At 72.5% G+C, this 111,787-nt stretch carries 109 protein-coding genes and 1 riboswitch (1 of these 110 cut by a window edge); of the genes, 52 read left to right on the forward strand and 57 right to left on the reverse strand.

Features of this window, described 5'->3' with window-relative positions; genetic code table 11:
• Positions 1-384: 384 nt before the first annotated feature.
• Entirely contained in the window at positions 385-651 is a 267-nt protein-coding gene (gene rpsT, locus AB0B35_RS30045; RefSeq protein ID WP_361051555.1) for a 30S ribosomal protein S20, read from the reverse strand.
• Positions 652-1,033: 382 nt separating this feature from the next.
• Between rpsT and AB0B35_RS30050 the strand changes: the two genes are divergently transcribed.
• From AB0B35_RS30050 to AB0B35_RS30070, 5 genes are all read left to right on the forward strand, one after another.
• Positions 1,034-1,600, forward strand: a complete 567-nt coding sequence (locus AB0B35_RS30050) for a DUF4240 domain-containing protein (protein ID WP_361051558.1) — start codon at positions 1,034-1,036, stop codon at positions 1,598-1,600.
• A gap of 162 nt (positions 1,601-1,762) precedes the next feature.
• On the forward strand, positions 1,763-3,634 hold the full coding sequence (gene lepA, locus AB0B35_RS30055; protein ID WP_361051561.1) for a translation elongation factor 4: 1,872 nt from the start codon (positions 1,763-1,765) through the stop codon (positions 3,632-3,634).
• Positions 3,631-4,137, forward strand: coding sequence for an NUDIX hydrolase (locus AB0B35_RS30060; RefSeq protein ID WP_361051564.1), 507 nt, complete (start codon positions 3,631-3,633; stop codon positions 4,135-4,137). The genes lepA and AB0B35_RS30060 overlap by 4 nt, the downstream gene beginning before the upstream one ends.
• 314 nt (positions 4,138-4,451) lie before the next feature.
• On the forward strand, positions 4,452-5,600 hold the full coding sequence (locus AB0B35_RS30065) for a hypothetical protein (RefSeq protein WP_361051567.1): 1,149 nt from the start codon (positions 4,452-4,454) through the stop codon (positions 5,598-5,600).
• A 138-nt stretch (positions 5,601-5,738) separates the two neighbouring features.
• Positions 5,739-6,647 carry a hypothetical protein gene (locus tag AB0B35_RS30070; RefSeq protein ID WP_361051570.1) on the forward strand — a complete coding sequence of 303 codons (909 nt, stop codon included), beginning with the start codon at positions 5,739-5,741 and terminating at the stop codon, positions 6,645-6,647.
• Positions 6,648-6,716: 69 nt separating this feature from the next.
• On the opposite strand, the gene AB0B35_RS30075 is transcribed toward AB0B35_RS30070, so the two are convergent.
• The 3 genes from AB0B35_RS30075 to AB0B35_RS30085 all read right to left on the reverse strand — a co-directional run bounded on the left by AB0B35_RS30075 (position 6,717) and on the right by AB0B35_RS30085 (position 9,596).
• Positions 6,717-7,643, reverse strand: coding sequence for a phytanoyl-CoA dioxygenase family protein (locus AB0B35_RS30075; protein ID WP_361051573.1), 927 nt, complete (start codon positions 7,641-7,643; stop codon positions 6,717-6,719).
• A 173-nt stretch (positions 7,644-7,816) separates the two neighbouring features.
• Positions 7,817-8,689, reverse strand: a complete 873-nt coding sequence (locus tag AB0B35_RS30080; protein ID WP_361051576.1) for a hypothetical protein — start codon at positions 8,687-8,689, stop codon at positions 7,817-7,819.
• An 88-nt stretch (positions 8,690-8,777) separates the two neighbouring features.
• Positions 8,778-9,596 carry an enoyl-CoA hydratase-related protein gene (locus tag AB0B35_RS30085; RefSeq protein WP_361051579.1) on the reverse strand — a complete coding sequence of 273 codons (819 nt, stop codon included), beginning with the start codon at positions 9,594-9,596 and terminating at the stop codon, positions 8,778-8,780.
• 17 nt (positions 9,597-9,613) lie between these two features.
• Here AB0B35_RS30085 and hemW point away from each other — a divergent pair, with 17 nt between their 5' ends.
• On the forward strand, positions 9,614-10,828 hold the full coding sequence (gene hemW, locus AB0B35_RS30090; protein WP_361051582.1) for a radical SAM family heme chaperone HemW: 1,215 nt from the start codon (positions 9,614-9,616) through the stop codon (positions 10,826-10,828).
• Between the two features lie 6 nt (positions 10,829-10,834).
• Here hemW and AB0B35_RS30095 read toward each other — a convergent pair whose 3' ends face one another.
• Positions 10,835-11,335 (reverse strand): DUF4870 domain-containing protein, encoded by a 501-nt coding sequence (locus AB0B35_RS30095; RefSeq protein ID WP_361051585.1) that lies wholly within the window; start codon positions 11,333-11,335, stop codon positions 10,835-10,837.
• Positions 11,336-11,563: 228 nt separating this feature from the next.
• Between AB0B35_RS30095 and hrcA the strand changes: the two genes are divergently transcribed.
• The 3 genes from hrcA to AB0B35_RS30110 all read left to right on the forward strand — a co-directional run bounded on the left by hrcA (position 11,564) and on the right by AB0B35_RS30110 (position 14,584).
• Positions 11,564-12,586, forward strand: coding sequence for a heat-inducible transcriptional repressor HrcA (gene hrcA, locus AB0B35_RS30100; protein WP_361051588.1), 1,023 nt, complete (start codon positions 11,564-11,566; stop codon positions 12,584-12,586).
• A gap of 42 nt (positions 12,587-12,628) precedes the next feature.
• Positions 12,629-13,759, forward strand: a complete 1,131-nt coding sequence (gene dnaJ / locus AB0B35_RS30105; protein ID WP_360533498.1) for a molecular chaperone DnaJ — start codon at positions 12,629-12,631, stop codon at positions 13,757-13,759.
• 90 nt (positions 13,760-13,849) lie between these two features.
• Positions 13,850-14,584: a 16S rRNA (uracil(1498)-N(3))-methyltransferase gene (locus AB0B35_RS30110; RefSeq protein ID WP_361051590.1), complete on the forward strand. Its 735-nt coding sequence runs from the start codon at positions 13,850-13,852 to the stop codon at positions 14,582-14,584.
• Positions 14,585-14,781: 197 nt separating this feature from the next.
• Here AB0B35_RS30110 and AB0B35_RS30115 read toward each other — a convergent pair whose 3' ends face one another.
• A complete protein-coding gene (locus tag AB0B35_RS30115) occupies positions 14,782-15,546 on the reverse strand; it encodes an SDR family oxidoreductase (protein ID WP_361051593.1) in 765 nt (254 codons plus the stop codon).
• A gap of 23 nt (positions 15,547-15,569) precedes the next feature.
• Between AB0B35_RS30115 and AB0B35_RS30120 the strand changes: the two genes are divergently transcribed.
• From AB0B35_RS30120 to AB0B35_RS30145, 6 genes are all read left to right on the forward strand, one after another.
• Positions 15,570-15,923, forward strand: coding sequence for a histidine triad nucleotide-binding protein (locus tag AB0B35_RS30120; protein ID WP_360533489.1), 354 nt, complete (start codon positions 15,570-15,572; stop codon positions 15,921-15,923).
• 10 nt (positions 15,924-15,933) lie between these two features.
• Complete coding sequence (locus AB0B35_RS30125) at positions 15,934-17,307, forward strand: serine hydrolase domain-containing protein (RefSeq protein ID WP_361051596.1); 1,374 nt, start codon at positions 15,934-15,936, stop codon at positions 17,305-17,307.
• A gap of 254 nt (positions 17,308-17,561) precedes the next feature.
• The gene (locus tag AB0B35_RS30130) at positions 17,562-18,605 is read left to right on the forward strand and encodes a PhoH family protein (protein ID WP_360533483.1); all 1,044 of its coding nucleotides are present in this window, start codon (positions 17,562-17,564) and stop codon (positions 18,603-18,605) included.
• A gap of 17 nt (positions 18,606-18,622) precedes the next feature.
• Positions 18,623-19,174: an rRNA maturation RNase YbeY gene (gene ybeY / locus AB0B35_RS30135; RefSeq protein WP_203692514.1), complete on the forward strand. Its 552-nt coding sequence runs from the start codon at positions 18,623-18,625 to the stop codon at positions 19,172-19,174.
• Between the two features lie 40 nt (positions 19,175-19,214).
• Positions 19,215-20,531 carry a hemolysin family protein gene (locus tag AB0B35_RS30140; protein WP_361051599.1) on the forward strand — a complete coding sequence of 439 codons (1,317 nt, stop codon included), beginning with the start codon at positions 19,215-19,217 and terminating at the stop codon, positions 20,529-20,531.
• Complete coding sequence (locus AB0B35_RS30145) at positions 20,524-20,877, forward strand: cytidine deaminase (protein WP_361051601.1); 354 nt, start codon at positions 20,524-20,526, stop codon at positions 20,875-20,877. Before AB0B35_RS30140 ends, AB0B35_RS30145 begins: the two co-directional genes overlap by 8 nt.
• A gap of 62 nt (positions 20,878-20,939) precedes the next feature.
• Here the strand turns inward: AB0B35_RS30145 and AB0B35_RS30150 are convergent, their stop codons facing one another.
• From AB0B35_RS30150 to AB0B35_RS30160, 3 genes are read right to left on the reverse strand one after another with little or no spacing between them, the layout of a single operon-like run.
• Positions 20,940-21,749 (reverse strand): sugar phosphate isomerase/epimerase, encoded by an 810-nt coding sequence (locus tag AB0B35_RS30150; RefSeq protein ID WP_361051604.1) that lies wholly within the window; start codon positions 21,747-21,749, stop codon positions 20,940-20,942.
• Complete coding sequence (locus tag AB0B35_RS30155; protein ID WP_361051607.1) at positions 21,746-22,831, reverse strand: dihydrodipicolinate synthase family protein; 1,086 nt, start codon at positions 22,829-22,831, stop codon at positions 21,746-21,748. The genes AB0B35_RS30150 and AB0B35_RS30155 overlap by 4 nt, the downstream gene beginning before the upstream one ends.
• On the reverse strand, positions 22,828-23,973 hold the full coding sequence (locus AB0B35_RS30160; RefSeq protein WP_361051610.1) for a Gfo/Idh/MocA family oxidoreductase: 1,146 nt from the start codon (positions 23,971-23,973) through the stop codon (positions 22,828-22,830). The genes AB0B35_RS30155 and AB0B35_RS30160 overlap by 4 nt, the downstream gene beginning before the upstream one ends.
• A gap of 132 nt (positions 23,974-24,105) precedes the next feature.
• On the opposite strand from AB0B35_RS30160, the gene AB0B35_RS30165 reads away from it, so the two are divergent.
• Positions 24,106-25,131, forward strand: a complete 1,026-nt coding sequence (locus AB0B35_RS30165; RefSeq protein WP_361051612.1) for a LacI family DNA-binding transcriptional regulator — start codon at positions 24,106-24,108, stop codon at positions 25,129-25,131.
• Between the two features lie 93 nt (positions 25,132-25,224).
• Complete coding sequence (locus AB0B35_RS30170; protein WP_361051615.1) at positions 25,225-26,535, forward strand: hypothetical protein; 1,311 nt, start codon at positions 25,225-25,227, stop codon at positions 26,533-26,535.
• An 87-nt stretch (positions 26,536-26,622) separates the two neighbouring features.
• Here the strand turns inward: AB0B35_RS30170 and AB0B35_RS30175 are convergent, their stop codons facing one another.
• From AB0B35_RS30175 to AB0B35_RS30190, 4 genes are all read right to left on the reverse strand, one after another.
• Positions 26,623-27,912, reverse strand: coding sequence for a delta-60 repeat domain-containing protein (locus AB0B35_RS30175; protein WP_361051618.1), 1,290 nt, complete (start codon positions 27,910-27,912; stop codon positions 26,623-26,625).
• Between the two features lie 69 nt (positions 27,913-27,981).
• On the reverse strand, positions 27,982-28,368 hold the full coding sequence (locus AB0B35_RS30180) for a hypothetical protein (protein WP_361051621.1): 387 nt from the start codon (positions 28,366-28,368) through the stop codon (positions 27,982-27,984).
• On the reverse strand, positions 28,365-28,553 hold the full coding sequence (locus AB0B35_RS30185; RefSeq protein WP_361051624.1) for a hypothetical protein: 189 nt from the start codon (positions 28,551-28,553) through the stop codon (positions 28,365-28,367). The genes AB0B35_RS30180 and AB0B35_RS30185 overlap by 4 nt, the downstream gene beginning before the upstream one ends.
• Positions 28,554-28,600: 47 nt before the next feature.
• The gene (locus tag AB0B35_RS30190; protein ID WP_361051627.1) at positions 28,601-29,434 is read right to left on the reverse strand and encodes a phosphoribosylaminoimidazolesuccinocarboxamide synthase; all 834 of its coding nucleotides are present in this window, start codon (positions 29,432-29,434) and stop codon (positions 28,601-28,603) included.
• A gap of 110 nt (positions 29,435-29,544) precedes the next feature.
• Between AB0B35_RS30190 and AB0B35_RS30195 the strand changes: the two genes are divergently transcribed.
• The 4 genes from AB0B35_RS30195 to AB0B35_RS30210 are packed head-to-tail and all read left to right on the forward strand — an operon-like array spanning position 29,545 to position 33,270.
• A complete protein-coding gene (locus AB0B35_RS30195) occupies positions 29,545-30,714 on the forward strand; it encodes an XRE family transcriptional regulator (RefSeq protein WP_361051630.1) in 1,170 nt (389 codons plus the stop codon).
• A 15-nt stretch (positions 30,715-30,729) separates the two neighbouring features.
• Positions 30,730-31,617, forward strand: a complete 888-nt coding sequence (gene era / locus AB0B35_RS30200) for a GTPase Era (RefSeq protein ID WP_361051633.1) — start codon at positions 30,730-30,732, stop codon at positions 31,615-31,617.
• A 27-nt stretch (positions 31,618-31,644) separates the two neighbouring features.
• Positions 31,645-32,400 (forward strand): DNA repair protein RecO, encoded by a 756-nt coding sequence (gene recO / locus AB0B35_RS30205; protein WP_360533442.1) that lies wholly within the window; start codon positions 31,645-31,647, stop codon positions 32,398-32,400.
• Positions 32,401-32,454: 54 nt separating this feature from the next.
• On the forward strand, positions 32,455-33,270 hold the full coding sequence (locus AB0B35_RS30210) for an isoprenyl transferase (RefSeq protein ID WP_361051636.1): 816 nt from the start codon (positions 32,455-32,457) through the stop codon (positions 33,268-33,270).
• Between the two features lie 127 nt (positions 33,271-33,397).
• Here the strand turns inward: AB0B35_RS30210 and AB0B35_RS30215 are convergent, their stop codons facing one another.
• The 3 genes from AB0B35_RS30215 to AB0B35_RS30225 all read right to left on the reverse strand — a co-directional run bounded on the left by AB0B35_RS30215 (position 33,398) and on the right by AB0B35_RS30225 (position 36,190).
• A complete protein-coding gene (locus AB0B35_RS30215; protein ID WP_361051836.1) occupies positions 33,398-34,171 on the reverse strand; it encodes an energy-coupling factor transporter transmembrane component T in 774 nt (257 codons plus the stop codon).
• Positions 34,172-34,265: 94 nt separating this feature from the next.
• Entirely contained in the window at positions 34,266-35,606 is a 1,341-nt protein-coding gene (locus AB0B35_RS30220) for an ATP-binding cassette domain-containing protein (protein WP_361051639.1), read from the reverse strand.
• Positions 35,606-36,190 carry an ECF transporter S component gene (locus AB0B35_RS30225; protein ID WP_361051642.1) on the reverse strand — a complete coding sequence of 195 codons (585 nt, stop codon included), beginning with the start codon at positions 36,188-36,190 and terminating at the stop codon, positions 35,606-35,608. The genes AB0B35_RS30220 and AB0B35_RS30225 overlap by 1 nt, the downstream gene beginning before the upstream one ends.
• A gap of 99 nt (positions 36,191-36,289) precedes the next feature.
• A riboswitch (TPP riboswitch) is annotated at positions 36,290-36,395 on the reverse strand.
• Positions 36,396-36,573: 178 nt separating this feature from the next.
• Between AB0B35_RS30225 and AB0B35_RS30230 the strand changes: the two genes are divergently transcribed.
• The 3 genes from AB0B35_RS30230 to AB0B35_RS30240 all read left to right on the forward strand — a co-directional run bounded on the left by AB0B35_RS30230 (position 36,574) and on the right by AB0B35_RS30240 (position 40,418).
• Positions 36,574-37,530, forward strand: a complete 957-nt coding sequence (locus AB0B35_RS30230; RefSeq protein ID WP_361051839.1) for a permease — start codon at positions 36,574-36,576, stop codon at positions 37,528-37,530.
• A complete protein-coding gene (locus AB0B35_RS30235; protein ID WP_361051645.1) occupies positions 37,527-38,366 on the forward strand; it encodes a TIGR03943 family protein in 840 nt (279 codons plus the stop codon). Before AB0B35_RS30230 ends, AB0B35_RS30235 begins: the two co-directional genes overlap by 4 nt.
• 153 nt (positions 38,367-38,519) lie before the next feature.
• A complete protein-coding gene (locus AB0B35_RS30240; RefSeq protein ID WP_361051648.1) occupies positions 38,520-40,418 on the forward strand; it encodes an acyl-CoA dehydrogenase family protein in 1,899 nt (632 codons plus the stop codon).
• Between the two features lie 216 nt (positions 40,419-40,634).
• On the opposite strand, the gene AB0B35_RS30245 is transcribed toward AB0B35_RS30240, so the two are convergent.
• The 7 genes from AB0B35_RS30245 to AB0B35_RS30275 form a co-directional block, all read right to left on the reverse strand.
• Positions 40,635-41,246, reverse strand: a complete 612-nt coding sequence (locus AB0B35_RS30245; protein WP_361051651.1) for a hypothetical protein — start codon at positions 41,244-41,246, stop codon at positions 40,635-40,637.
• Positions 41,247-41,289: 43 nt separating this feature from the next.
• Positions 41,290-41,700 carry a transcriptional repressor gene (locus AB0B35_RS30250; protein WP_361051654.1) on the reverse strand — a complete coding sequence of 137 codons (411 nt, stop codon included), beginning with the start codon at positions 41,698-41,700 and terminating at the stop codon, positions 41,290-41,292.
• Between the two features lie 22 nt (positions 41,701-41,722).
• Positions 41,723-42,061 (reverse strand): metalloregulator ArsR/SmtB family transcription factor, encoded by a 339-nt coding sequence (locus AB0B35_RS30255; RefSeq protein WP_155374867.1) that lies wholly within the window; start codon positions 42,059-42,061, stop codon positions 41,723-41,725.
• The gene (locus AB0B35_RS30260; protein WP_361051842.1) at positions 42,058-42,927 is read right to left on the reverse strand and encodes a metal ABC transporter permease; all 870 of its coding nucleotides are present in this window, start codon (positions 42,925-42,927) and stop codon (positions 42,058-42,060) included. The genes AB0B35_RS30255 and AB0B35_RS30260 overlap by 4 nt, the downstream gene beginning before the upstream one ends.
• Positions 42,928-42,938: 11 nt before the next feature.
• Positions 42,939-43,700: a metal ABC transporter ATP-binding protein gene (locus AB0B35_RS30265; protein WP_361051657.1), complete on the reverse strand. Its 762-nt coding sequence runs from the start codon at positions 43,698-43,700 to the stop codon at positions 42,939-42,941.
• A 34-nt stretch (positions 43,701-43,734) separates the two neighbouring features.
• Positions 43,735-44,658 carry a metal ABC transporter substrate-binding protein gene (locus AB0B35_RS30270; RefSeq protein WP_361051660.1) on the reverse strand — a complete coding sequence of 308 codons (924 nt, stop codon included), beginning with the start codon at positions 44,656-44,658 and terminating at the stop codon, positions 43,735-43,737.
• Positions 44,659-45,157: 499 nt separating this feature from the next.
• The gene (locus tag AB0B35_RS30275; RefSeq protein WP_361051663.1) at positions 45,158-45,421 is read right to left on the reverse strand and encodes a hypothetical protein; all 264 of its coding nucleotides are present in this window, start codon (positions 45,419-45,421) and stop codon (positions 45,158-45,160) included.
• 86 nt (positions 45,422-45,507) lie between these two features.
• Between AB0B35_RS30275 and AB0B35_RS30280 the strand changes: the two genes are divergently transcribed.
• The 7 genes from AB0B35_RS30280 (at position 45,508) to AB0B35_RS30310 (ending at position 51,455) form a co-directional block, all read left to right on the forward strand.
• Entirely contained in the window at positions 45,508-45,831 is a 324-nt protein-coding gene (locus tag AB0B35_RS30280) for an antibiotic biosynthesis monooxygenase (protein ID WP_120316467.1), read from the forward strand.
• Between the two features lie 82 nt (positions 45,832-45,913).
• Positions 45,914-46,417 carry a hypothetical protein gene (locus AB0B35_RS30285; RefSeq protein ID WP_360533408.1) on the forward strand — a complete coding sequence of 168 codons (504 nt, stop codon included), beginning with the start codon at positions 45,914-45,916 and terminating at the stop codon, positions 46,415-46,417.
• Between the two features lie 172 nt (positions 46,418-46,589).
• On the forward strand, positions 46,590-47,969 hold the full coding sequence (locus tag AB0B35_RS30290) for a glycine--tRNA ligase (protein WP_203694395.1): 1,380 nt from the start codon (positions 46,590-46,592) through the stop codon (positions 47,967-47,969).
• Between the two features lie 112 nt (positions 47,970-48,081).
• Positions 48,082-49,041, forward strand: coding sequence for an endonuclease/exonuclease/phosphatase family protein (locus AB0B35_RS30295; RefSeq protein WP_361051667.1), 960 nt, complete (start codon positions 48,082-48,084; stop codon positions 49,039-49,041).
• Between the two features lie 219 nt (positions 49,042-49,260).
• Entirely contained in the window at positions 49,261-50,079 is an 819-nt protein-coding gene (locus AB0B35_RS30300) for a SigB/SigF/SigG family RNA polymerase sigma factor (protein WP_361051670.1), read from the forward strand.
• 55 nt (positions 50,080-50,134) lie between these two features.
• Positions 50,135-50,278, forward strand: coding sequence for a GPGG-motif small membrane protein (locus AB0B35_RS30305; RefSeq protein ID WP_361051673.1), 144 nt, complete (start codon positions 50,135-50,137; stop codon positions 50,276-50,278).
• A gap of 109 nt (positions 50,279-50,387) precedes the next feature.
• Positions 50,388-51,455 (forward strand): NADH:flavin oxidoreductase/NADH oxidase, encoded by a 1,068-nt coding sequence (locus AB0B35_RS30310; RefSeq protein ID WP_361051676.1) that lies wholly within the window; start codon positions 50,388-50,390, stop codon positions 51,453-51,455.
• A 3-nt stretch (positions 51,456-51,458) separates the two neighbouring features.
• Here the strand turns inward: AB0B35_RS30310 and AB0B35_RS30315 are convergent, their stop codons facing one another.
• A complete protein-coding gene (locus tag AB0B35_RS30315) occupies positions 51,459-51,938 on the reverse strand; it encodes a DivIVA domain-containing protein (RefSeq protein ID WP_361051679.1) in 480 nt (159 codons plus the stop codon).
• 35 nt (positions 51,939-51,973) lie between these two features.
• Entirely contained in the window at positions 51,974-52,456 is a 483-nt protein-coding gene (locus tag AB0B35_RS30320; protein WP_361051682.1) for a winged helix-turn-helix domain-containing protein, read from the reverse strand.
• Positions 52,457-52,733: 277 nt separating this feature from the next.
• On the opposite strand from AB0B35_RS30320, the gene AB0B35_RS30325 reads away from it, so the two are divergent.
• The gene (locus AB0B35_RS30325) at positions 52,734-55,067 is read left to right on the forward strand and encodes a polyprenyl synthetase family protein (protein WP_361051685.1); all 2,334 of its coding nucleotides are present in this window, start codon (positions 52,734-52,736) and stop codon (positions 55,065-55,067) included.
• Between the two features lie 304 nt (positions 55,068-55,371).
• Here AB0B35_RS30325 and dusB read toward each other — a convergent pair whose 3' ends face one another.
• The 3 genes from dusB to AB0B35_RS30340 form a co-directional block, all read right to left on the reverse strand.
• Positions 55,372-56,484, reverse strand: a complete 1,113-nt coding sequence (gene dusB / locus AB0B35_RS30330; RefSeq protein ID WP_361051845.1) for a tRNA dihydrouridine synthase DusB — start codon at positions 56,482-56,484, stop codon at positions 55,372-55,374.
• A gap of 160 nt (positions 56,485-56,644) precedes the next feature.
• Positions 56,645-56,929: a DUF6158 family protein gene (locus AB0B35_RS30335; RefSeq protein ID WP_361051688.1), complete on the reverse strand. Its 285-nt coding sequence runs from the start codon at positions 56,927-56,929 to the stop codon at positions 56,645-56,647.
• Between the two features lie 51 nt (positions 56,930-56,980).
• Positions 56,981-57,664: a hypothetical protein gene (locus AB0B35_RS30340; RefSeq protein ID WP_361051691.1), complete on the reverse strand. Its 684-nt coding sequence runs from the start codon at positions 57,662-57,664 to the stop codon at positions 56,981-56,983.
• A 117-nt stretch (positions 57,665-57,781) separates the two neighbouring features.
• Between AB0B35_RS30340 and AB0B35_RS30345 the strand changes: the two genes are divergently transcribed.
• Positions 57,782-59,155, forward strand: a complete 1,374-nt coding sequence (locus AB0B35_RS30345) for an FAD-dependent oxidoreductase (RefSeq protein WP_361051693.1) — start codon at positions 57,782-57,784, stop codon at positions 59,153-59,155.
• Between the two features lie 102 nt (positions 59,156-59,257).
• Here the strand turns inward: AB0B35_RS30345 and AB0B35_RS30350 are convergent, their stop codons facing one another.
• Positions 59,258-60,217, reverse strand: a complete 960-nt coding sequence (locus tag AB0B35_RS30350) for a TIGR03557 family F420-dependent LLM class oxidoreductase (protein ID WP_361051696.1) — start codon at positions 60,215-60,217, stop codon at positions 59,258-59,260.
• Between the two features lie 88 nt (positions 60,218-60,305).
• Between AB0B35_RS30350 and AB0B35_RS30355 the strand changes: the two genes are divergently transcribed.
• Positions 60,306-62,441: a DEAD/DEAH box helicase gene (locus tag AB0B35_RS30355; RefSeq protein WP_361051699.1), complete on the forward strand. Its 2,136-nt coding sequence runs from the start codon at positions 60,306-60,308 to the stop codon at positions 62,439-62,441.
• A gap of 86 nt (positions 62,442-62,527) precedes the next feature.
• Here AB0B35_RS30355 and AB0B35_RS30360 read toward each other — a convergent pair whose 3' ends face one another.
• The gene (locus AB0B35_RS30360) at positions 62,528-62,803 is read right to left on the reverse strand and encodes a DUF1876 domain-containing protein (protein ID WP_360533363.1); all 276 of its coding nucleotides are present in this window, start codon (positions 62,801-62,803) and stop codon (positions 62,528-62,530) included.
• A 94-nt stretch (positions 62,804-62,897) separates the two neighbouring features.
• Here AB0B35_RS30360 and AB0B35_RS30365 point away from each other — a divergent pair, with 94 nt between their 5' ends.
• Positions 62,898-63,869, forward strand: a complete 972-nt coding sequence (locus AB0B35_RS30365) for a quinone oxidoreductase (RefSeq protein WP_361051702.1) — start codon at positions 62,898-62,900, stop codon at positions 63,867-63,869.
• Position 63,870: 1 nt separating this feature from the next.
• Here the strand turns inward: AB0B35_RS30365 and AB0B35_RS30370 are convergent, their stop codons facing one another.
• Complete coding sequence (locus AB0B35_RS30370; protein ID WP_361051705.1) at positions 63,871-64,626, reverse strand: carbohydrate-binding protein; 756 nt, start codon at positions 64,624-64,626, stop codon at positions 63,871-63,873.
• 204 nt (positions 64,627-64,830) lie between these two features.
• Between AB0B35_RS30370 and AB0B35_RS30375 the strand changes: the two genes are divergently transcribed.
• The gene (locus AB0B35_RS30375) at positions 64,831-66,054 is read left to right on the forward strand and encodes a hypothetical protein (protein WP_361051708.1); all 1,224 of its coding nucleotides are present in this window, start codon (positions 64,831-64,833) and stop codon (positions 66,052-66,054) included.
• Here AB0B35_RS30375 and AB0B35_RS30380 read toward each other — a convergent pair.
• A complete protein-coding gene (locus AB0B35_RS30380) occupies positions 66,029-67,366 on the reverse strand; it encodes a hypothetical protein (RefSeq protein ID WP_361051711.1) in 1,338 nt (445 codons plus the stop codon). The two genes, AB0B35_RS30375 and AB0B35_RS30380, sit on opposite strands and share 26 nt — an antisense overlap.
• Positions 67,367-67,389: 23 nt before the next feature.
• On the opposite strand from AB0B35_RS30380, the gene AB0B35_RS30385 reads away from it, so the two are divergent.
• Positions 67,390-69,093: a hypothetical protein gene (locus AB0B35_RS30385; RefSeq protein ID WP_361051714.1), complete on the forward strand. Its 1,704-nt coding sequence runs from the start codon at positions 67,390-67,392 to the stop codon at positions 69,091-69,093.
• Positions 69,094-69,276: 183 nt separating this feature from the next.
• Positions 69,277-70,827, forward strand: coding sequence for an AMP-binding protein (locus AB0B35_RS30390; RefSeq protein ID WP_361051717.1), 1,551 nt, complete (start codon positions 69,277-69,279; stop codon positions 70,825-70,827).
• Positions 70,828-70,940: 113 nt separating this feature from the next.
• Here AB0B35_RS30390 and AB0B35_RS30395 read toward each other — a convergent pair whose 3' ends face one another.
• Together AB0B35_RS30395 and AB0B35_RS30400 are read right to left on the reverse strand one after the other, a co-directional pair.
• Positions 70,941-72,119 (reverse strand): macrolide family glycosyltransferase, encoded by a 1,179-nt coding sequence (locus AB0B35_RS30395; protein ID WP_361051720.1) that lies wholly within the window; start codon positions 72,117-72,119, stop codon positions 70,941-70,943.
• 82 nt (positions 72,120-72,201) lie between these two features.
• Positions 72,202-72,810 (reverse strand): GNAT family N-acetyltransferase, encoded by a 609-nt coding sequence (locus AB0B35_RS30400; protein ID WP_361051723.1) that lies wholly within the window; start codon positions 72,808-72,810, stop codon positions 72,202-72,204.
• 88 nt (positions 72,811-72,898) lie between these two features.
• Here AB0B35_RS30400 and AB0B35_RS30405 point away from each other — a divergent pair, with 88 nt between their 5' ends.
• The 5 genes from AB0B35_RS30405 to AB0B35_RS30425 all read left to right on the forward strand — a co-directional run bounded on the left by AB0B35_RS30405 (position 72,899) and on the right by AB0B35_RS30425 (position 76,715).
• Positions 72,899-74,278, forward strand: a complete 1,380-nt coding sequence (locus tag AB0B35_RS30405) for an aminotransferase class V-fold PLP-dependent enzyme (protein WP_361051726.1) — start codon at positions 72,899-72,901, stop codon at positions 74,276-74,278.
• A complete protein-coding gene (locus tag AB0B35_RS30410; protein ID WP_361051729.1) occupies positions 74,275-75,297 on the forward strand; it encodes a phosphotransferase in 1,023 nt (340 codons plus the stop codon). Before AB0B35_RS30405 ends, AB0B35_RS30410 begins: the two co-directional genes overlap by 4 nt.
• A 64-nt stretch (positions 75,298-75,361) precedes the next feature.
• The gene (ppgK, locus tag AB0B35_RS30415; RefSeq protein WP_361051732.1) at positions 75,362-76,114 is read left to right on the forward strand and encodes a polyphosphate--glucose phosphotransferase; all 753 of its coding nucleotides are present in this window, start codon (positions 75,362-75,364) and stop codon (positions 76,112-76,114) included.
• Between the two features lie 63 nt (positions 76,115-76,177).
• A complete protein-coding gene (locus AB0B35_RS30420) occupies positions 76,178-76,300 on the forward strand; it encodes a hypothetical protein (protein WP_360533327.1) in 123 nt (40 codons plus the stop codon).
• A 13-nt stretch (positions 76,301-76,313) separates the two neighbouring features.
• Positions 76,314-76,715, forward strand: coding sequence for a hypothetical protein (locus AB0B35_RS30425; RefSeq protein WP_361051735.1), 402 nt, complete (start codon positions 76,314-76,316; stop codon positions 76,713-76,715).
• Between the two features lie 13 nt (positions 76,716-76,728).
• Here AB0B35_RS30425 and AB0B35_RS30430 read toward each other — a convergent pair whose 3' ends face one another.
• Positions 76,729-77,955 (reverse strand): cytochrome P450, encoded by a 1,227-nt coding sequence (locus AB0B35_RS30430; protein WP_361051738.1) that lies wholly within the window; start codon positions 77,953-77,955, stop codon positions 76,729-76,731.
• A gap of 1 nt (position 77,956) precedes the next feature.
• Entirely contained in the window at positions 77,957-79,255 is a 1,299-nt protein-coding gene (locus AB0B35_RS30435; protein ID WP_361051741.1) for an SGNH/GDSL hydrolase family protein, read from the reverse strand.
• Positions 79,256-79,611: 356 nt separating this feature from the next.
• On the opposite strand from AB0B35_RS30435, the gene AB0B35_RS30440 reads away from it, so the two are divergent.
• Genes AB0B35_RS30440 through AB0B35_RS30450 form a run of 3 tightly spaced genes read left to right on the forward strand, consistent with a single transcriptional unit; the run spans position 79,612 to position 83,949 of the window.
• On the forward strand, positions 79,612-81,186 hold the full coding sequence (locus AB0B35_RS30440) for an AMP-binding protein (protein ID WP_361051744.1): 1,575 nt from the start codon (positions 79,612-79,614) through the stop codon (positions 81,184-81,186).
• Positions 81,186-83,267, forward strand: a complete 2,082-nt coding sequence (locus AB0B35_RS30445) for an MFS transporter (protein ID WP_361051747.1) — start codon at positions 81,186-81,188, stop codon at positions 83,265-83,267. Before AB0B35_RS30440 ends, AB0B35_RS30445 begins: the two co-directional genes overlap by 1 nt.
• The gene (locus AB0B35_RS30450) at positions 83,260-83,949 is read left to right on the forward strand and encodes an SGNH/GDSL hydrolase family protein (RefSeq protein WP_361051750.1); all 690 of its coding nucleotides are present in this window, start codon (positions 83,260-83,262) and stop codon (positions 83,947-83,949) included. Before AB0B35_RS30445 ends, AB0B35_RS30450 begins: the two co-directional genes overlap by 8 nt.
• 123 nt (positions 83,950-84,072) lie before the next feature.
• Here the strand turns inward: AB0B35_RS30450 and AB0B35_RS30455 are convergent, their stop codons facing one another.
• Positions 84,073-84,561: an isochorismatase family protein gene (locus tag AB0B35_RS30455; protein ID WP_361051753.1), complete on the reverse strand. Its 489-nt coding sequence runs from the start codon at positions 84,559-84,561 to the stop codon at positions 84,073-84,075.
• A 227-nt stretch (positions 84,562-84,788) separates the two neighbouring features.
• Between AB0B35_RS30455 and AB0B35_RS30460 the strand changes: the two genes are divergently transcribed.
• Positions 84,789-85,844, forward strand: coding sequence for a S1 family peptidase (locus AB0B35_RS30460; RefSeq protein WP_361051756.1), 1,056 nt, complete (start codon positions 84,789-84,791; stop codon positions 85,842-85,844).
• A gap of 59 nt (positions 85,845-85,903) precedes the next feature.
• Here AB0B35_RS30460 and AB0B35_RS30465 read toward each other — a convergent pair whose 3' ends face one another.
• The 14 genes from AB0B35_RS30465 to AB0B35_RS30530 all read right to left on the reverse strand — a co-directional run bounded on the left by AB0B35_RS30465 (position 85,904) and on the right by AB0B35_RS30530 (position 100,736).
• Positions 85,904-86,878 carry a transketolase C-terminal domain-containing protein gene (locus AB0B35_RS30465; protein ID WP_361051759.1) on the reverse strand — a complete coding sequence of 325 codons (975 nt, stop codon included), beginning with the start codon at positions 86,876-86,878 and terminating at the stop codon, positions 85,904-85,906.
• Positions 86,878-87,834, reverse strand: a complete 957-nt coding sequence (locus tag AB0B35_RS30470; protein ID WP_361051848.1) for a thiamine pyrophosphate-dependent dehydrogenase E1 component subunit alpha — start codon at positions 87,832-87,834, stop codon at positions 86,878-86,880. The genes AB0B35_RS30465 and AB0B35_RS30470 overlap by 1 nt, the downstream gene beginning before the upstream one ends.
• 147 nt (positions 87,835-87,981) lie before the next feature.
• The gene (locus tag AB0B35_RS30475) at positions 87,982-88,974 is read right to left on the reverse strand and encodes a methyltransferase (protein ID WP_361051762.1); all 993 of its coding nucleotides are present in this window, start codon (positions 88,972-88,974) and stop codon (positions 87,982-87,984) included.
• A gap of 148 nt (positions 88,975-89,122) precedes the next feature.
• The gene (locus AB0B35_RS30480; protein WP_361051765.1) at positions 89,123-89,911 is read right to left on the reverse strand and encodes a DUF3050 domain-containing protein; all 789 of its coding nucleotides are present in this window, start codon (positions 89,909-89,911) and stop codon (positions 89,123-89,125) included.
• 29 nt (positions 89,912-89,940) lie between these two features.
• On the reverse strand, positions 89,941-90,852 hold the full coding sequence (locus tag AB0B35_RS30485) for a phytanoyl-CoA dioxygenase family protein (protein WP_361051768.1): 912 nt from the start codon (positions 90,850-90,852) through the stop codon (positions 89,941-89,943).
• 58 nt (positions 90,853-90,910) lie between these two features.
• Positions 90,911-92,032 (reverse strand): 4-hydroxyphenylpyruvate dioxygenase, encoded by a 1,122-nt coding sequence (hppD, locus tag AB0B35_RS30490; protein WP_360533288.1) that lies wholly within the window; start codon positions 92,030-92,032, stop codon positions 90,911-90,913.
• Between the two features lie 334 nt (positions 92,033-92,366).
• The gene (locus tag AB0B35_RS30495; protein WP_361051771.1) at positions 92,367-93,635 is read right to left on the reverse strand and encodes a beta-ketoacyl-[acyl-carrier-protein] synthase family protein; all 1,269 of its coding nucleotides are present in this window, start codon (positions 93,633-93,635) and stop codon (positions 92,367-92,369) included.
• A complete protein-coding gene (locus AB0B35_RS30500) occupies positions 93,632-95,248 on the reverse strand; it encodes a class I adenylate-forming enzyme family protein (protein WP_361051774.1) in 1,617 nt (538 codons plus the stop codon). Before AB0B35_RS30500 ends, AB0B35_RS30495 begins: the two co-directional genes overlap by 4 nt.
• A gap of 5 nt (positions 95,249-95,253) precedes the next feature.
• Complete coding sequence (locus AB0B35_RS30505) at positions 95,254-95,802, reverse strand: beta-ketoacyl synthase chain length factor (RefSeq protein ID WP_361051777.1); 549 nt, start codon at positions 95,800-95,802, stop codon at positions 95,254-95,256.
• Entirely contained in the window at positions 95,799-96,953 is a 1,155-nt protein-coding gene (locus AB0B35_RS30510; RefSeq protein WP_361051780.1) for a beta-ketoacyl synthase N-terminal-like domain-containing protein, read from the reverse strand. The genes AB0B35_RS30505 and AB0B35_RS30510 overlap by 4 nt, the downstream gene beginning before the upstream one ends.
• Positions 96,946-97,149 (reverse strand): hypothetical protein, encoded by a 204-nt coding sequence (locus tag AB0B35_RS30515; protein ID WP_166386422.1) that lies wholly within the window; start codon positions 97,147-97,149, stop codon positions 96,946-96,948. Before AB0B35_RS30515 ends, AB0B35_RS30510 begins: the two co-directional genes overlap by 8 nt.
• A gap of 92 nt (positions 97,150-97,241) precedes the next feature.
• Positions 97,242-97,499, reverse strand: a complete 258-nt coding sequence (locus tag AB0B35_RS30520; protein ID WP_120316423.1) for an acyl carrier protein — start codon at positions 97,497-97,499, stop codon at positions 97,242-97,244.
• A gap of 75 nt (positions 97,500-97,574) precedes the next feature.
• Positions 97,575-98,987 (reverse strand): fatty acid--CoA ligase family protein, encoded by a 1,413-nt coding sequence (locus AB0B35_RS30525; RefSeq protein WP_361051783.1) that lies wholly within the window; start codon positions 98,985-98,987, stop codon positions 97,575-97,577.
• A gap of 156 nt (positions 98,988-99,143) precedes the next feature.
• A complete protein-coding gene (locus AB0B35_RS30530) occupies positions 99,144-100,736 on the reverse strand; it encodes an MFS transporter (RefSeq protein ID WP_361051786.1) in 1,593 nt (530 codons plus the stop codon).
• A 168-nt stretch (positions 100,737-100,904) separates the two neighbouring features.
• Between AB0B35_RS30530 and AB0B35_RS30535 the strand changes: the two genes are divergently transcribed.
• Positions 100,905-102,203 carry an ATP-grasp domain-containing protein gene (locus AB0B35_RS30535; protein ID WP_361051789.1) on the forward strand — a complete coding sequence of 433 codons (1,299 nt, stop codon included), beginning with the start codon at positions 100,905-100,907 and terminating at the stop codon, positions 102,201-102,203.
• 15 nt (positions 102,204-102,218) lie between these two features.
• A complete protein-coding gene (locus tag AB0B35_RS30540; RefSeq protein WP_361051792.1) occupies positions 102,219-103,154 on the forward strand; it encodes an alpha/beta hydrolase in 936 nt (311 codons plus the stop codon).
• Positions 103,155-103,259: 105 nt separating this feature from the next.
• On the opposite strand, the gene AB0B35_RS30545 is transcribed toward AB0B35_RS30540, so the two are convergent.
• From AB0B35_RS30545 to AB0B35_RS30560, 4 genes are all read right to left on the reverse strand, one after another.
• Positions 103,260-103,973, reverse strand: a complete 714-nt coding sequence (locus AB0B35_RS30545) for an SRPBCC domain-containing protein (RefSeq protein WP_361051795.1) — start codon at positions 103,971-103,973, stop codon at positions 103,260-103,262.
• A 4-nt stretch (positions 103,974-103,977) separates the two neighbouring features.
• Positions 103,978-104,607, reverse strand: coding sequence for a helix-turn-helix domain-containing protein (locus AB0B35_RS30550; RefSeq protein WP_360538413.1), 630 nt, complete (start codon positions 104,605-104,607; stop codon positions 103,978-103,980).
• A gap of 116 nt (positions 104,608-104,723) precedes the next feature.
• On the reverse strand, positions 104,724-106,064 hold the full coding sequence (locus AB0B35_RS30555) for a PLP-dependent aminotransferase family protein (protein ID WP_361051798.1): 1,341 nt from the start codon (positions 106,062-106,064) through the stop codon (positions 104,724-104,726).
• A 15-nt stretch (positions 106,065-106,079) separates the two neighbouring features.
• A complete protein-coding gene (locus AB0B35_RS30560; protein ID WP_361051801.1) occupies positions 106,080-107,165 on the reverse strand; it encodes an alpha-hydroxy acid oxidase in 1,086 nt (361 codons plus the stop codon).
• Between the two features lie 533 nt (positions 107,166-107,698).
• Here AB0B35_RS30560 and AB0B35_RS30565 point away from each other — a divergent pair.
• From AB0B35_RS30565 to AB0B35_RS30575, 3 genes are all read left to right on the forward strand, one after another.
• A complete protein-coding gene (locus tag AB0B35_RS30565) occupies positions 107,699-109,006 on the forward strand; it encodes a sensor histidine kinase (RefSeq protein ID WP_361051804.1) in 1,308 nt (435 codons plus the stop codon).
• A complete protein-coding gene (locus tag AB0B35_RS30570; RefSeq protein WP_361051807.1) occupies positions 109,003-109,623 on the forward strand; it encodes a response regulator transcription factor in 621 nt (206 codons plus the stop codon). The genes AB0B35_RS30565 and AB0B35_RS30570 overlap by 4 nt, the downstream gene beginning before the upstream one ends.
• Positions 109,624-109,689: 66 nt before the next feature.
• Entirely contained in the window at positions 109,690-110,550 is an 861-nt protein-coding gene (locus tag AB0B35_RS30575; RefSeq protein ID WP_361051810.1) for a hypothetical protein, read from the forward strand.
• Positions 110,551-110,600: 50 nt separating this feature from the next.
• On the opposite strand, the gene AB0B35_RS30580 is transcribed toward AB0B35_RS30575, so the two are convergent.
• Both AB0B35_RS30580 and AB0B35_RS30585 read right to left on the reverse strand, forming a co-directional pair.
• Entirely contained in the window at positions 110,601-111,473 is an 873-nt protein-coding gene (locus AB0B35_RS30580; RefSeq protein WP_361051813.1) for a hypothetical protein, read from the reverse strand.
• Positions 111,470-111,787: the 3' portion of a SigE family RNA polymerase sigma factor gene (locus tag AB0B35_RS30585; RefSeq protein ID WP_360538399.1), read on the reverse strand. Its footprint extends 204 nt past the window's final position; only the last 318 of its 522 coding nucleotides appear in the window; its start codon lies off the right edge, out of view — the gene reads right to left on this strand; its stop codon occupies positions 111,470-111,472. The genes AB0B35_RS30580 and AB0B35_RS30585 overlap by 4 nt, the downstream gene beginning before the upstream one ends.

Raw genomic sequence — 111,787 nt, forward strand, 5'->3', positions numbered from 1 at the left:
TCAGCCCCACCCCACCCCCCCCCCCGCCCCCGCCCCCCGCCCCCCGCCCCCCGCCCCCGCCTCGGCTGCGCTGCGCCGCGCCGCGTTGATCATGAACTTATGGCACGGCTCGACGGCGAGTCGTGTCCACAACCTCATGGTCACCTGACGTGCGGTCCGCGTACGCGATCGATCATGAAGTTGTGCCACCGCCACGCCGCTGAGCCGTGCCATAAGTTCATGATCAACGCGGCACCGCACGGCACCGCACGGCACGGCACGGCACCGCACGGCACGGCACCGCGCGGCGCGGCGCGGGCGGTGAAAACACCGATGCCCGGCTCCCATCGGGGAGCCGGGCATCAGGTGATGTCTTGGCGGTGCCGGGAAGGCACGCTGCGACGATCAGGCAGAGAGCGAAGCCAGCTTCTTGGCGATCGACGACTTGCGGTTCGCCGCCTGGTTCTTGTGGATCACGCCCTTGCTGACGGCCTTGTCCAGCTTGCGCGAGGCGTCGCGCAGCAGCGCGGTGGCGTTCTCGACGTCACCGGCGGCGGTCGCCTCGTGGAACTTGCGGACAGCGGTCTTCAGCGACGACTTGACCGACTTGTTGCGCAGCCGGGCCTTCTCGTTCTGCCGGTTGCGCTTGATCTGGGACTTGATGTTCGCCACGCGACAGCCTCGTCCTGCTCGTTTCGGTTGACTGGTTCAAATGGGCCGGCGCAACGAAGCACCAGCCGCGACGTGCCAGGTTACCAGGTGGCCTGGGCATCGGCCAAAACAGGCCGAGGTGACACCCGTCGCGGTGCCCGACCCGGACAGCCTACCGCCCCGCCCGCGCCACCCCTCCGGCACCCGTGGTCGGCCCGTGCGCGATGTGCATGATCGTCGTTTCGGGGCGAAAAGTGAAGCCGGACCACACTTCCCGACCACAGACAACGATCATGTGTGCTGCCGCGTGGCGGCCGGGCCAGGTGACCTTTCCGGGTGATGGGACGCGACACCCGCTCGTAGATCGAGGGCGGGCGCGGTCCGGATGGCAGACTGTGTTGCTGTGGACATCGAGCGGTTCTGGGCTCTGATCGAGCAGGCGCGTACGGACGTCGAGGGTGACATCGGCGAGGACGGCACCGGGCTGGCCAAGGCGCTGACCGCGCGGCTGTCGGCGCTGAGCCTGGCGGACATCGCCGGGTTCGCGACGCGGTTCGAACAGTTGCGTGCCGAGGCCGACCGCTACGACCTGTGGGGCGCCGCGCATCTGATCGGCGGCGGCTGCTCCGACGACGCGTTCGTCGACTTCCGCAGCGGGCTGATCGCGGCGGGCCGCAAGTGGTACGAGGCGGCGCTGGCCGACCCGGACGCGCTGGCCGGGCACCCGTCCGTGGTCGAGGCCGTGGAGTGGGACGACGACAGCGCGATCTTCGCCGAGTTGGTCGGGTACGCGGCCGCCGACGCGTTCCGGGAGGTCGCCGGGGCGGAGCTGGTGCTGCCCGAGGTGGCGAAGGCGCCGATCGCGGGCGAGGACTGGGACTTCGAGGACGACGACCAGATGCGCCACCGGCTGCCCCGGCTGAGCGCGCTGGTGCTGGGCTGGCCCGCGAACGAGGGCTGCCGCTGCTGAGCGAGGCCGCCGCGGGAGCGTCGGCGGCGGTAACGTTGAAGCCCGCTTCGGCACGGTCGGCGGGCGTGGGATCATAGGGGCGGCAATGACCGCCTCACGCCGAACGCGGCCCGTCGCCTGCGACCCGCTTTCCGCGCCTCACGCCCTATAGAACGGATCACCGTGCCTCCGCTGCTCGGATCTAACAAGCCCGGCGACACTGACCCGGCCGCCATCCGCAACTTCTGCATCATCGCCCACATCGACCACGGCAAGTCGACGCTGGCCGACCGCATGCTGCAGATCACCGAGGTGGTGGACCCGCGGCAGATGCGGGCGCAGTACCTCGACCGGATGGACATCGAGCGCGAGCGCGGCATCACCATCAAGAGCCAGGCGGTACGCCTGCCGTGGACCGTGCGCGAGGGCGAGCGGGCCGGTGAGCAGGTCGTCCTCAACATGATCGACACGCCTGGCCACGTCGACTTCACCTACGAGGTCTCGCGCAGCCTGGCCGCCTGCGAGGGCGCGATCCTGCTGGTGGACGCGGCCCAGGGCATCGAGGCGCAGACGCTGGCCAACCTGTACCTGGCGATGGAGAACAACCTCACCATCATCCCGGTCCTCAACAAGATCGACCTGCCCGCGGCGCAGCCGGAGAAGTACGCCGAGGAGCTCGCGCACCTGATCGGCTGCGAGCCGGAGGACTGCCTGCGGGTGTCCGGCAAGACCGGTGACGGTGTGGCGCACCTGCTCGACGAGATCGTCCGGCAGCTGCCCGCCCCGACCGGCGGCGACCCGAAGGCCCCGGCCCGCGCCATGATCTTCGACTCGGTGTACGACGTCTACCGCGGCGTGGTCACCTACATCCGGGTTATCGACGGCCGCCTCGACGCCCGCGACCGGATCAAGATGATGTCCACCGGCGCGGTGCACGAGCTGCTGGAGATCGGCGTGATCTCCCCGGAGCCGATCAAGGCGGGTTCGCTCAGCGTCGGCGAGGTCGGTTACCTGATCACGGGCGTGAAGGACGTGCGGCAGTCCCGGGTCGGCGACACCGTCACCCTGAACGCCAAGCCGGCCACCGAGCCGCTCGGCGGCTACAAGGACCCCAAGCCGATGGTGTACTCCGGCCTCTACCCGCTGGACGGCTCGGATTACCCGGAGCTGCGCGACGCCCTGGACAAGCTCAAGCTCAACGACGCGTCGCTGGTGTACGAACCGGAGACGTCGGCGGCGCTGGGCTTCGGCTTCCGCTGCGGCTTCCTCGGCCTGCTGCACCTGGAGATCATCCAGGAGCGGCTGGAGCGCGAGTTCGGCCTCGACCTGATCGCGACCGCGCCGAACGTGGTCTACCGCGTGGTCACCGACGACGGCAAGGAGATCACGGTCACCAACCCGAGCGAGTACCCGCACGGCAAGGTCGCCGAGGTGTACGAGCCCGTGGCCCGCGCGACGGTGCTGACGCCCAACGACTACGTCGGCGCGGTGATGGAGCTGTGCCAGGGCCGCCGCGGCGTGCTCCAGGGCATGGACTACCTGTCGGCCGACCGTGTCGAGCTGCGTTACACGCTGCCGCTCGGCGAGATCATCTTCGACTTCTTCGACCAGCTGAAGTCGCGTACCAAGGGCTACGCCAGCCTGGACTACGAGCCCAGCGGCGAGCAGGCCTCCGACCTGGTCAAGGTGGACATCCTGCTGCAGGGTGAGCCGGTCGACGCGTTCAGCGCGATCGTGCACAAGGACAAGGCCTACACGTACGGCACGACGATCGCCTCCAAGCTGCAGAAGCTGATCCCGCGCCAGCAGTTCGAGGTGCCGATCCAGGCGGCCATCGGCTCACGGGTCATCGCCCGCGAGACGATCCGCGCGATCCGCAAGGACGTGCTGGCCAAGTGCTACGGCGGTGACATCAGCCGGAAGCGCAAGCTGCTGGAGAAGCAGAAGGAAGGCAAGAAGCGCATGAAGATGGTCGGCCGGGTCGAGGTGCCCCAGGAGGCCTTCATCGCCGCGCTGTCCACCTCGGAGGCACCCGAGGGCGGCAAGAAGAAGTGACGTTCGCGGGACACTGCTTCCGCTGCGGCGCGGCCCTTGCGGCCGCGCCGCCGTCCGTCTGCGGGAGCTGTGGGTACCGGCAGTACCTCAATGCCCGCCCGACGGCCAGTCTCATCGTGCTCGACGGCGCCGGGAGCTTCCTGGCGTTGCGCCGCTCGCGGCCGCCCCGCGAGGGGTTGTGGGAGACGCCGGGCGGCTTCTGCGACGCCTGGGAGGAGCCCGCCGACGCGGCCCGCCGCGAGGCCCGTGAGGAACTGGGCGTCGACATCGAGCTGGGCGCGTTCGTCGGCATGTACGTCGGCGACTACGAGTTCCAGGGCGAGCGCCTGCCCGTGCTCGACTGCTTCTTCCTCGCCACCCTGCCGGCCGGCGCCCACCTGCGCCTAGACCCCGACGAGTCGTGCGAGTCCGCCTGGCTGCCAGTGACGAACCCTCCCGCCATGGCCTTCACCACCATGGACCGCGCCCTCCGCGACGCCGCCGCCTTCCTCCCCACCCACTGACCCGCCCCACCTCCGCCCCCGCGGCACGTACCCGACGGCACGGCCCCATGATCGCCGAACTTGCCTGGCAGGTGGGCGGATGGCCGGCCGAGATACGCCCAGTTGCCGGGCAAGTCGGGTGATCATGAGGGGTCGCCCGTGTGGGTTATGGCTGTTCGGTTGGTCGGGGTGGACTGTCGGCCAAGATCTGCTGACAAAAGGCCTGGAGCCGTAGTAACTGGGCAATCTACCCATCGTTACCCCAAGTGCAGTGTTTTGCCGCTTTCGCCCGATATGAGGGCATAGCAGGTTCCAAAGTCGCACAAGGAGTGACGATGCAGATGAAGAAGGCCGGAGCCGTCGCCACGGGCGCTCTCGCTACAGTGGCGATCATGGGGGCTCCTGCCGCTGCGGCGCCCAGCACGGACGCCTCTGCGCTGACCCAGGCCAGCACCTCCACCGAGGGCAAGACCACCTCGATGCGCCAGGTCGGGGCCAACCAGCTGAAGCTCGCCCGCGGCGGCGGCTTCGACAACAACGGCTGGGACGCGCCGTGGGACATCGACTCGGCGTCGGTCGTCGCGCTGCTCAACGGTACGGTCGTCAACGTGGCCGCCCTCCAGCAGTGTGGCTCCACCAGCGGCAACGTGGTGGGCATCTCGGTGCCGATCACCTCGCCGAACACCGTGGTCTCGGGCTTCGGCCACGACGACGGCTACGGCCACAAGAACGACATCGCGTGCGCCAACGCCAACGTCAAGATCAAGCAGACGGACAAGCAGGCGGCGATCCTCGGCGTCGGCAACGACTCCGCGATCAACATCGCGTCGATCCAGTCCTGCGGCTCGACCGACGGCCAGGTCGTCGGCATCACCGTGCCGATCACCTCGCCGAACACGGTCATCGGTGACTGCCAGAACAGCAACATCGAGATCAACGGCTCCGACGAGTGGGACAACGACGACCACTGGCAGGAGTCGGCCCGGACCGAGGCCATGCCGATGGGCCAGTCCCTGGCGATGGACAAGGCCCGTCAGGCCCTGGTCAAGAAGGTCGGCGCGCTGAAGAACCGCAGCGCGTGGGCCAACCGGGCCAACGCCCGCGTCGCCCCGCAGGCGCGCGGCGGCGGCTGGGACGCCCCGTGGGACCAGGACTCCGTCAGCCTGATCTCCGCGCTGAACGGCACCGCCGTGCAGCTGATCACGGCCCAGGCCTGTGGCTCGACCTCGCCCGACGTGCTCAGCGTGGCGATCCCGATCACCTCGCCGAACACCGTCATCGGTGACTGCAAGAACGCCAACGTGAAGATCAGCAAGGACGACCCCAAGGGTGTCATCGCCGCCCTGGACAACACCTCGCTGAACGTGCTCCCGCTGCAGTCCTGCGGCTCCACGAGCGCGAACATCATCGCCGCGGCGGTTCCGATCACCTCGCCGAACACCGTCATCGGCAGCTGCTACAACGCCAACACGGTCATCGACTAGTCGCTGAACCGGCACGGCGGACGGGGCGGGTCGCGCCAGCGCGACTCGCCCCTTCGAATGCTCGCCAACGACAACTCATGCCGCGCTGACGTGTGCCTGCGACTCGGGCGCCGGCGGCACTGAATACAAGGAGTGACGATGCAGATAGGAAAGGCCGGGGTCGTCGCGGCCGGAGCGCTCGCTACGGTGGCGGTGATGGGTTCCGCGGCGACCGCCGCGCCCGCGGCCGGACCGGCGCACGTGGATCCCGTCAGGACCGCCGCGACCACCTTGAAGCAGGCGGCGGTGCAGCAGGCCGCGGGGCAGGCGCTCGCTGCCGTGAAGACCGTGAAGGACGTCGCCCGCGGCCCCCAGCGGGAGGTGCGCCAGCCGCTGATCTCCATCGCCAACGGCAGCGCGCTGACCACCGGCGCGTGGCAGGCGTGCGGCTCGGCATCGGCTCAGGTCGTATCGGCCGCGGTCGCGCTCCGCTCCCCGAACACCGTGCTGGGCGACTGTGCCAACGGCAACGTCCTGATCCGGCAGAACCAGGTGCAGGGGGTCATCTCGATCCTGGACGACACCTCGGTGAACGCGCTGCCGATCCAGGTCTGCGGCTCGAACGCGGCCATCGCCGGCGTCACGGCCGCAGTCGCCTCGCCCGCCACCGTGGTGGGCGACTGCTCCAACGCCAACACGTTCATCGCCGCGCCGAAGGTGGGCGCTCAGGAGGGGCCGCAGAGCCTGGTGTCACTGCTCAGCGGCTCGGTCGTGAACGCCGCGGCCGTCCAGGTCTGTGGTTCGACCGCGTCGATCGTCGGCGTGGCCGCGGCCGTGAATTCGCCGACCACCGTGCTGGGTGACTGCTACAACAGCAACAGCACCATCCAGAAGCGCAAGAACCCGGCGGTGCTCCCGCTGCTCAGCAACCAGGTCCTGGACATCCTGCCGCTGCAGACCTGCGCGTCGTCCGGCCTGCTCGGCCAGCTCGGCCCGGCGCTGCCGATCAACAGCTCGGCGTTCGTCGCCGGCCAGTGCGTCACCGGCGGGCAGAAGATCCTGGACTGACCGCCCGTCACCAGCAGTGAGGCCGGGCCGCGAGATGCGGCCCGGCCTCACTGTCGGTTCATGCGCTGGTCAGCGCAGCCAGGGGACGTTGCGGTCCAGCAGGCCGCGCTCCTTCAGTTCGGCGCGCAGCGGGATCGTGTCGTCGATCCAGCCGCCCTCGCCGACGCCCCACATGTTCTGCACCTTCAGGTTGCCGAACGCCTCGCCGATGAGCTGGCGCTGCACCGGGGTGAGGCCGGCGTACCACGCGGACTCGCGGTCGATCGGCATGTCGTCGACCGGGCGGATCCAGCGGTAGGTGTAGCTCATGAAGAGCATCTTGCGCGTCACGTCCGAGCGGTTGCGCGAGCGCGAGTGCCACAGGCGGCGGTCGAAGATGAACGCGTCACCGGGCTTGGCCAGCCACGGCACGGCGCCCTCCGGACCCTTGGCGATCTCGGTCGGGTCGGTCGGCCGGTACATGTGGTTGTTCAGGTGCGAACCGGGGATGCACAGGGTCTGGCCCCGGCCCGGCTCCGAGATGTCGCTGAGCACGATGGCGACCTTGATCGACAGCATCGGCCGCGGGATGTCGCCGTAGTACGGGGCGTAGTACTCCGCGTCGGAGTTCTGCCGCCAGCCGTCCTGGTGCCACTCCCAGCGCGGCGTCTCGTCCTCCTCGTAAGGCGGGTTGACGTCGAGGTGGTTGTGCTGGGAGTAGATGTTCCAGCCGGCCAGACCCCAGACCCAGCGGAAGGTCGGGGAGTAGTCGAGCATCCGGGCGAAGGCCGAGCTGTGGCTGACGGCGCCGAGCAGGTGCAGCGAGCCGGTCTTGTCGATGTGACCGGTGCTCTTGTTCTCGCCGTACAGGCGGTCGGCCTCGGCCTGGAGTTCGGCCACGATCTCGGGGCTGACGACACCGGGGAGGTGCTTGTACCCGTTCTCGTGGAATTCCTTGCGCTCGGCGTCGGTGAGCGGCGCGTAGTCCGTCGCCGGCTCCTGAGAGGTGATGGTCATGTCCTCCCCTTGCGTCCTTCCAGACTTGGGCACAGTCGAAGGCAGGATCGGGGCGCGCGACTTGGGGGGTGGCGTGCCGGGATGAGCAACCTTCGCGAACGAGTGCCGATACTAACTCGCGTTCCCGAGTGACGTCGTCGCGCGGGGACCGTCAGCGCGGCCTGCCACCAGGGTCACCCGCCCGCGACGACCTCGGCCACCACCTGTTCGGCCACTTTCTCCGCGCTCGACCACGCGCGGTCACCGGCGGACCACTGCTGGTCGGCGAAGGTCACCCGGGTGACCCCGGTGATCGGCGCCTGGGCCACCAGCCAGTGCGCGAACTGCCAGCCCGCCTTGCTGTTGGCGGCCGGTACGCGTAGGGCGGCGCCCTCGGCGGTGACGCCCTTGGCCTTGGCGGTGCCGAAGTCGGCCTTGATCCGGTCGGCCAGCGCCTTCGCGGTCGCGGCGTCGGCCGGTGGCTCGTCACTGTACGTGTCGCAGGTCACACCGCCGGCCTGCTGCCCGGTCAGCACCTTGGCCAGCACGGTCGCCTCCTCGGCCCACTTCTCGTAGGCCTCCGGGTAGGCCGAGCGCTGCACCCGCTGGGCGGCCTCGGTGACCCGCATCTTCTGCCACCCCTTGACCTTCAGCAGGCTGGTGTAGAAGCGCTTGGCGGCGTGCCGCGGATCCATGATCTGCTTCGCGGTGCCCCAGCCCTGGCTGGGCCGCTGCTGGAACAGGCCGAGCGAGTCGTGGTCGTTGCCCTCGCCGAGATGCTCCAGGTTGCGCAGCTTCGACTCCTGCAGGGCGGTGGCCAACGCGACGATCACGGCGCGGTCGGGCACGTTGCGGCTGATCCCCACGGCGGCGATGGTCGCGGCGTTGGCCATCTGCTCCGGGTCCAGGCGCACCTCGCCGTCGGCGCGGGCCACGCACTCGGGCGCGCCGAGCCGGGGGAGCGGGATCTCGAGCTTGCCGTCGACCTGCTGCCGGGCGAGGTAGCCGCCGACGCCGAACACCACGGCGAGGATCACCAGGGCGGTCAGCGCGTGCTTGCCCTTCACAGCGGCCTCCTCGACATGTGCGCGGGGGCGGGCGGCTTGTCGAAGTCCCCAAGCCGCCCGCCCCCGCCGCGGGCTCGTTCAGGCCACCCTACGGGGTGGCCGCCGCAACGGCACCGTCCTCGTCGGACCGCGGAACCCAAGCGGCATCCCGTTTCTCCCGGAATGCGGCGACTCCCTCGCGGCCCTCGGCGGAGCCGAAGAACCGCAGCGAGATTTCCGACAGGTACGCCAGCTCGGCGTCCAGCTCCGGCTCCGGGCGGCGGCGCAGCAGTTCCTTCGTCGTCGCCAGCGAGGCGGGTGCGCCCCGGACCAGGCTCTCGCACCAGCGCGCGACGACCGCGTCCACGTCGTCGTCCGGCGCGGTCGCGGTGACCAGCCCGATCGCGGCGGCGCGGGGGCCGTCGAAGACGTCGCCGGTCAGGTACAGCTCCGCGGCGGCGCGCGGGGCCAGCCGGGGCAGCACCGTGGCGGAGATCAGCGCGGGCACCACCCCCAGCCGCACCTCGGTGAAGGCGAACGTGGCACCCGCCGTGCACACGGCGAGGTCGGCGGCGGCGATCAGGCCCAGCCCGCCGGCGCGGGCCGGTCCCCGCACCACGGCCACCACGGGCTTGGCCGACCGGGCCACCGCGCCCAGCACGTCACCCAGCAGCGCGGCCGGCATCTGCCCGGACTTCGCCGCGGCGGCGGTCTCGGCCAGGTCGGCGCCGGAGCAGAAGACCGGGCCGGTGTGGTCGAGCACGATCACCCGTACGCGGTCGTCGGCGTTCGCCCCGGCCAGCGCCGCCAGCAGCTCGGTCATCAACCGGTGCGACAGCGCGTTGCGGTTGTGCGGGCTGTCGAGGGTGATCGTCGTTACGCCGCGGGCGTGGGTGACCCGGACGAGGTGGGAGTCAGGTGAGGACATGAGGGCAGACTAGAGCCGTGGCCCAGCTTCCCGACGGTGAACCCGTACCCGACACCGGTGTCCTGCCCGAGTCCGCACTGGCCGACGTCGGCGGGCGCGGCTTCGGCGTTTACCTGCACGTGCCGTTCTGCGCCAGCCGCTGCGGGTACTGCGACTTCAACACCTACACCGCCTCGGAGCTGGGCGGCGCGGACACCGAGGGCTACGTCGAGGCGGTGCTGGCCGAGCTGGCGCTGGCCGCGAAGGTGCTGCCCGCCCCGCCGCGGGTGGACACCGTCTTCGTCGGCGGCGGCACGCCCACCCTGCTCAAGCCGGCGCAGCTCGGCCGGATGCTGGAGGCGGTCGACAGCACGTGGGGACTGGCCGCCGGAGCGGAGGTCACCACCGAGGCCAACCCCGAGTCGGTGAACCCCGCCTCGCTGCGGGAGCTGCGCGCGGCCGGGTTCACCCGGATCTCGCTGGGCATGCAGTCGGCCGCGCCCGGGGTGCTGCGCATCCTGGACCGCAAGCACACCGCCGGGCGCGCCCCGGCCGCCGCGCTCGAGGCGCGGGAGGCCGGGTTCGAGCACGTCAACCTGGACCTGATCTACGGGACGCCGGGGGAGACCGAGGACGACTTCGCCGCCTCGCTGGCCGCGGTGGTCGGCGCGGGGGTGGACCACGTCAGCGCGTACGCCCTGATCGTGGAGGACGGCACCCGCCTGTCGGCCCGGATCCGGCGCGGGGAGCTGGCGTCCCCGGACGACGACGTGGCCGCCGACCGCTACCTGGCGGCCGAGGCGGCGCTGTCCGCCGCCGGGCTGAACTGGTACGAGGTCTCCAACTGGGCCGCCGACGAGGCCGCCCGGTGCGCGCACAACCTGCTCTACTGGCGCGGCGGCGACTGGTGGGGCCTCGGGCCCGGCGCGCACAGCCACGTCGGGGGGGTGCGCTGGTGGAACGTCAAGCACCCGGCGAAGTACGCGGCCCGGCTGGGCGAAGGGCTCTCCCCGGGTCTGGGCCGGGAGGTGCTGACCGAAGAGCAGCGCCACACCGAGGACGTGCTGCTACGGCTGCGCCTGAGCGAGGGCCTGCCGCTCGGCGTGCTGGACGAGGCCGGGCGCACCGCGGCCGGGCAGGCTTTGGCCGACGGGCTGCTGGAGCCCTCCGCGTACGCAGAAGGCCGCGCAGCACTGACGCTGCGCGGCCGTCTCCTCGCGGACGCGGTGGTCCACTCCTTGCTGGCCTGGTGACCCGACTTACTTGATCAGGCTCATGGTCAGCGGGTACTTCGGCAGCTCGCCGTTGTTGGCCTTGACACCGGCCATGACGCCCATGATCAGCGGGAACAGCGGCACGAAGAACAGCACCATGGGCAGGATCAGCCAGCTCAGGCAGCTGCCGACGCAGAGGCTCACGATGCTGATGACGCCCCAGAGGATCTGGAAGTTCAGCGCGGCGGTCGCGTGCGCCTTGACCGTGGGCGACTCGTTGCCCTTCACGAGCAGCGCGACCAGCGGCGCGACGAACCAGGTCAGCGCGCCACCGAAGTGGGCGACCAGGGCCCAGGTCTTGTCGTCCGGGTTGGCGTAGCCGACCGGGGCGGGGCCGCCGACGGACGGCGGGGGGGTGTAGCCGCCGGGTGCGGACGGCGGGGGAGACGCGGGGGCCGACGGCGGCGCTGCCGGGGCCGGCGGCTCGTAAGAGGGGGCCGAAGGAACCGGCGGCTCCGAGGAGCCGGGCGGGGTGGGTTCACTCATGCCCGACAGGCTAGGTCTGTGGATCAATCGGCGCCAGTCAACACCCGTGACCGATAGGCGACACTGTGCCACCCGAATGACCGAGTTCACCTGCCGTCCACTTTGCCGATGGTCGCGCCCGGTGTCGGTAGAGCGCGATGTCTACCCCGTCACCACGCCTATGCCGTCCGGGTGACCGCCCACGTAGACTGGCACTCACTCACGACGAGTGCCAGCCGGGAGGTGCGTATGGGTCTGGATGACCGCAAGCTTGAAGTGCTGCGTGCCATCGTCGAGGACTACGTCGCGACGCAGGAGCCGGTGGGGAGCAAGGCGCTGGTCGAGCGGCACGCCCTGGGTGTGTCGCCGGCGACCGTGCGCAACGACATGGCCGTGCTGGAGGAGGAGGGTTTCATCCGCCAGCCGCACACGTCGGCCGGCCGGGTGCCCACCGACCGGGGCTACCGCCTGTTCGTCGACCGGCTGTCGCGGGTCAAGCCGCTCTCCCCGGCCGAGCGCCGGGCGATCGAGCGGTTCCTGGTCGGCGCGGTCGACCTCGACGACGTGGTGCACCGCGCGGTGCGGCTGCTCGCGCAGCTCACCCGCCAGGTCGCCGTGGTGCAGTACCCGAGCCTGACCCGTTCGGCCGTACGCCATCTGGAACTGGTCCCGGTCTCCACCACCCGGCTGCTGCTCGTCATGATCACCGACACCGGCCGGGTCGAGCAGCGGGTCGTCGAACTGCCCGGCCCGGTGGAGCCGGACGAGATCACCGAGCTGCGCCGCACCCTCAACGCGACCCTGGTCGGCGTGAAGCTGGTGGACACCCCGCCGCTGGTGCAGGGCCTGGTCGAGCGGGCCGAGCCGCAGGGCAAGGCAACCATGAGCACGCTGGTCAGCGTCCTGCTGGAGACCCTCGTCGAGCGGCACGAGGAGCGGCTGGCCCTGGCCGGCACGTCGAACCTGGCCCGGATGGGCCCGCTGGACCTGAGCACCGGCGCGCTGCGGCCGATCCTGGAGGCGCTGGAGGAGGAGGTCATCCTGCTCAAGCTCTTCGACGAGGTGAAGTCGGGCGCGGCCCGGGTGCGCATCGGCGACGAGAACGAGGTCGTCGACCTGCGGGCCACCTCGGTGGTCAGCACGGGCTACGGTCCGGGCGCGACCGTCGTGGGCGGGATGGGCATCGTCGGCCCGACCCGCATGGACTACCCCGGCACCATCGCCACCGTTCGCGCCGTGGCGCGTTACGTGGGCGAGATGCTGGGACATTGATTCCGAATTTCCTGTTGTTGCTGAACGAGGCTTGAGGACAGCGTGGCCAAGGACTACTACGGCATTCTCGGCGTTCCCAAGGACGCCGACGCCGACGACATCAAGCGGGCTTACCGCAAGCTCGCCCGTCAGTACCACCCGGACGTCAATCCGGACCCGGCCGCGGCGGAGAAGTTCAAGGACATCAACAACGCGTACGAGGTCCTCTCCGACGACCAGAAGCGGCGCATGGTGGACCTGGGCGGCGACCCGCTCGCGCCGGGCGGAGGCGGCGCGGGTCCGGGCGGCCCCGGCGGCGGCCCGTTCGTGGGCTTCCAGGACATCATGGACGCCTTCTTCGGCGGCAGCGGCTCGCGCGGCCCGCGCCCGCGCACCCGGCCGGGTGCCGACGCGATCCTGCGGCTGGACCTGGACCTGTTCGAGACCGCGTTCGGCGTCGAGGCGCCGATCACCGTGGACACGGCTGTGCTGTGCACCACCTGCTCCGGCGCCGGCACCGCGGCGGGCACCCATCCGCAGACCTGCGACACGTGTGGCGGGCGCGGCGAGGTGCAGTCGGTGCAGCGCACCTTCCTGGGCCAGGTCGTGTCGTCGCGCCCGTGCAACGCCTGCCAGGGCTTCGGCACCACCATCCCGCACCCGTGCCCGACCTGCGCCGGCGACGGCCGCGTCCGCACCCGGCGCAGCCTGACGGTGAAGATCCCGGCCGGCGTCGAGGACGGCATGCGCATCCGGCTGGCCAACCAGGGTGAGGTCGGCCCCGGCGGCGGCCCGTCCGGCGACCTGTACGTGGAGATCCACGAGCGGGCCCACGACGTGTACGCGCGCAAGGGCGACGACCTGCACTGCAAGGTCACCGTCCCGATGACCGCGGCCGCCCTGGGCACCCGCCTCACCATCAAGACCCTGGACTCCGAGGAGCAGGTCGAGGTCAAGCCCGGCACCCAGCCGAACTCGACCCTGCGCATCCGCGCCAAGGGCGTCCCGCACCTGCGCGGCACCGGCCGCGGCGACCTCTTCGTGCACCTCGACGTCCGCACCCCCACCCGCCTCGACGGCGAGCAGGAGCGCATGCTCCGCGAGTTCGCCCGCGCCCGCGGCGAGGAGGTCGCCGAACTCTCCAAGCAGGGCGGCTTCTTCTCCCGAGTCCGCGACGCCTTCAACGGCCACTGACGGTTTTTCCGCGTTGATCATGAACTTATGGCACGGTTCGACGGTGTGTCGGTGCCATAAGTTCATGATCACCATTGGAGGGTGTCTGCCGTGAGCGCGCCGCTGTTTCTTGTCGACGAGCTGCCCTCGGGGCGGCTTTACACACTCGGCGGGGCGGAGGGCCACCATGCCGCGACCGTGCAGCGGCTGCGGGTGGGTGAGGCGCTGCTGCTCGCCGACGGGCGCGGCGGTATGGCGTCCGCGGTGGTCGCGGCCGTCGGCAAGGGCACGCTCGACCTCACCGTGACCGAGCTGCGGTACGCCCACGCGCCCGACCCCCGCCTCACCGTCGCCCAGGGCATAGCCAAAGGCGACCGCGGTGAACTGGCCGTGCAGGCGATGACCGAGGTCGGGGTCGACGAGATCCTGCCCTGGGCCGCGTCGCGCAGCGTCGCCCAGTGGCGCGGCGACCGGGGCGCGAAATCCCGAGAGAAGTGGGCGGCGGTCGCCCGCGAGGCCGCCAAGCAGGCCCGCCGCACGTTCCTGCCCGTGGTCGGCGGCGACCCCGACCTGTCCACGAAACAGCTCGTCCAGCGGCTCACGACGGCCTCGGCCGCGTACGTGCTGCACGAGGAGGCCACCGAGCGGCTGTCCCAGGTCGAGCTGCCCGCCGCCGGGGAGATCGTGCTGGTCGTCGGCCCCGAGGGCGGCATCGACGACGCCGAGATCACGGCGTTCCTCGCCGCCGGTGCGGTGGCGGTGCGCCTGGGCGAGAACGTGTTGCGTACCTCGACGGCCGGTGTCGCGGCCCTCAGCGTGCTCGCCACCCGCCTGCACCGCTGGTGACTCCCGAGCGACTTTGCTCTGCACCCATTTGCTTGCTCTGCACCCACCGCCGTGACGGCCGCGCCCGGCCACCGCCGCGAGGTGAGCGCCCGACCGCGGCGCGTCCGCCATGATCGCTCGACTTGCCAGGCACCTGTGCGAAAGCGCGTTCAAGATACGCACATCTGCCAGGCAAGTCGGATGACCTTGGCTCTCGGTCAGCGGAGGTGGGAGGCGCCGTTGAGGTCGAGGACGGCGCCGGAGGCCCACTCGGCGGCGGGGTCGGCGAGCCAGAGGACGGCGGCGGCGATCTCCTCGGGGCGGGCGACCCGGCCGAACGGGCTCTGCGCGGCGTGCTCGGCGCCCCGGGGGACCTTGTAGGCGGCGTTGGTCTCGTCCTCCTGGACGTAGCCGGGGGCCACGGTGGCGACGGCGATGCGGTACGGGGCCAGCGCCACGGCCAGGGACTGGCCCATGGCGTGCAGGCCGGCCTTGGCCGCGCCGTACGCGGGCTGGCCGGGCTCGCCGCGGTAGGCCCCGCGGGAGCCCACGTTGATCACGCGGGCGGACGGGGAGCCCGGGGGACGGGCCAGCATGTGCCGGACCGCGCAGTAGGTGACGTTCGCCGGGCCGGTCAGGTTCACCGCGAGCGTGCGCGTCCACAGCTCCTGCCACTGCTCGTAGGTGACCCCGGTGATCGGATGCGGGTAGGCCTGCCCGGCGTTGTTGATCAGCACGTCGAGCCCGCCCAGCGCCTGCGCGGCGGCGTCGACCATCGTGGCGACGGCGGCCGGGTCGGCGAGGTCCGCGCGTACGACCGCATGCCCTTGGCCGGGCAGCGATGCCCGCAGCGACTCGGCGAGGTCGGCGGAGTCGCGGTGGTGGATGGCGACGCGGTCGCCGCGGGCGGCGAACGCGGCCGCGACGGCCCGGCCCACGCCGCGTGACGCCCCGGTGACCAGCACCGCTCGTGAATCGGACATGGGGGCAGCCTACGATCTGTCTCGTGACCGTTGCCGACTGCCTGTTCTGCCGCATCGTGGCGGGGGAGATCCCCGCGACGGTGGTCGCCGAGACCGAGCGCACCCTGGCCTTCCGGGACATCGCGCCGAAGGCCCCCACCCACGTGCTGGTGATCCCGAAGGAGCACTACGCCGACGTCGCGACGCTGGCCGCGGGCGATTCCGCGCTGGCCGGCGAGGTGCTGGCCACCGTCGCCGACGTGGCCACGGCTGAGGGCGTGGTCGGCGAGGGCTTCCGGGTGATCTTCAATACCGGCGCTTCGGTGGGGCAGACCGTGTTCCACGCGCACGCGCACGTGCTCGGCGGCGTCGACATGGACGGCGATCTCACCGGGTAGTCTCGCCGCCGTGGCAGACCTGAACCGCACTCTCGAACGCCTGGTCCGCGCCGTACAGGCCGAGGCCCGGGTGCCCGCCCTCAGCGTGGCGCTGCGCCGCGACGACCGTCCGCTGTGGACATTCCAGGTGGGCGGGTCCGGCAATCCCGGCGCGCCGCTGGACGCCGACACCCCGTTCCGGATCGGGTCGATCACGAAGACCTTCACGGCGGTGCTGGTGCTGCAGTGCCGCGACGCGGGCCTGCTGGACCTCGACGACCCGATCGGCGTTCACCTCGACGTGCCCGCGCACGGCGGGCTGACCATCCGGCGGCTGCTGTCGCACACCGCGGGCCTGCAGCGTGAGCCGGTCGGCGACGTGTGGGACACGCTGAGCCCGCCGGACCTGCCGGGCCTGCTCGACGACCTGGCCCGCACCGAGGCGATCCACCCGCCGGCGCGCCGCTTCCACTACTCGAACCTGGGCTTCGCGCTGCTGGGGCACCTTGCCGCGCGGCGGCTCGGCGGCGACTGGTGGGACCTGGTCGACGAGCGCATCTGCCGCCCGCTGGGGCTGCACCACACCACGTACGCCGCGCCCGCGCATGCCGCGACCGGTTACCTGGTCGACGAGTACTCCGACCACGCCCGGCCGGAGCCGCCGACCGACTTCGGCGCGGTCAGCCCGGCCGCGCAGCTGTGGAGCACCGCAGCCGACCAGGCCCGCTGGGCGGCGTTCCTGACCGACCCGGCCTCGGTGGACCCGGACGGGACGGTGCTGGCCGCGGACACCCTCGCCGAGGCGCGCTGGCCGCTCACGCCGCGCAACGAGACGCTCTGGGGCTCGGGTGTCGGCCTGGGCCTGATGCTGTGGCCCCGGGAGGGCCGCGTGCTGCACGTCGGCCACAACGGCGCGATGCCCGGCTTCCTGGCTGCCGCGTGCGGCCGCCACGGCGGCCCCGGCAATCCGGGGGGTATGGCCGCAGCCGTGCTGGCCTCCTCCGGCACCGCCTCGGCGATCATCGACCTGCCGCACCGGCTGATCGAGGAGGCGCTGGCCGCCGACCCGGTCGACGTCGCGCCGTGGACCCCGGGCGAGCCCGCCCCCGAGCACCTGCGCAGCGTGCTGGGCCGCTGGTGGGGCGAGGGCTACGAGTACGTGTTCCGCTGGGAGGGCGGCGTGCTGACCGGGCGCGGCGCGGACGACCCGGCCGACGCGCCCCCGGCCGTCTTCGCGGCGCTGCCCGGCGAGCCGGACGTGCTGCGTACCGTGTCGGGCCGGGAGGTGGGCGAGCGCCTGCGCCTGACCCGCGACGCCGCCGGCGAGGTGGTCCGGATGCACTGGGCGACCTACCGCTTCACCCGCCGCCAGGAGACTTTCGACGGTGTCTGGGTAAGCCGCTGAGCTGCCGGCGCCCGCCTTCGCGGGCGCGGGGTTCGGCCTCTCGGCCTCCCTTACCCGCCGGTCGCTCGTCCGCTGCGCGGACTTCCGCTCCTGGCGGGTGCGGTCGGCGGCCGAACCCGGCCGATAGAGGGCACGCCGTCATAACCACTGGCGGCGATGGTGGGATCGGTGACTACGATGGGACCAGCGGGCGGCGACCTGAGCCGGTCCGGTGAGTGCGGAGAGCAGGTGGCGGAAGGCCGGTCGGCCGACTTATGAGCGTTGGTTCTTCTTCGAACGCGGTGCAGACCAAGATCACCGTGTCCGACCCGAGTGTCATGGTCCAGTTGCTGGGCACCGGCGATCGCGTGCTCAAGCTCATCGAGAAGGCCCTGTCCAGCGACATCCTGGTCCGGGGCAACGAGATCACCATCACCGGCCCGGCGGCCGAGAACGCGCTTGCCGAGCGCGTCTTCGGTGAGCTGCTGGAGCTTATCGAGAAGGGCGAGACGCTGACCGAGGACGCCGTCCGACGCACCGTCGGCATGCTGACCGATGAGGGCACCACCGAACGGCCTGCCGAGGTGCTCACCCTCAACATCCTCTCCCGCCGCGGGCGCACCATCCGCCCCAAGACCCTCGGCCAGAAGAAGTACGTGGACGCGATCGACGCGAACACGATCGTCTTCGGCATCGGCCCGGCGGGCACCGGCAAGACCTACCTGGCCATGGCCAAGGCGGTCCAGGCCCTGCAGGCCAAGCAGGTCACCCGGATCATCCTGACCCGGCCCGCGGTCGAGGCGGGCGAGCGGCTGGGCTTCCTGCCCGGCACGCTCAACGAGAAGATCGACCCGTACCTGCGCCCGCTCTACGACGCGCTGCACGACATGATGGACCCCGAGTCGATCCCGCGCCTGATGACGCAGGGCACGATCGAGGTGGCTCCGCTGGCGTACATGCGCGGCCGGACGCTCAACGACGCCTTCATCATCCTGGACGAGGCCCAGAACACCACGCCCGAGCAGATGAAGATGTTCCTGACCCGCCTCGGCTTCAACTCGAAGGTCGTGGTCACCGGTGACGTGACGCAGGTCGACCTGCCGGGTGACCAGCGCAGCGGCCTGCGGGTCGTGCAGGAGATCCTGGACGGCCTGGACGACGTGCACTTCTCCCGGCTCACCAGCGCCGACGTGGTGCGGCACCGGCTGGTCGGCGAGATCGTCGACGCATACGAGAAGTGGGACTCCGACCAGCAGCGTGAGACGCTGCCGGCGAACGTCCACTCCGTGCCGCGACGCGGCGCGGGGCGACGCCGCTGACGACCAAGGAATAAAGAGTGTCTATCGAGATCGCCAACGAGTCCGGAATCGACGTCGACGCGGACAACATCGTCGCCGTCGCCCGGCACGCCCTGGTCCAGATGGGGGTCAACCCGCTCGCCGAGCTGTCGGTGCTGCTGGTCGACTCCGACTACATGGCGGAGCTGAACCACCGCTGGATGGACAAGGACGGCCCCACGGACGTGCTGGCCTTCCCGATGGACGAGGACACCATCGACCACGGCCCGTCGGAGTCCTCCGGCGGGCAACCGTCGCTGCTCGGCGACATCGTGCTGTGCCCGGAGGTGGCCGCCGCGCAGGCGTTGCGGTACGGCTCCGCCGACCCGCGCATGCGCACCGGTGATAGCGTGCCGGATGCGCCCGCCCCCGGGCTGCACGGTGACTACAGCACCGCGGACGAGCTGAGCATGCTCACCATCCACGGTGTGCTGCATCTGCTCGGCTACGACCACGCCGAGCCGGAGGAGGAGCGGGAGATGTTCGCCCTGCAGGGCAAACTCCTGGACAGCTGGCAGGCTCGGGCAGCGGGCGGGGCGAGCGGATCATGAATCCTGCCCATACCGTCCCGACTCGTGGCGGGGCAGTGCCGTGACCGAGCTGGGCGGACTGCCCGACGCGCCGCTGCTGTGGTCGGCGGCCGGTCTGGTGGTGCTGGCGGGGCTGTTCGCGATGACCGAATCGGCCCTCGCTGTGATCTCTCCCGCCCGCGCGGCGGAACTGAACCGTGAAGGACAACGCGGCGCGGCGGCGCTGCAGGCGGTGGCGGCCGACGCGGTGCGCCACATCAACCTGCTCCTGCTGCTGCGGCTGCTGTGCGAGCTGACCGCCACCACGCTGGTGGCCCTGGTCGCCGTGGACACGTTCGGGCCCGGCTGGACGGCCGCGCTGGTCACCGCCGGCGCGATGAGCGTGATCAGCTTCGTGGTGGTGGGCGTGGCCCCGCGCACGATAGGCCGCCAGCACGCGTACGAGGTGGGCCGCTACACCGCCCCCGTGCTGCGCTGGCTCGGCCGGGTGCTCGGCCCGCTGGCCAGCCTGCTGATCATCATCGGTAACGCGGTCACCCCCGGCAAGGGCTTCCGCGAGGGGCCGTTCGCCAGCACCCAGGTGGAGCTGCGCGAGCTGGTCGACCTCGCCGAGCAGCGCGGTGTGGTCGAGCACGGCGAGCGCGAGATGATCCACTCCGTGTTCGCGCTGGGCGACACCATCGCCCGCGAGGTCATGGTGCCCCGCACCGAGATGGTCTGGGTCGAGTCCACCAAGACCGCCGAGCAGGCGCTGGCGCTGGCCTTGCGCTCGGGCTTCTCCCGGGTGCCGGTCATCGGCGAGTCCGTCGACGACGTGCTCGGCGTGGTGTACCTCAAGGACATGGCCCGCCAGGTGCAGGAGGGCGGCGCGGCGACGCCGGTCGAGCACCTGATGCGGGTCGCGGCGTTCGTGCCGGAGTTCAAGCCCGTCGACGACCTGCTGTCGGAGATGCAGGCCGCCCGCACCCACCTCGCCATCGTCATCGACGAGTACGGCGGCACCGCCGGCCTGATCACCATCGAGGACATCCTCGAGGAGATCGTCGGCGAGATCACCGACGAATACGACGTCGAGCGGCCCCCGGTGGAGCGCCTGGAGGACGGCGCGGTCCGGGTGACCGGCCGGCTGCCCATCGAGGACCTCGGCGAGCTGTTCGACGTCGAGCTGCCCGCCGACGAGGTGGAGACCGTCGCCGGCCTGCTCGCCCAGGCGCTGGGCCGGGTGCCGATCCCCGGCGCGCGGGTGTCGGTGGGCGGGCTGACCCTGGTCGCCGAGGGCACCACCGGCCGCCGCAACCACATCGACACGGTGCTCGTGAAGCGCGAGGAGCCGGCCGACGAGACGACCCCCTCCGAAAGGCACATGGCAGATGTCTGACGTCACCCTCGAGTCCGTCTCGGCCGAGGACCGCAAGCTGCTCACCATGGCCCGCTCGGCCCGCGCCCGGATCGGCGCGATCGAGGGCGCGGCGGTGCGCGACGGCGACGGGCGCACGTACACCGGCGTGAGCATCAACCTGCCGTCGTTCTCGGTGTCGGCGCTGCGGCTCGCGGTGGCCTCCGCGGTCGCGGCGGGTGCGAGCACGCTGGAGGCGGCCCTCGTGGTCACCGAGGCGTCGATGGTCGACGGCCAGGACCTCGCCGCGGTCCGCGACGTCACCACCGGCATCCCCGTCTACCTGGCCACCCCCGACGGCTCCATCGCCGCCGCAGGCACCGCCTGACAGACGAAAGGAAGGGCACCTTCTACAACGCATAGCGTTGTGAAGGTGCCCTTCCTTCGTTCTCAGACGGGGCCGAGGTGGGTGAGGTGGCGGTCGACGACCGTTTTCACGGTGTCGGCGGGGTCGGTGTCCCAGATCGTCTGGTTGAAGATCTCGACCTCGACGTGGCCGGTGTAGCCCGCGCGGCGGACCGCGTCGGTCATCGGGGCGAAGTCGATGTGGCCGTCGCCGACGTGGCCCCGGCCGAGCAGCATGTCCGCGGGCAGCGGGACGACCCAGTCGCAGACCTGGTACGCCGAGATGCGGCCCTCGGCGCGGCTGATCTGCGCGAACAGCTGCGGGTCCCACCACACGTGGTAGGTGTCGACGACGACGCCGACCTCGTGCGGGGCGAACGGCTCGGCCAGGTCCAGAGCCTGGCCGAGGGTGGAGACCACCGCCCGGTCGGCGCAGAACATCGGGTGCAAGGGCTCGATCGCCAGGCGTACGCCGAGGCCGCTCGCATACGGCACGAGCTGCTCCAGGGCGCGGGCCACGTTGGCGCGGGCCGCGGGCAGGTCCTTGGAGCCCTCGGCCAGCCCGCCGACGACCAGCACCAGCTCGGCGGTGCCGAGATCGGCGGCCTCCTCGATGGCGCGCCGGTTGTCGTCGAGCGATGCAGCCGAGCCGGTGGTGACGAAGCCGCCCCGGCACAGGCTGGTGACGGTCAGCCCGTGCTGGTCGAGCAGCCGCCGGGCGGCCTTCGCCCCGCCCGCCGCCTCGACCACGTCCCGCCACGGCCCGATGCCGGTGATGCCGTTCTCGGAGCACAGCCGGGCGGCCTGCGCCAGCGTCGCCTTCTTGATCGTGGCGGTGTTCAGCGACAGCCTCATGTGGCGCCGTCCAGGTAGCGCGCGAGCCGGTCGGCGGCCAGGTCGGGGTCGTCGAGCACACCCGCCTCACCGGCCAGGCGGTGCAGCTCCAGCAGGTGGTCCCGGGAGCGGGAGTGCTCCTGGCCGCCGACCATGACGAAGCGGTCCTGGTGGCCGTTGAGCCAGGCCAGGAACACGATCCCGGTCTTGTAGTGGTAGGTCGGCGCGCCGAAGATGTGCTTGGCCAGCGGCACGGTCGGGTCGAGGACCGCGCGGAATCCGGCGGTGTCGCCCGCGTCGAGCAGTTCCAGCGCCTTCGCGGCGGGGACCGCGATGGCGTCGAAGATGCCCAGCAGCGCGTCCGAGTAGCCGACCTCGTCGCCCGCGATCAGCTGCGGGTAGTTGAAGTCGTCGCCGGTGTAGAGGCGTACGCCCTCGGGCAGCCGCCGCCGGATCGCCACCTCGCGGGCCTCGTCGAGCAGCGACACCTTGATGCCGTCGATCTTGCCCGCGTTGGCGTGGATCAGCTCCAGCGCGCTCTCGGTCGCCGCGTCCAGGTCGGCCGCGCCCCAGTAGCCGGCCAGCGCAGGGTCGAACATGTCGCCCAGCCAGTGCAGGATCACCGGCTGCTCGGCCTGCGCCAGCAGCTTGCCGTAGACGGCGTGGTAGTCGGCCGGACCGGTGGCGGCCGCGGCCAGCGCCCGCGACGCCATCAGGATGACCTTCGCACCGGACTCCTGCACGACGTCGAGCTGCTCGGCGTACGCCGCCTCGATGGCGGCCAGGCTGTGCGCGCCGGGCGCGAGCTGGTCGGTGCCCGCGCCGCACGCCAGCCGCCCGCCGACGGACCTGGCCTCCGCGCCGCTGCGGCGGATCAGTTCCGTGGTCGCGGCCCAGTCCAGGCCCATGCCGCGCTGCGCGGTGTCCATCGCGTCGGCGATGCCCAGTCCCAGCGACCACAGGTGGTGCCGGAATCGCATGGTGGCGTCCCAGTCGACGACCGCCGGGCGGCCCGCCCCGTTGTCGGCGGCCGGGTCGGCCACCACGTGCGCGGCGGCATAGAAGACCCGGCTCCGCGCGACCTCCTCGGTCCGCGCGCTCACAGGTCACCGACCACGATCTTGCGGCCCTCGCGGGCCGACTGGAGACCGAGCTCGGCCAGCTGCACGCCGCGGGCGCCGGCGTACAGGTCGTGGCCGTACGGCGCGTCGGCGACCACGTACGCCAGGAACTCCTCCCACTGGCGCTTGAACCCGTTGTCGTACACGTCGTTCTCCGGCAGCTCGGACCACTGGTCGCGGAAGTCGTGGCTGACCGGCAGGTCCGGGTTCCACACCGGCTTCGGGGTGGTGGCCCGGTGCTGGATCCGGCAGTTGCGCAGGCCCGCGACGGCGCTGCCCTCCGTGCCGTCGACGTGGAAGGTGACCAGCTCGGTGCGGTCCACGCGGGTGGTCCAAGAGCTGTTGACCGAGGCGACGATGCCGCCCTCCAGTTCCAGCACGGCGTACGCGGCGTCGTCGGCGGTGGCCGGGTAGGCGTTGCCCTGCTCGTCCCAGCGCTGCGGGATGTGCGTGGCCATCTGGGCGTAGACCGAGCGCACCGGGGCGATCACGTGGTCGAGCACGTACCGCCAGTGCGGGAACATGTCGAGGATGATGCCGCCGCCGTCCTCGGACCGGTAGTTCCAGCTCGGACGCTGCGCGGCCTGCCAGTCGCCCTCGAACACCCAGTAGCCGAACTCGACCCGCACCGACAGGATGCGGCCGAAGAAGCCCGACTCGACCAGGCGGCGCAGCTTGAGCAGGCCCGGCAGGTAGAGCTTGTCGGCGACGACGCCGTGCTTGATGCCCGCGGCCCGCGCCTCGTCGGCCAGCGCGACGGCGTCGGCCAGCGACTCGGCGGTCGGCTTCTCGGTGTAGACGTGCTTGCCGGCGGCGATGGCCTGGCGCAGCGCGGCGACGCGGGCGGTGGTCACCTGCGCGTCGAAGTAGATCTCGTTGCTGTCGTCGGCCAGAGCCGCGGCCAGGTCGGTCGTGTAGCGGGTGAGCCCGTGCAGCTCGGCGAGCTGCTCCAGCTTCGCGGCGTTGCGGCCGACGAGCACCGGCTCCGGCCACACCACCGTGCCGTCGGCGAGGGTGAGGCCGCCCTGCTCGCGGATGGCCAGGATGGACCGCACCAGGTGCTGGCGGTAGCCCATCCGGCCGGTGACACCGTTCATGACGATGCCGACAGTTCTGCGGTCCATGCTCGTACCTCTCGGTCTGGCAGGTCGTGACGCGCGCACGACCTGTCGGGATCGGGGGCCGCGTCTCGGAGGAGTTGCGGCGAGGGCGGGGGTGGAAAGCGCTTTCCGCCTGCGAGGCGGTACCCTACGCCCATGCCTCGAACCTCGTCAACCAGAGCGCCCGGCGGCGCCGTCACGCTGCAGCAGGTCGCCACGGCGGCCGGTGTCTCGCTGGCCACCGCGTCCCGCGTGCTGCACGGCAGCGGCGGGCGCAGAGTCGCCGAGGCGCTCGCCGAGCGGGTCACCACCGCGGCCGCCGAGCTGCGCTACGTCGCGCACGCCCCGGCGCAGTCGCTGGCCCGCTCGCGCAGCACGGTCGTCGGGGTGCTGGTGCACGACATCGCCGACCCGTACTTCGCCGCGATCGCGGCCGGCGCGATGGACGTGGCCCGTGAGCACGACCTGATGGTGCTGGTGGCGAACACGTTCCGCGACCCCGGACTGGAGCGCGACTACCTGGCCCGGCTGCGCGCGCAGCGGGCCCGCGCGGTGCTGCTGGCGGGCTCGGCGTTCGTCGGCGAGCCGTTCGCCGAGGAGGTGGCGGCGTTCGCGGAGTCGGGCGGCCGGGTGGCCGCGATCGGCGCGCACGGCACCGGCATCGACACCGTCGAACCGGACCAGTACGGCGGCGGCCGCCTCATCGCCGAGCACCTGGTCGCGCTGGGGCACCGCGAGATCGGGGTGATCACCGGCCCGGCCGGCCTGGCCACGGTCGCCCAGCGGCTGGCCGGCTTCACCTCCGTGGTGACCGGGCCGCGGTTGGTCCACGCCGACTTCACCCGCGAAGGCGGTCGTGCTGCGACCCGTGAGCTGCTGAGCCGTCACCCCGAGCTGACCGCGATCTTCGCGCTGAATGACCTGATGGCGGCCGGTGCCCTGGCCGCCCTGCGCGAGCTGGGCTGCCCCGTGCCGGAGCAGATCTCCGTGGCGGGCTTCGACGACCTGCCGGTCGCGACCGACCTCACCCCGGCGCTGACCACGGTGCGGTTGCAGCTGGCCGACATCGGCGCGCGGGCCATGCGGTTGCTGCTCGACGACGAGCCGGGCGGACGGCTTGTGCCCGCCCCCGCTGAGCTGGTGGTACGCGACAGCACCGGGCGGGCCAGCACGCTGCACTGATCTCCTATTTTTCCCAAAAAACCTGATTAGTCCGGTTTGAGGCAAATCGGCATGGGTAGTCCCTGGGCTGCGTCGAGCTCAGTGGAGGTATGCATGCGACGTCTCAACTTCCGACTCATCCGGCCCGGACACCGGCCACTCGCCGCCTGCGGGATGGCGGCGCTCACCTTCGGGATGGCGCTGGTGTTCGCGGGAACCGACCTCGGCGGCCAGCCCGCGAAGGCGTGGGCGAACGCGCCTGTCGACATCCTGCCGGCCAGCCTCGGCTTCACCGCCGCGGCGTTCGAGAACCACGTCTGCGACCCGGCATTCGGCGGCGGGCCGCTGTCCGGTCAGGACGTCTGGGTGTTCAAGCTGCCCGGCGACCACGCGAAGACCGGTGACTTCGTCAGCGTCACCGCCACGTTCAGCACCCCCGAGGGCACCGAGGCCACCGCGGTGGTGCCCACCGAGGGCGGCGGCATCGTACTGCGGGCGCAGACCAGCAAGGCGTGGATCGCGGTGCCGGAGGGCTGGACCCTCACCGGCGCGAAGGCCGAGATCACCGGCACCGCGCCGCTGTTCGTGCTGGCCCGCACCTGCCCGGCCGAGGGCACGGTCCTGCCGCCGGTCGCCCCGGACCCGTCCGATTCGCCCACCCCGGACCCGTCCGCGTCCGCTTCACCGGACCCGTCCGCTTCACCGGACCCGTCCGCTTCACCGGACCCGTCCGCTTCACCGGACCCGTCCGCTTCGGTGGACCCCGGTGCCGCCGGCCCCGGTCCCTCGGCGTCGGCCGACCCGGACCCGTCGGGTTCGGCTTCCGCGTCCCCGGACCCCTCGGGGCCACCGTCCGACGGGCCTTCCGCGTCACCGTCGGTGGCACCGGGGCCGTCGGGCCCGCCCTCGGCGGAGGCCAAGCCCGCCAAGGGCACCGGACTGCGGGTGAAGGCCTTGACACCGACCGCGGAGCCGTCGACGGACCCGGTGGAGCCGCCGATCGTGGACCCGTCGGCACCGCCGGTGGACCCGTTCACCCCGCCTGTCGATCCGATCACGGATCCGTCCGCGCCGCCGGTCGAGCCCATTGTGGATCCGTCAGCGGGTCCGGTGGACCCGATCGTCGACCCGTCAGCGCCGCCTTCCGACCCGATCGTGGGCCCGTCTGCGGGCCCGGTGGACCCGTCCGCGCCGCCCGTGGACCCCATTGTGGATCCGTCCGCGGGCCCCGTGGACCCGATCGTCGACCCGTCGGCACCGCCGGCAGACCCGATCGTGGACCCCTCCGCTCCGCCGGTCGAGCCCTCGCCTGAGCCGGAGCCGCCGGTCGGCCCGGGGCACCGGCCGCGTCCCGCCGAGCCCGGTCCGTCCTTCGTGAGCGCCCTGATCGGCCTCTGGGATGACATCGCCAACGCGTTCCGCTGAGGTGGTGCGGCACTGAGGTGCGCGAACTCGGGGCCCCGTGTCCGCCGACCCACGCGGCGGACACGGGGCCCCGTCCCGTCGGGACGATCAGGCGGGCGGGGACAGCGTCGGGTACGGGAACAGGCCGACGCGGGCGTGGTACTCGCGGGCCAGCTCGTCGGTGTCGGAGCCGACCAGCAGGCCCTGCGGGCAGGTCACGAAGGCGCGTACGCCCTGGCCGCGGCTGCGGGTGGGATTCCAGGCCAAGGCGCGGCCGGTCACCGGGTCGAGCGCGGCGATGCCGGGCCGGTCCACCGCGCCGGGGCCCTTCGTCTTCTGCCCGTACGTGTTGTCCTGCCAGAGCTGGTGCCCGCCGACGTAGACGGCCGGACCGGTGGCCGCCACCGCGTACAGGGAGTGGCCGCCGGTGTGGTTGATCCAGGTCGGGACGTGCTCGCCGCCGCCGGCGGTCTCGAACCGCGCGGCCGTGGTGCAGGGCAGGTCGGGTCCGGAGTCGTGGCCGGTGGTGACCACCACGAAGTAGGAGCCGTCGGGTGAGTGGTCGATGCCGCGCACGTAGCTGTCGAAGCGGGCGTCGCAGCGGTCGACGCCGTAGAAGGCGGTGGACCAGTCGCTGACCACGGCCTGCGGGCCGGTGATGTCCAGGCTGACCAGCTGCTGGCGGTCCAGGCCCTGCACCCGGGCGAAGTTTCCGATCACGACGAGCCGGGTGCCGTCCGGGGACAGGCTCATCGCCTCCGCGCGGGGATAGTTCTCCACCCCCTCGGCCAGGCCCGCGTCGAAGCCCTCGTCGAGGCGGCCGGACAGCGCGTCGACCCGGGCCAGCCCGGCGCGGGGCACCCCGCTGACGGAACGGTAGTAGCCGCCGACATACAGCTCGCCGCCCAGTACGGCCAGGGTGCGCACGTCACCGTCGACCGGCGCGTAGAAGCTGCGGTGCAGCCGGCCGGTGGCCAGGTCGAGGCGGGCCAGCGAGCGGCGGTGCCGGCCGTTGACCGTGGTGAAGTCGCCGCCCACGAGCAGGCTGCCGTCGGGGCCTTCGGCCAGCGCGTAGACCGGCCCGTCGAGTTCCGGGCTGAAGTCGGTGATCTGGCCGTCGGACAGCCGGAACGCCATCAGGTGGCGGCGGTTCATCGTGGCCTGGCGGCGGGCGTCGGCGGTGCTGGTGAAGTCGCCGCCCACCACGACCGTGTCGCCGATCAGGGCCATGGCCCAGACCTGCCCGTCGGTGACGTGCGGGGTCCAGTCCACCGGGTCCGCGGACACGACCCGCGGCATCGGCGGCCCCACGCCCGCATCGGCACCGGCCGTAGCGGGTGCCGGTACGCCGAGCAGGACGGATGACATGACAAGCGACACGCCGAACAGAGAACGCATGTATCTATGATCGGTGTGATATGGCGCTAATGTGAAGAAATGCGACAAAAGCTGAAAACCCGCTCGGGTTCACACCTCGCGCAGCAGGTCCGCACCGAGGATCTTGCCGGCCAGTGCCGGTTCCGTGGTCATCAGCGGCACCCGCAGCACCGCCGCCAGCAGGCACGCATGCGACATCCCGAGGGTGCCCAGGTGGTTGGCCAGCCCACCGACGGCCTGCGCGTCCCCGGCGCTGAGCGGGACGACCTCGACCTGCGGCAGCGTGCGCAGCACGTCCAGCATCGGCTCGTCGGCACGGTCGGCCATCCAGTACGCCTCACTCAGGCACAGCGCGGGCACCAGTGCGGTGAACCCGCCGGCCTCCAGGCCCGCCAGCGCCGCGCTGACGGTCAGGCTGTCCGCGGCCGCGTAACGCCGGATCGCGCCCGTGTCCAGGACGCGGCCGGCCGGCCTCACCGGGCCTTCCGCTGTAGCCGCGCCAGCACGGCCTCGTAGTTGGCCTCCTGCTCGGCGATCCACTCCGGATCGCTGCGGCGCTGCTCCTCCAGCTCCAGCTGGGCGCGGAACTCGTCGAGCAGCTCCTGCGGGATCTCCGGCAGGCCGAGCCGCCGCCGGGTCTCCAGGTAGGTCTCGCGGGCCATGCGGCCAGGCTAGCTCGGCCCGCGCGGGCCGGGCAACGACCGTCGGGTCAGGACCAGGCCAGGCCGGTGAGCCGCTCGTACGCCTCGATGTAGCGCGCCCGGGTGGCCGCGATGATGTCCTCGGGCACCTCGGGCGCGGGCGGCGTCTTGTCCCAGCCGGTGCCGACCGCCCAGTCGCGGACGAACTGCTTGTCGAAGCTCGGCTGCACCCGGCCGGGCGTGTAGCCGTCGGCGGGCCAGAACCGCGAGGAGTCCGGCGTCAGCACCTCGTCGCCCAGCACCAGCGTGCCGTCGGCGGCCCAGCCCAGCTCGATCTTCGTGTCGGCCAGGATGATGCCCCGCTCGGCGGCGATGTCGCGTCCCCGGGCGTACACGGCCAGCGTGATGTCACGCAGCCGCTCCGCGGTGTCCGCGCCGACCTTGTCGACCACATCGGCGTACGAGATCGGCATGTCCTTCTCGCCGGCCGGGGCCTTGGTGGACGGGGTGAACACCGGCTCGTCCAGCCGCGACGCCTCGGTCAGCCCGGCGGGCAGCACGACCCCGGACACAGACCCGCTCGCCTGGTACTCCTTGAGCCCGCCCCCGGTCAGGTAACCGCGCGCCACACACTCCACCGGCACGATGTCCAGCGAGCGGCAGCGCAGCGCGCGCCCGGCGAACTCGGCGGGCACGTCGTCACCGGAGATGACGTGGTTCGGCACGATGTCCTTGAGCTGCTCGAACCACCACAGCGAGAGCTGGGTCAGCACTCGGCCCTTGTCCGGCACCGGCGTCGGCATGATCACGTCGTAGACCGAGAGCCGGTCCGACGCCACCAGAATGATGTCCTCGCCGTCGCGGTAGACGTCCCTGACCTTGCCCGAGTGCAGCAGCTCCACGGGGATCACCGTACCGGAGCCGGGATGCGCGCCCGTGACCGCGGGCGGGTGTGTGTCAACCGTCCTGACGGCCGTTGCGATTATCGCGACCCCTCATTACGGTGATGGCCATGGATGAAGGCGTGATCGACCGGGTCCGTTCGGTGATCACCCGGGTGTCGCCGAGCCAGGCCGCCTTCAGCGAGCTGGTCGGCATCAGCGCCGACAAGCTGTCCAAGTCGCTCAACGCGGTGCGTCGCTTCACCTCGCTGGAGCTGGCCCTCATCGCCGACGCGGGCGATGTCAGCGTGGACTGGCTGCTCACCGGCCGCACCCGCGAACCCGCCCTGCCCGGAGCCGAGCCCAGCGCCGGAGACGAGATCCGCGCGCTGGTCGACCGCTACGCCACGGCGTACGAGCGGCTGCGACTGCTCGGCAGCCGACCGCCGTTGCCGGCTCTGCCCACGCCCCCCACCGGAGCACCGGGACCGGCGGGCCGTGTGCTCGCCGACCTGGCCGTCGCCGCGGTACGCGACGCCGCGACACCGAGCCTGGGCACGCTGCCCACCGCCGAGTTGGCGGCCGCCGTCGAGCAGGTCCTCGCCGTGGACGTCGTGGTCACCGCGCTGCCCGGCGGCGCCGATGCGCTGGCCTGGCAGTCCGCTCACGGCCGACTCGTGCTGGTCAACGCCTCCAGCCAGTTCACCCGGCAGCGCTTCGCGCTCGCGCACGCCCTAGGCCACGTGCTGGCCGGGGATGCCACGCAGCCGCTGCTCGACCAGCACCTCGCGCCGGGCCGCCAGCGTGCCGCCCTGGAGCAGCGCGCCGACGCCTTCGCCGCCGCCTTCCTGATGCCCGCCGACGAACTACGCGCGGCGGTGGGCCTGCCGCCCCCCGACCGCGCCGAGCCGCTGCCCCCGGCTGCGGTCACCGATGCCGTGTTCGCGGAGCTGGTCGGGCTGTTCGGCGTCTCGGCCGGGGCGATGGCGGCCCGGCTGCGCGGGCTCGGGCTGCTCGACGCGGCCCGCCAGGCCGAACTGGGCCTGTGGACGGCGGCCCGCTGCCAGCGCGGCCCCACCGGCAGGCAGGCGCTGCTGGCCCGGCTGAGTGCGGCGCAGGTCCCGCGGCAGCCCGCCCGGCTGGTGGCCGAGCTGTTCGGGGCGTACGCGGACGGTGCGACGACCCTGGTCCCGCTGGCCGACCTGCTGCAGACCCCGGTCGACGACCTGTTCGCCGCGCTCGTGGCCGAGCAGCCCGCCGCTCGCCGGGGGTACGCCGATGAGCCCGCCTTCCTGCCCTGACGGTAGGTTGGGCAGGTGGCGGATAACTCATACCGTGCCGGGTTCGCCTGCTTTGTAGGGCGGCCGAACGCGGGCAAGTCGACTCTGACGAACGCGATCGTCGGGCAGAAGATCGCGATCACGTCGAACAAACCGCAGACCACGCGGCACGTCATCCGCGCCGTGCTGCACCGCCCCGAAGCGCAGCTGGTGCTCGTGGACACTCCCGGGCTGCACCGCCCGCGCACCCTGCTGGGCGAGCGCCTCAACGACCTGGTCCGCGCGACCTGGAGCGAGGTCGACGTGATCGGCCTGTGCATCCCCGCCAACGAGCCGGTCGGCAAGGGCGACACCTTCATCGCCGGGGAGATCGCCGGGCTCAAGGCGACGGTGGTCGCGGTGGTCACCAAGACCGACCTGGTGGACAAGAAGACCCTGGCCGAGCAGCTGCTCGCGGTCAACGCGCTCGGCGAGTTCGCCGACGTGGTGCCGGTCAGCGCGGTCGCCAACTCCCAGCTCGACACGCTGGTCGACGTGATGGTCGGGCACCTGCCCCGGTCGCCGCAGCTCTACCCGGACAGCATGCTCACCGACGAGCCCGAGCACGTGCTGATCGCCGAGATGATCCGCGAAGCGGCCCTGGAGGGTGTGCGCGACGAGCTGCCGCACTCGATCGCCGTGCTGGTCGAGGAGATCATCCCCGAGGACGGCCTGACCAAGGTGTACGCCGACGTCTACGTCGAGCGGCAGAGCCAGAAGGCCATCATGATCGGTGCCCGCGGCTCCCGCCTCAAGGAGGTCGGCACCAAGGCCCGCGCCGACATCCAGGAACTCCTCGGCACCAAGATCTACCTCGACCTCCACGTCCGCGTCGCCAAGGACTGGCAGCGCGACCCCCGCCAGCTCCGGCGGCTGGGTTTCTAGTCGCCGGGGACCGGTAGGGTCGTCGGCATGCCGGGGATGCGTCGACCGCTGTATCGCGATGACGCGATCGTGCTGCGGGTGCAGAAACTCGGCGAGGCCGACCGGATCGTGACGCTGCTGACCCGCCAGCACGGGCGGGTGCGCGCGGTCGCCAAGGGGGTACGCCGCACCACGTCGCGCTTCGGGGCACGGCTGGAACCGTTCGGGCACGTGGACGTGCAGTGCAGCGAGGGCAGCTCGCTGGACACCGTCACCCAGGTCGAGGGCCGCGACCTGTTCGGCCGCCGCTTCCTGACCGACTACCCCCGCTATACGGCGGCCAGCGCGATCGTGGAGTTGGCCGAGCGGCTGACCCCGGTCGAGCGGGAACCCGCGTTGCGGCTCTACCAGCTCACTTTGGGCGCGCTGCGGGCGCTCGCGGAGGGCCTGCGGCCCGGTCCGCTGGTGCTCGACGCCTACCTGCTGCGGGCCATGGCGCAGGCGGGCTGGGCCCCGGCGCTGCGGGACTGCGCGGTGTGCGGGGAGGCGGGGCCGCACCGGGCGTTCTCCGTACCCGCCGGTGGGGTCACCTGCCTGAACTGCCGCCCGCCCGGAGCCGCTCATCCCGACCCGGCCACCCTGGATCTGATGTCGGCCCTGCTGGAGGGCGACTGGCCCGCGGCGGAGAAATCCGAGCCGCCGGTGCAGCGCGAGTGTGCGGGTTTCGTGGCGGCGCATTTGCAGTGGCACCTGGAGCGACAGCTACGCTCTCTGCCGTTGGTTGATCGCCGGGAGCCGGGCTGAGCCCCGGACCTGGCCGGATCGCCGGTGGCGACCGTGAACAGACAGGGGAGCGCCTTGATCAGAATTCGGCAGGCTCGGGAGCCGAAGGCGCCGACGCCGCACCCGTCCGGCGCGACCCCGCCCAAGCTGCCCGGTGAGGCGCTGCCCAAGCACATCGCCATCGTCATGGACGGCAACGGCCGCTGGGCCAAGGAGCGCGGGCTGCCCCGCACCGAGGGCCACAAGCGCGGCGAGTTCTCCCTGTTCGACACCATCGAGGGGGCGCTGGAGATCGGCGTGCCGTACCTGTCGGCGTACGCGTTCTCGACCGAGAACTGGAAGCGCTCGCCCGAGGAGGTGCGCTTCCTGATGGGCTTCAACCGCGACGTCATCCGCCGCCGCCGCGACATGCTCAACGACCTCGGCGTACGCATCGTGTGGTCGGGCCGGCGCGGGCGGCTGTGGAAGAGCGTCATCGACGAGCTGGAGACGGCCGAGCAGATGAGCCGCCACAACACCAAGCTCACCCTGCAGTTCTGCGTGAACTACGGCGGCCAGGCGGAGATCGCCGACGCGGCGGCCGCGATCGCCCGGGACGTGGCCGAGGGCCGGCTCAAGGCCGACAAGATCAATGAGAAGACGTTCGCGAAGTACCTCTACCACCCCGAGGTGCCGGACGTGGACCTGTTCCTGCGCCCGTCGGGCGAGCAGCGCACCAGCAACTACCTGATCTGGCAGTCCGCGTACGCCGAGCACGTCTACCTCGACACGCTGTGGCCCGACTTCGACCGCCGCCACCTCTGGTACGCCTGCGAGCTCTACGCCCAGCGCGACCGCCGCTTCGGCGGCGCCCTGCCCAACCCGGTCGCCCCGCCGGCTCCCGCTGCGTGACCGCGCGCCCGGCGCGCATCGCTCCTTGACCGTCCGACTTGCCCGGCACCTGTGGGTATTCGCGTCCTTGATACGCACAGGTGCCAGGCAAGTCCGATGACCTTGACCGCCGCGGGGCGGGCGGCGGTCAGTGGTGGGCGATGAGTTGGATCGCCGTGGCGAGGAGTGCGCCTGACGCGACGAGGAGCCAGTCCGCGAAACGCCAGGGCATCGGGCGGGCCACGGTGCGGGGCAGGCCGGAGTCGAAGCCGCGGGCGTCCATCGCGACGGCCAGCCGGGTGCCGCGCCGGATCGCGCCGACCAGCAGGCCGAACGCGGTGCCGGCGAACAGTCTCAGCCAGCGCAGCGGGTTGTGCCCGGCGTCGATGCCGCGGGCCCGGCGCGCCATCGCGATCATCTGCCATTCCTCGCCGAGCAGCCCGACCAGCCGGAACGCGGCCAGCGCGCCGATCGCGAAGCGCGGCGAGACCCGGGCGTGCTGGATCAGCGAGTCGGCCAGGTCGGTCGGGTCGGTGGTGCTGAACACCAGGATGCTGGGCAGCGCGATGGCCAGCAGCCGCAGCGCCAGCGACAGCGCGTTGCCGAGCACCGTCGTCGTGATCACCACCGGCCCGAAGTCGACCAGCACGGTCCCCGACCGGTCCGCGGCGAACAGCGCCAGCGACAGCACCACGGTCGCCGCGCCGAGCAGCGCGGGCCAGCCGCGCCGCAGCAGCCCCCACGGCGTGATCCCGAACAGCGGCGCGGCCAGGAACGTCACCGCCAGCGCGAACCCGAGCGCGGCAACGTCCCGGGTGAACAGCGCGGCGGTGGTGAACAGCGCCAACGAGACGATCTTCGCGACCGGTGTACGGCGCGCCAGCAGCGCGTCGCTGCGTCGCAGCGCGGTGGCGGTGGGCAGGGTCACGGCAGGCTTCGATCCGGGCTGACCGCCCTGGTGCCGGTGCAGCGGCAGGAGCTGCCGAGGGGTCGCGGGATGGTGACGTTCCGGCCGGTCACGAGTGCCTGCCCAGGTCGAGGGTGCGGTCGGCGAGGGCGGTGACGACGTCCGGGTCGTGGGTGACGGTGACGATGCCGTGGTCGTCGTCGCGGAGCGCGGCTAGCAGGTCCACCAGCTCGATCCAGGTGCGGCGGTCCTGGCCGAAGGTGGGCTCGTCCAGGATCAGCAGGCGGGGCCGGGCGGCCAGCGCGGTCGCCACCGACAGCCGCCGGGCCTCGCCGCCCGAGAGGGTGAACGGGTTCGCCCCGGCCAGGTGGTCCAGGCGCAGCCGGGTCAGCAGCTCGTCGACCCGGCCCGGGGCGGTGCCGCCGAGCGCCAGCTCGTCGCGCACGGTCGCGGTCACGAACTGCTGCTCCGGGTTCTGGAACACCGAGCCGATCCGGCTCGCCAGCACGCGGGCCCGCCACCGGTGCGGCGGCCCGTCCGGGCTGCGCACCTCGCCCGCAGCGGGTTTGAGCAGGCCGCCCAGGGCCAGCGCGAGGGTGGACTTGCCGCAGCCGTTCGGACCGGTCACCGCGAGCGCCTCCCCGGCGCGGACGGTCACGTCGGGGTAGGGCAGGTGCCGTACCCGCAGATCGTGGGTGGTGAGCAGGACGTCGCCGGGCGGGTTCGCGGCGTGGCGAGGGGGAGCGGGGTGGCCGGGCACCCAGACCCCGGCTGCGGCCAGGTCCGCGCCGAGAGGGCCGGCCAGCAGGTGGGGCGGCACGTCATCGCGTACCCCGCCGCCGGGCTCCAGGACGACCACCCGGGTGACCAGGTCCAGCACCTCGGCGATGCGGTGCTCGATGAGCACGACGGTGGTGTCGGCGTCGACGGCGTCGCGTAACGCCCGGCGGACCAGCGCGGCCCCGGCCGGGTCCAGGTTGGCCGTGGGTTCGTCGAGCAGCAGCAGCTCGGGACGCGGGGCCAGGGCCCCTGCCAGCACCAGGCGCTGCTGCTCGCCGCCGGACAGGGCGTCGGTGGCCCGGTCGCGCTCGTAGCCGAAGCCGACCTCGCGCAGCACCTCGTCCACCCGGGGCCAGACCCGGTCAGGGGGCCAGGCGAGGTTCTCCAGGCCGAACGCGACCTCGTCGCCCGCCCGCGACATCACCAGCTGCGACTGCGGGTCCTGGAAGACGATGCCGACCCGTTCGGCGTCGACCTCGCACCTACCCTCGGCCTCGCCCGAGTCCTCGGGCAGCAGCCCGGCCAGCGCGTGCAGCAGCGTGGACTTGCCCGCGCCCGAGGGGCCGAGCAGCAGCACCCGCTCGCCGCGCTCGATGCGCAGGTCGACCCCGCGCACCGCCCACGCGCGGCGGCCGGCGTGCCGCCACCCGTACCCCTCGAGCTCGATCATCAGACCAGGTCGCGGCTGCGGCCGGACGGGAACCGGTCCAGCGCGCCGGTGCCGGCCAGGGACTTGGTCAGGTAGTACCCGCCGACGCCCGCGAACAGCAGCGTGCTGGCCACGACGATGGCGACGTAGGCGACCTTCCAGTCGAACGTCCAGTCGCCGTAGTAGTAGTACAGGTCGAGCCCGGCCGCGGTGGCTCCCGCGAACGCGGCCGCGACCAGCGACTGGCCGAGGTTCCAGCGGCGGTACGCGCCGAGCAGGAAGCCCAGCTCGCCGGCCGCGCCCTGGGCCAGGCCGTACCAGAGCACGCTGATACCCCACGAGGTGCCGAGCAGCGCCGACACGATCGCGGCGACCAGCTCGGTGTAGATCGCCGCGCCCGGCTTGCGGATGATCAACGGGGCGAGCACGGCGGGCAGCAGCCATACGCCGTAGATGGCGGCTGCGGCCGGCGGGAACGTCGAACCGAAGATAGCCCCGGCCGGGCCGTTCCACAGCAGGCCCCAGGCCCAGAAGACGACGCCGAAGGCGACGGCGAGGATCGAGGCGACGACGATGTCGACCGTCCGCCAGCGATAGTTGTTCATGAATAGCTCCTGGTCCGTTGAGGGTACGAACGAGGAGAAGTGCACACGCCGCGCCCGTGACATCCCTTTTCGGGGGTATCACGAAAGCAGGCGTGGCGGTGAGGTGTTTGACCGAACTCCCTGCGCTGGCATTACCCAGATCAGGTTCGAGGGTCTGCGGCCGTGTGCCGCACTCTCAGCGCTGTGCGCTCCCCTGTCGTTACTTGTTCATATGAGGCCGCTGGACAGCGGCGCTTGTGCCGGAAAGGCTAACACCGAACGCACGCCCGGTAACCTGTGCCGGTCGGCACACCCCGATACCGCGAAGGATCCGTGTGACCTCCGTCGATCAGCGCCCGCCCGCGGCGCCCCCGTCGCCGCCCGCCGGGCCCGCCCGCACGCCGCTGTTCGGCGGCCGGATCGGCTCCGTCGAGGTGCTGGCGGCACTGCTCATCGCACTGCTGATCTTCCGTGAGCCGATCGCCGCCGCGATCTCCACTCCGCTGCTGCAGACCTGGACCACCGTGTTCGTATCGGTGATGGTGCAGGCCATGCCGTTCCTGGTGTTCGGCGTCGCGCTCTCGGCGGTGATCGCGGTCTTCGTGCCCCGCTCCTTCTGGTCGAGGGCGCTGCCCAAGCACCCGGCGCTGGCCGTGCCGGTGGCCAGCGCCGCCGGGGTGGTGCTGCCCGGCTGCGAGTGCGGCTCGGTGCCGATCGCCGGCTCGTTGATCCGCCGCGGCGTCACGCCCGCCGCCGCGCTGGCGTTCCTCCTGGCCGCGCCCGCGATCAACCCGATCGTGCTGACCGCCACCGCGGTCGCCTTCCCGAACAACCCGGAGATGGTGGTCGCCCGCGGCGTGGCCAGCATCATCGTCGCCATGGTGATGGGCTGGCTCTGGCTGCGCCTGGGCAAGCAGGAGTGGATCAGGCTGCCGCACCGGCCGGAGCTGGACGACCTGTCCCGCTGGCGGGCGTTCTGGGCGGCCTGCCGCCACGACATCGTGCACGCGGGCGGTTTCCTGGTGCTCGGCGCGATGGCCGCGGCCACCATCAACGTGCTGGTGCCCGAGTCGGTGCTGCAGGCCGTCGCCGACCAGCCGGTGCTGTCCGTGCTGGCGCTCGCGGCGCTCGCCGTGCTGCTGTCGATCTGCTCCGAGGCGGACGCGTTCGTCGCCGCGTCGCTCAGCCAGTTCTCGCTCACCGCGCGGCTGGCATTCCTGGTCGTCGGCCCGATGGTCGACCTCAAGCTGATATCGATGCAGGCCGGGGTGTTCGGCCGCCGCTTCGCGATGCGCTTCGCCCCGGCGACGTTCGTGATGGCGGTCGCGGTCGCCGCCGGAGTCGGGATGGTGCTGCTGTGAACCGTCAGGCCCAGGGCGTGGTGATGCTGCTGCTCGGCGGCGCGATCCTCAAGGCGAGCCTCACCGACATGTACCTGCGCTACGTCAAGGCGGGACTGCAGCCGTTCCTGATCGGCGCGGGCGCGCTGCTGGTGCTCGCGGCCGTGATGACCCTCTGGTACGACATCCGCCACGGCTCGGCCGTGGACACCGAGTGCGCCGAGCACCCGGAACCGGTCGGAGCGGCGGTCGGCGGCCGCGACCTCGACCGGCCGGGCGATGACCACCGCGCCGGCGCCGACCAGGGGCACGGCGGGCATGGGCACAGCGGCCGGGACGGCGACCACGGCCACGGGCACCGGGAACCGCGGGTCGGCTGGCTGCTCATCGCGCCGGTGCTGGGTCTGCTGCTGGTGGCCCCGCCCGCGCTCGGGTCCTACGCTGCCGGGCAGGCCGGTTCGGCGCTCTCGTCGCAGCAGGTCTCCGACTTCCCGGCGCTGCCCGACGGCGACCCCGCCGAGATCAGCGTGCTCGACTACGCCACCCGGGCGATCTTCGACAAGGGACTGTCCATCGGCGAGCGCCGGGTCCGGGTCACCGGCTTCCTGTCCGACAACCCCGAGGGCGGGCAGCTGCTCACCCGCATGATCCTGTCGTGCTGCGCGGCCGACGCCCGCCCGATCAAGGTCGGCATGAACGGCAGCGTGCCGACGGGGCTGCCCGCCGACAGCTGGGTGGAGATCACCGGAACGTACACCGACCAGCAGGGCACCGATCCGGTCAACGGCGACAGCATCCCGTTCATCGAGGTGCTGGAGTGGCGGCCGGTCCAGGCTCCCGCGGAGCAGTACGAATAGCCGGTGTCGGACGGTTTGCCAACTGCTACCGCTCGGTAGTACTGCGGAGTAGCGTGATTTCAGGGCGCAAACCACCGAACACGGCTCGTCGCGGCGCGCTCATGAGGCGGCCCCGGCGACCCCGCGTTCGACCGGACGACAGGGGTGTCGACGATGACGACGGTGCAGCGTGAGGTGAGCGCGGAGCAGGCCCGGCAGGTCGCCGAGGCCGCCCGCGAGAGCGAATGGCGCAAGCCCAGTTTCGGCAAGCAGTTGTTCCTGGGACGGCTGCGGATGGACCTGATCCACCCGTGGCCCCAGCCCGCCCCGAACCCCGACGCGGAGCAGTTCCTGGCCAAGCTGGGGGAGTACGTCAGCACCGAGGTCGACGGGGCCGCCATCGAGCGCGACGCCCGCATCCCCGACGAGGTCTTCCACGGGCTGGCCGACCTCGGCGCCTTCGGCATGAAGATCGATCCTGCGTACGGCGGCCTCGGCCTGTCCCACCTCGACTACTGCCGCGCGCTCACGCTGGCCGGTTCGGTCAGCCCGGCGATCGGCGCGCTGCTGTCGGCGCACCAGTCCATCGGCGTGCCGCAGCCGCTCAAGCTGTTCGGCACCAAGGAGCAGAAGCAGCGCTTCCTGCCGCGGCTGGCCGCGGGCGAGGTGTCGGCGTTCCTGCTCACCGAACCCGACGTCGGCTCCGACCCCGCCCGCATGGGCGCGACCGCCACCCCGGTCGACGGCGGCTACCGCCTGAACGGGGTGAAACTGTGGGCCACCAACGGCACCGTGGCGACGCTGCTCGTGGTCATGGCGATGGTGCCCAAGGCCGAGGGCCGCCGCGGCGGCATCACCGCGTTCGTGGTCGAGGGCGACGCCGAGGGCGTCACCGTCGAGAACCGCAACGCCTTCCTCGGCCTGCGCGGCCTGGAGAACAGCGTCACCCGCTTCCACGACGTGTTCGTGCCCGCCGAGAACGTCATCGGCGGCGAGGGCCAGGGTCTGAAGATCGCGCTGAGCACCCTCAACACCGGCCGACTGTCGCTGCCCGCGATGTGCGTCGGCGCGGCCAAGTGGTCCCTGAGCGTCGCCCGGCAGTGGTCCCAGCAGCGCGTGCAGTGGGGACGGGCCGTCGGGCAGCACGAGGCCGTCGCCACGAAGATCGCTTTCATCGCCGCCACCGCGTACGGCATGGAGTCCATGCTCGACCTGTGCTGCATGCTCGCCGACGACGACCGCAACGACTTCCGCATCGAGGCCGCCCTGGTCAAGCTGTACGGCTCCGAGCTGGCCTGGCAGGTCGCCGACGAGCTGGTGCAGATCCGGGGCGGACGCGGCTACGAGAGCGCCGACTCCCTCGCGGCCCGCGGCGAGAAGGCGATCGGGGTCGAGCAGCTCCTGCGCGACCTGCGGATCAACCGCATCTTCGAGGGCTCCACCGAGATCATGCACCTGTTCATCGCCCGTGAGGCCGTGGACCAGCACCTGTCGGTCGCCGGCGCGCTCATCGACCCGAAGTCCCCGCTCGGCGCGAAGGGCAAGGCGCTGCTGCGCGCCACCGGCTTCTACGCCCGCTGGCTGCCCACCCTGGCCGCCGGCCGGGGCACCTTCGGCGGCTACCGCCGGTTCGGCCCGCTGGCCAAACACGTGCGCTGGGCCGAGCGCGCGTCCCGCCGCCTGGCCCGCAACACGTTCCAGGGCATGGCCCGCTGGCAGGGCAAACTGGAGCACCGGCAGGGCTTCCTCGGCCGGGTCGTCGACATCGGCGCGGAACTGTTCGCCATCGCCGCGGTCTGCTCGCGCGCCACCGCCTCCGGCCGTCCCGAGGAGATCGAACTCGCCGACCTCTTCTGCCGGCAGTCCCGCGGCCGCATCGCCATCCTCGAACACGCCCTCTGGAACAACACCGACGCCGCCGACGCGGCCCTGGCCCGCAAGGTCCTGGCCGGCGACCACACCGCCCTGGAGTCGGGCATCATCCCGCCCCCCGACCAAGGCGAATGGGTCTCCACCTGGACCCCCGGCCCGTCCACCGCCACCGACGCCCGCCGCCGCATCCCACCCCGCTGAACCCAGCGCACCCGACCGCGCTGAAGGAAGGGCACCTTCCCATCGCTATGCGTAGCGGAAGGTGCCCTTCTTAACGCGGACCAACCGAGCTCACGGCGATGATCGCTGTTTGCGGTCAGAACATGCGGTCTGACCACACTTTCTGACCGCAAACAGCGATCATCGAGCCGCGCCGCGCCGAGCCGAGCCGCGCCGCGCCGCGGGGTCTGCGGTTAATCAGCGGCGAGGGCCGCCGCGTAGGCCCAGGCGGCGCAGTTCCAGCGCGGCCAGCTGCTCCACGGCCTCCGGGTCACCGGTACGCCAGCCCGCGACCACGCCGCTGTCCAGCGACGCGAGCCGGCGCAGCGGTGCGGTGGCCAGCGCCCGCAGCGCGAGCAGCTCGCCCCCACCCGGATAGCGGCGCACCTTTGCGGCGACGCTGGCCGCGCGGATCCACGACAGCCGCAGCGGCAGCCACAGCGCCAGCGCCATCAGCACCGGGATGCCCGCGGTCAGCCAGGCCAGCACCGTCGCCAGGTTCGCGATGGCGTCCTGCTGGTCGCGTCCCGCCTCGGCGATCGAGTTCGCCGCGTTGGCGGCGCTGCCGAACGGCGCGCCCACCTCGTCACCGACCAAGGGGATGCGCCCGGCGCGCGCCTGTGCCTCAGTCATGTCGGCGGCCAGGTTCGTTCCGGCGCTCTCCAGCTTCTGGCCGGGCACCGCCAGCTTCTGGACCAGCTCGTACAGTGTGATCGCGGCCCAGATCCAGATCGCGCTCCACACCAGTGCGGTGACATCGGCGATGATCTGCCGGGTGAACCGCCACGGCTTCTCCGCATAGAGCTTCATGAGAGCATTGTGATCGACGCGGGCGATCGATAAACGCCCCGCGTCACACCCGGGGCGTCGCGCAGCCCTGGCAGGTGCCGAAGATCTCCAGCGTATGGCTGACGTCGACGAACCCGTGCTGCGCCGCCACCCGGTCCGCCCACGACTCCACGGCCGGTCCCGCCACCTCGACGGTACGCCCGCAGGTGCGGCAGACCAGATGGTGGTGGTGCCCGTTGGAGCAGCGCCGGAACAGCTGCTCGCCGCCCGGCGGGCGCATCACGTCGATGTCCCCGCCGTCGGCGAGCGCCTGCAGCGTCCGGTAAACGGTGGTCAGGCCGACCCGCTCGCCCCGGTCGCGCAGCATCGCGTGCAGCTCCTGCGCGCTGTGGAAGCCCTCCACCTCGGACAGCAACGTCGCCACCGCGGACCGCTGCCGCGTGTTCCGCGCCGCGGTACCCTGTGGGCTGGTCATGCCTTCTCCTCGTGACACCTGTTCATGGGCGCTGCTCCGCGGCGTGGGTGACGGCGTCGGCGACGATGTGCGCGACGTGTTCGTCCACCAGGGAGTATGCGATCTCGCGGCCGTGCCGTTCGGCGCGGACCACGCCGGCCGCCCGGAGCACCCGCAGGTGCTGGGAGACCAGCGGTTGGGCCACTCGCAGCCGTTCCACCAGCTCGTGCACGTGGCGTTCGCCGTTCGCCGCCAGCTCGGTCACGATCGCGATCCGGACGGGCGCGGCGAGCGCCCGCAGCAGCTCTCCGGCTCGGGCGTAGGACTGCGTCTGGCTCACATCGACCACCGTAGCCCCGCGTGTCGGTGCATACCCAATCATGAGTCGAGGACGCACTCGGGCGGCTCACACACCGCCGCGGGGCCCGTGTCGGCGCGCCGCCGCCGGCGCAGGACCGCGCCCACCGCCGCGACCAGGATGAACAGTGCGATGGCGGCGAGCACGATGGTCGCGCCGGGCGCGGTGTCGTACCCGGCGGACATGAGGATTCCGGCCCCCGCGCTGATCACGCCGCCGAGCATGGCCAGGGTCATGGTGCCGCCGAAGCCGCGCGAGACCAGCTGCGCCGCCGCGACGGGCACCACCATCAGCGCGCTGACCAGCAGCAGGCCGACCGAGCGCATGGCCACGGTGACGGTCACCGCGGTCATCACGGCGAGCAGCAGGTTCAGGGTGCGCACGGGCAGGCCGGAGACCTTGGCGTACTCCTCGTCCTGGCAGATCGCGAACAGCCAGGGCCGCAGCCCGACGGTGACCGCGAGCACGCACGCGCCGAGGATCGCGATCGTGATCAGATCCGTGGCCGACGTGGTGAGCAGCGAGCCGAACAGGTACGACGTCAGGTTCGCGCTGCCCTTGCCCGGGGCGAGCCCGACCAGGAAGACGCCGCCCGCGATGCCGCCGTAGAACAGGATGGCCAGCGCGATGTCGCCCGAGGTGCGGCCGCGCTCGCGGATCAGCTCCACCGCGACCGCGCCCAGCGCCGACACGATGATCGCGGTGAGCACCGGCGAGGTGCCGGTGAGCAGGCCGACGCCGACGCCGGTCAGGGCGATGTGGCCGATGCCGTCGCCGATCAGCGACATGCGTCGCTGCACCAGGTAGATGCCCAGCGAGGGGGCGACCAGGCCGGTGATCAGCGCGCCCAGCAGCGCCCGCTGCATGAACGGCAGGGACATGATCTCGATCAGGTTCACGTTCATTCGCGTCCCCAGATGCTCGGCGGGTCCTGCGGGGCGTGCGGGTGCACGTGTTCGTGGCCGGGCTCGGCGTGGTGGCCGGCCGGGTGGGGCACCGCGCCGTCGTGCGCGATGACCCCGTCGTGCACGACCACGGCCCGCGTGATGACCGGCTGCAGCGGGCCCAGCTCGTGCGCGACCAGCAGCACCGTGCCGCCGTGCCGGACGAAGTCGCGCAGCGCCTGCGCGAACGCCTCCTGCGACTTGGCGTCCACGCCCGCCGTGGGCTCGTCCAGCACCAGCAGGTCGGGTTCGCCGGCCAGCGCCCGCGCGATCAGGGTGCGCTGCTGCTGGCCGCCGGACAGCGAGGCGACCGGGTCGTGCGCCCGGTCGGTCAGGTCGACCGCGGCCAGCGCCTTCGCGACGGCCTGCCGGTCGCCGGAGCGCAGCAGCCCGGGGAAGCCGCGCCGGGCCAGCCGGCCTGATGACACGACCTCGCCGACGGTGGCGGGCACGCCGCCGCCCGCGCCCAGCCGCTGCGGCACGTACCCGATGCGCCGCCAGTCGCGGAAGCGCCGCAGCGGGACGCCGAACAGCTCGACCTGGCCGTCGGCCAGCGGCACCAGGCCGAGCCCGGCCCGGATCATGGTGGACTTGCCGCTGCCGTTCGCGCCCAGCACGGCGACGACCTCGCCGCTGCGTACGGTCAGGTTGACGTCGCGGAGCACGGGACGGTCGTAGGCGACCGCCCCGTGCTTGATTTCGAGAACCGGGGAGTTCACGTCTGCTCCTAGTCCCGTCCGTCGGCGGCGTGGCTCATGAACAGCCCAACGCGGTGCGCAGCGTAGCGAGATTGGCCCGCATGACCGAGAAGTAGTCACCCGTCCCGCCCTCGGCGAGCCCCTCCAGCGGGTCGAGCACGGCGGTCTTCGCGCCGACCTGCTCGGCCAGCGTCTGCGCGACCTTCGGCGAGACCAGCGTCTCGAAGAAGATCGTCGTCGCGCCGTACTGGCGCGCCTCGGCCGCGACGGCCGCGACCTGCTGCGGGGTGGGCTCGGTGTCCGGCGTCAGCCCGGACAGCGCGATCTGCTTGAGTTTGTACCGGTCGGCCAGGTATCCGAACGCGGCGTGGCTGGTCACGATCTCGTGCCGCTGGCAGTTCGCCAGCCCGGCGGTGAACTCGGCGTCCAGCTTGGTCAGCTCGGCGGCCAGGGCGTCGCCGCGCTCGGTGTAACCCGCCGCGTGCGCCGGGTCGCGTTCGGCCAGCTTCTTCGCGACGTCCTTGGCGACCACGGCCAGGCGGGTCGGGTCCAGCCAGAAGTGCGGGTCGGGGGCGTTGCCGCCCTCCTCGTTCGCGCCCTGGTGGTTGGGGCCGCCGACGAGCGGGGTGACCGCCGCGACGTCGAACGCGCGATCGCCGGCGTTCTGCGCGACAGCCTCGTCGAGCTGCGGCTGGAAGCCCTTGAGGTAGACCACCAGCCCCGCGTTGGCGACCTGGGCGACCTGGGCCGGGGACAGCTCCATGTCGTGCGGCTCGGCACCCGGCTGGGCGAGGTTGACCACGTCGACGTCGGGGCCGCCGACCTTCTCGGTGACGAACTGCAGGGGGTAGAAGCCGGTCACGACCGTGGTGCGGCCGGTGCTGTCGGTGGAGGAGTCGGAGCAGGCGGAGAGGGTGCCCAGGGCCAGCAGCGCGGCGACGCCGGCGACGGCGGCGCGCTGGAGAGATCGGCTCAGCATGGCGTCAACTCTCCCTGAAAATGAGAACGATTGTCAAAAACGCATAGGTGCATATCCCTGCCGCACACCCGCCCCGCCCACTCCATGATCCACCGCCCGCGGCGAAGGAAGGGCACCTTCTTAACGCTCTGCGTAGAGGAAGGGCACCTTGTTAACAGATCGGTTGCGCAGGCGCAGGTCAGCCGGCTGCTGGGGCGGGCGGCCGCCGACCTGGGGGCTCCGTGCCGACGGGGCGACGTGCCGACGTGGCGACGTGCCAGATACACCTTTTCGGCGCAAAGGCGACATGCGTTTGCCAAGATCGCCCGACTTGCCCGGCAGGTGGGCGTATGCGGGCACAAGATACGCACAGGTGCCAGGCAAGTCGGGCGATCTTGCGCGACCCGACCCGACGCGACCCGACCCGACGCGACCCGACGCAACGCGGCGCGACATGCGGTGCGCGGGACCTCGACCGCGCGGCGCGGTGCCGTGTGGGCGCGCTGGTGTGCGGGGCGGGTCAGAACAGGCGGGTCAGGGCCGCGGCGGTGAGCAGGGTGAGGACGATCACCCGCAGGGCCCGGGTCGCCGGGGGCTGGACCGGCCAGGTGGTGACCAGCAGCGCGGCCAGGACGGCGGCCAGCGCCAGCAGGAGGATGCCGCTGTACGGGTTCGGCAGCAGCACCGCCACCAGCAGCAGCGCCAGCGTGCCCAGCAGCGCGGTGCTCTTGGGGATCCGGGCCAGCCGGCGCAGCAGGGGGTTGTTCGCGACATCCTGGGGCACGGCGGCGGTCCTCTCCGGCAAGCGTTAAGAAGGGCACCCTTCACCCCGTAAAACGATAAGAAGGTGCCCCTCCTTACTGTAGTGAGGTGCTGATGCTCAATCGATTCGTGATCGCCGCCAACGAGGAGGCGTTCGTCGAGCGCGCCCACGCGGCGCTGGCGGCCCTGGCGGCCCGCCCCGGTTACCTGCGCGGGGAGCTGACCCGGTCGCTGGACGAGCCGGAGCACTGGTGCCTGCTCACCGAGTGGGAGAGCGTGGGGGCGTACCGGCGGGCGCTGGGCGGTTTCGACGTGAAGATGACGGCTACACCCCTGCTGGCCGAATCGCTGATGGAGCCGTGCGCGTTCGAGACCCTCGCCGAGGCCGAGCCGGGCGGCGAGGTGCAGACCCGGGCCAGTGACCGGGCCTGATCCGACGACCCGGACAGTGGCCGGTCCGCCCGGTTTCGGGCACGGCGGCGGCGGGTGGGAAGAACGCAATATGATCGCGGCCATGACCCATGCGCCCGCGCCCTCGCCCGTGCCGCCCGGTCCGGGCGCCGCGCCGCCGTTCCCGGCCGCGCCGTCGGAGGGCGGCGGGACCCGGCTGGGCTGGGCGCTCGGTATCGCGGGCGGCCTGATCGCGCTGTGCTGCGGCGGCGGCCTGGTGGCCGGGGTCGGCCTGGCCGTCACCGGGGTCCAGGCGATCAACGAGCGCGCCCACGTCGCGGTGGGGACCTACCTCGACGCGCTCAAGGAGAAGAAGTACGACCAGGCCTATGAGCTGCTCTGCGAGGACGAGCAGCGGCGCCTGGACCTGGAGCGCTTCACCAGCCAGGAGCAGTCCCGGCCGGAGCGCATCCAGTCGTACGAGCTGGGCGAGGTCGAGCTGCAGGGCACGTCGGGGATCACCCTGCCGGTCACCGAGCGCTACACCGACGGCGACACCGAGCGGGTTGTCTACCGCCTCGCGCAGGACCCGAAGACGACCGACCTCGAAGTCTGCGGGCGCGAGTAGCCGGGGTGTCGGCGCGGCGCACCGGCGGACTCACCACGTTGCGTGTGCAGTAGCGTTTAACCGCATGCGGGTTGCGCGAGTGGCCCGTACCGTATCCACGTCGTGCGGATCTTCCGCCGACCTCCGCCGACAGCCAGCCGGCGGCAACCTCCAACGGAATGGAGACCTGATCATGCCCGCGGACCGCATCGACTCCGTCGTCAGCCTGGCCAAGCGCCGGGGCTTCGTCTACCCGTCGAGTGAGATCTACGGTGGCACCCGTTCGGCCTGGGACTACGGCCCGCTGGGCGTGGAGCTCAAGGACAACGTCCGCCGGCAGTGGTGGAAGACGATGGTCCAGCAGCGCGACGACATCGTCGGCCTGGACTCCGCGGTGATCCTGGCCCGCCAGGTGTGGGAGGCCTCCGGCCACATCGAGGCGTTCGTCGACCCGCTGACCGAGTGCACCAGCTGCCACAAGCGCTTCCGGGCCGACCACCTGGAGGAGGCGTTCCTGGAGAAGAAGCCCGGCGCCACCTTCGTGCTGTCCGAGCTGAACTGCCCCAACTGCGGCAACAAGGGCACCTTCACCGAGCCGCGCATGTTCAACGGCCTGATGAAGACCTTCCTCGGCCCGGTCGAGAGCGCCGAGGGCGTGCACTACCTGCGGCCGGAGACGGCCCAGGGCATCTTCGTGAACTACGCCAACGTGGCCACCACCGCGCGCAAGAAGCCGCCGTTCGGCATCGCGCAGGTCGGCAAGAGCTTCCGCAACGAGATCACCCCGGGCAACTTCATCTTCCGTACGCGGGAGTTCGAGCAGATGGAGATGGAGTTCTTCGTCGAGCCCGGCACCGACGAGACCTGGCACGAGTACTGGCTGAACGAGCGCTGGAACTGGTACCTCGACCTGGGCATCTCGGCCGAGAACCTGCGCTTCTTCGAGCACCCGCAGGAGAAGCTGTCGCACTACTCCAAGCGCACGGTCGACATCGAGTACCGCTTCCGGTTCGGCGGCACCGAGTTCTCCGAGCTGGAGGGCATCGCCAACCGCACCGACTTCGACCTGACCACGCACAGCAAGCACTCGGGCACCGACCTGTCGTACTTCGACCAGGAGAAGAACGAGCGCTGGGTGCCGTACGTCATCGAGCCGGCGGCGGGTCTGACCCGGGCCGTGCTGGCGTTCATGCTGGAGGCGTACGACGAGGACGAGGCGCCCAACACCAAGGGCGGCGTCGACAAGCGCACCGTGATGCGCTTCGACAAGCGCCTGGCCCCGGTGAAGGTGGCCGTGCTCCCGCTGTCGCGCAACGAGCAGCTCTCGCCGAAGGCCCGTGGCCTGGCCGCGGACCTGCGCAAGCGCTGGGTGGTGGACTTCGACGACGCGCAGGCGATCGGCCGCCGCTACCGCCGCCAGGACGAGATCGGCACGCCCTACTGCGTCACCGTCGACTTCGACACCTTGGAAGACAACGCGGTGACCGTGCGTGATCGTGATTCGATGGTCCAGGAGCGCGTCTCGCTGGACCAGGTGGAGCGCTACCTGATCGAGCGCCTGCCCGGCTGCTGAGAACGGTTGACGTGCGTGAAGTCCCCCGAACCGGTGGTTCGGGGGACTTCGCACACGGGTAGTGCGACGTTTGCCGAGTTTGATTCGGGTCCTCCCCGGTAACATACGGACAGTGACCACCATCGAGCTGAAGAAGACGCCCGGGGGCCCGGCCGAGCCGCCGCCCCGGCGCCCGGCCTGGCGTGCGGGGCTGGTCATCGCGGCCGCCCTGCTGCTGGCGGCCGTGCTCGCGGGTCACCGGCTCATCCCCAACGTGCACGGCATCGGCAGCGTGCTCGACACCATCGCCCCGCTGTTCGGTCTGGCCGTGCCGGTGCTCGCGGTGGCCGCGCTGCTGGCCCGGTCGGGCAAGGCGCTGCTGGTGGTGCTGCTGCCGGCCGTCATCTGGGCCGCGATGTTCGGCCGGGCGCTGCTGCCGCCCCCGGGCGGGCCGGTGCAGCTGCGGGTGGTCACCCAGAACCTGTACGCCGACAATCCCGACCCGCAGACCACGGTCGAAGCGCTGGCCGCGGGCGGCCCCGACCTGATCGCGCTGCAGGAGGCCTCCGGCGGGACCATCGAGACGGTCGCCGAGCGGCTGGCGAAGACCTACCCGCACTACGCGGTCCGCTCGACGGTCGGGCTGCTCAGCCGGTATCCGATCACGGGCATCACCGGTGTGGACACCGGTCTGGACTGGACCCGGGCGCTGCGTGCGGTGGTGAAGACCCCGCAGGGCGACGTCGCGGTGTACGTCGTGCACCTCGGCTCGGCCCGGATCAACGACACGGCGATCCGGGACCACACCATCGACATGCTGGCCCAGGCGGTCCGGGAGGACGAGGCGCAGCGCGTGCTGGTGCTGGGCGACCTCAACACCGCCGCCACCGACCGCGCCATCGCGCCGCTGTCGGCGCTGCTGAGCGACGCGCAGGCCGACGCCGGCTGGGGTTACGGCTTCACCTGGCCGTCCTCGCTGCCGGTGATGCGGCCCGATCACGTGCTGTACCGGGGGCTGACCGCGACGCAGGCGGGGGTGCTGCGTACACCCGGCACCGACCATCGGGCCGTGACCTCGGGTTTCTCTTTCTGAGTCCACCGGCTCAACCCCGTAACGTGTACGTTCCTCTTCTTGGACTAGTACTTTCGGTCAGCCTCTTGTAAGGTCTTCAGTGCTCGGCTTGCCGAGTCGGCTGCCTAGCCGTCTGCAGCGCTCAAGAAACGGGTGCTGTGACCGTCACAGGCGAACCGTGTCCGAGGGCGCCCCCGTCGCTCCGGGTTCACACGCGGTTCACTGCGCCGGAGGCCTGCAATGACTGCAACACTGGTTCGCGAGACCGAAGCGTCCGCGTCCCCCTCGTCCCTGACCGACACCCTCGACGCGACTGCCGGCGATCTGCTGCTGCGCCGTCTCGGCGAGCTGAGCGAGCAAGACCCCGCACATGAGGACGTGCGGCAGGAGGCCATCTGCGCCTGGCTGCCGCTGGCCGAACGCCTGGCCCGCCGCTTCCGCCACCGCGGCGTGGACGGCGACGACCTCGTGCAGGTGGCGACCATCGGCCTGATCCAGGCCGTGGACCGTTTCGACCCCGCCCGCGGCAGTGCCTTCGTGCACTTCGCGGTGCCGACGATCGTCGGCGAACTCAAGCGCTACTTCCGTGACCGGGGCTGGAGCATGCGGGTAAGCCGCCGCATGCAGGAGCTGTACCTGGACATCAACCGGGTGTCCCCGCAGCTCTGCCAGGACCTGGGCCGGTGGCCGACCGCCGAGGACCTCGCCACGCATCTCAACGTCACCGTCGAAGACGTGGTGGCCGGGATGCACTGCGCGCAGGCGTACCGCATCAACTCCCTCAACGTCGCGGTGAGCGGCGAGGACGGCGATGTGGAGCTCGGTGAGCTGATCGGCGAGACCGACACCGTGCTGGAGTCCATTCCGGACGTGCATGCGGTCCGGCAGTACGTCAAGGAGCTGCCGGAACGTGAGCAGAAGATCCTGATGCTGCGCTTCGTCCAGGGCCACAACCAGGCCCAGATCGCGGAGCAGATCGGGGTCTCCCAGATGCACGTGTCTCGCCTGCTCAGCCGGTGCCTCGCGCAGCTGCGCGAGCGCATGCTGGCCGAGGACTGAATCAGTCACAGGCAGTAGCGGTTTCATCTTCGAGTTCGTGGGGCAGGAAGGAACCATGGAGCTTTTACTGTGGATCCTCGCCGTGGTCCTGGTCGTTTCCGGGATCGTCTCGCTGGCACGACGCCAGATCCTGTGGGGCATCGTGCTGATCGTCGTCGGTCTGCTCGTCGGACCGGGAGGCGTGAGCATCTTCTCGTAGGACGCGACACGCAAGCCGAAGGGCCGCGAAGACCATGGTCTTCGCGGCCCTTCGCCGTGTGCGACCCGCGTCACAGGACGACGCCCGCGGCCGGCCGTACTGTTGCGCCGTGACGGTACTCGGCCAGCCCCTCGAACTGCGCGGCGTGACGCTGCCCAACCGCATCGCGATGTCGCCGATGTGCCAGTACTCCGCGGGCCCGGACGGGCTGCCCGGCGACTGGCACCTGAACCACCTGGGCGCCCGCGCGGTCGGCGGGGCCGGGCTGGTCATCGCCGAGGCCAGCGCGGTGCTGCCGGAGGGCCGGATCTCGCCGCGCGACGCCGGCATCTGGTCACCGGCGCACGTGGACGCCTGGCGGCCGGTCACCGCGTTCGTCGCCGCGCAGGGGGCGGTGCCCGCGATCCAGCTCGCCCACGCCGGGTTCAAGGCCTCCACGTACTGGCCGTTCGCGCAGGAGCGAGGCGGGGTGCCCGACGCCGACGGCGGCTGGCAGCCGGTCGGGCCGGGCACGGAGCCGTTCGTGCCGGCGTACCGCACGCCGAAGGCCCTCGACGAGGGCGGCATCGCCACGGTGATCGCAGCGTTCGCGCAGGCCGCGGTGTACGCGGTCGACGCCGGCTTCCAGGCTGTCGAGATCCACGCCGCGCACGGGTACCTGCTGCACGAGTTCTACTCGCCGCTGACCAACCACCGCACCGACGGCTGGGGCGGCGACCACGCCGGGCGCACCCGCCTGGCGGTGGCCGTGGCGGCGGCGGTGCGCGACGCCGTCGGCCCCGACGTGCCCGTGCTGGCCCGGGTGTCCGCCACCGACTGGGTCGACGGCGGCTGGGCCGTGGCCGACACCGTCGAGCTGGCCCGCGCCCTGTTCGCGGCCGGTGTCGACCTGATCGACTGCTCCTCCGGCGGGGCTGTCGCCCACGCCGACATCCCGGTCGGCCCCGGCTACCAGGCCCCGCTGGCGGAGCGGGTGCGCCGGGACGTCGGCGTGCCCACCGGCGCGGTCGGCCTGATCACCGAACCCGAGCAGGCGGAGCGCATCGTCGAGGACGGGCAGGCCGACCTGGTGCTGATCGGGCGGGAGTTGCTGCGCGACCCGTACTGGCCGCGCCGGGCACTGGCCAAGCTCGGCGGGCAGCCGCACTGGCCGGACCAGTACGCCCGCGCCTTCTGAACCTCAGCGGCCCTCGGCCCGCAGCCGGGTCTCGACCGCGCTCAGATAGGCGTCGACCCGCTCGACGTCGTAACCCTTGCGGACCAGGGGGAAAGCGGCCTGCTCGACCTCGGCGGAGCTGATGCCGCCGCCGCCCGCCAGCACCGGGGCGATCCGGGCGGCCAGCGCGTCCACCTGCGCCGGGTCGTATCCCTTGGTGAACAGCACGGCACGGGGAAAGGCCGGGTCACGCGGGACGTCCGGGAGGCCGGCCGCCGGGCCGGGTGCGGTGGGGCGCCCGCCCTCGGCCGCGTGCTGCGCGGCGAGCAGGCCCAGGTACGCGTGGACCTGCTCGCGGTCGTAGCCGCGCAGCACGACGGTGAAGTCGATCCGGGGATTGTCGGCGAGGCTCAGCTCGCCCCGGTCCACCTGGGCGAGCAGGGCGTCGACCTCGGTGCGCTCGAAGCCGCGCAGGACGACCGTGAAGTCAGGGTGGGGCTGCATGGCGGACATCCTGGCAGATCAAGGCAAGGGCGCGGTCAGGCCGCCCCGGCGTCGAGCAGGGTGTGCCCCGCGGCCGTCGCCACGTAGAGCACGGTGCGGCCGTGCCGGCTGCGCGCCAGCAGTCCCGCCGCGTGCAGCACCTGGAGGTGCTCGGAGACCGCACCGGCCGACATGCCCAGCCGCCGGGACAGCTCGCTGGTGGTGGCCGGCTGGCGCAGCATGTCCAGCATCCGGGCCCGGGAGGCGCCGAACAGCGCGGCCAGGGCCGCGTCCGCGGGCGCCGGGGTGAGGAAGTCCGGGAAGTAGGCGCGCGGCCGGGTCAGCTCGGCCAGCAGCGCGACGCCGTGCGCGGCGGCGGGTGCGACCGTCAGCTCGCGGGCCTCGCGCCGCCAGGGCAGGTGGACCGGGCTGCCCTCGGTGTCGGCCAGCACATACCGGCTGCGGACCGTCTCCCACAGGGGCGAGACGCAGAACCGGATGCCGGCGGCATCGCTGACTCCGAACAGGATCTCGCTCAACGCGCTCCGTTCTTTCGGCGTGGGCCGAATCGTTGGATCCCTCCTCACCGTACTGGTGGGATCGATCCCTGTGGCAGCCGCGGGGCTCGGCGTTCTTGGCGGCGCATAACGGGGGAGAGCGCCCGGTGGCGTGGCTGTCCGGTTAGGAAGGGCACCTTCCACAACGCGGAGCGTGGCGAAGGTGCCCTTCCTTTCTGTCCGGGCGGGGCGTGGCGCGAGGGTGGGATCATGGGGTCGCGGGGTCGGCAGAGGATCCTGCGGGGAGGTGGTCGGCCTCATGAGTGTCGCTACGGAGCTGCTGGGGCCGTTCCCGTTCCGGCAGGAGGACCTCGAACACGGCAGGCTTGAACAGGGCGTACGGCACACGCTGGCGCACTACGCCGGTTGGCGGGACACGAATCCGGCCGCGATCGGATCGCATGTGGACCGGTACACCGAGCAGCTGCGGTCGATCGCCGGGCGGCACACCCCGGCGGCGACGCTGCTGCGCGGGGTCTACGCGCCGCGGCGGCGGCGGGAGCTGCGCGAGCAGGCGCTGCTGGAGCTGAACTACTTCGGCGTCTACAACCTCAGCGAGGTGCCCGACCCGGCCGACGTCGCCCGGGGTGAGGTGCTCGCGCGGGCGCACGCCCGCACGGTGCGGGAGGTCGTCGAGGGCATCGAGCGCGGGCGCGGCGTGGCGGGTGTCGTGGAGTCGCTGGAGCGGCGCTTCCCGGCGCTTCGCGGCGTCGCCGAGACCCGCTGGCTGGCCGAGCGGCTGGACCGGCTGCACCGCACCCTGCCGGAGACGGTGGTGCAGGCGGGGGCGATGGGCAAGGTGGTCCGCACGCTGGTGGGCGTGCTGGCCATCGGGGGGTACGACACCCGTGACGCGGGCCGGGCCGCGGTGCGCGAGCACCTCACCCGGATCCTGCCCGGCGCGTACGCGTACGGGGCCGCGTACGCGGTCATCGACGACAGCTTCCAGGACCTGCCCGGCGAGCACATGCTGCCGCGCGAGCGGGACCGGCTGCACCGGCTGATCCTGCGCGGCCTGTCCACGGGTGGCGCGATCGACGCCAGGGAGGTGCCCGACCATCCGCTCGCCGAGGAGATGCACGAGCTGTACGGGATCGCGCTGCAGGTCTACCCGTTCGGCACGCACCGGCACCTCTACCACGCGGCCGAGTCGATGTACCTGGCCCAGCACCGCGACGCGAGCCGTGGCGTGGACGAGCCGCTGGAGTCGGCGTACCCGGACATCTTCCTCAAGGCCGGGCTGAGCCGGGTGGTGGCCAACATCCTCGGCCGGCGCAGTCTCGACGAGGGCTTCTACGCCCGCTGCCTCAACACGATCTTCCTGAGCCAGTTCAAGGACGACCTCGCCGACCGCGACGAGGACCGCCGCGCCGGCCGGATGACCCCGTTCACGCACCCCGGCGACGGCCGCACCAACCCGCTGCTGGACCTGTTCGCCTACGACGCGTACGTGGTGGACCAGGTCTACGGCGGCGACCCGGTGGCCCGCGCCGCGCTGACCGGCGTCGGCGCGATCAAGCTGGGGATACACCTGTGCGCCGACCCGCAGGACACGCTGCGGCTGCTCGACCAGTACCCGGTCACCCCGGAGATCGCCACGTTCCTGCGTACGGCGGCCGGGGTGCCGCGCCGGGTGCTGCCCCAGCTGACCACCGGCGACCTGCGGCTGAAGCGGGAGGCGGCGGCGGTGATGGGCCGCCGTGACCCGAACAGCGTCGACGCGCGCACGTTCGTGCTCGACCGGCTGCCGCGCATCAACGAGATCGTGCACAACTGCCACGCCCAGGTCAACGCCGCCGAGCTGGCGCCGATCCTGGCGTACACGATGGACGGCCCGGCGAAGCGGCTGCGGCCCGCGCTGACGCTGATGCTGGCCGAAGGGCTCGGCGTGCGCGGGGACATGCCCGAGTCGCTGCTCGGCGCGATCGAGCTGTTCCACACCGCCAGCCTGATCTTCGACGACCTGCCCGCCCAGGACGACGCCACGCTGCGCCGGGGCCGCCCGGCCGCGCACACCGTGTTCGACGAGGGCAGCGTGCAGCTCGCCGCGATCTCGATGCTGTCCTCCGGGTTCGGCATGCTGGCCCGGCTCGACCGGCACTACCCGGCGCACCGGGTCACCGACGTCGTCGCGTACGTCGGCACGGTGCTGGGCCCGCAGCGGCTGTGCCGGGGGCAGTACCTGGACCTGCGCTACGCCCGGGACGCGTCGCCGGTCACCGGCGAGGACATCCTGGAGATGTACCGGCTGAAGACGTCGACCATGGTCGAGGCCGCGCTGGTGCCGCTGCTGATGCTGCTGGACCGGCCGCGCGTCGAGATCGAACTGGTCACCCGGTATGCCGACCACGCGGGCATCGTGTTCCAGGCCCGCGACGACATCCTCGATGCGACCGCGTCGGCCGAGCAGCTCGGCAAGGACTCCGGCAACGACGTGGGCAAGGCCAACCTGGTCCGGGTGTACGGGCTGGCGCAGGCGCGCCGGCTGATGGAGCAGCACCGCGACGCCGCGGTGGACAGTTGCGCCGCGCTGCCCTTCGACACCCGCCTGCTGCAGGGCATCGTCGAGCACTTCGCCGCCCGCGGCCGGTAGCGAAATCGTTCCGCCCGCACCGATGAGTTCCGCGCGCGCTGTCCGTCTACACGGATGAACGCGATGACCGAACTCTTCGGAAGGACCCTGTCATGACCTCGTACGCCGCCCCCGCCGTCCGTCCCCGCCGCGCCGTGAACATCGCCGTGTGGATCGGGCAGGTGCTGCTCGGGCTGTTCGCTGAGCGGGGGTCGGGGGCAAGATCGCTGTCTACGGTCATGATCTGCGGTGGGACCGCAGGTTCTGACCGCAGACAGCGATCTTCGTGCGCCGAGGCGGCGCGGATGATTCGCGCGTGCCGGGGTCAGCCGCCGGAGTCGTCGTGTTCGGCGTCCTCGGGGACGGCTTGGGAGTCGCGGTCGTCGAGCCAGCCGTAGGGGAGCACGACCTTGGCGGGGGAGTTGGTGCGGCCGCGCGGCTGGCCCAGGTTCGCCACCGGGAACGGCGCGTCGTGGTCCAGCTTGCCGAGCAGATCGTCGAGTTCCATCAGCGACGACGCCATGGCCATCGAGCGGCGCAGCTCCGAGCCCACGGGGAAGCCCTTGAGATACCAGGCGACGTGCTTGCGGAAGTCGGTGACGGCTTCGCGCTCGGCGCCCCACCAGTGCACGAGCAACTCGGCGTGGCGGCGCATGACCTGCGCGACCTCGCCCAGGTCGGGCATGACCCGCTCGGGGCGGCCGGCGAACGCGGCGGCCAGGTCGGCGAACAGCCACGGCCGACCCAGGCAGCCCCGGCCGACCACGACGCCGTCGCAGCCGGTCTCGGCCACCATGCGCAGCGCGTCGTCGGCCTCCCAGATGTCGCCGTTGCCGAGCACCGGCACGTCCAGGGCCTGCTTGAGGGTGGCGATGGACTCCCAGTCGGCCTCGCCGGAGTAGCGCTGGGCGGCGGTGCGCGCGTGCAGCGCCACCCATTTCGCCCCGGCCTCCTGCGCGATGAGACCGGCCTCGACGTACGTCAGGTGGTCGTCGTCGATGCCCTTGCGCATCTTGATGGTGACCGGGATGCCCGCCGGTGCGGCCGCGTCCACGGCCGCCTTGATGATCGAACCGAACAGGCGCCGCTTCCACGGGATCGCCGACCCGCCGCCCTTGCTCGTGATCTTCTTGACGCTGCACCCGAAGTTCAGGTCGATGTGATCGGCCAGGTTCTCGTCCACCACCCGGCGTACAGCCTTCGCGGTGATGTCCGGGTCGACGCCGTACAGCTGCATGCTGCGGGGGTTCTCGTCCGGCCCGAACTCGATCATCTTGTCGGTCTTGGGGTTGCGCACCGCCAACGCGACCGTCGTGATCATCTCGCAGACGTAGATCCCGGCCCCCTGCTCCCGGCAGAGCTGCCGGAACGCGACATTGGTGATGCCCGCCATCGGCGCGAGCACCACAGGCGGATCGACCGGGTACCGGCCCAACATCAACGTCGCAGTCACGCCCCCAAGAATCTCACGCCCCACCCCACCACCCCGAACCCCCGTAACCCACCCCACACCACCCCGCCCGTCCCCCGTTCATGCTCGCGACGATCTTGCGCGAACTGTTGCCCTTATGGGCGGTTTGGGCGTGTCGTCGGCACACTCACGCAAGATCGTCGTGATCATGGGCGGGGCGGAGGCGGGCGGGGTCGGGTTCGCGGGTGGGGTGGCGGCGGAGGTAGTCGGCTTCTAGTTCGATCATGCGGGCGGTGTGGTGGGAGAGGGACTGGTCGGAGCCGTGGCGCAGGGTGTCGTGGCGGGTGCGGTGGATCGCCGCGAGTTCGCGGAGCAGGTCTTCGTCGGGGAGGTCGCGGGCGGGGATGCCGCTGGCCGGTTCGGGCTGCTGCCAGGCGTAGACGATCTCCACCACTTCGTCGTAGTCGCGCATGGGGGAGAGGTACCCGGAGTTCGGGTGGTTCAACCGTCGTGCCCGGGTTTGTCAGGGTAGGCGGCGGCCGTCGCGGAGGGCGGTCTGCAGTATTTGAGCCTCGTAGGCGGCGTCGGCGGCTTCCTGGGTGAGGGCGTGGGAGGAGACGCGGGCGACCTCGGCGGCGCGGCGGGCGTTGCGGGCGCGGGAGGCGGCCACGTGGTAGAGGCGGGCCGCTTCGGCGTCTTGGGCGCGCAGGCGGGACAGCTCGTGCGAGCGGTCCTGGCGCGACTGGTCCCAGCCGTCGACCTTCGACCAGATGGCGCGCAGTTGTTCCATGGTCAGGTCGCCGCGCTTGTAGGCGGCGCGCGCGGCCAGGGCGACCTCGCGCAGGGTCTCCGTGGAGGCGGTGACTTCGACCGGTTCGGGTGGCAGCGTCTCGGCCGCGTCCTCCAGCAGTCGCGCCGCCGCCAGGTGGGCCTGCCAGGCGGCGTCCCGGTCGTCCTCGGCCGCCGTCAGCTCGGCCGCGGTGCGCTCGGCCAGCAGCACGGCGGTGCGGGCGGCCTCCAGTACCTCGGCGGCGACCGCCTCGAGCTCGCGGGCCTCGGCGGTGAGCTGGAGGCGGTCGTTCGTGCTGAGCCGCCCTCGGCGTACGCCGTCGCGCCGGGACTGCGCCTGGGCCAGCAGCCCCAGGAACAGCACCGCGAGCAGCGTGAACGGCAGCCCGCCCAGCAACACCACCGCGGAATTGGACACACCAGCACCCTAGTATCGATCCCCGTTGATCGTTAGGGCTGGCGGGAATTAGTCACATCGGCGGCGTGGACCGGGCCCGGGTCGGCGATCTTGGGTGACCCCGTCGAAGATGGACGGATGACCGAGATCGTCCCGCCCGTGCCCGCGTCCACCGCCGTCGTGATCGGAGCCGGTATCGCCGGGCTGTGCGCCGCCCGGGTGCTGGCCGACCGATACGCCCGCGTGGTCGTGCTGGACCGGGACCACCTGCCACCGGACGCGTCGCCGCGGCGCGGCGTGCCGCAGGGCAACCACGGGGCGGTGCTGCTGGCAGCCGGTCAGCGGGCGCTCGGCGAGCTGTTCGACGGGCTGGTCGACGAGCTGGTCGCGGCGGGGGCGACCCCGTTCGAGCCGGGCACCCAGATGATCTTCTACCGGTACGGCAGCGTCTGGCCTAAGTCGCCGACCGGCATCGACCTGCTCTCGTTCAGCCGCCCGCTGCTGGAGCACGCCGTACGCGGCCGGGTGGCGGCGCTGCCGAACGTCGAGTTCCGCGCCGGGATCGCGGTCGTCGGGCTGGCGGGCGCCGACGGCGTCGTCACCGGCGTGGTGCTCGACGACAGCGAGACGCTGCCGTGCGCGCTGGTGGTCGACTGCTCGGGCCGGGGCAGCCGCTCCGACCGCTGGCTCGCCGAGCTGGGCTTCGCCGCACCGGCGGTCACCGAGGTCAAGGTCGGCGTCGGGTACACCACCCGGCTGTTCCGGCGCGGGCCGGCCGACCTGCCCGACGCCACCGCGGTGTTCGTGCTGCCCGCCCCGCCGCATGAGACCCGGGTCGGGCTGGCCCTGCCCATCGAGGGCGACCGCTGGCTGATCTCGCTGGGCGGCTGGCACGGCGACTTCCCGGCCGCCGGCGACCCGGACGCCTTCGGCGCGCACGCCCGCAGCCTGCCCCACCCCGGCATCGCGGACCTCATCGAACGGTGCGAGCCGGTGACCGAGGCGGTCTCGTTCACCTTCCCGTCCAACCGCCGCCGCCACTTCGAGGACCTGCCCGCCCACCCCGCCGGCTACCTGGCCCTCGGTGACGCCGTCTGCAGCTTCAACCCCATCTACGGCCAGGGCATGACGTGCGCCGCGCTGGAGTCCCAGGCCCTGGGCAGGCAACTCGACGCGCACAGCGCACCCACCGCCGCCCTGGCCACCGACTTCTATCAGGAGACGGCGCACATCCTCGCCACCCCCTGGGGCTTCGCCGCCGGCGGCGACTTCGCCTACCCGCAGACCCAGGGCGAACGCCCACGCGGTATCGCCCTGCGCAATCGCTACTCGCGCCGCATCCAGCTCGCCGCGCAGGCCGACCCCGAGATCCGGCGCATCTTCACCGCCGTCCAGCACCTGCTCATGCCACCCGGCATCCTCCGCAAACCCGCCATGGTCCTGCGCATCCTCCGCCTCTCCCGCCAAGCCCCAGGCGCGAAAGGAAGGGCACCTGCACAACGCTCCGCGTAGCGGAAGGGCACCTTCTTAACGCGCCTGCTGCGCCAGGCTGCTCAGGAAGGGCCGGGCCGCGGCCGACGGGAGGCATGAGCCCGGTCGGCGCGCGATCGCAGATCAGACGGCGGCCAGTGCGGGGAGGAGCTGCTTCTCGGCGAAGTCGAGGAAGTCGCGCTGGCTGTCGCCGCCGATCTGGATCAGGGCGACGTCGGTGAATCCGGCGTCGGCGAACTGCTTCACGGCGGCGACGTGCTTGTCCAGGTCGGGGCCGCAGGAGATCTTCGCGGCGACCATCTGCGGGGTCATCGCGGTGGTCGCCGCGGCGAACGAGCGCGGGTGCGGCAGCTCGGCGTTGACCGCCCAGCCCAGGTCGAACCAGCGGAACTGGTCGTGGGCGATCCGGGCGCACTCGTCGGCGTCCGGTCCCCAGCAGATCGCCACCTGCCCGTAGCGGGGGCCGCTGCCGCCGGCGTCGGCGTACTGCTCGATCAGCTCGCGTTTCGGCTCGATCGCGATCAGCGCCGCGTCGTGGCGGGCGGCCAGCCGGATCGACGACGGCCCGGACACCGCCACGGCGATCGGCACCCGCTCGTCCGGCAGGTCCCACAGGCGCGCCTCGGGCACCTCGAAGTACTCGCCCAGGTGGTGCACGACCTCGCCGGCCAGCAGCGGCTGGATGATCTCCATGGCCTCGGACAGCATCGCGTGCCGCTGCACCGCCTGCGGGTACGCCCCCACCACGTGCTCGTTGAGGTTCTCGCCCGCGCCCAGGCCGAGCGTGAACCGCCCCCGCGCCATGATGCCGACCGTCGCCGCCATCTGCGCCACCACCGTCGGGTGGTAGCGCATGGTGGGGCAGGTGACGAACGAGACCAGCGGGAGGCGCTCGGTGGCGTGGGCGGCCGCGCCCAGCACCGACCAGGCGAACGGGGCGTGCCCCTGCTCGGCCAGCCACGGGTAGTAGTGGTCGGAGCAGACCGCGAAGCCGAACCCGGCCGCCTCGGCGCGTACCGCGTCGTCGACCAGTTCCCGGGGCCCGCGCTGCTCGGTCATGAGCGTGTAACCGATATTGGTCATTCGCTCTGATTACCCCCGGGTGCGGCGGCCGACACCCCCGCCGCCGTCGGCCGGGCCGAATGACACCCCCGGCTGGTAGAACTGCGGGATGGCGGACGACAGGACACAACTGCGCGAACGTGCCGAAACGGTGCTCCGGCGGCTCGCGGGCGAGCATGCCGAGCTGCGGCCGGACCAGTGGCGGGCGATCGAGGCGCTGGTCGCCGACGCCCGGCGGGTGCTGTGCGTGCAACGCACCGGCTGGGGCAAGTCCGCCGTGTACTTCGTCGCCACCGCCCTGCTGCGCGAGCGCGGCCACGGCCCGACGGTGATCGTTTCCCCGCTGCTGGCGCTCATGCGCAACCAGGTCGACGCGGCGGCCCGCGCGGGCATCCACGCCCGCACCATCAACTCGGCCAACCTGGAGGACTGGGACCAGATCACCGCGGAGATCGCCGACGGCGCGGTCGACGTGCTGCTGATCAGCCCGGAGCGGCTCAACAACCCCGACTTCCGCGACACCGTGCTGCCCCGCCTGGCCGCCACCACCGGCCTGCTCGTCGTCGACGAGGCGCACTGCGTCTCCGACTGGGGCCACGACTTCCGCCCCGACTACCGCCGCCTGCGCACCATGCTGGCCGAGCTGCCCGCGGGCACGCCGGTGCTGGCCACCACCGCGACGGCCAACGAGCGGGTCACCACCGACGTCGCCGAGCAGCTCGGCGGGGGACAGGCGGCCGACCACGAGCCGCTGGTGCTGCGCGGACCGCTGGACCGGGAGTCGCTGCGGCTGGCCGCGCTGGAGCTGCCCAGCCCGGCGCACCGGCTGGCCTGGCTCGCCGACCACCTCGACCAGATCCCCGGCTCCGGCATCGTCTACACGCTGACCGTCGCCGCCGCGCACGAGACCGCCCAGTTCCTGGCCGGCCGGGGGTACGCCGTGGCCGCGTACACCGGCCAGGCCGAGGACGCCGACCGCCGCTCAGCCGAGCAGGACCTGCTCGACAACAAGCTCAAGGCGCTGGTGGCCACCTCCGCCCTGGGCATGGGCTTCGACAAGCCCGACCTCGGGTTCGTCGTGCACCTGGGCGCGCCGTCCTCGCCGATCGCCTACTACCAGCAGGTCGGCCGCGCGGGCCGGGCCGTGGCCGGGGCGGACGTGATGCTGCTGCCCGGCCCGGAGGATGCCGCGATCTGGCGCTACTTCGCCTCGCTGGCCTTCCCGCCGGAGGACCAGGTGCGCCGGGTGCTCGACGTGCTCGACACCGCCGGGCGCCCCGTGTCGACGCAGGCCCTGGAGGTGCAGGTCGACCTGCGGCGCAACCGGCTGGAGATGATGCTCAAGGTCCTCGACGTCGACGGCGCGGTCAAGCGCGTGCGCGGCGGCTGGGAGGCCACCGGGCTGCCCTGGGTGTACGACACCGAGCGCTACGCGCGCATCGCCAAGGCCCGCCAGGCCGAGCAGGACGCCATGCGCGACTACACCGGCACCACCCGGTGCCGCATGGAGTTCCTCCGGCACACCCTCGACGATCCCGAGGCGCGCCGCTGCGGCCGCTGCGACAACTGCGCCGGTCCCGCCTACGGCAAGGACGTCTCCGCCGAGGCCCTCCAGGCCGCGCACGTCTTCCTCGGCCGCCCCGGCGTCCAGATCGAACCCCGCAAGATGTGGCCGACCGGGCTCGCCGCCGCGGGCGTCCCGCTCTCCGGGAAGATCCCCCCGGCCGAGCAGACGCTGCCCGGCCGGGCCGTGGGCCGCCTGTCCGACCTCGGCTGGGGCACCCGCCTGCGAGAACTGCTCGCCGAGGGCGCTCCCGACACGGCTGCGCCCGCCGACCTGCTCGCGGTGCTCGTCGAGGTCCTCAAGGACTGGTCACACGGCGCCGACCCGTGGCCCGCCCGCCCGGCCGCCGTCGTGGCGATCAACTCCCGGACCCGCCCGCGCCTGATCGCCGGCGTGGCCGAACACGTGGCCCGCGTCGGCCGCCTGGAGTTGCTCGGCACCGTCGCGGGCGGCCCGCCCGCCGACCAGCCCCGGGCCAACAGTGCCCAGCGCGTCAAAGCCCTGCACGACGCCTTCACCGTCCCCGAGGGCATGGCCGACCGACTCCGCGACCTCTCCGGCCCCGTCCTCCTGGTCGACGACCAACTCGACTCCGGCTGGACCATGGCCGTCGTAGCCCGCCAACTCCTCCAGGCAGGCGCCCCCGGCGTCCTCCCCCTCACCCTCGCCACCACGTCCTAGGCACGCCACGGTCGTGCAGTTTCGGGGAAACCGCACGAATCACCGGCCCGATTCCACCACTTTCCCGAAACCGCGGACCGCGGCCGCTAGATCGCCGGGTCGCCTCCGTGGACGTTCGATTCGACCTCGTCGGCGGCGGCCTCCAGGAGGCGGTGCGCCAAGCCGGAGAGGGCTCGGGCTCCTGCCATCTCCTCGCCGATCGAGGGCCGTGGGCGGTCGATCGGATTGCGCCGGGCCTGGCCCTCGGCGGTCAGCAGCCGCCCCGACGGCAGCCGCATGGACGCGGTCGCCCTGGTCAGGTCCGCGTCCTCCTCGTACCGCAGTTCCACCATCCAGGTCTTGGTCATCGTTGCGGTGGTCATGGCGCGCCTCCCGTTCCTGCGATGCTGCTCTCATTGTCCCTCCGCAGGTGTGCCCCCGACCCCGCATCAGGCCCCGATGAGGCAGGCTCGGACCATGCAGGCTGTTCAGATCACGCAGTACGGCGGCGCCGAGGTGCTCACCCCCGCCGACGTGGAGCCGCCCGTGGCGGGACCGGGCCAGGCGGTCGTGGAGATCGCCGCGACCGGGGTCAACTTCATCGACGTGTACCACCGCCAGGGCCGTTACCCGACACCGCTGCCGTTCGTCCCCGGCGTGGAGGCGGCGGGCCGGGTGGCCGCGGTGGGGCCGGACGTGACCGCGGTGTCGGTCGGCGACCGGGTCGGCTGGGTCCTGGCGCCCGGGGCGTACGCCCAGGCCGCGGCGGTGCCCGTGGACCGGCTGGTGCCGCTGCCCGACGGGGTGTCCGACGAGACCGCCGCGGCGGTGCTGCTGCAGGGCATGACCGCGCACTTCCTGACCCACGACGTGCACCCGGTGCGGGCCGGTGACACGGTGCTGGTGCACGCGGCCGCAGGCGGCATGGGGCTGCTGTTGACGCAGCTGGTCACGCACCTGGGCGGCCGGGTGGTCGGCACGGTCTCCACGGATGAGAAGGAGCGGCTGGCCCGGGGCGCGGGTGCGGCCGAGGTGATCCGCTACGACCAGGTCGACGATCTGGCGGGGCAGGTGCGGGCGCTGACCGGCGGCGAAGGCGTGGCCGCGGTGTACGACGGGGTCGGCGCGTCCACCTTCGACGCCAGTCTCGCCTCGCTGCGCCGCCGCGGCGTGCTGGCGCTGTACGGCGCGGCCAGCGGCCCGGTGCCGCCGGTGGACCCGCTGCGGCTGATGCAGGCCGGTTCGGCGGTGCTGACCCGGCCGACGCTCGGCGACTTCGTGGTCACGCGCCAGGAGCTGCTGGAACGGGCCACCGACGTGCTGGGCTGGGTCGCCTCGGGCGCCCTGCGGGTGACGGTCGGCGGCCGGTACCCGCTGGCCGAGGCGGCGCGCGCGCACGACGACCTGACGTCCCGTCGCACCACGGGCAAGCTGCTGCTGATCTCGTGAGCTACTGGACGACCTCAAGGTAGTCGATGTTCGGGCCGCCCTCACGGCTGGTGGCGGTGGCCCGGACGGTGTTCGTGCCCGCGGTCAGGGTGACCGTCACGGTGACCGTGTTCCAGTCGTCCCAGGTGCGCATCGGGTCGAAGCGGACCTCGCGCAGCACGGTGCCGCCGTTGACGCTGATGTCCATGGTGCGGTTGCAGCAGCCGGCGTTGGCGAACCGCAGCCGCAGCGTGGCCGTCCCGGCTGCGCCCGGCACGCTCCACTGCAGGTATCCGCCGGAGACGTTGTCGTAGTCGACGAAACCCGAGCCGCTGAAGCCGTTGTGGTCGTTGGCGGTGCGGGCCTGGGATCGGCTCGCCGACTCGGCCTCGTAACGCGCGGTGCGCGGCGGCGCGGGCGGTGGCGAGGCCACCGGTGACGGGGAGGCGGCCGCCGACGGCGACGTGCCCCCGGCCGACGGGGCAGGCGAGGCCGCCGCCGACGTGCTCGTCGAGGGCCGGGCGGCGGGCGTACGCGGCACCGGGCTGTTCGCCACCGGGGCGTCCGGGTAGACAGGCGCGGCGGCGGGCTCGGCGCTCGGCTCGGGGTCCCACGGCAGCGCGTCGTTCCAGGTCGCCGGCCGGTGAATGGTGGTGAGGATGAGCAGGATCAGCGCGGCGGTGAACACCGTGGTGGCCACCAGGGGCAGGCCGCGCAGCCGCTCCAGCATGGGAATACGAAGCCGCCGGCGGCCCTCGTACCCGAAATCGTCCTCCACCGCCGAAGCCCGCCGTCTCTCGTCTGCCGCCTGTCACGGTTACGAGCGAGAAACGTAGTGGGCGCGTGCCGGTCGCGCACCGGCCGCTCGGTCAGCAAATCCGGAGCCGACGGTCACCCCGGGCCACCGGTGCGGCGGCCGGGCCAGTCCATATCGATCGCCGCCGTGCGGGAACCGGGGCGGGGCGCGGCGACTCGACCGGGCATGACGACGAGACGTGACATGCTGACCCTGCTCGGTGTGGGTGCGGCCGCCGCCCTGACCGGGTGCCGTGCGCGGACACCGGCCGGGCCCACGGCCGCTCCGGACCTGGTGCTGGTGCGGGCCGAGGGCGGGCTCACCGTGCTGCGACCGTCCGGAATGGAGCAGCTCGGGGCGGGTCTGGCCACCCCGGACGGCAGCACCGTGTACGCCGCCGCCCCCACGGGCGTGCACACCGAGCTGACCGCGATCGAGACCCGGACCGGGCGGCGCACCGCGGGGCCGCGGCTGGCCGGGGCGTGGGTGCCGCGGGTCGCCTCGGCGGACGGGCGGCTGGTGGCGCTGGCCGCACCCGGCACCGGCGAGGTCACCCACGTGCCCTCGGGCCGGGCGCGCACCCCGCTGGTGGTCGCGGACGCGGCCCGCGAGGTGGCGCGGCTGGAACTGGCCGGCAACATCGTGCCCGACGCGTTCACGGCCGGCGGCGAGGGCCTGTTCGTGCTGGACTGGCTGCCCGCGACCGCGCCGGACCGATACCGGGTGCGCCAGGTCGAGGTGGCCACCGGCCGGAGTTCGGCGCTGCTGACCCGGGTGAAGACGGCGGTGCCGCCGGGGGCCGAGGAGGAGATGAGCGGCGAGGGCCGGATGGCGGTGTACGCGCCGAACCGGCAGATCCTGTACACCCTCTACACGCACCAGCCGGACCACCGGCACACCCGTGACCTGATCGCGGGCCGCCCCGGCGACGTGCACGCCTTCGTGCACACGCTGCACCTGGCCGAGCAGTGGGCGTACTGCGTCGACCTGCCCGTGCCGTTCGGCGAAGGCCCGGGAGCCGGTCACGCCCTGGCGATCAACCCGGAGGGCTCCGAGTTCTACGTCGCCGACGTGACCGGCGGGCGGTTCGCGGTCGTCGACACGCGGGAGCTGACCATCCGGGAGACCGTCGACGGCCCGAAGGGCACCGGGACCGCGTACGCCGCGGCGACCTTCCGGCAGGTCCTGGTCGCGGTCGGCGGCACCGTGCACGTGCTGCCCCGCGACGGCGCGCCGGTCTGGCGCAGCTGGGACGCCGGGGGCGTGGTGCGCGGCCTCGGCGCGAGCCCCGACGGCAAGCGGGTGTACGCCGCCCTGCCGGACGCGGTGGCCTGGTTCGACGCCGAGTCCGGGCAGCGCCTCGGCACGGTCGCCGTCCCGGGCCTCAGCGCCCTGGATCGGGTGCTGTGACCGGCGGCGTCGCCGGGCTGGGGAGTTCCGAGTCGGCGGACCGGGCCCCCGCGCCCAGTCGGCGGGCCCGGCCGAAGGGCGCGATCCCGGCGGCGACCAGCGCCAGCAGCCAGGCCGGGGCGAGCAGCGCGGTCAGCCCGGCGTACCAGGGCAGGCGCCAGGTCCACGACGGGCCGGTGGCGGCGGTGACGTCGCCGCCGGTCCACGGCCGCGCGGCCAGCGACCAGGCCAGGAACGCGTCGCCGACGGGCAGCGCGCCGCCCAGGTAGCGCCGCTCGCCGTCCCACTGCACGGCGAGCCCGGCGGCCTCGGCCAGGCCGGTGAGCGCGGCCGCCGCCTCGCCGTCGCCGTAGACCACGGCGTCGCCGAGCGCGACCGCGCTCGCCGACGTGCTCAGCCCCCAGATCAGCGGCCCGGAGTCGACGTCGCCGGCCAGGTCCACGCCCTGCGGATGCTCCCGCACACCGGGCGCGCCCGGCACGGTCGAGGCGAAGCGCGCCCGGAAGACCGCCCAGTCGCGCGCGCCGAGCGCCGGGTCCACCTCGCGCAGGAAACGCAGCACCATCACCTGCGAGGTGGCGCGGGCGCCGCTGGTCGGCTGCCCGGTCGACGGGTCCACGGTGTGCGGCAGCAGCCCGGTCGCGGGGTCGCGGCGGGTGTCCGCGGCGGCCAGCCAGTCGCGGACCAGGCCCGCGCGGTCGGTGCCGGTCAACGTGCCCGCCAGCCGCACCGCGGCGATGCCGACGGCGCTGTCACAGGGCCAGGCCTGCCCCGGGTACGCGGTGAGAAACGGCGACCCGGTCGCGTCGAGCTGCCGCCGGAACGCGCCGGCCAGCGCGTCGGCGTCGGCGGCCAGCCGGTCCCGCTCCGGCGCACCCGGCCCGGCGAGCGTGACGACGCCGCCCCGCAGCCAGGTCGCCCAGCCCTGGTAGAACACGCCGTACGCCGGTTCGAGGGAGGCGTCGAAGACCGCGCGGCCGTCGTCGGAGTCCACGTGCGACAGCGCCCAGCGCGCCTCGGCCAGCGCCCGGTCTTTCAGCTGCGCGCTGCGTGCGCCGACGTCGAGCCAGGTCAGGCCGTAGAGCGTGTAGCTGAAGAACCAGCCCTCGGGGAACAGCTGCTGCATCTGGACGGCGCTGCCGCCGTCGAGCGCCGCGCGCTGGAAGGCCAGGCGCGGCAGCGCGTCCGCGACGATCTCCGCGTCGGTGCGCGCCAGCGGGCTCGACGTGTGCAGCCGCGACACTTCGATCACCGCCAGACCGGTGAACGCCAGCACCAGCAACACCGTGAGAGACCGCACCAGCCTGCGCATCGGGAGATCGTAGACGGGCTTGCATGCGTAGCGTCGTCCCGCAGGCCTACTATCAGCCGGTGACCCAGGGTGTGGAACCAGTGGACCTGTTGCGGCTCATCGGATCCGCGGCGCACGACTACGACAGCATGGACGCGCTGGAGCAGGTGCTGCTGCCCGCCGACGGCCTGCATCCGCTGGCCGCGCAGCTGGTCGCGCCGATCCTGGCGTTCGCCGCGGACCCCAAGACGCGGCTGCCCGACCAGCTGCTGATGCTGGTCGGCGAGCTGGCCGCGCACCCGGACGGCGAGCCGGTGCGCCAGGCACTGCGCGCCTTCACCGTGACACTGCGTAATCTGTCCGATCTCGACGACCACAGCGTGGTGGAGGAGTCCACGGCCCTGCTCGGCTGGTGCGGCCCCGATCCGCGACTGTCCGCGGTGCTGCTGACCAGGGCGCGGGAGTACGCCGACGACTACCGCCGGGTCACCCCGCTGGTGGCCGCCGCCCAGCTCGATCCGGCCGCCGCCGCGGGCTGGCTGCCGGAGTTCCTCGACCCGTCCCGCCCGTCCACGGTCCGGGTCGCGGCCGTGCTGGCGATGCGGGAGGCCGGGCTCGCGCCCACGGCGCAGGCGGGCGCGGCGCTGGCCGCGGGCTGGTCCGCCGACCCGGACGCGCTGCGCTGGACGACCCGGCGCGGCAAGCTGGCCGACCTGGTCGAGTACGCCGCCGGCGGCGACGCCCGCCGGGATGCCGAGCTGCTCGCCGCGATCGCGCGGGACGGGCAGGCGCAGGCCCGCCGGGACGTCGCGCAGACACTGGCCGACCGCGCCGCGCGGCAGGAGCTGCCGGTGGAGTCGCAGGCCCTGCTCTGCTCGTTCCTGGACGACCCCGAGGAGCGGGTGCGCCGCTGCGCGTACCGGGCCGTGGTCGCCGACGACACGCTCACCCGCCGCCAGGCCGACTGGCTCGCCGACGCGGTGGCCCGCGGGGCCCGGATGCGCCGTTCGGCGCTGGACGCGCTGATCCGCGTCGGCGACCCGCGCTGGCGCGAGCACGCCGAGGCCGCGCTGCGCGAGGGCTGGACGCCGCCCCGGCTGCCCGGCGCGCTGGCCGGCCTGCCCACGCCGGATGAGTCGCTGCGGGAGGCGGTGCTCGGCCGCGTGGTGGACCTGGCGACCACGATCGATGTGAATCGCTCGCCCAAGGCCACGGCCAAGGAGCAGCGCGAGCTGGTGGGGCTGCTGCGGGTGCTCGGCGACACCGCGGACCCGGCGACGGTCGGCATGCTCGCCCGGCACCTGGCCCAGATGACCTGGCCGGCGCGGCTGTGGGTGGCCGAGTTCCTGGCCGAGGCGGGCCGCGGCAACCCCGAGGTGATCGAGGCGATCGGTGCGATGGCCAACGGCGAGGTCATCTACCTGCGCCTGCTGTGGCTGGCCGGGGGCGACGACGCCCCGCTGCGGGCCGCGATCGCGGTCGCCCCGCGCCGGGACGTGCTGGCCGCGGTCGCCGCGGCCGAGGTGTTCGGCGACGCCGACCCCGACGTCGCGGCCCGGCTGCGCGAGATCCGCGACGGCGACGCCGACCTCAAGGACCGGTTCGCGGCGGCGGGCGCGCTGTGGGAGCTGACCGGCGATCCGGCGGAGGCGGCGGCGACGGTCCGGGAGGCGCTGGACGCGCCGTGGCTGCGTACCCGGCAGCGGGCCCGGGAGCTGGCCGACCAGCTCGGACTTGAGCGGGCCTGACCGGGAAAGCGCTCCATAGCACAGTTGCCGCCACTCGGCGTCCACTGAGGAGACATATGCATCTCGATTGTCGACGAATGGTTGCGATCTCGTAACGGGCGTTATGGTGCCGGTTCGGAAGAGCGCCATGTCGACGTCGCCAGCGCGCCCCAGTGATCGGTCGAGCCACGGGAGTGCCCGGCGATGGACCAGCGCGACCAGGAAAACTATGCCGCCCAGGCGCTCGCCGTCTTCGAGGGATACGGCTCGGCGGAGGCGATCGTGCACGGCGCGCGGCGGCTGACGTACGCCGACCTGGCCACCGGGATCAGGGACATGGCCGCGACGCTGTACGACAACGGCGTGCGGTCCTCCTCGGCGGTCGGCATCCTGGCCGGCAACCCGCCCGAGTCGATCCAGGTGCAGTTCGCCCTGCACCTGCTGGGTTGCCGGTCGGTGTGGCTGGCCCCGAACGCGCCCCCGCAGCTGTGCGCCGACTACCTGTCCCTGGCCGACGTCGACGCGTTCGCCTACGACGCGCGCACCCACGCCACGCTGGGCGAGCAGCTCGCGCAGGGGGCCGGGGACCTGACGGTGTTCTGCTTCGGCGCGGGCGCGGGCATCGACCTGGCCGCGCCGCGGCGCTCCGGCGCGGCACAGCTCGGGCTGCCGCACTCGGGGCGCGAGCCGCAGTCGCTGTTCCAGACCGGCGGCACCACCGGGCGGCCGAAGCTGGTGCACCACCGGCACGCCTTCTTCAAGGCGGTGCAGGCGGTCGCGGCCAGCTACCAGGTCACCGACGGCCGCCCGCTGCGGCACCTGGCGGTGGCCGGGTTCTGGCACTCCAGCCAGCAGGTCGCCGCGATGATCACCCTGTTCACCGGCGGGGTGCTGGTGCTGCACGACCGCTTCACCGCCGAGGACTTCCTGGCCACCCTGGAGCAGGAGCGCATCACCAGCGCGGTGCTGCCGCCGCCGATGCTCTATCAGGTGCTCGACCATCCGCGGCTGGCCAAGACGGACACGAGCAGCCTGGCCACGCTGTCCTGTGCGGGCAGCGCGGCCGCCCCGACCCGCCTGGCCGAAGCCGTGGCGCGCTTCGGTCCGGTCCTGCGCCCGGTGTACGGCATGAGCGAGGCCACCTTCATCGCCGCGTACCCGAACCTCGAACACGACCCGGCGTTTCCGGAACGGCTCGGCTCGTGCGGGCGGCCTTATCCCGGGGTGCGGGTCGAGATCCGGGACGGCAACGGCACGGTCGTCGGGCCTGGGGAGATCGGCGAGGTGTGGGTGTCCGCCGCGCTGATGACCTCCGGCTACTGGGGCCAGGCCGAACTCACCAGCCGCACCATCGTGGACGGCTGGCTGCGCACCGGCGACCTGGGCCGCGTCGACGCCGACGGCTACCTGTTCCTGGTCGACCGGCTCAAGGACATGATCGTCACCGGTGCGACCTCGACAAACGTGTACTCCCGCACGGTCGAGGACGCCCTGCTGCGCCACCCGCAGGTGCGCGCCGCCGCGGTGATCGGCGTGCCGCACCAGAGCATGGGCGAGGCGGTCTACGCCTTCGTCGTGCCCGCCCCCGACGCCGGGATAACCGCCGCCGAGCTGCGCGAATGGGCCGTCACCGAACTCAACGAACTCTGGGCCCCCTACGCCGTCGAGTTCATCCGCGACCTCCCCCTCACCGACGTCGGCAAGGTCGACAAGAAGGCCCTCCGCGCCCGCCGCGTCGCCGGCGCCACCGGCTGAAGCAAGGGCACCTTCTTATCGTTTTCCGTAGAGGAAGGTGCCCTTCCCAACCTCTACCCTCTCCCCGGCCGCCGCGCCGCGCCGCGCCGCGCCGCCGAGGCAAGCGGGCCGGGTCAGGGGAGGGCGGACTCGATGACGTCGGCGGCCAGCGGCGCGCCGCCGTAGGTGCCCAGGTCGGCTTGGAGGCGCGTGAGCGCGTCGCGTACATCCTGGTCGGTGGTCAGGGTTTCGACGGCGGTGCGCAGCGCGGCGGCGGTCGGCTCGGCCGGGTCCAGCGGTCGGCCGATTCCCAGCTCGGCCACGCGTAACGCGTTGACCTCCTGCTCGGGGGTCTGCGGGACGGTCAGCATGGGCACCCCGGCGCGGATCGCCTCCAGGATGCCGCCCATGCCCGCGTGCGTGACGAACACGGCCGCGTGCGCCAGCACGTCGAGCTGCGGAACGCTCGCCGCCACGGTCACGTTGCCGGGCACCGGGCCGAGTTCGGCGGGATCGGTGCGCTCACCCACCGCCAGCACGACCTGCCACCGGGTGTCACCGAACGCCGCGACGCAGGTGCGGTAGAAACCGGGCAGGCGGTTGTAGACGGTGCCCAGCGAGATCAGCACGACCGGCCGGTCGGGATCGGGCGGCGTCCAGCGCGCCTGGAACGGCCGCGGACCGGTGCACGGCCCGGTGAAGTGGTGGCGCTCGCCGAACGTCTCCGCCCGGAACTGCATGAACCGGGGGTAGAGCAGCAGTTGCGCCACCGGCTGGAAGGCCCGCACCGCGTCCGGGTCGATGCCCTGCTCGGCGACGAACGTGTCGAGCTGCACCTGGTGTTCGGGCAGGCCGGGCCGGGGCGTGACGGTCAGCCCCAGGTGCCGGGCGATGGACCAGTGCTCGTTGGCGGCCTGGAAGCTCTGGAACTGCACCGCGGGCAGGCCGTCGCGGACGGCGATGAGCCGCCCGGCGAGGCTCTGCATGCCGAACACCATCAGGTCGGGGCGGTCGTCCCGGAAGTACGGCGCGAGCTGCGGCAGGGTGGCGCGGGCCTCGCCGAGGAAACCCTCCCGCACGGTCGTGATGTAGTCGGCGCGCTCGGGCCGCCGCAGGTCGCGGTCGCTTTCGGCGGGCAGGCCAGAGGTGTACGGCACCACCAGCGCCCCCGTGGCCGCCACCGCCTCGGCGCGGGCCGCCACGGTGGCGTAGCCGACCCGGTGACCGCGCCGGACCAGCTCCGCCACGATCGGCAAGGTCGGATAGACCTCGCCGACCGTGGGCGCGTTGACGAAAGCGATGTGTCGACCCATCCGCACAGCGTCGGGGCGGCGGCGGCCCCGCTCAAGCCACCATCGGACCATCTACTGTGGCGTAACGGTCGATGGACGTCGATCAGAGCTTGCGGCCGAGGTAGGTGAGCGGTCCCGGGTCGGGCACGTCGATCACGTGCATGCCGATCCGGTCGTAGAAGGCGCGCGCCGCCGTGTTCTCGGTGACCATGCCCAGGTGCACGGCGGGCACGCCGGCCTCCTGCAGCGCCAGCACGAGCCGGCCCATCAGCGCCCGCCCGTGGCCCTGCCGCTGGTGCTCGGGCAGCAGGTCGATGTGCAGGTGCGCCGGGTAGGCCGCGAGCGCGGGCACGATCATGCGCTCGGGCCGGTGCAGCAGGTGCCGCATGACCTCGTCGCCGTCGCGGGGCTCCGTGCCGTCCAGCGGGGGATGGCGGTCGGCGACCCGCGGCAGCCACTCGCGCCGGAAGCGTTCCACGAACGACACGGTGTCGCCGGTGGCCAGCACGTACCCGACGGCGCGGTCGTCGGCGTCGGCCAGCACGAAGGCGAACCGGGGCTCCAGGTGCGCGTAGGGCAGGGCGAAGATCTCCGGGAGGATGCCCGGGTCCCGGTAGTGCGGCCGGGCGTCGCCGCCGTGGTGGGCGGTGCGGATGCAGATGTCGGACACCGCGTCGCGGTCGCTCGGCCGGTACGGACGGATGATCGTCATGCGCGGGACACTACTATGGAAGCGCTCCCACCGCTGTGCCCGCCGATCGGCCCGCCGTGCCCGGGGTCCGATGTAGCAGAGTGCAGATATGACCGCACGCCCCGAGGAATACGCGCCCGCGCTGGATCACGCCGTCGCCCATACCCTCGCCTGGCTGGCCTCGCTGCCCGACCGCCCGGTGCGGCCCCGCGCCGACGCCGACGAGCTGGCGGCCGTGTTCGGCGGCCCGCTGCCGGACGGTCCCACCGACGCCGCCGAGGTCGTCGACCAGCTCGCGCGCCAGGCCGAGCCCGGCCTGATGGCGATGCCGTCAGGCCGGTTCTTCGGCTGGGTCATCGGCGGCACGCTGCCCGCCGCCCTCGCCGCGGACTGGCTGGTCAGCGCCTGGGACCAGAACGCGACCCTGCGCTACGCCACCCCGGCCGTCGCCGCGATCGAGGAGGCCGCCGCGGCCTGGGTGCTCGACCTGCTGGGCCTGCCCGGCCACGCCGACGTCGGGTTCGTCACCGGCGCGACGATGGCCAACTTCACGGGTCTGGCCGCCGGCCGCCAGCACGTGCTGGCCCAGGCCGGATGGGATCTCGACACGCTCGGCCTGACCGGCGCGCCCCGGGTGCGCGTGCTCGCCGGGGCGGAGCGCCACGCCACCCTCGACCAGGCGCTGCGCTACCTCGGCCTCGGCGCGCCGATCCCGGTCCCCGCCGACGACCAGGGCCGCATCCGCCTCGACGCGCTCGCCGAGGAACTGGCCCGCGGCACCGGGCCGACGATCCTGTGCCTGCAGGCGGGCAACATCCACTCCGGGGCGTACGACGACATCGGCGCGGCGTGCGCGCTCGCCCGGCAGCACGGCGCGTGGGTGCACGTGGACGGCGCGTTCGGCCTCTGGGCCGCCGCCGCCCCGGCCACCCGGCATCTGCTCACCGGGCACGAACTCGCCGACTCCTGGGCCACCGACGCGCACAAGACCCTCAACGTGCCCTACGACTGCGGCATCGTCGTGGTCGCGTTTCCCGCCGCGCTGCGGGCCGCGATGGGCACCCAGGCCAGCTATCTGGTACGCGCCGAAGCCGGCCCCGCCGACCCGCAGGACAAGGTCCCCGAGCTGTCCCGCCGCGCCCGCAGCGTGCCGGTGTGGGCGGCGCTGCGCTCGCTCGGCCGCTCCGGCGTCGCCGACCTGGTGGAACGGCTCACCCGGCACGCCCGCGCGCTCGCCGACGGCATCGGCGCGATCGAGGGCGCGACGATCCTCAACGACGTCGTGTTCACGCAGGTCTGCGCCACGTTCGGCGACGACGCCCGGACCCGCGAGGTCACCGCCCGGCTGCTCGCCGACGGCACCGCCTGGATGTCCGGCTCCCGCTGGCAGAACCGCGACGTGCTGCGGGTGTCGGTCAGCAACTGGTCCACCGACGACGCCGACGTGGCGGCCTCCGTCGCCGCGGTGCGCCGGGCCGCCGCCCGATGACCGCGCCGGCCTGGACGCCCGAACACGAGGTCGACGCGGCCGAGGCCGCGACGCTGATCGCCGAGCAGTTCCCGGCGCTGCGCGGCGCGCCCGTAACTCCGCTCGCCACCGGCTGGGACAACACCGTCCACCTGGTCGGCGGCGAGTGGGTGTTCCGCTTTCCACGCCGGGCCGTCGCCCTGCGACTGCTGGCCCACGAGACGGCGGTGCTGCCGCTGCTCGCGGGCGGGCTGCCTCTGCAGGTCCCGGACCCCGAGCTGATCGGCGTGCCGTCGGACGGCTTTCCCTGGCCGTTCTGGGGTGCCCGCCTGGTGCCCGGCATCGAGCTGGCCGACTCCGGCCTCCCCGACGAGCGCCGCACCCGCGCTGCCACCGACCTCGGTGTATTCCTCCGCGCTCTGCATGATCCGGCCCTGGCCGCCCACGTCCGCGTCAGAATGCCGGACGAAAGCGGGCCGCCGGACGAAGCCGGATCGCCGGGCGGGACTGCCGCCACGGATGCGTCGTGCGCCGCGTCCGGGCCGGAGGGAGTTCCGGTGGTGTTGCCGCACGATCCGATGCGGCGCGGGGACCCGGGCGTGCGCGGGCCGCAGGCACGGGAGTGGCTGGCCCGGCTGGTCGCGGCGGGACTGTGGCAGCCCGATCCGGCCGTGTTCGGTCTCCTGGACGAGGCGGAGCCGCTCGGTCCTGGCGCCGGCGACCCGGTCCTGGTCCACGGCGACCTGCACCAGCGGCATCTGCTGCTCGGCGGCGACGGGCGGGCCACGGGCGTCATCGACTGGGGTGACGTGTGCCTGGCGGACCCGGCCGTGGACCTGTCCCTGGCGTACAGCGGCTTCATCGGGCCCGCTCGGGACGCCCTGCTGGACGCCTACGGCCCCGTGCCGGCCGAACGGGCGGCGCGGGCCCGGGTGCTGGCCGTGAACCTCAGCGCGGTGCTGGCCGAGTACGCCCGCGCCGAGGGCCGGACCGCGCTGCTGCGCGAGGCGCTGGCGGGCATCGCCCGCGCGGTCCGCTGACCGGGCACGACGTGTGGTCGCTTGTGGGGCGTGGCCGGGCCCGTGCGCGGCCTAGACTGAGGAAATGGCGATTCTGGGCATCGACATCGGCGGCTCCGGCATCAAGGGCGCCCCGGTGGACGTCACCAACGGCACCCTGGTCGAGGAGCGGTTCCGGGTGGAGACGCCGCAACCGTCCGACGTGACCAGCGTCGTGGCCGCGGTCGCCCAGGTGGCGGCCCACTTCGACGCGACGGAGCGGATCGGGGTCACCTTCCCCGGCGTCGTCCTGCACGGGGTGACCCGTACGGCCGCGAACGTCGACAAGTCCTGGCTCGGCGCGCCCGCCCGTGACCTGTTCAGCCAGGCCGTCGGCGTGCCGGTGACCGTGCTCAACGACGCCGACGCGGCCGGCGTGGCCGAGATGACCTTCGGCGCGGGCCGCGGCCGCAAGGGCGTCACCATCATGCTCACGCTGGGCACCGGCATCGGCAGCGCGGTCTTCATCGACGACCGGCTCGTGCCCAACACCGAGTTCGGGCACCTGAAGATCAAGGGTGAGGACGCCGAGGAGCGGGCGTCGGCGCACGCGCGCGAGGTGGACAAGCTCGGCTGGGCCAAGTGGGCCAAGCACGTCGAGGAGTACCTGCGCGAGATGGAGAACCTGTTCAATCCCGACCTGTTCATCATCGGCGGAGGCATCAGCAAGAAGTCCGAGAAGTTCCTCCCGCTGATCGACATCCGCACGCCCGCGGTCCCCGCGGTCCTGCTCAACGAGGCCGGCATCGTCGGCGCCGCGCTCGCCGCCACGGGAGCGGAGCCCGCCGGCGAGGCCTGACCGCGAATGCCCGCCGCGGCGGGCGCCGGCGGGGGATGATGGCCCGGGAGGGGGCGGTTGCGGATGCGGATCGGCAACACCGAGATCAGGCCGCTGGGCGGGGCGTGGGGCTGCCTGGCCATGATCGCCGTATCGATCCTGCTCTCGCTCTTCTGCACGATCGGGCTCAACCTGATCGCCCGGTGACCGAGGAGTCGCGATGGCGTTTTCCGATCGCATGACCCTGCGCAACATGTACCTGTACCTGGTCTGCCTGATCACCCTGGTGATCTCGATCTTCGCCGCGGTGAACCTGGTCCGCAGCACGGTCGAGCTGCTCTATCCCGACCCGGGCTACTACGGGTACGTGCCGCGCTGCGCCGAGAGCAAGCCCGGCCAGGTCTGCACGCCCGCCGAGGAGGCGGCGTTCGCCGTGGAGCAGAAGCGCATCGAGAAGCTGACCCGGGACTCGCAGCGACGCCAGGCGGTGCTGAGCATCGTGGGATCGGCCACCACGCTGGCCATCGCGGTGCCGGTCTACATCTACCACTGGCGGCGTATCCAGGACGAACTCCCGCCGCGCACCCAGCTCACCGGCGGCGAGCCGCTGCCACCGGCCTGACCCGGGGCACGGCTCAGCCCAGGGTCAGCCAGAGCTGCTCGTGGCCGCGCAGCATGAGCTGGCGCGGGGTGCCGGGCGGTTCGGCGAGCCGGATGTCGGCGAACCGCTCCAGCAGCATGGCCAGCCCGCGCTGCCCCTCCAGCCGGGCCAGCGCGGCACCCAGGCAGTAGTGTGCCCCCGCGCCGAAGCTCAGCGTGGACGTCTCGGTCCGGTCGGGGTCGAACACGTCCGGGTGGGCGAACCGGTCCGGGTCGCGGTTGGCGGCCGCCAGCAGCACCAGCACCCAGCAGCCGGCCGGGATCGGCACCCCGGCGACCTCGGTGTCCTCCGCCACGAAGCGCACCGAGAAGTGCGTGGGCACCTCGTGGCGCAGGATCTCCTCGACGAAACGCGGGGTCAGCGACCGGTCGGCGCGCAGCCGGGCCAGTTGGTCGGGCCGCTCCAGCAGCAGGGTCAGCCCGTTGCCGAGCAGGTGGGTGGTGGTGACGAAACCGGCGTTGAACACCACGATCAGGTTCGCGACCAGCTCCTCCTCGGACAGCTGCCCGCCGTCGGACTCCAGCGCCTGCACCAGCGCCGTGACCATGTCGTCGCGCGGGTCCACGCGCCGCCGTGCCGCCAGCTCGGCGAAGTACGGCGTGATCTCCTCGGCGGCGGTGTTCGCGGCGGCGACGTTGTCGGGTGTCGCGCCGCCCAGTTCCAGGATCGCGCCGAGGGCCAGGGCGCGGGGGCGGTACCAGGCCCGGTCGGCTTCGGGCACGCCGAGCAGCTCGCCGAGCACGTTGGCGGGCAGCGGGAAGGCGAACTCGCTCATGAAGTCGACCTTCGCACCGCCGGCCGCCTGCTCGCCGAGGCGGTCGAGCAGGTCCGCGGTGAGCCGCTCGATCGCGGGGTCGAGCGCGTTGACCCGGCGCGGGGTGAACGCCTGGCTGAACATCTTGCGCATACGGGTGTGCCGGGGCGCGTTGGTGAAGAAGACCGAGTTCATGAACACGGCGTGCGCCCGGTTGCCCTCCCAGCTGGGCTTCGCGCCGAGCAGGGTCTCGTCCATCACCTTGAAGGTCGCCGAGTCGCGCAGCACCTGCGCCGAGGCCTCGTACCCGTGCACCACGTAGCTGTACCGGTCGCCGGGCGCGACCTTGCAGACCGGGCCGAGGGCGTGCAGCCGCGCGTAGAACGGGTACGGATCGCGGCGCACCTCGTCGGTGTGCAGCGACGCCAGCGAGACCTCGGCGACCACGTCAGTCCTCGTCGGAGTCGTCGGCGAGGAGCAGGTCGAGCGGGATCGCCTTGGCCATCGCCTCGTTGCCCGCGTCGTTGGGGTGGATGTGGTCGCCGCTGTCCCACTCCGGCCGCAGCTTGGTCGGGTTGGCCGGGTCGCGCAGGGCGGCGTCGAAGTCGATGACCCCGTCGAAGTCGGTGCTGGTGCGGATGTACGAGTTCACCTGCAGCCGCACCGAGTCCAGGATCGGGGTGTACGCCACCACGCCCGGGGCGGACTCGAAGGCGTTCCAGGGGCTCAGCGTACAAACGATGATCTTCAAACCGGACTGCCTGGCCACCGAGGCCATCTGCTGGATGCGCGCGATGATGTTGTCGGCGGTGTCCTGGCTCAGCCAGACGTCGTTGATGCCCAGCGCCAGGATGACCGTGCGCACCCCGGTCTGCCCGAGCACGTCGAAGTGGAACCGGGACGCGCCGTTCATGCCCAGCTCGTTGACGCCGAGGTCGGCGCCGTTGAGGGTGAGCCGGTTGCCGGACAGGCCCGCGTTGAGGATGCCCGGGGCCCGGCCCTCGGGGGCCTCCTTGACCAGCCGCGCGGCCAGGTAGTCGGTCCACCGGCGGTCGGCGTTGACGGTCGTCTTCAGCCCGTCGGTGATCGAGTCGCCGAGCACCACGATCGAGCCCTGCCCGCTGCGGTTGAGCACGTCGAGCCCGGCCAGGTAGTACCAGTTGTTGCGGGTCTCGGCGAGCTTCGCGCCGCTGGCCTCGCTCGCGTGGTCGCCGGTGCCGATGTAGGCGGTCTCCCGGGCGTACAGGTGCCAGGTGGCCGGGTTCGGCTTGGGCTGCGCCGGCACGTAGAGGCTCACCGCGACGTCCTGCGACGCGGGGATCTCCATCGGCACCGGGTCGCTCACCGCGCTGCCGCCGGACGGGATGGTGACCTGCTTCTGCCCGTTGAACGTGGCGTCGACGACCGAGCCGGGCCTCAGATCGCCGGGGCCGGCCTCGGGCCACGGCAGGGCGAGCGTGGCGCGGCCGATGGTCAGCGGCGCGGTGCCGTACCGGTTGGACAGCCGGATGCGGGCCTGCGTGCCGCCGACCGAGGTGTGCACGAACATCCGGATGGTCTGGTCGGAGAAGCCGTCCTTGGACTTGCCCGCCCCGGCCGGGGTCAGCGCCGCGGACCAGGAGCCGACCCAGGCCTCCGGCTCAGGGGCGACGGCCTGGCTGTTCGCGGTGGCGACCAGCAGGGTCGAGCCCACGGTCACCAGGGTGACCAGGGCCATCAGGAATTGCCGTTGCCGGGGGCTGTTCATCGGGGTGGGGCTCCTCGGTCGCGGAGGGGTGTTGTCGACCATCGGTCACCGGAACCCGGGCGTCGCCCAGCGCGCCGCGTGCGCGGCGGTGCCGGGCTCCGTGGTGTCAGGTCGGCAGTCTAAGCCGATCGGAGCGCGCTTGGCACCATCGGAATCGATGGGCAGTCCGCTCAAGACGTCTGCATACGCAAATGTCCCGATTGGAAAATGATGAGTGTACGAATCGACGACCCTAGGTGGTGGATGATTCACCCCCACGGCGGTAACCTCCTGCGCGTAGGCCGCTGCCACACACCCGGAATCGGCCTGCCACCAGCGAATCCGCTGCCTTCTGACCAAACTGGGGTGACTCGACCGTGGGCGATCGAACGTACGATCCGGCAGACAACTACGCCGCCAAGGCATTGACACTCTTCGCCGGATTCGGTGACGCCGAAGCGCTCGTCGCGGTCGACGGACGGCGCTACTCATACGCCGAGGTGCGCGCCGAGGTGATCGCGATGGCCGGGGCGCTGTGGGCGCACGGCGTCCGCCCCGGACAGGCGCTGGGCGTGCTCGCCCGCAACCCCGCCGAGTCGATCTTCCTGCAGCTCGCGGCCGGGCTGATGGGCTGCCGCACCGCCTGGATCGCCAACAACGCCCCGCCGCGTTTCCGGCGCGGCTTCCTCGACCTCGCCGAGGTCGACGCGTTCGTCTACGACGCCGGCAAGCTGCCCGAGATGGGCGCGGAGCTGGCCGCCCTCGCCGCGCCGCGGCCGGTGTTCTGCTTCGGGTCCGGCGGCAAGGGGCCCGACCTCACCGCCGGGACACCCGCGATCACGCTGCCGTTCGACCCGGCCGGCGTCACCCAGGAGCCGTCGTCGCTGTTCCAGACCGGCGGCACCACCGGCTCGCCGAAGCTGGTGCACCACGGCCACGGCTTCTTCGCCGCGCTGCACGCCCTGTCGGAGTACTACCTGCACAGCGGCCAGCCCACGCTGCGGCACCTGCTGATCGCCGGCACCTGGCACGTCAGCGCGCAGACCGCCGTGTTCATGACGCTGTTCACCGGCGGCACCGCGTTCCTGCACGACGGCCTCGACTACCCGCTGTTCTACGACACCGTCGAGCGCGAGCGCATCAACAGCACGCTGCTCGCCCCGCCGCTGCTCTACGTGCTGCTCGACGACCCGAAGTCGGCCGGGGTCGACTTCAGCAGCCTGCACACGCTGACCGTGTCCGGCGCGGCGGCCTCGCCGACCCGGCTCACCCAGGCGATCGAGCGCTTCGGCCCGGTGCTGCGCATCGTGTACGGCATGAGCGAGTCCCCGTTCATCTCGGCGCTGCCCGGACTCGACCACGACCCGGCGCACCCCGAACGGCTGTCCTCGTGCGGCATCCCGTACGGCGACGTGCGCGTGCAGATCCGTGACGAGGACGGCCAGGTGCTGCCGCCCGGCGCCGTCGGCGAAGTGTGGATCACCGGTTCGCTGCTGATGCGCGGCTACTGGGGCATGCCGGAGCTGACCGCGCAGACGCTGGTGGACGGGTGGCTGCGCACCGGCGACGTGGGCCGGCTGGACGACGACGGCTACCTGTACCTGCTGGACCGCGTCAAGGACATGATCGTGACCGGGCTGAGCAGCACCAACGTCTTCTGCCGCCCGGTCGAGGACGCGCTGGCCGCCCACCCCGAGGTGCAGGCCGCGGCGGTCATCGGCGTCCCGCACGAGCTGGAGGGCGAGGCGGTGCACGCGTACGTCGTGCGCACGCCCGACGGCACCGTCACCGGGGCGGAGCTGATCCGGCTCGCCACCGCCGAACTCAACGCGATGTGGGCCCCGCAGCAGGTCGAGTTCATCGAGGCGTTCCCGCTGACCGAGTTCGGCAAGGTCGACAAGAAAGCGCTGCGGGAGCGGTACGCCGCCCGCACCGGTTCTGGAGGACAGTGATGACGATCCACGCCGCACCCGCGGTCGGTGACCCGGCACCGGAGCAGGCCGAGCAGGCCGCGGCGCTGCCCGTGCTGGCCGCCGCGGCGGTGTCGACACTGGCCACCCGGGTGTCGCTGCTGGTGGTGCCGTGGCTGCTGCTGACCGGGGAGGCCGGCTGGCAGGCGGTCGGGCTGGTCTCGGCGGCCCAGGTGCTGGCCTACCTGCTGGCCGGGCCGCTGGGGGTGGCGCTGGCCGACCGGCTGCGCCCGGTGCGCCTGGCGGTGACGGCCGACCTGCTCAGCGCCCCCGCGTTGGCAGGGATCGCGTATTTCGCGCTGACCGACTCGGCATTGGCGGCGAAGTCGGACCTGCTCGGTGCGGTCGGGCTGGGCGTGCTGGCGGCCCTGGCCGGCGCGTCGCGGTCGATCGGCGATCGGGCCAGGGACGCGGTACGCCGCGACGCCGCTGACGACGGCGCGCGGCCGCCCCGATCCGGCCTGGTCCGCGCACTGCAAGTGCTCGTGGTGCTGGCCGGGGGAGCGGCGGCCGGAGTGCTCGCGGTGCGCCTCGGCCCCGCCGGGGTGCTGTGGCTGGATGCGGTGCTGTGCCTGCTCGGTGCGGCGATGCTGGTGCAGGCGGTCACCGTGCGGCCGCGTCCCGCCGCCGCCGTGCCGCCGTCCGAGGTGCTCAGCGGCGAGGTGCTGCCCGCCGAGCCGGGTTCGGTCACGGCGGCGAGCGGCTCGAAGGGCTCCGCCGCGCCGCGGTCGGACGACGAACGCCGGGCGACCGACCGCGACACCGACGGCGCCGACGAACGGCGGGCAGCCGACCGCGACGCCGCAGCCGTGGCGGAAACGGCGGCCCAGGGCCGGGTGTCCGCTGCGGCCCAGGTCGTGAGCGACCCGCCGCTCAACGGACGGGTCGCTGCCCCGCCCCGCGACGACGCTTCGGCAGGCACCGCCGACCGCGCCCACGATGCTCCAGCGGCGGCCGACGACCGGGCCGACGATCACCCGGTGGCCGCCGAGCGGGCCGGGGACGGTCACGTCCCGCGTGGGCGGCATGCCGCGGCGGAGCCGGGTCCGGGCGGCGACGGTCGGCAGGCGCTGCCGATTGCCCGTACCCAGGCGCGTGACCTGCGGCGTAGTGCCATGGCCGAGCTGCGGGCCGATGGGCTGGTGCGCCGGCTGGCGGCCGTGCTGTTCGTGACGAACCTGCTGGTGCAGGCCGGTGCCGTGCTGCTGGTGGCGGCCTGGGTCGAGCACGTGCTGGGCGAACCGGAGCTGCTCGGCCTGGTCGGCGGGGCGTTCGCGCTCGGCGCGGTCGCCGGGTCGGTCGTGCTGACCGGGCTGACCCGGGCGCCGTCCCGGCACCTGCTGCTCGCGCTGGCCTTCCTCGCCGGGGGAGGGGCGGCCGCGGTCGTCGGCGGGCTGCCGCCGGTGCAACTGATCGTGGCGGTGGTGGCCGCCGTGTGCGGGGCGACCATGTCGTCGGTGACGCCGCCGCTGGGCACGCTGCTGTCGCAGCGGGTGCCGGTGCCCGTGCGCAGCCGGGTCGGCGCGTTCGCCGCCGGGATGGCCTACCTGGGCGTGCCGCTCGGCACGGCCGCCGCGGCCTGGGCGCTGCCCCGGCTGGAGCTGCGCTGGGCGCTGGCCGCCGCGGCCGGGGCCTACCTGGTGGCGCTGCTCGCGCCGGTGTTCGCATACCGCACCTGGCGGCAGCTGAGCGCCGGTGCGCCGGCCGTGCTGACCGGCGCGGCCCGGCTGCCCGCCCGCCTGTCCGTGACGCTGGCCTACGCCAACGGCCAGTGGCTGGTGGAGGTGCGCAAGGGCCGCGCGCTGCTGGGCTCGCGGCACCTGGTGAAGAGCGCCGAGGCGCTGAACATGCTGGCCCTGCTGGACGTCCCGGGCGTACGCCGCAGTGTCGAGGAGGCGCTCACCGCCGACCAGACCGAGGCCACCCGGCAGGCCGAGCGCATGCGCAGCGAGCTGGCCGAACTGGAGGCGAAGCTGGCAGGGCTGTCGGAGATGGCCGAGCTGAGCGAGGTCCGGCTGCCGGTGCAGCAGACGCCGAACAACAAGGCGGCCAGCCATGGCTGACGGGTACGCCGCCATGCCGGAGGCGGCCGACCCGTACTGCCTGCGCCCCGGCGAGGCGGCCGCGCTGCTGGCCGGGCACCCGTGGAAGCGCTTCGTGGTGCTGGGCGACAGCGTCGCCTCGGGGGTGGGCGACCCGGTGCCCGGATACGTGGAGCAGGCCTGGTGCGACCGCATCCGCAGCGAGCTGGCCGAGCAGCAGCCCGACCTGAGCTACCGCAACCTCGGCGTACGCGAGCTGCGCGCGGCGGAGATCCGTGAGCGGCAGCTGGACCGGGCGCTGGAGTTCGCGCCGGACCTGGCGCTGATCTCGGCGGGCGGCAACGACGCGATGCGGCGGTCGTACCGGCCGGACGCGGTGGACGCGGAGCTGGCCGCGATGATCACCGCGCTGCGCGCGGCGGGCGCGGACGTCATCACCGTCGGCATGTTCGACGTCTCCTTCGCCCCGTCGTTTCCCGAGCCGGTGAAGCAGCAGGTGGGGGAGCGGATGCGGATGCTGTCGGCGCGCACCGCGGCGCTCGCGGCCCGGCTCGGCGCGATCCACGTCAACTGCACCGGCCACCCCGCCGAGCGCGACCCGGCCAGCTACAGCGCCGACGGCGTGCACGGCAACCTGCGCAGCCACAGCATCTGCGCCGCCCTGACCGTCCGCCGCCTAGGCCTCCACCTGGGCCGCCCCTGACACGTCCGCCCACCGCCGCCCGCCATGATCATCAAATTTGCCTGGCACCTGGGCGAAAAGGCGCTCAAGATACGCACAGGTGCCAGGCAAGTCGAGTGATCAAGGGCGGGTCGCGCCCGGGGGTCAGAGGTAGTCGGCGGTGGTGCGGACGCGGCCGAAGCGGGGGAAGGTGCGGCGTACGGCCATCTCGTGTTCGTCGGTGGCCAGGCCGGACATGGCGTCCTCGACGAATTCGAGGTCGTAGCCGAGGTCGCTCGCGGCGCGCGCGGTGGACTCGATGCCCATGGTGGTGACCAGGCCCGCGAGCACCAGTGTGGTCACGCCGCGCTGCCGCAACTGCTCGTGCAGGTCGGTGCCGTGGAACGCGCCGATGGTGCGCTTGACCACGAGCACGTCACCGGGCTGCGCCAGGCCTTCGACCAGGTCGCTGCCGGGCGGCTGGGTGGGCACGTTCGGTCGTTCGACGCGCACCAGCACGACCGGGCGGTCCGTCGCCCGGAACGCGGTCGCCAGCTGGGTGCACCGCCGCAGCACGTCGTCGCCGGAGTGCGGCTCCACGGGCAGCGCCACGATGCGGGGCATCAGGTCGATCAGTACGAGAGCCGTGGCCATGAATTCGATCTTACTTCGTCGAGCCATGCCTCGATCATCCGCCGCGGTCGGACGTTCCCGGTGCCGTCGAGGTTGCACGCTGAGCGTTGTTGGCACATATATTTAGCAAGCTAAATATTGAAGATTCTTGCAAGGTTTGGCATCGTGTTCCACGACTGAGCGCCTCATCCGGGCAACTCGGTCACCTCCGGCATGTCACCACATGCCACAACCCCGAGGAGGAACCCATGCTCCACACGAGCTCCACGACCCGGCGCACAGCCGTACGCGCGGCCGCCGCCGCCCTGCTCGCCGCCGGTCTGCTGGTCCCGGCGACGGCCCAGGCCGCCCCGGCCACCGAGCCCGTACTGACCGCCGACGCGGCAACGGCACTCGCGGCGCAGATCGACTCGGCCGGGGTCTACCAGGACAACGCCGGCAAGATCGTCGTTACGGTCACCGACGAGGCCGCCGCCGCACGGGTCCGCGCCGCGGGCGGTGTCGCCCGCCTCGTCACCCGCAGCGCCGCGCAGCTCAGCGGCGCGACCGCCGAACTCGACCGGCTCGCCCGCATCTCCGGCACCTCCTGGTACACCGACCCGATCAGCAACCAGGTCGTGGTCACCGCCGACAGCACCGTCACCGGATCGAAGCTGGCCAAGCTGAAGGCCGTCACCGACCGCCTGGGTGACACCGTCCGGGTGGAGACCGTGGCGGGCACGCTCAGCCCGACCATCTCCGGCGGCAACGCCATCTACGGCGGCGGCTCGCGCTGCTCGCTCGGCTTCAACGTGCGCAGCGCCAGCGGCGCGTACTACTTCCTCACCGCCGGCCACTGCACCAACCTGGCCGCGAGCTGGTACGCCAACTCGGCTCGCACCCAGCTGATCGGCACCCGCGTGGGCAGCAGCTTCCCCGGCAACGACTACGGCATCGTGCGCTACGACAGCACGATCTCCCACCCGGGCGACGTCTACCTGTACAACGGCAGCTACCAGGACATCACCAGCGCCGGCAACGCCGTGGTCAACCAGACCGTGTACCGCAGCGGCAGCACCACCGGCCTGCGCAGCGGCCGCGTGCTCGGCACCGGTGCGACCGTCAACTACCCGCAGGGCACCGTCACCGGCCTGATCCGCACGAACGTGTGCGCCGAAGGCGGCGACAGCGGCGGCTCGCTGTTCGCCGGCACCGTCGCGCTCGGCCTGACCTCGGGCGGCAGCGGTAACTGCAGCACCGGTGGCACGACGTACTTCCAGCCGGTCACCGAGCCGCTCAGCGTCTACGGCGTGAGCGTCTACTGAGCACTCCTCCTCAGGTGAGGCAGCCGCCGGGGTTCCCCCCACCCGGCGGCTGCCGCCGTTCAGCGGCTGGACTTGAAGACCTCCTGCACGGCGGTGAGCAGCTGGTCCTGCTGGGGTTGGACGGCCAGGTCGAGTTCGCTCGCGAACGGCAGCACCGCGCCGTCGGGCCGGGTGACCCGCTTGGGCGGCGCCGTCAGCCGCATCTCCTCGGCGGCGGTGGCCAGGATCTCCCCGGCGATGCCGCACATCCGGTTCGAGTCGTCGATGACGACCAGCCGCCCGGTCTTGTTCACCGACGCCGCCAGCCCCGCCCAGTCGAACGGGAACAGCGAGCGCGGGTCGAACACCTCCACCGAGATCTGGTCGGCGAGCTGCTCGGCGACGCCCAGCGCGGCCTGCACCAGGTGCCCGACCGCGACGACGGTCACGTCCGTGCCCTCGCGGTGCACCCGGCCGACGCCCAGCGGCACCGGCCCGAGCGCGTCCATGTCCACGTCGCCGCGCACCCCGAGCGAGCCCGCGGGCGCGAACAGCACCACCGGGTCGTCGTCGCGGATCGCCGTCAGGAACAGCCCGTACGCGTCCTCCGGGGTCGCCGGCACCACCGTCTTCACGCCCACATGCGCGAACAGCCCGTACGGGTGGTCGGAGTGCTGGCCGGCCCAGCCGCTGCGCGAGCCCGAACCGGGCACGAAGTAGGTCACCGGGACCTTCGCCTGCCCGCCGGTCATCAGCGAGAACTTGTGCGCCTGGTTGGCGATCTGCTCGAAGACCAGGAACAGCAGCGACGGGATCTGGAACTCGATGACCGGGCGTAACCCCGCCAGCGCCGCGCCGGTCGCGAAGCTGGTGAACGCCTGCTCGGACAGCGGGGTGTCGACGACGCGGGCCGGGCCGTGCTTGGCCAGCAGGCCGGTGGTGACGTTGTTGACGGCCACGCCGATGTCCTCGCCGAGCACGCACACGCTGGAGTCGCGGGCCATCTCGTCGGCCAGCGCCCGCTGCAGGGCCTTGAGGTAGGAGAGTCTCGCCATCACCGCACCGCCGTGTCGAGTAGTCCGATGCCGTTGCGCCCCCGCATGCCGGTGGCGTAGAGGTGGTCGAGCGCGCCCGCCGGGTCGGGCCGCGGGCTGTCCAGCGCGAACGCGACCGCCTCGGCCATCAGCGCCTCGACCTCGGCGTCGATCCCGGCCCGGGTCTGCTCGTCCAGGCGGGAGCCGTGCACGTCCAGGGGGTCGCGGGACCGGCCGGCCGCCACCTCCTCGTCGCTGCGGTAGCGCACCCGGGCCTTGTGCTCCCAGGTGTGGTGGGCGTCGAAGCGGTACGCGGTGGCCTCGATGAAGCTCGGGCCGCCTCCGGCGCGGCCGCGGGCCACGGCGTCGCGGGCGGCGTCGAGCACCGCCGCCGCGTCGGCCCCGTCCACGCCGACCGCGGGGATGCCGAACGCCTCGGCCCGGCCGGTGATCGACCCGGCGACCGAGTTCTCCACGGTGAGGGTGGTGGCGTACCCGTTGTTCTCGCAGACGAACAGCACCGGCAGCCGCCACAGCGCGGCCAGGTTGAACGTCTCCAGCAGCACGCCCTGGCTGACCGCGCCGTCGCCGAAGAAGCTGACCGCGACCCGGTCGCTGCCCTCCTTGACCGCGGCCCAGGCCGCGCCGGTGGCGATGGCTCCGCCCGCGCCGACGATGCCGTTCGCGCCGTAGATGCCCTTGCCGAAGTCCGCGGCGTGCATCGAGCCGCCCCGGCCCCGGTTGAGGCCGGTCGCCCGGCCGGTCAGCTCGGCGAGCATGCGCACCGGGTCCGCGCCCTTGGCCAGCACATGCCCGTGCCCGCGGTGGGTGCTGGTGATGACGTCGTCGTCGCGCAGCGCCGCGCACACGCCCGCGGCGATGGCCTCCTGCCCGATGTACGGATGGATCCCGCCGACGATCTCCCCGGCGTGGACCAGTTCGATCGCCCGCTCCTCGAACCTGCGGATCAGCCGCATGGCCCGGTAAAGCGCAGAGTCGGTGTCCCTCAACTCACGCACGCCCTCTCCCCCTCAAGATCGCTCGACTTGCCAGGCAGGTGGGCGAAAGAGCTCGCAAGATACGCACAGGTGCCGGGCAAGTCCGGCGATCTTGAACTGCCCCGCTCATGCGACCCGCGCCTCCAGTACTCCCGTGCGGGCCGCGACTACCTCGAAGCCCGCTTTGCCCAGCAGTTCCCGGTACTCGTTCTCGGTGCGGTCGTGGCCCTCCAGGGTGACCAGCATGAGCAGGTCGACGAGCCCGGCCGCCGAGCGGCCCGCCGGGTCGGCCTCCTCGGGCAGGAACTCCTCCAGCACGATCACGCGGCCGTGCGGCGGCAGCGCCGCGTGCACCCGGCGCAGGATCGCGATCGCGTTGTCGTCGTTCCAGTTGTGCAGCACCCGGGCCAGCGTGTAGACGTCGCCGCCGTCGGGCACCCCGTCGAAGAAGCTGCCCTCCACGCACGCCGAGCGCCCCGCGAGTCCGGCCTCGGCCAGCTTGGCGCGGGCGGCGGCGGCCGCGTCGGGCAGCTCCAGCAGCACGCCCCGCAGGTCCGGATGCTGTTCCAGCAGCTCGACGAGCAGGCTGCCGTTGCCGCCGCCGACGTCGACGACGATGCGCGCGCCGCTCAGGTCGCAGGTGGCCAGCGCCTCCGGCGGGCGCTGGTCGCCCATGGACTCGTTGAACACCGCCGCGGCCTCGGGGTTGTCGCCGAGGTAGTCGTAGAACGGGCGGCCGTACACCGCCTCGAAGGCCGGGCGGCCGGTGCGCAGCGTGTGCATGATCTCGGCGAACGAGCGGAACACCTCGTCGCCCTGCATCAGCGCGTTCAGTCGCACCGAGCCGGGCACGTCGGCGCGCAGCAGCTCGGTGGTGGGGGTGAGCCCGTAGGTGTCGGGAGCGGGCCGGGTGAACAGGCCCATCAGCGCCAGTGCCCGCAGCAGGCGGCCGAGCGCGCGGGGGTCCGCGCCGCACCGGTGGGCCAGGTCGCCGACGTGCACCGGACCGTCCGCCATCAGGTCCGGCACGCCGAGCCGGACCAGCGCGTACACCCCCTGCGCGACCCAGCTTCCGGACAGGATGCCGAGGAGTTTTCGTCGGGCCAGTGCTTCGTTCATGGTGCTCTCCGAGCTGTGGTGAGGGTGTTCCGGAGCCTCGGCTCACAGGCGTGCGCGACAGGTTGTGAGCCAGGCTGCAGATGCCGAGACCGTGGCTCACAATCCGGCTTGGCCGGTTGTGAGCCACGGTCGAAAAAAGAGAGGGTGCTCAGCTCGCCTGGATGGCGGAGTGGATGCCGGTCCACAGCTTCTGGCGGGCGGCCAGCGCCGCGTTGACCGTCTGCGCCGCCTGCGCCCACTTCTCGTCGTCGTCGCCGCACAGGTCGGTGACCATCTGCATGGCCATCGGGGTGTGGAACTCGCCGTCGACCTCGATGTGGCGGGCCAGGTAGTCGACGAACGTGTCGAGCTTGCCGCCCTCCTGGTTGACCTTGATGACCTGCTGGAACATGTCCGGGATCAGGTCCTCGCGGCCGAACGCGAACGCCGCGGCCTGGCAGTGGATCGGCAGCGTGTCGATGAAGCGGAAGGTGGTGCGCACGAAGTCCGCCGAGACCGGGTTGACGTTCGCCCCGGTCAGCGCCTGCTCCACCGTGCTGCCCTCACCCAGCATCTTGATCAGGTGGTTGATCGCGGTGGTGTCCGCACCGGCCTGGTCCATGCCGCCGACGTACAGCTCGAAGTGGCTGATGAAGCCGCCCTGCAGCTCGTCGCTCTCCTCGACCAGCACGATGTCGTTGATCAGCCGCCGGCTGCCGGTCGGGCCGCTCGGGATCCACGGCACGGTGACGCTGGTCAGGTGACGTTGCAGCGACTTCAGCAGCGACATGAAGTCCCACACCGCGAAGACGTGGTGCTCCATGAACGTGACGATGGCCTGGTGGTTGTCCAGCGCGGCGTACAGCGGGTGGGTGACGACGGCGTTGCGGGCCTCGCTCACCGCCTCCTCGAGCCGGGTGATGCCCGGATGCGTCTGGCCCCAGTCGTAACGCGACATTGCTCTCTCCTTGTCGATCGGGTGGTCGGTCAGTGCTGAGCCGAGGTCCAGAGCACCGGGCAGTAGTCGGGGTCGGCGTAGTCGGGGCGGCCGTCAGGGGTGCGGCGGACCAGCTCGTCGTGGTTGTAGCCGACGACGGTGCCGTCGCTGAGGGCGTACGGGCGGTACTGGTTCTCGCCGTCCTGCAGGTGGAGGGAGACCGCGCGGCGGGGACGGTCGCTGCGGTTGCCCGCACTGCCGTGGTACGTGCGGCAGTGGTGGAAGCTCATGTGGCCCTTGGGGATGATCATCGGCACCTTGGTGACGGTGGTGCCGTTGAACTCCGCGTTGCGGGCCAGCAGGACCTCCAGGTCCTCCTTGTCGCGCTCGGCGAAGTGCTTGGCGGTGGAGTCGTCGTTGCCGGTCTCCTGCCAGAGGTGGCTGCCGTCGACCATCGTGATGGTGCCCATCTCCTCGCCGCAGTCGTGGAAGGGGATGAACGCGGTGAGCATGCGCTCCGAGGTCGACGACGCCCAGTAGTGCCGGTCGAAGTGCCACGGCACGACATTGGTCGGCTCCTCCGGGCGCGGCGGCTTGAAGATCAGCGTCGACTGGAAGATGCGGATCTCGTCGGCCTGGGCCAGCCGGGCCGCGACCGCGCCGATCAGCGGCTTGCGCAGCAGCTTGGCCAGGCCGTCGTGCTCGTAGTGCACGTAGTCGTTGTGCCGCTGCACGTCGCCGTGCTGCGGCTCCCAGTACGCCAGGCGGCGCGGGCGCAGCGGCAGGGAGCGGCTGCGCTCCCCGGCGTAGAAGCGCTCGCTGGCCTCGACCAGCTCGTCGACCTCCGCGTCGGTGAACAGCTTCTTCGTCAGGTACCAGCCGTGCGCGGCGTAGAACGCGACGTCCTCGTCGGACGGGAGCAGCTCCAGCTCCTCGTCGGTCAGATTGAACTGCTCAGCCATGGGGGTAGCTCCTCGCCTGGATGTGGTGGGTGGTGTGGTGCACGGGGGTGTCCCGGTCTCAGGCGGCGGCCAGGCCGGCGGGGCGGGCGTCCGGCGCTGCCGCCTGTGCCGCCTCGGCGGGGCCCGCCAGCTCGCGCTCCTTGGCCTCGTACAGCGCCTTGATGTTGCTGCTGCCGAAGGTCAGCGCGCCGTGCCGCTCGATCAGCTCCAGGAACAGCGTCCGGCGCACGTGCATCGACTGCGTGAAGATCTGGTACAGCTCGCCGTAGTGGTCGGTGTCGACCAGCACTCCGAGCTGGCGCAGCTCCGCGATGGGCAGGTCGACGCTGCCCAGGCGCTGCTCCAGCGCGTCGAAGTAGGTCTGCGGCGTGCTGAGGAAGCCCACCCCGCGCTCGGCGAACGTGCGCACCGCGGTGACGATGTCGTTGGTGCGGAACGCCACGTGCTGCACCCCCGCCCCGGCGTGCCAGGACAGGAAGTCGTCGATCTGCCCCGGGCGGCGCGACAGATCCGGCTCGATCAGCGTGAAGGTGACCTGGCGGGACGGGCTCTGCACCACCTTGGAGTCCATGCCCTGGCCGCCGACCTCGATGTACTCCTCGAAGATCTCGGCGAAGCCGAAGACGTCCTGGTAGTAGCGCGAGGTGGCGGCGATCTCCCCGGCCGGCACGCAGATGGCGAGGTGGTCGATGACCTGGAGCAGGTCGTCGGCGAACGACTGCTCGTCGGCGGTCATCTCGATGGTGGCGGGCAGGAACTCCCAGCGGGAGCCGTGCCGCTCGACCAGCCGGTGGGTGACGTCGCCGAAGCCGGAGACGCTCGCGGTCACGACGCGCCCGGCCGCGTTCTCGTGCACGGTGGGCGTCTCCAGGGCGGTCGCGCCCCGGCCGACCACGGTGTCGTACACGCCCGCGGCGTCGTCGGTCTCGAAGGCGATGACGGCGACGCCGTCGCCGTGGCGGCCGACGTACAGCGTGGCCGGGTGGTCGGCGACCAGACCCGAGGTCAGCACGATGCGGATGTCGCCGTGCTGCAGCAGCAGCGAGCGCTGCCCGGCCAGGCCCGTCTGCGGCCCGCCCTGCCCGCAGATCCGGAACCCGAATGCCGTGCACAGATAGTAGGCCGTCTGCCGGGCGTCACCGACGTAGAACTCCAGGTGGTCGATGCCGAGAATGTTCATTTGCTACCTACCCCTTGGCGTACGATGTCCTGTTTTGCACTGACTGCTAGGACTCGCTCCGCGCCAGGTGGATGGGCGTGGAACGGGTCACGGATCGTGGCTCGCCCGGCACCGCCGCTGTCGCGGCGCACGCCGAATGAACCCACCACGCTCCGATTGGCCGTCGTGCCCCTGTGACGTCCGTTGTTCGCGACCCATCCGCCGGAGCTGAGCGCTCCGGCGAGGGCCGTCTGTCTGTCACGCTAGCCGGTTGTGCTGATGTCCCTCAATACCTAACTACGCAAATATTTAATTGCGACAGTATGTTGCGTGGGGCAAACGATTCGGTGACACCTCACTCAGCAAAACGGCTGAGTCTCGTGGTGGGTCGACCCAGGACAAGGCTCACATTATGTCCGCCGAATCCGAATGAATTGGACAGTGCAAAACCGATGGGACTTTGCCGGGCCTTGCCGCGAATATGGTCGAGATCGCACGCGGGATCGGGATCCTCGAGGTTCACCGTCGGCGGCAGCAGCCCGTGCCCGAGCGCCATCACCGTCGCCGCGGCCTCGATCACCCCGGACGCGCCGAGCATGTGCCCGGTGACGCCCTTGTTCGAGCTGACCGGCGGCATGGCGTCGGCGAACACCGTGTTGACCGCCAGCGACTCGGCCACGTCGCCCAGCTTGGTGCTGGTGGCGTGCGCGTTGAGGTAGCCGATGTCGGCAGGCGACAGCCCCGCGTCGGCCAGCGCCCGGCGCATGCACTCGGCCTGCCCGTCGCCGTCGGGCCGGGGGGTGGTCGGATGGTGGGCGTCGGTGGTCGCGCCCCAGCCGTGCAGCGTCGCGTACGCCGGGCGGCCCCGCGCGTCCGCGTCCGCGGCCCGTTCCAGCACGAACACGCCCGCCCCCTCGGCCAGCACCAGCCCGTTGCGCCGGGTGTCGAACGGGCGGCTGGCCGCCGTCGGGTCCTCGGCCCAGCCCTTGGCCAGCGCCCGGGTGTTGCCGAAGGTGTCGGCCAGGGTGGGGAACAGCGGAGCCTCGCCGCAGCCGACGAGCACCACGTCCGCCTCGTCGTTACGCAGGATGCGCATGCCCTCGGCGATCGACTGCGCCCCGGCCGCGCAGGCCGTGCCGATGGAGGAGCTGTAGCCGCGCAGGCCGTACTTGATGGCGATCCGCGCGGTGGCCATGTTCGGCAGCATCCCCGGCAGCAGGTACGGGCTCACCCCGAGCCGGCCCTTCTGGGTGCGCGTGATGACCTGGGCCTCCAGCGTGGCCAGCCCGCCGGTGCCGGACACCACGGTCGCGGCCCGGTACGGGTCCACGTCGCGGCCCACCACCAGGTCGGCGTCGGCCACCGCCTGGGCGGCGGCGACCAGCGCGTGCACGATGTACCGGTCCAGCGTGCGGGCCTCCGGGCCGGGCAGCACGCTGGCCGCCTCGATGTCCGGGCCCTTGCCCATCACCTCCAGCGACCCCTGCCCGGGATGCCCCTCGGGGGTGACCACGATGCCGGACCGGCCGGTGCACAGCGCGTCGAAGATCCCGTCGAGGTCCTGGCCGACGGGGGTGACCAGCCCGATGCCCGTGACGACGATGTCAGGACGGTTGCGGCTCATCGCGACGCACCTGCCAGCGCGCGCTCGCGCAGCACCAGTTTGCGCACCTTGCCGGTGGCGCCGGTGGGGATGTCCTCGTCGTGCACCGCGTTGATGTCGCGCAGCGTCGGCGCGGCATGCTCGCCGAGCGCCGCGAGCACCGCGTCGCGGCGGTCCGCCCCGGCGTCGGCCCCGGCCTTGAGCACCAGCAGCACGTCGGTGACCACCTTGCCGTCCTCGCGCACCGCGACCACGGTGCAGTCGAGCACGTCGGGGCAGCTCGCCAGGATCTTCTCCTCGGTCAGCGAGGTGTGCAGCCACTGGCCGCCGTCCAGCACGACCGAGTCCACCGCCCGGTCCACGTGGTAGTAGTAGCCGTCCTCGTCGTAGTAGACGAGGTCGCCGGTCAGGTAGTACCCCGACTGCCGGGTGCGGTACTCGGTGACCGAGTCGTTCCAGTACATCAGCTTCACCGTCGGCGACTTGAGGCCCAGGTGCCCGACCACGCCCGCCGCCACCGGCTCGCCGGCGTCGTCGAGCACCGCCACGTCGGCGAACACGTGCGGGCGGCCGATGCAGCGGTCGTAGCGCTCGGTGTCGACCCGGTGGGTGATGTGGAACGCGGAGTGGCCCATCTCGGTGGAGCCGATGCCGTCGATGAACATCGAGCCCTTCACCCGGGTCACGCCCTCCCTGGTGACCGTGTTGTGACTGCCCACCGCGACCAGCGGGCGGATGTGCGCCTCGTGCGCGCAGTCGCCGGTGTTGAACCAGATCGCCACCGAGTCCACGGCGCGCTTGCTCAGGTCGTGGCGGGCCATGTCGGCCCAGGTCACCGCGAAGCCGAAGACGCCCGTCGGCCGGAACCGCTCGATCGCGTCGAGCACGTAGTCGCCTCGCTGCGAGGACAGGAACACCAGCTCGGCGCGGTTGCACAGGGCCTGGTTGATGGACAGGATGCCCGCGGTGTGCGCCGACGGCAGCGCGCAGACGACCCGCTCGGTGCCCTGCGCCCGCGGGCCGGACAGCCGGATCTTGCGGGTCGCCGCGAACAGCGTGGTGTGCGAGTGCACGATCGCCTTCGGCAGGCCGGTCGTGCCCGAGGAGTGCGTGATCGAGATCGGGTCGTCCGGGTGGTGCCGGTACGGCGGGGGAGCGGCGGCCGGGTCCGCCGAGCCCATCTCGGTGATGTCGCCGAGCAGGCGCGAGCCGAAGTCGCGGCCCTCCAGCAGCGCGGCGTGCTTCGCGTCGGTCAGCACTGCCTCGGCGCGCAGCCGCCGGATGTACTCGGCCGCGATCTCGCCGCTGAGGTTGCCGTTGAGCAGCGCCGGGATCGCCCCGATCCGGTTGAGCGCGAGGAACGACAGGATGACGTCGGCGGACGTGCTGGCGTACACCGCGACCGGGTCGCGCCAGCCGATGCCGCGCTGGTGCAGCCAGGCGGCGCGGGCCGCGACCCGCTCGTCGAGCTGTCCCAGGGTGAGCGGCTCCCACGCGGGGTGGCCGTCGACGTCGACGTCGAAGGTCAGCCCCGGCCCGGCGGGGTCGGCCCCGTGCGCCAGCAGCCTGGTGATGACGTTGCCCGCGCCGAGGTCGGCGTCGGCGGCGAGGATCGCCCGCAGATTGGTTCCCATCGCTGCTACTCCTTCGTTCGGTTCATTGCGCTGTCACGCACGAGCACGGCCAGCGCGCGGTCGCGCTCGCCGTCGGTCAGGGCCTGCTCGGCCACCACGATCAGGGCCTCGTCGGCGTCGCCGTCGCGGATCAGCAGCGACGCCATGGCCAGGCCCTCGGCCAGGGACTCCGCGACGGGATCGGCGCCGCCGCCGGGGCTCAGCGAGACCACGGGCCCGCCCAGCTCCCACCGCGCCGCCACGTACCCGGCCACCGCGTTGGGCACGGCCTGGAAGAACAGCAGCGGCCCCAGTCGCCGCCCGCCGTCCACGGCCCGCGCCACCTCGGCCGCCGTCGCGGCGTCCCCGGTCGCCGAAGAGATGATCACCGCGGTACGCCGCCCGCGCTCAGCGGCGACCGGAGGCTGCCCGTACGCCCGGCTCAGGCACCGCCGCGCCGCCTCCGCCACCAGCGGACTGAACGACGACATCACGAACCCCGCCAGCACGGGCGGCTCGACATCCCCACCGGACTCCGGCCACGCCCCGCGCGCCACCTCCACCAGCGCACTCATGGGAGGCCGATCAGGAGGGCGGTGTTGGCGCCGCCGAAGGCGGCGTTGAGGCTGAGGGCGTACTGCGGGCGGGCTGCCGCTGTTTCGGTGAGCACGTGCAGCGGGCAGTCGGGGTCGGGGCCGAGGTAGCCCGCGTTCACCGGTAGGAAGCCCTCGCGCAGGGACAGGACTGTCGCGGCCAGCTCCAGCAGCGGCGAGGCTTCGAGGGCCTGGCCGTGCAGGGACTTGGTCGAGCTGATCGGGACCGTGGAAGCGTGTCCGCCCAGGGCCCGCAGCAGGGCGGCGGACTCGGCGGCGTCGCTCTGCGCGGAGCCCGAGCCGTGCGCGTTGACGTAGCCGATCTGCTCGGGGGCCAGCCCCGCCCGGCCGAGTGCGGCTTCGATCGCCCTGGCCAGGCCCGCGCCGTCGGGCCGCGGCTGCACCACGTGGTAGCCGTCGCCGGCCCGGCCCCAGCCGTGCAACCGGGCCAGCGGTGTCGCGCCCCGGGCCTGGGCGGCGCGGGCCGACTCCATCACGACCGCGGCCACGCCGTCGCCGAGCAGCAACCCCTTGCGGTCCGCGCTGAACGGGCGCACCGCACCGTCGGCGGCCAGCGCCCGGCCCGCGTCGAACAGCGCGAACTGGTCCGGCTCGACCAGGTAACCGGCGGCCACCACCAGGCGCTCGGCGTCACCGGCGGCCACCGCCGCGGCGGCGTCGGCGACGGCGGTGCTTGCCGCGACACAGGCACTGGTGTACGTGCGCACGCTGCCGGACAGCCCCGCCTTCTCGGCGACGGTGCGGCTGAACGCGCCGGTGCGGCCGGGCCGGTCCGGCAGGCCGCGGGACCCGTCGGGCTCGCCGTGCACGGCCAGCAGCAGGGCGGTCGCGGCCCGGTGCGCCGCGGACAATCCGGCCGACGCGGCCGCCTCGTCCACCACGGTGAGCAGTTCGTCGAGCAGCACCGGCGCGCCGGGCAGCAGCGCGCCGACGCCCACCCGCCGGGTGCTCACGTCGAAACGGGTGACCGGCGCGAACGCCGGCCGTCCCGAACGCAGGCCGACCGACAGCGCCGCGGCGCCCCGGCCGTACGCGCTGACCGCCGACAACCCGGTGACCACGACCGGCACGCGGTCGGGCCGCGGGGCCGGGGCGGGGCGCGGTTCAGTCACCGGCAGGCTCCGCCAGCACCTCGGCCAGCACCTCGACCGCGCCGGTCACCGTGGTCATCCGGACGAGCACGTCGTCGTCGAGGTCGAGCATCCGTCCGTGGCGCTGCTCGACCTGGTGCACCAGCCAGGCCAGCTCCAGCGAGTCGATGCGCTCGCGCACCTGCTCCGGGCTGCGCTCGCCGTAGCTGGCCAGCATCGCGACGACCTCGTCCCGGTTCGGGGACTCCGGTTCGCCGTCGCGCCGGCGCGGCACGCCGAGGGACCCGGCGGCCGCGGGACGGGCGTCCATCACGCGCTCGCCAGGTTGCCGCGCTCGCGGATCGCCTCGGCGAACTCGCCGACGGTCATGGCCGCCATCTGCTCGGCCTCCTCGTCGCTGAACTTCACGCCGTAGGTGTCCTCCACCCGCACCGCGAGCTCGGCGACGGCCAGCGACTCCAGGTCCACGCCCGCCGAGCCCAGCGGAGTGTCGGCGTCGACGTCGTCGATCGGGTAGTTCATGTCCGCGATCGCGTCGATGATGAACTGGCGTACGTCGGTGCTCATGTTGACTTCCTTCCATGGTGGACGGCCCAACGGGCCCGGATCGGGATGGCAGTCGGGGGAGGGGCGGCGCGTCGGCTAGGGAGCCGCGGTCGGGTCCGCCGTACGCAGCACCGCTCGGTCGCGGACGAGCTTGCCCGTCGCGGTGCGGGGCAGCTGCTCGACGATGTGCAGCACCCGCGGCCGCTTGTAGGGCGCCAGCCGGATCGCCAGCTCGCCCTCCAGGGCCGCGGCCGCGTCCGGGTCGGGCACCACGGCGAAGGCTTCGATGCCGCCGTCGTAGACGACCACCGCGCTCTCCACGCCGGGCAGGGCCGCCAGCGTGTGCTCGACCTCGGTCAGGTCCACCTTGAGGCCGCCGACCGAGACCTGCGAGTCGAGCCGGCCCAGCACCGTCATCAGGCCGGTCGCCGGGTCGACCCGGCCCGCGTCCTTGGTGTGCAGCCAGCCGTCGACCCAGCGGGTCGGGTCGGACAGCCCGACGTACGGGCTCTCCGGCGTCGCGATCAGCAGCTCGCCGTCGGACTCCCGGACGGTGATGCCGGGCGCGGGCATGAGCGAGGGGCGGTGCTCGCCGAACAGGTCGGTGGCGATGACCCCGACCTCGGTCATGCCGTACATGTTGCCCAGCACGATGCCGTAGCGCTCGGTGAAGCGCTGGGCGACCTCGGCGCGCACCAGCTCGCCGCCGGTGGTCATGCGCTTGAGCTGCGGCAGCTTCGGCGGGTTCGGGTTGGAGGCCAGCAGCTCGGTGTGGAACGGCACGCCCAGCAGTGTGGTCGGCGCGTCCCCGGCCTCGACGGCGCGCAGGATGGCGTCCACGGTCAGCCGCTCCGGCAGCACCAGCTCGACGCCCGCGTGCAGGCAGTAGAGCAGGCCGCCGACCAGGCCAAGCACGTGCACCACGGAGGCCAGCAGGACCACCCGCTCGCCGGGCAGCGGCACCCCGTCGATCCGGGTGTACCGGTCGACCTCGGCGACCAGCTGCTCCGCGGTGCGGGCGATGACCTTCGACGGGCCGGTGGAGCCGGAGCTGAGCTGCACCACGGCGTGCCCGGTCCCGGCGGGCCTGCCGTCGCGGGCCTCGGCGACGTCGGTGACCTCGTAGAAGGCGCGCAGCCCGCCCGGCAGGGCGCCGCTGAAGCTCACCACGACCTGCGGCTGCAGCCGCTCCAGGGCGCGATCGGTCTCGTACGCGGTCAGCCGGTGGTCCAGGAGCGCGACCTGCGCCCCGATCCGCCACGCGGCCAGCAGGTTCGCCACGTACGCCAGGGACGGCGGCAGCCGCAGGGCGATCGAGCCGCCCCGGGTCAGGCCGAGCCGGCGCAGCGTGTCGGCGCCGTCGGCGACGGCGTGGCGCAGCGCCGCGCGGTCCACGGGGGAGCCGAAGTGGAGGCAGACGTCGCGGTCGTCTCCGGCGAGCAGGAGCTCGTCCACCCAGTCGGGGGTCGCCGCCAAGGGCGCGCCGGTCGCCCATCCCGTATTGCTCATGATTTGCTCCGCCAGGTGTCGCAAGTGTGCTGGAACCTGGGCCGTGCGCCCCCGACGGACCCGGTGAATCCGGAGACTAGCAAGGAGATCGATGCACTTGCAATGCTCGCTTTAAGTCTGTCGATACGTGAATGGACCAGCCAAAATTCGGGCTTTTCATGGCAGATGAGAGGGCCGCAATCCGACATTTATCTGACTCATCGCGAATTCCATCCGGGCGAGTTCGGCGCGCAGCCGGGCCGCCTCGCGCCCGGCCCCGTCGTGCTCGTGCCGCGCCAGTTCGCGGACGGCTTCGTGCACCGCCGGCGCGTCGAGCTGTGCCAGCGCGTGGGCCGCGGTCTTGGCGCGCAGCACTCGTCGCGGGGCCAGCCGGCGCAGCCCCGACCTGGCACGCAGCGTCCACTCGCCGTCGCTGTAGCGCAGCGTGACCCGAGGGCCGAGCGCGGTCGCGGCCAGCCCGTACCCCCGTGGCAGCGCCACCGCCGGATCGGCGGTCGGACCGCGCGCCCCGGCGTCGTTGAGTTCGCGCCACACCCGATGCCGGATGACCGGGGTCAGGGTGACCGCGAAGTACAGCACCGACGACAGCAGCACCCCGTTGACGAAACCCAGCCGCTCCACGACCAGCCCGGCCAGCACGCCACCGAGCGGGATGCCGGCCATCGCCACGGCCATGATGATGCCGCCCGCCCTGGCCAGCATCGGGCCGGGCACCCGCTGGTAGATGACCGCGCCGACGGTCGGGTTCACCGAGCACATCACCATGCCGCTGATGAAGGTCACCACGACGATCACGGTCAGGTTGTCGCTGAGCGCGAAGACCAGGAAGCGCGGCGCGCCGCCGACGAAGTAGCCGAAGACCAGCGCGCTGTAGCGCGGAAGGTATGGCGCCAGAGTCGCGAACACGACACTGCCCACAATCATCCCGATGGCGTACGCCGCCGCGACCGACCCCAGCGCGACCGGCGAGTCCAGCACCGTCAGCACCCACATCGGCACGAACACCACGGCGCTGGCCTGGTTGAACAGGTTGGTGAAGAACAGCATCCCGGTCACCGCCCGCAGCAGCGGCTCGGAGGTGAAGTACGTGAACCCGCCGCGCAGCGCGGTCAGGTAGGGCTCGGTCGGGGCGGGTTTCGGCTGCTCGCCGTCCTTGCGGGCCGGGTCCGGCACGAAGAAGGCGACCAGCGCCGCGCCGATCAGGAAGCTCGCCGCGTCGACCCAGATCGCCCCGATCGCGCCGAACGCGGCGATGGCGACCCCGCCCACCGAGGCCCCGATCAGCCCGGAGGTGCGCAGCACGCCCTCCCGGGCCGCCGACACCCGGGTGAAGTCCGTGCCCGCGGCGTCCATCAGCGGCTTGAGCAGGTTGTTCTTGGACCGGTCGGCCTGCGCCCGGAGCGCCCCGGCCAGGCTGGACAGCACGATCAGCACACCGAAGCCGAACTGCCCGGTCAGTGCGATCGCCCCCATCACCACCGCGCTGCCGACATCGGACAGCAGCGAGGTCGCCCGCGAGCCGATCCGGTCCTGCAGCGGCGCGGCCAGCACCCCGCTCAGCACGTACGCCAGCGTCTCCGCGCCCGCCACCACGCCGACCTTGACCGGGCTGCCCGTGGTGACCAGCACCAGCCAGGGGATCGCGAGGAAGGACATCCGGCCGCCGATGACCGAGATCGCCTCCGCGGCGACCAGGCCGGGGATGGCCGCTCGGGTGCGCCAGGGCGACGGCGGTGTCGCGATGGACAACGGAACTCCTTCTCAAGCCGGTCGGGTTCTTTGTACCAGCAGCAAAGCTCGACATTGAAGTATCCGTAGGTATCGAGTGGTGGTGCTCTGGACACTCACCGTCGCCGTCGATACGGTGACCTTCGATCCGCGGGCGGTGGGCCGCGGGCGGGGAGAGGCGGTCGGCCGATGCGGTTGCTGATGGTGGGTGCGGACCTGCCCGCCCTGGCCGCGCTCGCCCCCGATGTCGACGCCACCGTGCTGCTCGGCGCGACCACCAAGGACGGCTGGCTGCCGCTGCCCGCCGGCGTGCGCACCGTGTTCGTCGACGACCACAAGAGCCTCGACGCCGCGGTCAACGGCCTGCTGCGGGCGGGCTTCGGGCCCGGCTCGTTCGACGCGGTCTACGCCTACGACGACCCCGCGCTGATGACCGCCGCCGCGCTGGCCGCCATGCTCGGCGCGCGGGGTGTGCCGCCGCGGACGGTGGCGCTGTTCCGCGACAAGTTCCTGCAGAAGCGGGCGCTGCGCGAGGCCGGGCTGCCGGTGACCGCGTGCGAGGTCATCGAGGACATCCGCGAGCTGCCTGCCGGGTACCGGCTGCCGTTTCCGAAAGCCGTGGTCAAGCCGGTGGCCGGGATGGCGACGCAGTCGACCTTCGTCGTCGAGGGCGACGCCGACCTCGCCCGGATCAGTGCCCAGTGCCGGGCGAACAACACCGCCGCGCGCACCTTCGTGGTCGAGGAGTTCGTCTCGGGCGAGGAGTGGTTCGCCGACGGCTTCCTGTCCGGAGGGGAGTTGCGCTTCCTCAGCCTGGGCCGGTATGCCCAGCCGTGCCTGAGCGCGGTGCTGGAGAAGGCGCCGGTGCAGACCTTCTGCCTCGACCCGGTCGCCGACAAGCAGGCATACGACCTGGCCATGCCGCTGATCACCGGAGCCCTGCGGGTGCTGGGCCTGACCGACGGCGTCTTCCACATGGAGTTGTTCCACCGGCCCGAGACCGGCGACCTGGTGTTCAGCGAGTGCGCGGCGCGCCGCGCGGGCGGCCCGATCAGCGACCAGATCCGCTACAAGTACGACGTCGACCTGGCCGAATTCGGCGTGCGCGCCCTGCTGGGTCCGGTCGGCGAACCGGAGGTGCGGGTCCGCGACGGTGTCATCGCCTCCACGTTCCTGCCGCTGCGGCCCGGGGTCGTGCTCGGCTGCCCGAGCGTGGCGGAGGTGCTGGCGCAGCCCGACGTGGTGCACGCCCGGCTCTTCGTGCCCAAGGGCATGCGGGTGCAGGGCGGCGCGGCGAACACGTTCGCCCGCATGGGCGAGGTCACCGTGCACACCGCCGACGCCGCGACCGCCCAGCGGCGGCTCACCGAGCTGGCCGACTGGTTCCGGCAGCACATCGAGGTGCTGCCGCTGGCCCCGACGCTGCGGGAGCTGTTCGCCGACCCCCGCAACGCCGACTTCGTCCACGCCGCCGCCGTGGACGGCTGACCGCAGGAGAGCCCGATGTCACTGCACCCGCAGGTCCAGGCGATGCGCGCGCGTCGCGAAGCCAGCGACACCCCGCAGCTGTACACGCTGTCGGTGGACGAGGCCCGCGCCGCCGACCTGGCTTCGATCCAGGCCTCCGGCGGCGACCCGGAGAGGGTCGCCGAGGTCGTCGACCGCGAGATCGACGGTCCCGGCGGGCCGCTGCCGATCCGGATCTACCGCCCGGTGCTCGGCGGTGAGCTGCCGGTGCTGGTGTACTTCTTCGGCGGTGGCTGGACCCTGGGCACCATCGACACTTCCGACGCCGTGTGCCGCAGCCTCGCCAACGCGGCCGGCTGCCTGGTCGTCGCCGCGGGCTACCGGCTCGCCCCCGAGCACAAGTTCCCCGCCGCGGTGCACGACTGCCACGCCGCCGTGCGCTGGGTCGCCGCGAACGCCGCCGCGATCGGCGCGGACCCGGCCCGCATCGCCGTCGGCGGCGACAGCGCGGGCGGCAACCTGGCCGCCGCGGTCACCCTGCTGGCCCGCGAGGAGGGCGACCTGCCGCTGGCCGGGCAGCTGCTGGTGTATCCGAACACCGACCACCGCTCGCACACCGCCTCGCTGCGCGAGGGCACCGACCCGTACCTGTTCAACGCCACCTCGGTCGCCTGGTACTGGGCGAACTACCTGGCCACCCCCGAGGACGGGCTGAACCCGCTGGCCTCGCCGCTGCGCGCGGACAGCCTGGCCGGCCTGCCCCCGGCCCTGGTCGTCACCGCCGAGTACGACCCGCTGCGCGACCAGGCCGAGGAGTACGCCCGCCGGCTCGGGCGCGAGGGTGTGCCGGTGACGCTGACCCGGTACGACGGCATGGTGCACGGCTTCTTCTGCATGGGCGGCGAACTCGACGCCGGCCGCCGCGCCCTCACCCAAGCCGCCGACCAGCTCCGCAGATGGTTCACCACGTGACCCGGTCCCCTGACCCCCGCTCCTGCGACAACTCTTGAAGACTCGCGGCCTCCGAGTGCTTCGGAGGCCGCAAGTCTTCAAGAGTTGCGAACCGGGGCGGGAGGGTCAGGCGTAGACGGACTGGAGCCACTCCTCGAGGGCCTTCTGTTCGGCCGCGGCGTCGGCGGCCGCGTCGAAGTGGTGCACGGCCACGCCGACCGGTGCGCCGAACGCGTTGCGGCCGAAGAACCGGTACAGCGCGTCCTGCGTACGCAGTCCGACGAAGTTCGGGTGCAGGTAGTCGACGACCGCCTCGGTCTCACCGCCCGGCAGCGCCGTCCGGATCGTGTCGTCCTGCTTCGTCGCGCCGGTCAGGCCGAGCGCGCCGCGCAGCGTGGTGAAGCCGCCGGCGGAGTTCGACGACGCGGGCGCGTCGGTCGACAGGTAGACGACCGGGCGGCGGCTGAAGTGGGCCAGGTACTGCCCGAGGGTGTGCAGGTAGAAGTCGGTGTGCTGGCCGGCGCCGTCGTACTGGTTGTCCCAGTCGTCGGTGAACACGCCGCTGTGCACGTACCGGAACCAGGTCCTGCCGCCGTCGCGGCCCTCGACGGTGTGCTCGACCTGGTTGAACCAGCCGTTGTCGCCGTCCATCCGGGACGCGAGCCGGTGCGGCGGGTCCCACTCGGTGACGGTGCCGCCGAACGCGGCCGCCCCGCCGACCCGCGGCTCGAACTCCATTGGCCACAGCCAGCCGCCGTTGCCGGTGGTGACGGCGTCCCAGTACTCCTCCGGGGTGGTCCGCAGCTCGCCCTCGCGTACGATCTCGAAGTTCTTGCCCATGGTTCTACTCCTTCTCGGTGTCTTGCTCAGTCGGGTGGCCGCCGTCGACGCGCGGCAGCAGCAGGCTCGGGTGCAGTCCGACGACCAGTCGGTGTCGCCGACCGCCGGTGGCGTTCCCGTCGTGATAACGGCTGACCAGGGCGGCCAGCGTCTCGGTGAGTTCGGCGGCGAACGCGGCCCGGTCACCGGCCGAGGCGAAGCGGATCTCACTGTCCACCGCGAACGTGGCCAGCGGCCGCCGCGCGGCCCGCGCCCCCGTGATCAGCTCCCCGACCTCGCGGACCAGCCGCGACGCCAGCGCCAGCAGCCACCGCGCCGACTGCTGGTCGGGCGAACGCTCCGGATCGGGCGCGACCGCAGCGAACGCGGCAGGCGAGATCACGTATGACGCCGCCGTCGCCCGCAGCACCCGCTCGGTGCAGTTGCCCTTCCGCCGCTCCTCGACCAACTCGATGAGCCCGTGACTCTCCAGCGTGCGCAGATGATGGTTGACCTTCTGCCGGGTCAGTCCCGCCTGCGCCGCCAGCGTCGTCGCCGACCCCGGCTCGGCCAGCGCGGCCAGCAACCGCGCCCGCACCGGATCGAGCGACACCTCGGCCACCGCCGCGTCCTCGATCACTCCTACGTCGAACATGCCCCTACTCTCACACCGACAATAAAACTTGTCAAGGAGCGAAATCCGGTCGGCGGAGAGCGGGCATGGAAACGCCCCGGGTCGCGCGGGGCGGGCCGGGGCGTGGGGAGCGGGGGTCAGGCTATGGAGTCGCGGAGGAGGGTGGCGAGGCGGCGGACGCCTTCTTCGAGGGTGTCGGGGTGCAGGCCGCTGCAGGACAGGCGCAGGGAGTGGTGGCCGCCGTCGGTGTAGAAGAAGCTCATGGGGGTCCAGAGGACGCCGTGGCGGGAGGCGGAGATCTCCAGGAGTTTCTCGTCGGCGGGGATGGGCACGTCGACGACGGCGAAGAAGCCGCCGGCGGGCACGTTCCAGCTGATGCCGACCTCGTCGCGCCAGGGGGCGGGCAGGTGCCGGTCGAGGGCGTCGAGCAGGCGGCGCAGGTTGTTGCGGTAGAAGGCGATCTTGTCCACATTGGCCGTCTTCAGGCTGCAGCCGGACTCGACCAGGAGGCCGCCGACCACGGCCTGCGCGATGGGCGAGGTGTTGACCGTGACCATGCTCTTGATCGCGGACAGCTCCTCGGCCAGCAGGGTGCGGTTGCCGGTCGCGTCGACGACGGTCTGGTCGGCGACCATGAAGCCGATGCGCGCGCCGGGGAAGCAGGACTTGGCGAACGAGCCCAGGTAGATCACGCGCCGGTCGCGGTCGAGAGACTTGAGCCGGGGCCGGGGGCGGTCGTCGAGGCCGAACAGGCCGTACGGGTCGTCCTCCAGGATCAGCAGGTCCTCGGCGGCGGCGACGTCGAGCAGCGCGTGCCGGGCGGGCAGGTCCAGGCAGCCGCCGGACGGGTTGGAGAAGTCGGGCACCAGGTACAGCGCGCGGGGGCGGCGGCCCTGGGCGCGCACCGCGCGGGCGACCTCGGCCACCCGGGCCGGGTCGAGCCCGTCGGGGCCTTCCGGCACGGGCACCACGTCGATGTTCAGCACCCGGGCCGCGCCGGTGATGCCGACGTAGCACGGTTCGGCGGCCAGCAGCACGTCGTCGGGGCCCGCGCACAGCCCACGCAACGCCATGATCATCGCTTCCTGGCAGCCCGCGGTCACCGAGATCGCCTCGGCGGGCACGTCGATGCCCTCGTCGACGGCGAGCATGCGGGCGATGAGCCCGTGGATCTGGCCGTTGGTGCGGCCGTACTGCATCAGCGCGCGGCGGATCTGCTCCGGCGTGCTGCCCTGGTCACCGAGGTACGCGACGTACACGTCGAGGTAGCGCTTGATGTCCTCGGTCTCGTAGAAGCCCTCGTACGGCCGCCCGGCGGCCAGCGAGATCGCGTCGGGGTAGCGCCCGGCGACCTCGTTGAGGAAGTTCATCGAGGCGGCGACCGGGTCGCTCACCGAGGCGTGCATCGCCTCCTTGACCAGCTCCACCGGCTTGCCCGCCGCTCGCGAGCGCGGGCCTGGCTCCGCAACCTGCACCATCGTCCTGTGCTCCGTTCAGTCGCGGCGGTCGGGCAGCAGCACCGCGTCGCGGCCGATGTCGGCCAGGCGCGGTCGGCCGGCGAGCGCCATCGTGTGCTCCAGCTCCCCGGTGAGCATGGTCAGCAGCCCGGCCACGCCGTCCGCGCCGTCGACGGTCAGCGCCCACAGCGCCGGGCGGCCGACGAGCACCGCGCTCGCGCCCAGGGCCAGGGCGATGAAGACGTCGCGGCCGTGGCGTACGCCCCCGTCGAGCAGCACCGGGCAGCGGCCCGCGACGGCCGCGACCACCTCCGGCAGCGCACGCAGCGCGGGCACCGCGCCGTCGAGCTGGCGTCCACCGTGGTTGGACACCACGATCGCGTCCACGCCGTGCTCGACGGCGCGGTCGGCGTCCTCGGCGGTGAGCACTCCCTTGAGCACCAGCGGCAGCTCGGTCCGGCCGCGCAGCCAGGCCAGGTCGGCCCAGGTGACGGTCTGGTCGAAGGTCTGCGCCGCGTGCGTGGCGATGGCGGAGGCGCCTTCGCGGTGTTCGTGTGAGGCGGCCATGATCGCGTCGTCGAGGTTCACCGCCCGCACCGCGGGGTCGACGGCGAAGCCGTTGCGCTGGTCGCGCAGCCGCTGCCCGATGCGCGGCGCGTCGACGGTCAGCACCAGCGCCCGGTAGCCGGCGTCCTGGGCGCGGCGGGCCAGTTCGGCGAGCACGGCGCGGCGGCGCAGCCAGTACAGCTGCAGCCAGAGCGGGCCGTTCGCCGCCGCGGCGATGTCCTCCAGGCTGCGGCTGGCGAAGATGCTCACCACGAACAGCGCGCCGCGCGCGCCGCGGGCCGTGGCGACCTCGCCGTCGGGGTGGGCCAGCCGGTGGTACGCCGTGGGCGCGATGCCGATCGGCGTGGTCAGCGAGTCGCCGAGCAGCTTGCCGGCGGTGTCGCAGACCGAGACGTCGACGAGCACCCGGGGCCGCAGTTCGGCGCGGTCGAACAGCCGGCGGTTGGCGTCCAGGGTCAGCTCCGCGCCGCTGCCGCCGTCGAGGTAGTCCCAGACGTCCGCGGGCAGCCGGGGTCGGGCGAGGGCGCGGTAGTCGTCGGTGCACAGGATCGGCAACGGACCTCCACAGCGTCGTACCCGTCCGCGGCCCACGCTAAAGGAGTCGATCGATGCCGCACAATAGCGAGCGATCTTTAGGAAGTGATTGTCGTAAGAATGATTTAGGTACCGATTTCGATGATTGCCGCCCGTGATGTGTCGGCACCTCGACAGTCATAGCCGTCTATTGGGACAGTTCGCGACACGTTTTAGGAAGATCAATATTGAGGGACTTCACTGCGGAGTCAACAATCGCTACAGTCCCTAACGCGCCACTAGAGCGCTTCGGTGGCAAACCATGCAGACATCGGAGCGCCCTGTGTCGCGCCCTTCAAGATCCCGAGGAGGAGGTGTGATCATGGAGGTTGCAAAGAAGGAGGTTGCCAAGCGCGAGGTTGCCAAGCGCGAGGTTGCCCAGCGTGAGGTCGACGGCGTCATCGCCTGATTCGATCTGTGAACCGGGGCGCGGCCTGCGCCGCGCCCCGGCCCCGCGGCCGCTGCCCCTGGCGGCCGCGGCAACCCCCGCCCGGCTGCGGCTACGCTCTGACGCCATGAGCAGGGCGGGACGTGGCCAGGACGCGCTGACGCTGCTGCGCCGCGCCGAGCACGTGCTCTTCGCCGCGCTGCTGGCGATCGGCGCGGGCGAGGCGTGGGCCGAGGGCGGGCAGCGCCTGGCGGTGCTGCTCACGACCGTCGCGGTCGCCGCGTGGTACGCGGTGGGCATCGCGCTGTCACGCCGCGCCGCCGGAGTCCGGATGGCGCTGCTGTGGCTGCTCGTGCTGACCGCCGGCTGGACCGTGCTGCTGTCGCTGTCACTGTCCTTCGTCTGGCTGGCGTTCGCGCTGTATCTGCTCTGCCTGCAACTGCTGCCGCCCCGCGCTGGCCTGCCCGGCACGGCCGCGCTGACCGCCGTCGCGGTCGCCGCGGCGGGCGCGCACCGCGGCGGCCTGGACTCCGGCACCGTGCTCGGCCCGGTCTTCGGCGCCGCCGTCGCCATCGTGATCACGGCCGTCTACCGGCGGCTGCGCCGGGAGAGCGAGGCCCGCGCCACCCTGGTGCGCGAGCTGACGCAGGCGCAGGAGCGGCTGGCCGCCACCGAACGCCGCGAGGGCATCCTCGCCGAACGCGAGCGCCTCGCCCGCGAGATCCACGACACCGTCGCGCAGAACCTGTCCAGCATCATCCTGCTGCTGCGCTCGGCCCGCGACGCCGCCGACGCCGGTCCGCAGCTGGAGGTCGCCGAACACGCGGCCCGCGGCGCGCTGGAGGACACCCGCCGGCTGGTACGCGCGCTGGCCCCGGCCGAGCTGACCGGCCGCTCGCTGCCCGAGGCGCTGGAGCGTGCCGTCGCCGACGCCCGGCACTTCGGCGTCGAGGCCCGTTTCGTGGCCGACGGCGAGACCGGACCGCTGCCCACACCGGTGGCGGTGGCACTGCTGCGGGTCACCCAGGCCGCGCTGGCCAACGTGCGCGCGCACGCCCGCGCGGCCACCGTCGTGGTCACGCTCTCCTACCAACCCGCGGCGGTACGCGTCGACGTCGCCGACGACGGCGTCGGCTTCGACCCCCGCCACCCGGCGACGTCCCCGTCCACGGGCACCGGCCTCGGCCTGGCCGCGATGAGCAGCCGCCTCACCGAGGTCGGCGGCGTGCTCGTGGTCGAGTCCACACCCGGCGAGGGCACCGCGATCAGCGCCACCGTCCCGTTGCCCGTCGTGGAGCGCTCGGCCGGGGTCACTCCGCCTTACGCTCGCTCGGCCGGCATGTCACCGGCCACCGGCACCGCGGCCGACGTGACGCCGGCTGTCGGAGTGGTTTCCGTGTCCGGCACGCCCGCCGCCGGGGAGGCTCAACCGTGATCACCGTGCTGCTGGTGGACGATCACCCGATCGTGCGGGCCGGGCTGCGCGCGACGCTGGAGGCCGACCCGGGCCTGCGCGTGGTCGGCGAGGCGTCCGAGGGTGACGAGGCCGTGCGCCTGGCCCGCGAGCTGTGCCCTGACGTGGTGCTGATGGACCTGCAGCTCGGTCCGGGCATCGACGGCGCGGCGGCCACCGCGCGGGTGCGGGAACTGCCCGAGCCCCCTCGCGTGCTGATCCTTACCACGTACGACAGTGACGCCGACATCCTGCGGGCCATCGAGGCGGGTGCGATCGGGTACCTGCTCAAGGACGCTGAACCGGCCGACCTGCTGCGGGCGCTGCGCGCGGCGGCGGCCGGGGAGACGGTGCTTGCCCCGTCGGTGGCGACGCGCCTGGTGTCGCGCGAGCGCGCCCCGGGCATCAGCCTGACCCCGCGCGAGGCCCAGGTGCTGCAGCTGGTCGCGGGCGGCCACTCCAACTCCGCGATCGCCCGCCGGCTGTTCATCAGCGAGGCGACCGTCAAGTCCCACCTGGTGCAGGTGTTCGCCAAGCTCGGCGTCGACAACCGGACGGCCGCCACCGCCGAGGGCCGCCGCCGCGGCGTCATCCGCTGAGGATCGTTTCCGGTTCGATACGTGCGTGGTGTTGCCGCGTCGCCGGACCGGCCCCACAGTGACGCCATGCGATGGGCACGGGTGGCGCTGACGCTGTTGCTGACGGGTGGGCTCGCGGCCTGCGGGGTGCGGGGCGAGCCTGCGACATACGAGGTCACCGGGGTGCAGAACGGCGGGCGTGACCTGGTCGCCGTGCACGTGGAGAGCAGCCGCGCGGATCACGGCGGGTGGTGGAACGTCGACCACGACGGCCGCATCACGGGCGAGGCCGAACGGGTCTTCCTGGTGGGCCCGCAGCCTTCCGGCTGCGCGGTTCAGGTCTGCTACCGAGTCGCGCCCGGGCTGCTGCGGGTGGAGTCGGGCGGGGACGCCACCGGCTGGACCACCGCCTGGGAGATCAGCGGAAACGACTACGAGCAGCTCGCCGCGGGATATCCGGCGCTCGGTGACCGGGCCGAGCATCTGTCGTCGAGGTCGGTCGTGGTGCGGGAGGTTCCCGGCGGCCACGTGGTCTTCGTCGCCAACGGCCGGGACGGGCTGCTCTACCGCTCGGTCAACGGGGTCTGGCACCGCCTGGGCATCCCGAAAGGCGGCGAGGGCTGGTACTTCGAGGAGCCGCCGCGCCTGGCCTCCGAGCCGCCGCCCGCCGACCCGTCGTGGATCGTGGCGCTGCTGGTGGGGGCCATGCTGGGCGCGGCGGGCCTGCTCATGATGGCGGTCCGGAGGATGTGGCGCGGTCAGGACGTGCGGCTGACGGCGGGCATCGCGGTCGGCGGCGGCCTGCTGTCGTACGGCGCATGCCAGGTCCCCGGCGCGGGCATGTTCCCGTCGGCGATGTACGCCATGATGCTCATCGCCATGATCGTCACGGTGGGCCTGGTCGTGCTCCTGCTGGGCGTCGGCAAGGGAGCGCCGCTGCGGCGGTGACCGGCCGCGGCCGGTGGCGCGGCCGGCGGGCTGCCGACCGCACCACCCCGTCACGGCAGGTCGGTCCGCGCCGCGACGGCCAGCGCGATCGCCTTCGCCTGGGCCAGCGTGAGCGGTGGCAGCTGTCCGGTGTATCCAGTGCTCTCCAGGCTGTACTGCGAGGCGCTCGGGTACTGCGGGATCTCGGTGGCGTTGTCGACGATCACCATCACCATCAGTTTGTCGGCCGGCCGGACGACGAGCACCGCCAGCGCGCGGTTGGGCCTGCCGTCGGTGCTGCCGTCGCCGGTGGCAGGCACGGACAGGATGCGTTCGCCGTCGGGCCCGGTCGACTGGGTGCAGGCTGCCGCGACCTCGCTGGCGCAGGTCTCCTTGCCGGTGGCGCGTCGCGCGGCGATGGTGAGCGTGCCGTTCCGGCCCGCGGCGTTGATCAGCTGAATGGCGCCGTACTCGCCGTTGTCCGCGAACGAGTCCTGGAAGCGCAGATCTCCGACCAGTGTCGCGCCGGGAGCGGCCCGGCGCAGCGCGTCGAGCGACGCCGCTTCCAGCCGTCCTTCGACGGTCTTCGGCACGGCCGGAGACGGGAAGTTCGACGGGAACGGCGAGGGGAAGTTCGACGGCAGCGGCGACGGGAAGTTCGACGGCACCGGTGACGGGAAGGCCGACGGTGTGACCGCCGCCGACGGGGACGGCTCCGGGGCCGCCGGGCTGCCCGACGAAGCGACGCCGAACGGCGCGCCGCGCGGCCCGACGAGCAGCCCGGCGGTGGCGGCGGCCAGGGTGACGGCGAAGGCGGCGGTGACCGAGGCGTGGCGTGCCCGCTGCCGTCGGGCGCGGTGCAGCACCGACGCCAGCCGGTCGGGCGGCGGTGGCAGCGGCGGCACCGCGTCGAGCACGATCCGGCGAAGGTCCTGTTCGGTCATGCGTTTGCTCCATCCAGTACGAGAGACTGCAGATCCGGGTCCGCGCGCAGTTGCGCCAGCGCCCGTGACGCGAGCACCTTGACCGCGCCCTCGGTGCTGCCGAGGAGTTCGGCGACCTCGACCACCGGCCGGTCCTCGACGTAGCGCAGCACCACGACCGCCCGCGCTCGGCGTGACAACCGGCCCAGTGCCCGGGTGACGGCGTCCTGCGCGGCGACCGTCCCGGCGAGGTCGCCGTGCGCCGCCCGTTCCGGCAGCTCCCCGCTCGGCGTCTCGGCCCGCCAGCGTCGCCGCCACCAGGAGACGTACGTGGT

Origin of the sequence: Catellatospora sp. NPDC049133, from assembly GCF_040648455.1 — a bacterium.
GTDB lineage: Bacteria > Actinomycetota > Actinomycetes > Mycobacteriales > Micromonosporaceae > Catellatospora > Catellatospora aurea.

Coding starts and splice junctions, on each gene's coding strand:
- AB0B35_RS30065 (WP_361051567.1), top strand. CDS start 4,452: ATGCAGATGAAGAAGGCCGGAGCCGTCGCCACGGGCGCTCTCGCTACA.
- AB0B35_RS30070 (WP_361051570.1), top strand. CDS start 5,739: ATGCAGATAGGAAAGGCCGGGGTCGTCGCGGCCGGAGCGCTCGCTACG.
- AB0B35_RS30075 (WP_361051573.1), bottom strand. CDS start 7,643: ATGACCATCACCTCTCAGGAGCCGGCGACGGACTACGCGCCGCTCACC.
- AB0B35_RS30085 (WP_361051579.1), bottom strand. CDS start 9,596: ATGTCCTCACCTGACTCCCACCTCGTCCGGGTCACCCACGCCCGCGGC.
- AB0B35_RS30095 (WP_361051585.1), bottom strand. CDS start 11,335: ATGAGTGAACCCACCCCGCCCGGCTCCTCGGAGCCGCCGGTTCCTTCG.
- hrcA (WP_361051588.1), top strand. CDS start 11,564: ATGGGTCTGGATGACCGCAAGCTTGAAGTGCTGCGTGCCATCGTCGAG.
- AB0B35_RS30115 (WP_361051593.1), bottom strand. CDS start 15,546: ATGTCCGATTCACGAGCGGTGCTGGTCACCGGGGCGTCACGCGGCGTG.
- AB0B35_RS30130 (WP_360533483.1), top strand. CDS start 17,562: ATGAGCGTTGGTTCTTCTTCGAACGCGGTGCAGACCAAGATCACCGTG.
- AB0B35_RS30145 (WP_361051601.1), top strand. CDS start 20,524: ATGTCTGACGTCACCCTCGAGTCCGTCTCGGCCGAGGACCGCAAGCTG.
- AB0B35_RS30150 (WP_361051604.1), bottom strand. CDS start 21,749: ATGAGGCTGTCGCTGAACACCGCCACGATCAAGAAGGCGACGCTGGCG.
- AB0B35_RS30160 (WP_361051610.1), bottom strand. CDS start 23,973: ATGGACCGCAGAACTGTCGGCATCGTCATGAACGGTGTCACCGGCCGG.
- AB0B35_RS30165 (WP_361051612.1), top strand. CDS start 24,106: ATGCCTCGAACCTCGTCAACCAGAGCGCCCGGCGGCGCCGTCACGCTG.
- AB0B35_RS30170 (WP_361051615.1), top strand. CDS start 25,225: ATGCGACGTCTCAACTTCCGACTCATCCGGCCCGGACACCGGCCACTC.
- AB0B35_RS30175 (WP_361051618.1), bottom strand. CDS start 27,912: ATGCGTTCTCTGTTCGGCGTGTCGCTTGTCATGTCATCCGTCCTGCTC.
- AB0B35_RS30185 (WP_361051624.1), bottom strand. CDS start 28,553: ATGGCCCGCGAGACCTACCTGGAGACCCGGCGGCGGCTCGGCCTGCCG.
- AB0B35_RS30195 (WP_361051630.1), top strand. CDS start 29,545: ATGGATGAAGGCGTGATCGACCGGGTCCGTTCGGTGATCACCCGGGTG.
- recO (WP_360533442.1), top strand. CDS start 31,645: ATGCCGGGGATGCGTCGACCGCTGTATCGCGATGACGCGATCGTGCTG.
- AB0B35_RS30220 (WP_361051639.1), bottom strand. CDS start 35,606: ATGATCGAGCTCGAGGGGTACGGGTGGCGGCACGCCGGCCGCCGCGCG.
- AB0B35_RS30225 (WP_361051642.1), bottom strand. CDS start 36,190: ATGAACAACTATCGCTGGCGGACGGTCGACATCGTCGTCGCCTCGATC.
- AB0B35_RS30240 (WP_361051648.1), top strand. CDS start 38,520: ATGACGACGGTGCAGCGTGAGGTGAGCGCGGAGCAGGCCCGGCAGGTC.
- AB0B35_RS30245 (WP_361051651.1), bottom strand. CDS start 41,246: ATGAAGCTCTATGCGGAGAAGCCGTGGCGGTTCACCCGGCAGATCATC.
- AB0B35_RS30250 (WP_361051654.1), bottom strand. CDS start 41,700: ATGACCAGCCCACAGGGTACCGCGGCGCGGAACACGCGGCAGCGGTCC.
- AB0B35_RS30255 (WP_155374867.1), bottom strand. CDS start 42,061: ATGATTGGGTATGCACCGACACGCGGGGCTACGGTGGTCGATGTGAGC.
- AB0B35_RS30270 (WP_361051660.1), bottom strand. CDS start 44,658: ATGCTGAGCCGATCTCTCCAGCGCGCCGCCGTCGCCGGCGTCGCCGCG.
- AB0B35_RS30285 (WP_360533408.1), top strand. CDS start 45,914: ATGACCCATGCGCCCGCGCCCTCGCCCGTGCCGCCCGGTCCGGGCGCC.
- AB0B35_RS30290 (WP_203694395.1), top strand. CDS start 46,590: ATGCCCGCGGACCGCATCGACTCCGTCGTCAGCCTGGCCAAGCGCCGG.
- AB0B35_RS30300 (WP_361051670.1), top strand. CDS start 49,261: ATGACTGCAACACTGGTTCGCGAGACCGAAGCGTCCGCGTCCCCCTCG.
- AB0B35_RS30305 (WP_361051673.1), top strand. CDS start 50,135: ATGGAGCTTTTACTGTGGATCCTCGCCGTGGTCCTGGTCGTTTCCGGG.
- AB0B35_RS30315 (WP_361051679.1), bottom strand. CDS start 51,938: ATGCAGCCCCACCCTGACTTCACGGTCGTCCTGCGCGGCTTCGAGCGC.
- AB0B35_RS30325 (WP_361051685.1), top strand. CDS start 52,734: ATGAGTGTCGCTACGGAGCTGCTGGGGCCGTTCCCGTTCCGGCAGGAG.
- dusB (WP_361051845.1), bottom strand. CDS start 56,484: ATGTTGGGCCGGTACCCGGTCGATCCGCCTGTGGTGCTCGCGCCGATG.
- AB0B35_RS30335 (WP_361051688.1), bottom strand. CDS start 56,929: ATGCGCGACTACGACGAAGTGGTGGAGATCGTCTACGCCTGGCAGCAG.
- AB0B35_RS30345 (WP_361051693.1), top strand. CDS start 57,782: ATGACCGAGATCGTCCCGCCCGTGCCCGCGTCCACCGCCGTCGTGATC.
- AB0B35_RS30350 (WP_361051696.1), bottom strand. CDS start 60,217: ATGACCAATATCGGTTACACGCTCATGACCGAGCAGCGCGGGCCCCGG.
- AB0B35_RS30355 (WP_361051699.1), top strand. CDS start 60,306: ATGGCGGACGACAGGACACAACTGCGCGAACGTGCCGAAACGGTGCTC.
- AB0B35_RS30360 (WP_360533363.1), bottom strand. CDS start 62,803: ATGACCACCGCAACGATGACCAAGACCTGGATGGTGGAACTGCGGTAC.
- AB0B35_RS30365 (WP_361051702.1), top strand. CDS start 62,898: ATGCAGGCTGTTCAGATCACGCAGTACGGCGGCGCCGAGGTGCTCACC.
- AB0B35_RS30375 (WP_361051708.1), top strand. CDS start 64,831: ATGACGACGAGACGTGACATGCTGACCCTGCTCGGTGTGGGTGCGGCC.
- AB0B35_RS30380 (WP_361051711.1), bottom strand. CDS start 67,366: ATGCGCAGGCTGGTGCGGTCTCTCACGGTGTTGCTGGTGCTGGCGTTC.
- AB0B35_RS30385 (WP_361051714.1), top strand. CDS start 67,390: ATGCGTAGCGTCGTCCCGCAGGCCTACTATCAGCCGGTGACCCAGGGT.
- AB0B35_RS30390 (WP_361051717.1), top strand. CDS start 69,277: ATGGACCAGCGCGACCAGGAAAACTATGCCGCCCAGGCGCTCGCCGTC.
- AB0B35_RS30395 (WP_361051720.1), bottom strand. CDS start 72,119: ATGGGTCGACACATCGCTTTCGTCAACGCGCCCACGGTCGGCGAGGTC.
- AB0B35_RS30400 (WP_361051723.1), bottom strand. CDS start 72,810: ATGACGATCATCCGTCCGTACCGGCCGAGCGACCGCGACGCGGTGTCC.
- AB0B35_RS30405 (WP_361051726.1), top strand. CDS start 72,899: ATGACCGCACGCCCCGAGGAATACGCGCCCGCGCTGGATCACGCCGTC.
- AB0B35_RS30410 (WP_361051729.1), top strand. CDS start 74,275: ATGACCGCGCCGGCCTGGACGCCCGAACACGAGGTCGACGCGGCCGAG.
- ppgK (WP_361051732.1), top strand. CDS start 75,362: ATGGCGATTCTGGGCATCGACATCGGCGGCTCCGGCATCAAGGGCGCC.
- AB0B35_RS30420 (WP_360533327.1), top strand. CDS start 76,178: ATGCGGATCGGCAACACCGAGATCAGGCCGCTGGGCGGGGCGTGGGGC.
- AB0B35_RS30425 (WP_361051735.1), top strand. CDS start 76,314: ATGGCGTTTTCCGATCGCATGACCCTGCGCAACATGTACCTGTACCTG.
- AB0B35_RS30435 (WP_361051741.1), bottom strand. CDS start 79,255: ATGAACAGCCCCCGGCAACGGCAATTCCTGATGGCCCTGGTCACCCTG.
- AB0B35_RS30445 (WP_361051747.1), top strand. CDS start 81,186: ATGACGATCCACGCCGCACCCGCGGTCGGTGACCCGGCACCGGAGCAG.
- AB0B35_RS30450 (WP_361051750.1), top strand. CDS start 83,260: ATGGCTGACGGGTACGCCGCCATGCCGGAGGCGGCCGACCCGTACTGC.
- AB0B35_RS30455 (WP_361051753.1), bottom strand. CDS start 84,561: ATGGCCACGGCTCTCGTACTGATCGACCTGATGCCCCGCATCGTGGCG.
- AB0B35_RS30460 (WP_361051756.1), top strand. CDS start 84,789: ATGCTCCACACGAGCTCCACGACCCGGCGCACAGCCGTACGCGCGGCC.
- AB0B35_RS30465 (WP_361051759.1), bottom strand. CDS start 86,878: ATGGCGAGACTCTCCTACCTCAAGGCCCTGCAGCGGGCGCTGGCCGAC.
- AB0B35_RS30470 (WP_361051848.1), bottom strand. CDS start 87,834: ATGCGGCTGATCCGCAGGTTCGAGGAGCGGGCGATCGAACTGGTCCAC.
- AB0B35_RS30475 (WP_361051762.1), bottom strand. CDS start 88,974: ATGAACGAAGCACTGGCCCGACGAAAACTCCTCGGCATCCTGTCCGGA.
- AB0B35_RS30480 (WP_361051765.1), bottom strand. CDS start 89,911: ATGTCGCGTTACGACTGGGGCCAGACGCATCCGGGCATCACCCGGCTC.
- AB0B35_RS30485 (WP_361051768.1), bottom strand. CDS start 90,852: ATGGCTGAGCAGTTCAATCTGACCGACGAGGAGCTGGAGCTGCTCCCG.
- hppD (WP_360533288.1), bottom strand. CDS start 92,032: ATGAACATTCTCGGCATCGACCACCTGGAGTTCTACGTCGGTGACGCC.
- AB0B35_RS30495 (WP_361051771.1), bottom strand. CDS start 93,635: ATGAGCCGCAACCGTCCTGACATCGTCGTCACGGGCATCGGGCTGGTC.
- AB0B35_RS30500 (WP_361051774.1), bottom strand. CDS start 95,248: ATGGGAACCAATCTGCGGGCGATCCTCGCCGCCGACGCCGACCTCGGC.
- AB0B35_RS30505 (WP_361051777.1), bottom strand. CDS start 95,802: ATGAGTGCGCTGGTGGAGGTGGCGCGCGGGGCGTGGCCGGAGTCCGGT.
- AB0B35_RS30515 (WP_166386422.1), bottom strand. CDS start 97,149: ATGCTGGCCAGCTACGGCGAGCGCAGCCCGGAGCAGGTGCGCGAGCGC.
- AB0B35_RS30520 (WP_120316423.1), bottom strand. CDS start 97,499: ATGAGCACCGACGTACGCCAGTTCATCATCGACGCGATCGCGGACATG.
- AB0B35_RS30525 (WP_361051783.1), bottom strand. CDS start 98,987: ATGAGCAATACGGGATGGGCGACCGGCGCGCCCTTGGCGGCGACCCCC.
- AB0B35_RS30535 (WP_361051789.1), top strand. CDS start 100,905: ATGCGGTTGCTGATGGTGGGTGCGGACCTGCCCGCCCTGGCCGCGCTC.
- AB0B35_RS30540 (WP_361051792.1), top strand. CDS start 102,219: ATGTCACTGCACCCGCAGGTCCAGGCGATGCGCGCGCGTCGCGAAGCC.
- AB0B35_RS30545 (WP_361051795.1), bottom strand. CDS start 103,973: ATGGGCAAGAACTTCGAGATCGTACGCGAGGGCGAGCTGCGGACCACC.
- AB0B35_RS30550 (WP_360538413.1), bottom strand. CDS start 104,607: ATGTTCGACGTAGGAGTGATCGAGGACGCGGCGGTGGCCGAGGTGTCG.
- AB0B35_RS30555 (WP_361051798.1), bottom strand. CDS start 106,064: ATGGTGCAGGTTGCGGAGCCAGGCCCGCGCTCGCGAGCGGCGGGCAAG.
- AB0B35_RS30565 (WP_361051804.1), top strand. CDS start 107,699: ATGAGCAGGGCGGGACGTGGCCAGGACGCGCTGACGCTGCTGCGCCGC.
- AB0B35_RS30575 (WP_361051810.1), top strand. CDS start 109,690: ATGCGATGGGCACGGGTGGCGCTGACGCTGTTGCTGACGGGTGGGCTC.
- AB0B35_RS30580 (WP_361051813.1), bottom strand. CDS start 111,473: ATGACCGAACAGGACCTTCGCCGGATCGTGCTCGACGCGGTGCCGCCG.